This is a genomic window from Marivita sp., from assembly GCF_051859345.1.
GTDB lineage: Bacteria > Pseudomonadota > Alphaproteobacteria > Rhodobacterales > Rhodobacteraceae > Marivita.
Window position 1 is genome coordinate 42,166 of sequence record NZ_JBHYFV010000001.1, and the last position, 113,149, is coordinate 155,314.

A 113,149-nucleotide genomic window follows, 5' to 3' on the forward strand; every position below is an offset into this window, starting at 1 on the left:
GCAGGCCAAAGCCCCCCGCTCGATCAATCTGGAAACTGTCAAGGAAATCAGGACCGGCGGGGAAACCTACGCCTATCAATAAGCGGGCTGCATGAGCGTGCCCTGTTTCAAAACATCAATGAGGAAGAACATGACACATGAAACTGAAATAAACTCTCCGGTTGCCGCGCGTCCAAAGCGGGACAGAGATTTAAGCGACGCGCAACACAACGCCGTTCTTCTGTTTGGGCTACTGGAGGGCACTTTCTACCTCGACAACGAGGGCCAAGGGAATGCCATGACCGCAAGCTTGGAAGTCGCCATGCACATGGCTGAGCGTCTGGCTGATGAACTCGAAACCCTTGGGAGCGCGAAACATGCTTGATGCAATTCAGACTACCCGCCGCCGGATGCTCTTGGGCCTTGCAGCCGCATCGACCGCCGCCGCAACAGGGGCCAGCTCAGGGGGCCACACAGCAACGCTGGAAGACCCACAGCTATTGGAGCTTGGCGATGCCCTGCCGTCCGCCCTCAAAGACTTCAAGGACGCAGAAACGCGTGTGAAACAAATTGAGGAAACCTGGGGTGCGCAATGGCCAGTCCCCGACTCAGAAATTATTCGCTACGGTAGTGGCTGCAAAACCCACCGCGACATTCTCGGTCGTGGCGTAGAGATGCCGTGGGGGAAGAGCGGCGTCACGAGAGTCCACGACTTGGGAACACCCGAACACTTCGAGAAGAGCGCCGTTTGGAATTGGAAGGAATATGAGCGCTGCATGGGCCTCAAGAGCAAGCGCGGGTCCAGGGGTGCGAAGCTTTGGGCTGAACGTGACGAAGCAGCGATTGAACCTGCACGGGCCTACTGGTCAGAGGTAGAGCGAATAACCAAGGCGTCGGGTATTGAAGCGGCGCGGAAGGCAGAAGATGCTGCACTAGAAACTCTGAAGAAGCTTGTCGGGGAAATCATCCTATATCGTGAGCAAACAATCACGGGGCTGATTATCAAGGCGCAGGCCTTGCAGGCTTGGGGCGAAGTGCCGACAGCCTTTCAGCAGATCAATTCGGAATCCCCCAATTGGGGGGACGCGATTGCGTCAACCGTGATCCGCCAAACTCAAGGAGACGCATAATGGATCGCCGAACCTTTGTGACAACGGCCTCAATCTCTGCAGCAACGCCAAGCTTGGCAGGCGCAGGCTCAGGCTCAGGCTCAGGAGCAACGCCCGCCACTCTTGCTGCGCTGCGTGACTACAGGGCGGCTTTCAACGCCTATGACGCCGCTCCACAGGGCGAGGCTAAAGAGACCGCTTTTGAGGCGCTTCGGGCGAGAGAAGCGGCGTTTGTAACTTCTCCGACTGTGACGCGAGAGGACGTCGCTTTGAAGCTCGAGTTCGCTTTGGACGAAGGCTTGATCGGTCGAGAGTACTGGGGAGAACTGAAAGGCCTCGACGCTGCCATGTTCAAGAGCATGATTGGTGCCTTGCGAGGCGTCGCGGCATGACATGCGGCGTCTGCAATCCCCAAGTGTTCCGTCACTCACGTGGTACGCGTGTCTTTGGGTATGCAGTCTTCAAGACCAAGGGCGGCGCGTCTCGCGCCCGCCCGATCCCAAATCTGCATTACATGGGTGCTGAGACTGTGTTCACCGATCACGCAGCGGGCCACTTGCGAAACCGCCCTGGATACCAATTGCTGGCGAAGGTTCTACGAAAAGGCGACATGCTCATTCTGGACAGTATGCGAAGCCTTGGAAGCAAGCCCGGTTATCAAGAGCGAAATGCTGCACACATTGAGGCGCTTGACGTGCAGGTCATGGTACTTACGAAAGACGGCGAGGCGGATCATTTATTGGCCCCGCACATCTAAACCCATTTCAGCCCGACCGCTCAATTTCGGAGCGGTCGCTTTTCATCAAGGCATTTCACATGAGCTACCATTACGACATCAACCGCACCTGGTCCGACCAGTTCATTCCCGAAATTAAACGGATCGTGGGCGCAGAGCTTCTCAAGGTCGCGAGCAACACACTTGATCAGACGCAAGCGACCGACCTCGTGATGCTCGACGCGCAGGACATGCGCATTGCAGCTCGGGTTCGACGCCCTGGCTATGCAGAACGCTACCCGCACCAGTTTACGATCCGCTCCGGCCTTCCATCGGGTGCGCCGACAGAGCTGAACAAAATAGTCAACGGGTACGGGGATTTGATGTTCTATGGCCATTCTGACGAGTTCGGTCGGTTGGACAGTTGGTGGCTCATAGACCTTCGTGCGTTTCGGGCCGCGCTGATCCGGAGAGCGGACATCAGATACGGCACCCAGAAGAATTTCGACGGAACCTGCTTCACTTGGTTTGATGTGAGGTCGTTTCCCAATAATCCACCACTGGTATTGTTGGCATCACGCTGATCCGATGCATTCCCAGAAAGGTTGCGAAATTCCTGATTTCGTTCGTAATGTGGACGAACCGGAAATTGGACACCGAACCAAAAATTGGAATGTGAAGCCGTATCTTTCGCCCGCCGTGCAACGAGTGGTCGATCAAAGCCACCTCTCGTGTTCGCCGCCATGCCCACAGGTGACATGATCGAGGTATGGTTGAAGACTCCGGGGTTGCACGCTGGCATATCAGACGCTGCGCCCTCCCGCGAATGGATGGCGGCCCGTCTGGCCGAAGACTTGGGCCTGCCGTGCGCTCCACCGGTCCTTGTCATCCTCACTGATGAGTTCATCGACACTTTGTCCGATCATCAACTTGCTTCTGCCCTCAGAGACGGACCGAGCGTCGTCTACGGGGCGATGCACCTCGGACAGGGCTGGCGTCGATGGAGCGAAGCCAGCGCTATGCCACGGTCAATGCATCAAGTTCATGGGCAGACCTACCTGTTCGATACGATTATTCAGAACTGGGACAGACGTATAGCCAACCCCAACATCCTTAAAAAAGGTGATGAATTCCGAATTCTTGACCATGAGGAGTGCTTTGGTTCGGCAACTGCGCCTGCAGAGGATCGAGCGGTGATTTCTCTCCCTTGGCGAGCTGGCGGAATTGGGAATTATATCGCTGGTGATTATCAGCACCCGTTCTGGCGCAGGCTGAAGCCGAGCAAATACGTCGATTTCAATATCGCGGCGCAAGCTTGGAAAAGTCTACCTACGGACACATTTTCACTGTATGCCGACGAAGCGCCCGCCGAATGGGGGGCCGCATGCGACGACATCTCGTCTTATCTGACTTTGGCTGTTCAGCATATCGATGAGGTCGTTGCCGCAATCGAGGGAGCCCGGGAGTTATGAAGCGTAGCGCCTACACCTACACAGTTCTGCAATACCGCCATGACGTCTGGTCTGGCGAATGCTTGAACGTGGGCGTGCTCTTCTTCTGCCCCGCTTCTCAAAATGTTGAATTCAAGCATCGCAGCGGCGGCTCCCGGCTGAGCAATGCCTACCCTGGCATTGACCGCTCTGCTTTGCTGCAAGACCTGAGAGAAATGTCCACGTGGTTCGAGCGACGTGCTGCTCAGCCGTCAGACATGTGGATGTGGAAATCGGCACTCCACTTGGGACAGTCTCTCCTCGGCGACGACGACAGCAGCTTCCGCTGGAACCTCGATGGCAGCGGGACCACTGACGATCCCGGAAAGACCTTTGCTCAGCTTTTCGACCGTTTCGTGATGCAGTACGACGCTACGCCCGGCCGGATACCGAGAAGCGATGAGCAGGTTTTCGAAGCAATAAAAGGAAAGCTCAAGCGAGCCCAGTTGCTGAATCGCATGGAAAGCTACACCGTTCGGACCGAGTTTACAGAGGTCACCTTCGACCACTCCATCAAGAACGGAAAGTGGCACTGCGTCCAGGCGATTTCACTCGACTCCGCAGATGAGGAGCACATGCAGCGCAAAGCCGAGCGTTGGGCTGGCAAGTTGGTCGGTTTGCTTGAGGTGGAAACAGTTCCGCAAGTATACTTGGTGACCGGCAAGCCGACCGAATCCAAGTTGCAGCGGAAATATGAGAAGATGACCGAATGGCTGCGCCACAACCCCGCACACCCAGTCGTTATCGATGAAGATCAAAGCGAAGCACTGGTGCAACGGCTATCTATCCTAGGCCACGAAAACTAACGGCTGGGAAAACAGCCCGCCTAGCGGGCCTGACATCGCGCAACATCGCCACACGCAGTGAGTCTCCCGATCATCGATGAAGTGAGGCGGCATTGTCCCCCATATGTCCCCCAGACAACTAAATCGGCCATCCAACCTATGTCAATTACACCATAATCCATTGATTTAATTGGCGATCCCTGGAGGACTCGAACCCCCAACCTGCTGATTAGAAGTCAGCTGCTCTATCCAGTTGAGCTAAGGGACCGCTTGGGGGGTATTTGCCGCCTTTGCGGCCTCGGGGCAAGAGAGTGTCACACCGTTCGCGTCATAAAAACGCTTAACGGGTCGTCGATGTAGTTCCCGAAGGACGGGCAGTAGGTGAATCCGTGACGTTCATAAAGCCGCCGTGCCGGGGCGAAGGGGGGTTCTGATCCGGTTTCAAGGCTGATCCGGGTCATACCCAGTCCTTGCGCTTCGGACACGATCCGTTGCACCAGCGCGGAACCAACGCCAAGACCGCGGGCCTCGGCCCTGGTGTGCATGGATTTCAATTCGCCATGTCCCGCATCCATCGGTTTCAGCGCGGCGATCCCAAGCATGACATCTTCGTCGCGCAGGGCAAAAACATAGGCCCCGGCCGCAAAAAGCGCATCTGCGCTTAACACATGGCAGCTTTCCTCGGGGGATTGCGCGCGCATCATTTCGAAATGCCGGTTGACCAGATCCGCAACATCCCAGGTCGGAGCAACAACCGGGTCGATGCGGAAGGAACGTGACAATCGGGGCAAAGTTGTTTCCCTAGGCCGGTCGTCTTCAGATATCTAGCGTTCAATCAGCATCAGTGGGTCCAGGCGCCCTTGCGATCCACGGCAAAGTTTTCTGCATAGCCGCGCGCACGGATATTCGGTTTGCGCTTGTTCGGGGCGAACTGAACCACCTCGATGCCATGTTCCTTTGCATAGGCCTTGGCGGCGTCCAGCGTATCGAACTTGAGCCGAACCTGGCTTTGCGTGTCAGAGGACGAGGTCCAGCCCATCAGCGGATCAATCTCACGCGGGCTTTCCGGTGCAAATTCCAGAATCCATTGGCGTGTCTTCGCCATGCCGGAGGACATTGCAGTTTTCGATGGCTGGTAAATACGGGCTCGCATAGGTCTCACCTGTTCGAAGTGTGCCCCAGATATGGTCAAGAACGGCCCTGCACGCAAGCCGTCCAGGGGCATATTAGTGTCGCAGGTGCGCGGAAATTCAGTGCAAGCAGGGTATCATTTACCGTCAAGCCGCGGGGAGCGAGGGGTGGGTGTGTGCAGCCCGAAACCAAACGAGACCAACTGCTTGCTGCTTGAAGGTACCCATTTCATACAACTTTGGAAGGAAAAAAACGGGACGCGCCGGAAAGAGCTTTCCGTTGGGTAAGCCATTCAGGCGTGAACGCCTTAAAAACAAGCGGATTTTGCCCGTCAGGCAGAGTCTGCGACCAAGGTTGCAATTCTTGCAAAGACCCCCCATTTTGACGGTCTCCCATACGATCGCTTCTCTTCCCTGAACACGTCGATTCCGTCCGGTGACCCATGTCCGATATCCAGATTCTTCATTCCCCTGCCCCCGATGTCCGCACCCGAGAAAAGCTCGAAGGTGGAATTCCGTTTCGGATGCAGACCGAATTCAACGCAGCCGGGGACCAGCCGACGGCGATCAAGGAATTGACCGAAGGCGTCAGGGCCGGGGAGCGGGATCAGGTGCTTCTGGGCGCGACCGGCACCGGCAAGACCTTTACCATGGCCAAGGTGATCGAAGAAACCCAGCGCCCGGCGATCATCCTTGCTCCGAACAAGACTCTGGCGGCGCAGCTTTATGGCGAATTCAAAAGCTTCTTTCCCGACAATGCGGTCGAGTATTTTGTCAGCTTTTATGACTATTATCAGCCCGAAGCCTATGTCGCGCGGTCCGACACCTATATCGAGAAAGAATCCCAGATCAACGAACAGATCGACCGGATGCGCCACTCTGCGACGCGTGCGCTTCTGGAACGCGACGACGTGATCATCGTCGCCTCGGTGTCGTGCATTTACGGGATCGGTTCGGTGGAAACCTACGGGGCGATGACACTGGACCTGATCGTCGGGAAAAGCTACGATCAACGGGCCGTCATGGCCGACCTTGTGGCGCAGCAATACAAACGCAACGATCAGGCGTTTCAACGCGGGTCTTTCCGGGTGCGTGGCGACAGTCTCGAGATTTTTCCGGCCCACCTTGAAGACCGGGCCTGGAAGCTGTCCTTCTTTGGCGAAGAGCTTGAGGCGATTACCGAATTCGATCCGTTGACCGGTGAAAAGACCGGCAGCATGGACCGCATTCGCGTGTATGCGAATTCGCATTATGTCACGCCGAAACCAACGATGAATCAGGCGATGATCGAGATCAAGAAAGAGCTGCGCCAACGCCTTGATCAGCTTGTGAACGAAGGCAAGCTGCTGGAGGCACAGCGGTTGGAACAGCGCACCAATTTCGATCTGGAAATGCTGGAAGCAACCGGCGTCTGCAACGGGATCGAGAACTATTCACGTTATCTCACCGGACGCGCACCGGGGGAACCGCCGCCCACGCTGTTCGAATTCATCCCCGACAATGCGATTGTCTTTGCGGATGAATCGCACGTCTCGGTGCCGCAGATCGGCGGCATGTACAAAGGCGACTACCGGCGCAAGTTCACGCTGGCCGAACATGGGTTCCGATTGCCCTCGTGTATGGACAACCGGCCGCTCAAGTTCGAGGAATGGGATGCCATGCGCCCGCAATCGGTGTTTGTGTCGGCCACCCCGGCCAAGTGGGAAATCGAACAGACCGGCGGTGTGTTCACCGAACAGGTGATCCGGCCAACCGGCCTGATCGACCCGATGGTCGAAATCCGCCCGGTCGAGATGCAGGTGGATGATCTGCTGGACGAGATCCGCAAGGTTGCCGCAGATGGCTATCGCGTTCTGGTCACAACCCTGACCAAGCGGATGGCCGAGGATCTGACCGAATATCTGCACGAACAGGGAATCCGCGTGCGCTACATGCACTCGGACATCGACACGATCGAACGCATCGAAATCCTGCGCGACCTGCGATTGGGCGCGTTTGACGTGCTCATCGGAATCAACCTGCTGCGCGAGGGTCTCGATATTCCCGAATGTGGGTTGGTGGCGATTCTGGACGCTGACAAGGAAGGGTTCCTGCGCTCTGAAACCTCGTTGATCCAGACCATCGGCCGCGCCGCGCGCAACGCCGAGGGGCGCGTGATCATGTATGCCGACCGGATCACCGGGTCGATGGAACGCGCGCTTGGTGAAACCGACCGCCGCCGTGCCAAGCAGATCGCCTATAACGAAGAACACGGCATCACCCCGGCGACGATCAAGAAGAACGTCGATGACATTCTGCAAGGGCTTTACAAAGGTGACGTCGACATGAACCGCGTCACGGCCAAGGTCGACAAGAAGATGGCCGGGGCGAATTTGAAGGCCGTGCTGGACGGGCTGCGCACGGATATGCGCAAGGCGGCCGAGAACCTCGAGTTTGAAGAGGCCGCGCGGTTGCGCGATGAAGTGAAGCGGCTGGAAGCCGTTGATCTGGCCATTGCCGACGATCCGCTGGCGCGTCAATCAGCGGTCGAGGCGGCATCAGAGGCTGCCGTGAAGTCTTCGGGGCGGTCAACAGCCGGACGTCCGGGGCAACGCGGCGGGAATGTGAAGCGACGAAAGCGGTAGGTATGGACCGGGCGATTGTATGGGTGCGAAACGCCGCGCTGCTTTTCTTGGCAGTGATGGCTTACCTTTTTTTCGCCGCGCCCGGCTCACCGTTGCTCGTTCTTGCAGTTATGGGATTCTCGGCGTGTTTTTTCGCCGTTTTCGTTCTGCGTGTCTTTCGCTGGCTTGACGGACAATGAGTTGAAACTCGAATGGCTTCATCACTGCGACACGGTTCCGAGAGTACCCGCTTCATGTGCTCCCTATGCCTCACTGTTTCGTGTACAGTCGCATGTTTTAAGCGCTTGCCTTCCAGCAACAGGACGGCGGTATTCGGTATGTCAAATCACCAATCAAAGGTACTTTTCATGATGTTTCCGGTCCGCGCTGCGCTGGTCGCTCTCTGCCTCACCCCCGCTCTTGCGATGGCACAATCCGGGAAAGTCGATCATTCCGGGCACAGCATGCCTGCCGATGCGACACTGCCCGCATCGACACAAGCCTACATCGCCGTCAACGATGCGATGCACCGGGACATGGCGATCACCTTTACCGGCGATGCGGATGTGGATTTCCTGCTTGGCATGATCCCGCATCACGAAGGTGCGGTTGCAATGGCGCGGATCGTGCTTGAACACGGATCCGATCCCGAGACACGCAAACTGGCAGAAGAGATCATTGCCGCGCAAGAAACCGAGATTGCCTGGATGAAGGCCCGGCTCGCGGCACTTGGACAGTAGTCCGATACCGACGCTGCGGGAGCGCGAACCGATCGTTCCCCCACTTCCCTGTGAGGGACGTCTTGCCCGGTCAGATGAACGGCACAAACGGGACGCCGCAGGCGCTCAGGGCCATCAAACTGGCAATCGCAAACCACACTCGCATGACCACAGCTCCCTGATGTCGGTCGGACACTGAGATCCGACCTACTGGGGACTGGTTCAAAAGTCGAACAACTCTTCCAGAAATCCGCCGCGTTTCTTCTTTTTGCGGTATTCACCCTCGCCGTGATACCGGTCGTCCTGATACCCGCGCGCGGGTTCAGAGCGACCTGGCGGCGGTGGCGGCGCGGCGTACTCTGTGCTGCGCTCGATGATCTTGTCGAGTTCGCCGCGATCCAGCCATACACCCCGGCATTCGGGACAATAGTCGATTTCCACGCCAGAGCGTTCGGCAATGACAAGCGCGGTTCCGTCGATGGGACATTTCATGGTCGTCTCTCCTCTGATGGGTGCTGTTGAGGTAAGCAGTCCGCGTGAATTTTCATCCCCGTCTCGGCAGGTGGCATTGAAAGGCTGGCCTGTGGGCATTTGCACGCTATCTTCATCTCATGCGCCAAGTTGCCATTGCCCTGTTCTGTCTGGCCAGCCCCGCCGCCGCGTGGGATTTTACGCCTGTGCCGATTTGCACCCTGTTTCACCAGGACACCGACGTTGCGGTTGTGGTCACCTACAATCCGGATGGCGGCGAATATTCCATTCAGTTGTCGCGTGAGGGCGGCTGGCCTGAAGCGGGGGTGTTTTCGATGCGTTTCGAAGGGCCACAGGGCCTGACGATTTCCACCACGCGGCATGTGATCGAGGTAGAGGACACACGGACCTTGACGGTGCGGGATCGGGGATTCGGCAATGTGCTTAACGGGTTGAACTACAACACCCGCGCTGTGGCTGTGCTTGGTGATCTTGAGGTGCAAGTCTCGCTTGATGGGGCGGCACCGGCGGTTGAGGAGTTTCGCAACTGTCCATCGGATCAGTTGGTTCTGTACCATTCGGGGGCCACGTCGCGCCCGATCTGAAACCGCTCGTGGACGCAGGATCAGCTTTGCAATTTCGTTGCCGGCGGAAGCCTTGTCAGATAGCGTTCGCCTATGCGCCACCTGATCCCGATTTTCCTTCTGCTTGCGGCCTGTGCGACCCCTCAGGAGCGCTGTATCAACGATGCCGCCGCCCCCTATCGGGCCGCCTTGAAAGAGCGGGCCGAGATCGCCAAATCCCTGTCGCGCGGTTTTGACTATGTGACCGAATACGAAACCCGGCGCGTGTTTACCCGATGCAAGACACCGAAGGGCGGCTGGGTGCCGTGCTGGGATCGCGAGACCTATCCTGTGACCCGTCGCATCTCCGTTGACCGCGCCGTTCTTCAATCCCGCGACGCGCAGCTTGCCCGCGACCTTCCCGGCCTCGAACGCGCTGCGGAACGCGGGGCTGCCGCCTGTCTCAAGGCCTTGCCCGCAGAAGACGCCTGATCGTCTTGCCGGGTGGGGTCTGTGCAGCATAGAAGACCCCATGATCCGGCTTCCCATTGATGATATCCTGCCCGAACTCGTGGAGCACCTGCGGGCGCAGGGCCGCGCGGTTTTGCAGGCCCCGCCCGGTGCGGGCAAGACCACGCGCGTGCCGCTTGCGATGCTGGAGGCCGGGCTGACGGATCAGAAGATCGTCATGCTCGAACCGCGCCGCCTTGCCGCCCGCGCGGCCGCCGAACGGATGGCACAGACCCTGAACGAGACCGCAGGCCAAACCGTCGGATACCGCGTTCGCGGCGACACGAAGATCTCGAAGGCAACGCGTATCGAAGTGGTCACAGAAGGCATTCTGACGCGAATGATCCAAAGCGATCCCGAACTCGGCGGCATTGGCGCAATCATATTCGATGAATTCCACGAACGGTCCCTGAATGCCGATCTGGGCCTGGCCCTTTGCCTTGAAATCACCGGGGCGCTGCGCGCGGACCTAATCCTGCTGGCGATGTCTGCCACACTGGACGCGGGTCCTGTCGCCACATTGATGGAGGCCCCCATCGTCACCTCCGAGGGGCGAAGTTTCCCGGTCGACATGCGCTGGCTGGATCGGCCACTGGACAAGAACACCCGATTTGAGACTGCAATGGCGGACCTCATTCTACAGGCGTCCCACGAGACCGAAGGCGGAATCTTGGCCTTTCTGCCCGGTGAGGGTGAAATCCGGCGGGTTCAATCGGCGCTTGAGCGAAGTCTGCCCAAGACGTGCGCCGTGCGACCGTTGTTCGGGGCCATGCCTTTCAAGGCCCAGCAAGAGGCGATTCAACCCGAACCGTCGGGCCGCAAGGTTGTGCTGGCGACCTCGATTGCGGAAACCTCTTTGACGATCGAGGATATACGGGTGGTCGTGGATGGGGGCCGGGCCCGACGCGCGCGGTTTGATCCGGGGTCCGGCATGTCACGGCTGATCACCGAGAGGGTCACCAAGGCCGAGGCCACACAACGGGCCGGGCGTGGTGGCCGGGTTGCCGATGGTGTGGCTTACAAGCTTTGGACCAAAGGCGAAGATGGCGCGTTATCCGCCTTTCCACCCGCCGAAATCGAAGCAGCGGACCTTGCCGCGCTGGCGCTTGAGCTTGCTCTTTGGGGCGCGCATCCTGACGCGCTTCCGTTTTTGACACCCCCTCCAGGAGGGGCCTATTGCGAGGCCCAGGCACTGCTCCGGATGCTGGGCGCACTGGATTCGCAGAACCACATCACAGGGCATGGGCGCCATCTGGCAAGGTTGCCGCTGCATCCACGGCTGGCCCATATGGTGGGTCTTGCCGGTCCGAAGGCCGCGCCATTGGCAGCCCTGATGGCAGAGCGTGATCCGGTACAGGGCGGAGGCGTTGATCTGGGGCTGCGGATGGAAGCGCTGCACAATCCCGGAAAGTTCGCCGCGACCCGGCGCGCGACGCTCAATCGCGGTGTCTTGGAGCGCATTCGCAGTGAGGCGAAGCGGCTTGAACGTGCCGCGCCCCCCGTGCAGGCAAACCACCTTGGCACCGCCGAGATGGCCGCGCTGGCCTATCCCGACAGGATCGGTTTGCGCCGCAAAGGGGATGCGCCGCGGTATCAGCTGTCCGGAGGCAAAGGTGCGGTGATGGAGGACAGTGACGCGCTGGCAGGCGCGCGATTGATCGTGGCGACCGATCTGGACGGCAACCCGCGCGACGCCCGCATACGTCAGGCCGTTCAGATCACCGAAAGCGCGCTTCGCGACCTTTTCAGCGACCGGATCGTCTGGGTCGATCTGTGCGAATGGTCAAAGCGCGACCGCCGCGTCGTGTCGCGTCAGCAGGAAAAGCTGGACGCGATTGCGCTGGATGACCGGGTCTGGAAAGACGCTCCCCCCGAAGCCGTGGCGCAAGCGATGCTGGATGGGGTGCGGGATCTTGGTCTCACCCCTGCAATGACCGATGCGGCCCGGCGCTTTATCGCCCGCGTTGCCCTTGCACGGGACGCCGGGCAGGACCTGCCGGAGATGTCCGACACGGCGCTGCTGGCGACACTCGGCGACTGGTTGCTGCCCCATCTGCAAGGTGTGCGCAGTGCCGGAGACTGGAAACGTTTCGATTTGTTGCACCCCCTGCGCGCAAGGCTGGACTGGAACCAGATGCAGGCATTGGACCGTTTGGTGCCGGGCAGGTTCACCACACCTTTGGGCCGCGACATTCCGATTGACTACTCTGGTGAGCACCCCGAAATTTCCCTTCGCCTGCAAGAGATGTTCGGCCAGAAAACCCATCCCTGCGTGGGCAGGACGCCCCTTCGCGTGACTCTTCTGTCACCGGCGCGACGTCCGGTCCAGACGACATTGGATCTTCCCGGATTCTGGGAAGGATCCTATGCCGATGTGCGCAAAGACATGCGCGCGGCCTATCCCAAACATCCCTGGCCCGAAGACCCGACACAGGCCGACCCCACCCTGCGGGCCAAACCACGCGCGCGCTGACGGGTCTTGCCGCGTCGCGGGTTCCGACGTACATCCGGCCCATGCTTGATGATGCCGATGACATTCACCCGCTGTTCTACGGTGCGCCCAAGACCACCGAGTTCAAGAAACTGCGCAAGCGCATCGTGCAGAACGTGCGCGAGGCGATCGAGCAATATGGAATGGTGGGGCGTGACGGTGCCAAACCGCCGAAATGGCTTGTGTGCCTGTCTGGCGGCAAGGACAGTTACACGCTGCTTGCCGTGTTGCACGAACTCAAATGGCGCGGTTTGCTCCCGGTAGAGCTTTTGGCGTGCAATCTGGATCAGGGGCAGCCCGGCTTCCCGGCAACGGTTCTACCTGAATTCCTTGAAAAAATGGGCGTTCCGCACCGGATCGAATATCAGGACACCTATTCGATTGTGGTTGATAAAGTGCCTCAGGGCCGCACATATTGTGCGCTTTGCTCCCGGCTGCGACGCGGCAACCTTTACCGGATCGCCCGCGAGGAAAACTGCACGGCGGTTGTGCTGGGCCATCATCGCGATGACATTCTCGAGACGTTCTTCATGAACCTGTTCCACGGTGGCCGCCTGGCGACGATGCCGCCGAAACTGGTCAATGAAGAGGGGGATCTGTTTGTCTATCGTCCTCTGGCGCATGTGGCCGAGGCCGATTGCGAGAAGTTTGCGCGATCCATGACCTATCCGATCATTCCCTGTGACCTTTGCGGCAGCCAGGACGGGCTGCAGCGTCAACAGGTCAAGGCGATCCTGGATGGCTGGGAAAAGAACAGCCCCGGTCGACGTCAGATCATGTTTCGGGCGTTGACCAATGCGCGCCCCTCACATCTTTTGGACAGTGATCTATTTGATTTCAAAGGGCTTATGGCCAACACGGGCGACAATAGCGACAATTCGCCGGACATTCCAAAGCCGCGTTAAACCGCAGGTTACCAATACATCCCCATTCTGCCCGAAATGATTTCGGGGCTAGAACGGGATGCGACCACAGTTTGATATCAAGACCCTGACGGTGATGCTGCGTCGGTGCCTGCATGGGCCACAGATGCTGGCGTTTCTGCCTGCGCTATGCCTCTGCGCCTATTGGGCAGCCGGTGAGGTTCTATTGGTGCTGTGCGCCCTTGCGACGCCGTTGATCTATGCCTTGACGGGTGGTTTTGGCCAATTGGCTGCAATACGCGAATTTGACCCAAGACCCCGCCCGTCACTCGACATCATCGCGCAGCAATTCCTTGAGATCGCGCAACACAACGGACAAACAACAGCCTGTTTTCAAATCGAAATTGGCGGTCTTGACGATATCCTGCGCACTTTGGGCAGGTCCGCTGCGGATGAGGCCAGACATGTGCTAGAGGCGCGGATGGTGTCGACCCTGCGGGAGGCAGACCATGTGACTCAGACGGGGGACACACGGTTCACCGTATTGATCGCGCCGGGATTCCGGCTCAAGCTCGACAACCTACTGGATCTGGGCAAACGGCTGCGTCACGCGGCAGAAGAACCACTCTCTGTTTCGGGGACCACGCAATATGTGTCCTTGTGCATCGGGATCGCGTCATCGCTCAATTTCGGGCGCAACGTGACAGCACGAACATGGCTTGTATCGGCGACACAAGCCCTGGATGATGCAATCGACACCGGCGTATCAGCAACAAGGGTCTGGTCAGACAAGCTGTCCCGGAAACATCAAATTCGCCGGGATCTGCAGAACGACGTGGTTTCGGCGCTGGATGCGGGACATGTTCAGGCGTTTTTTCAACCGCAGGTCAACGTCAGAACGGGTGACATTACCGGGATGGAGGCGCTTGCCCGGTGGGACCACCCCACACGCGGAATGATCCCGGCGTCGGGATTTCTTAAAGCGATCGAAGACAGCGGCCAAATGCAGCGTCTTGGGAAAACCATTCTTTCGCAGGCGCTTGTCGCGCTTCAGGCATGGGATGCCGCGGGTTTTGACATACCCACAGTCAGTGTCAATTTTTCCGACGGCGAGCTGCGAAACCCTGATATGCCGGATCACATCAAATCGGAACTTGATCGCCTCGGCATTCCGACGCATCGGCTGGTGATCGAGGTCAGGGAAAGCGTTGTTGCCAATGGAACTGACGACATTGCGCGCCGCACTCTGGTATCACTGGCCGAGACCGGTTGCCGCATCGACCTTGATAATTTTGGCCAGGGGTCATTGCCATTGGCGCAGCTGCAGCAGTTTCCGATCCAGCGTGTCAAGATCGACAAGAGCATGGTCAGAGGCGCCGATATATCCGAGGCCAAGCGGCGCATGCTGGGCGCTATTCTTGGGGTGACCGAACGGTTGGACCTACAGGCCCTTGGCGAGGGGGTAGAGACAGTTGGCGAACATGGCGTATTGCGCGAACTCGGTTGCGCATTTGCACAGGGATTCCTGTTCAAAGAACCCGCATCCGCGTCTGACATCGCGCAATGGCTTGCCAAAGAACAAGCCCGCGACGACCCAACGCATGCTGCGCATCTTCGGCGGGTGAAATAGGCCCGTCAAGCAGGCCCCGCAGTTGATCAAATCCTGCTGAAGAAATGCCGCACCGGCCAGTCTTGCCTGTGAATCCGCTTGACCTTCAGGCACAGTGCCTGTTGAACGCAGCGGTAATCCAAAAACCACAGGCGGCGGTCCCTTATGGACGATCAAAACAAGAACCTTCTAATCGCGACAGCGCTCAGCTTTGCGGTCATTCTGGGGTGGTTTGTTTTGTTCCCCCCCCCAGATCCGGCTCTTGATCCCGAGACGGCCCTGCCCCCTGCGAGCGAAACTGCGACGCCGTCGGTTGCGACCACCCCCGAGGCGGCACCGGCAGACGCCTCGACTGCCACGCAAACCGGTCCAACCGCGGTTGCCGATGCGCCACGCGTGGCGATCGAGACAGACCGTTTGGTGGGATCAATCTCGCTGGCCGGCGGGCGCATTGATGACCTGTCACTCAAGGACTATCAGGTGAGCATCGAGCCGGAGGCAGATATCGTACATCTGCTCAACCCTGTCGGTTCTGCCAGCCCGTATTACGCGCTGTTCGGGTGGGCACCGGGCGGCGGCCTGACGATCGACGAAGTGCCCAGCGTCCTCACTGATTGGACACTGGAAAGTGGTGAAACGCTGACCGCCGACACACCGATCACATTGCGCTGGGACAGCCCGACCGGGACCATCTTCCGGCGCACGATTGAAGTTGACGAAGACTTCATGTTCACCGTCACCCAATCGGTTCAGAACGCAAGCGATACAGCCATGTCGATTGCGCCCTACGGCCTGATCGCGCGGCATGGCGAACCTGCGAACCTCAAGAATTTCTTCATCCTGCATGAAGGCGTGGTCGCAATGGCCGACGGCACATTGGCCGAAATCAATTATGACGACATGACCGAATTCGCCGTGGTCGCTTCCGAAGGCGCAAGGGCCGAAGTGACCCAGGTCACACAGAATGGCTGGATCGGGTTCACCGATCACTACTGGATGACCACCGTCATTCCCGAAAACGGCACGCCGTTCCGTCAGGTTGCTAAATACAATGACGCCAGCAATATCTATCAGACCGAGGCCGTTCAGCCGACTGTCACCATTGCGCCCGGCGAAACGCGCGAGGTGTCGACACAGCTGTTTGCCGGTGCGAAGGAGTGGGAGACCATCCGCGATTACCAGGAGGCCGGTGTTGACCGTTTCATCGACTCGATCGACTGGGGCTGGTTCTTTTTCCTGACGAAGCCGATTTTCTGGCTGCTGCACCACCTCAATGTGCTGATCGGCAACATGGGCTGGGCCATCATCTGCCTGACGCTGATCATCAAGGCGACGTTGTTCCCGCTGGCGTATAAATCCTACGTCTCGATGGCGAAGATGAAAGAACTTCAGCCCGAGATGGAGAAGATCAAGGAACGCGCTGGCGATGACCGCCAGAAGCTCCAGCAAGAGATGATGGAGATGTACAAGAAGGAAAAGGTGAACCCGGCATCCGGATGTTTGCCGATCCTGTTGCAGATCCCGATCTTCTTTTCGCTCTACAAGGTGATCTTTGTCACGATGGAGCTGCGGCATGCCAATTGGCTTGGCCCGTTCAGGGACCTTTCGGCACCGGATCCGACCTCGATTTTCAACCTGTTCGGTGTTCTGCCCTGGGCTGCGCCCGAGCCGGGAACGATCCTCGCGTTGGTCTTTATCGGCATTCTGCCGCTGCTTCTTGGTATTTCGATGTGGCTTCAGCAGAAGCTGAATCCCGCGCCCACGGATGCCACGCAGGCGATGATCTTTGCCTGGATGCCATGGGTCTTCATGTTCATGCTGGGTGGGTTCGCCAGTGGTCTTGTCGTGTACTGGATCGCCAACAACACGATCACGTTTACCCAACAATACCTGATCATGCGGACGCAGGGGTATAAACCGGACGTTTTCGGCAACATCAAATCAAGCGTCAAACGCGGCCCGAAAACGGACAAGAAATGACCGCGACAGTCACCGAGATATGGCGGCACCCGATCAAGAGTCATGGTCGGGAACCGCTGGAATCGGTGACTTTAGAGGCCGGCAAGGCGCTTCCGTTGGACCGGCTTTGGGCCGTGGCGCATGAGCGTGCTGCGGTGGTAGACGGGTCCGTCTGGGCCAGTTGCGGCCATTTTTGCCGGGTTGCGAAAATTCCGGCGCTGATGGCGATTACGACAGAGCATGACGGTGCAACGGGGCGCATGACGCTTCATCACCCGGATCAGGAGTCGCTTGTGTTTGATCCGGACACCGATGGCGACATCTTTGTGGCCTGGGTAAAACGGCTGGTTCCAGAGGATACGCTTCAACCTGTACGCCTTGTGCGGGCCCAGACCCAGGCTTTTACCGACAGTGCCTTTCCCAGTGTCACGCTGTGCAATCACGCCTCGCACCGCGCGGTCGAGCAGCGCGCGGGCCGACCGCTTTCGCATCTGCGGTGGCGCGGAAATATCTGGATCGATGGGCTTGCCCCATGGGAAGAATTCGATTGGAACGACCGAGAGGTGCGGATTGGCAAGGCGGTTCTGCGTGTCCGCGAACGCACGGATCGGTGCAAATCGACCCACAGCACTCCGGACACCGGCACACGCGACGCCGATGTTCTTGGGGCGCTGGACAGCTGGGGTCATCAGGATTTTTCGGTGCGTGCCGAAGTAATCCAGGGTGGTCCCGTTACACTTGGCGATGAGGTGGCCCGTGTCTGAGATGCAGCTTCCATTCCCGCTGGCGGAAGAGCCGGACGACATGACCCGCGAGGCTGGGCGCAAGCTTTTTGCGGGTGAGGTTGAATTCCTCAAAGGTGTGGTTGCCATGTCGGGACTGCCCGCAGATGACCGGATCGAGGTGTGTTTTGCCGGGCGCTCCAATGTCGGGAAATCGTCGCTGATCAACGCGGTGACGGGTCGCAAGGCGCTGGCGCGGGCGTCGAACACGCCTGGGCGGACGCAAGAGATCAACTATTTCACGCTGGGCGATGAACGGTATGTTGTCGATCTGCCGGGCTATGGCTTTGCCAATGCACCCGTCCAGGTTGTCGAGAAATGGCAGGCCCTTCTCAAACAGTACCTTTCCGGGCGGGCCAGCCTTCGGCGCGCCTTTGTGCTGGTGGACAGCCGGCATGGGGTCAAACCGGTCGATGAAGAGATCATGACGCTTCTGGACAAAAGCGCCGTGACGTTCCAGGTCGTTTTGACCAAGGCGGACAAGATCAAGCCGGCGCAATACGACAGTCTTTTGCAACAGGTGCGCGGCAAGCTTGCCAAACATCCGGCGGCCTATCCCGAGCTTGTGCTGACGAGCAGCGAAAAGGGCGATGGAATTGCCACGCTGCGCAGCATTATCGTCGGGATCAGCTAGGTCCAACCGCGCAAAACGGCTTGCCTCGGGCACGGGCTTGTCGCACACAAGGCCATGGTCAGGCCGCGCTCTGGCAAGGAACGCACAAGTATGAAATCCCGAGATATGCACAACGACTGGATCGCCACAGCCCGCACATTGTCCGAAGCTCTGCCCTACATGCAGCGCTATGCGGGTGCGATTGTCGTGGTCAAATTCGGCGGCAACGCGATGGGTGATGACGATGCGATGGCAGAGTTTGCCCGCGACATCGTCCTGATGCGGCAGGTCGGGATCAACCCGGTTGTGGTGCATGGCGGCGGGCCGATGATCAATGAAATGCTGACGCGGCTTGGCATCAAATCCGAATTTGTGCGCGGCAAACGCGTGACGGACAAGGAAACGGTTCAGGTGGTCGAGATGGTGCTGACCGGACTGGTCAACAAGCGCATCGTGCAGGCGATCATGGACGAAGGTGGGCGTGCAGTGGGTCTGTCGGGCAAAGATGATGATCTGATGGTCTGTGAAGCCGATGATCCCGAACTGGGGTTTGTCGGACGCCCGGTCGAGATGAATCCGCAGGTTCTGCGCGATCTGTTCGATGCTGGAATCATCCCTGTTGTGGCGCCCGTGGCGACCGGTATGAACCCCAACGAGACCTTCAACGTGAACGGTGATACCGCTGCCGGTGCGGTTGCGGGTGCGCTGAAGGCGGATCGGTTGTTGCTGTTGACGGATGTCAGTGGCGTGAAAGATGCCAGCGGCAGCGTGATGACCGCCATGACCCCGGATGAGGTGAAGACGATGATCGCAGACGGCACCATTGCCGGCGGTATGATCCCGAAAACGGAAACCGCCCTGAAGGCCATCGAAGAGGGTGTGCGCGCTGTTGTGATCCTTGACGGGCGCGTGCCGAATGCGTGCCTGCTGGAACTGTTCACAGAGCATGGCGCCGGGTCTCTGATCCGCCCGATCCGGTGACGCTTTCCGAACTGGACGGTGCGGCGCGAAAGACGGGTCTAGCCATAAGGGGCGCGTTTCATCCGGAGCCCGGAGATGCGGCCCCGGACGGCACTGGCACTCTTGTCCTGCTGGGGCCGGATGAACCGTCGTTCTGGCCGGTCTTTACTGCCGCGCCGGAATATCAGGATGGGCTGGCCCACCCGTTGGATCGCTGGTCCAAGCGCGCGATGGCGTCTTTGGCTGCTCTTTTGGATGGCACGGCGATCTTTCCATATGACGGCCCACCCTATGCGCCGTTCCTGCGATGGGCAGAGCGCAGTGGCGCAAGCTGGTCCTCGCCGGTGGGATTGCTGGTGCATGACGCTGCGGGCCTGTTCATCAGCTTCAGGGCGGCTCTTGCGATCCCTGAGCGGCTAGCAGTGCCCCTGCCCCCGGCCAATCCCTGCCCAAGCTGTGACGCGCAGCCGTGCAGGACGGCCTGTCCGGTTGGTGCGCTTGCGCCGGGCAAAGCCTATGATGTGCCGGCCTGTGTTGCGCATCTGAACGGTCCGGAGGGTGTGGACTGCCGGCAAGGATGCCTGGTACGCCGGGCCTGTCCTGTCTCGCAACGGTTTGGGCGGTTGCCGGAACAATCCGCTTTCCACATGCGCGCATTTTTGGGACAGTGATCACAGACCAAGGAAAGGCCCGGAGCCCATGAAACGATTGATCCTCATGCGGCATGCGAAGTCGGACTGGTCGGCCAGCGGGGATGATCATGACCGCCCGCTGAACAAGCGCGGCAGGGCCAGCGCCCCGGCCATGGGGCAATGGCTGAAGGATCAGGGTTGGCTGCCTGACGAGGTACTGTGCTCCACAGCCACACGCACGCGCCAGACGCTTGATCTGCTTGGGCTGCCGGACCTGCCTACGCGGTTCGAACGGCCGCTGTATCTGGCCGAGCCAGACGGTATGGTCACCATTCTCAAGACTGCCACGGCGGATACGGTGTTGTTGCTTGGGCATAATTTCGGCATCGCCGAGTGTGCGCATCAATTGGTGTCAGAATGGCCCGAGCATCCCCGCTTCATGGACTATCCCACCTGCGCGACAAGCCTGATATCGTTTGACGTCGACACATGGGAAGATCTGCACCCCGGAACGGGTCATTGCGAGGCCTTTTCAATTCCGCGCGACGCCATGGCTGCGGACTCTTCGGACTGATCCTTAGGGCCAAACGAAGAACGCCCCAAACCAATGTTCGGGGCGTCAAGAGTTTGCTTTGGGACCGCTTCCTGATCAGTGACCGAGGATCTGGCTCAGGAACAGTTTGGTCCGTTCATTCTGCGGGTTGTTGAAGAACTCTTCGGGTTCGTTCTGTTCGACGATCTGGCCCGCGTCCATAAAGATCACGCGGTTCGCCACCTGACGGGCAAAGCCCATCTCATGCGTGACGCAGATCATGGTCATGCCCTCCTCGGCAAGACTCACCATCGTGTCGAGCACCTCCTTGATCATCTCCGGGTCAAGCGCCGATGTGGGTTCGTCAAACAGCATGATCCGCGGCTTCATGCAAAGCGACCGCGCAATCGCGACGCGCTGCTGCTGACCACCCGAAAGCTGGCCGGGGTACTTGTTGGCCTGTTCCGGGATCTTCACCTTTTCGAGGAAGTGCATCGCTGTTTCCTCGGCCTCGCGCTTGGGCGTCTTGCGCACCCAGATCGGGGCCAGCGTGCAGTTTTCCAGAATGGTCAGATGCGGGAACAGATTGAAGTGCTGGAACACCATCCCGACCTCGGAGCGGATCGTGTCGATATTCTTGATATCCGAGGACAGCACTGTGCCATCCACGCTGATCGACCCTTTCTGATGCTCTTCCAGTGCGTTGATGCAGCGGATGAGAGTGGACTTACCCGACCCGGACGGCCCGGCAATGACGATACGTTCGCCCCGATAGACCGTCAGGTCGATGTCCCGAAGAACGTGGAAAGATCCGAACCACTTGTTCATGTTCTGGATCTGGATCGCCACCTCGTCAGAGACAGCCAGTTGCACATTTGCAGTTTCAGCCATGGTTCGGCCTCCTTAACGATGATCAGTGGCAAGCTGTCGCTCGAGCCATTGCGAATATTTCGAGATGCTGAAGCAGACGATAAAGAACAGGAAGACCGCAAAGCCCCACAATTCCCAATAGACGCCGTTCCATTCTGTCGAGGCAAGGATCGGACCACGGATCATACCGACAAGATCGAACATCGAAATGACCGACACAAGCGTGGTGTCCTTGAACAGTCCCACCGCGACATTGACGATGCCCGGAATGGAGATCTTCAGCGCCTGTGGCAGAATGATCAGGCGCATCGCCTGTGCGTAGTCCAGTCCAAGACTGTTGGCCGCTTCGTACTGACCACGCGGCAGAGCCGCGAGGCCGCCACGGATCACCTCGGCGATATAGGCCGATGCGAACATCGTGATCATGATGATCACCCTCAGCACGAGGTCGATATTGGACCCCGGCGGAAAGAAGTAGGCCAGCACCACGTTTGCCACAAAGAGCAATGTGATAAGCGGCACACCCCGGATGAATTCAATGAAGATCACGCAGATCCATTTGATGATCGGCATGGATGACTGACGCCCCAAGGCAAGCATGATCCCGAAGGGCAGCGACAGTGACACGCACACCGTGCCAAGGATCATGTTTAACATGAAGCCGCCAAGGTCACGCGACTGGACCGCCTGAAGCGCAAGCACATCCGGCATGGACGCGGGGATCACGCCACCCGCCCAGATGACCACCACGGCAGAGACCAGACCGGCCAGCATACCCATGGCAAAGCTTTGACGTTCGAACCGCTTGAAGGCAAAATACCCGGCGATCACTCCAATCAGAACCATCAGGGGCGTCAGAAGCGTTCCACCCCAGATCAGCCAGAAGGCAATGAAGGGGTACAACCCGGTGAAGACAAGCATCTGACGCGGAGCCTTGGGATAAAGCACCGGAGCAAGCGCGATGATCAGCAGGACAAAGGCCAGGGTCGGCCGCCAATAGGATTCGGAAGGATAGGTGAAACCGAACAGCAACTGGTTCCAGCGTTCCGTCAGGACCGAGAAACACGCGCCGGTCATACCGTCAAGCATGTCGCGACACTCGGCCAGTGAACTGGTGTTCCAGATCCCGTTGGCGAACCAGGGATAGGCGCCAGAGACGATCTGGTAGATAAAGTAGATCGACACAACCGTCAGGAGGGAATTGAACCATCCCTTGAACAGGTTTTCCCGCATCCACTTGATCACACCCGACTCTGTCACGGGGGGTGGCTGCTCGGGCAGCATCGTGTCACGGACGAAGGCAACGGTCTGGGCATGTGTATCAGACATCTCAGCGCTCCTTCAGCTTAACGGAATTGTTGTACACGTTCATGATCGCCGAAATCGCAAGCGATATGGCCAGATAGAACAGCATCAGGAGGAAAATCGCCTCGATCGCGCGGCCCGTCTGGTTGAGCGTGATGCCCCCCAACGTCCCGGTCAGGTCCATATATCCCACCGCAATCGCCAGCGACGAGTTCTTCGTGAGGTTCAGGTACTGGGAAATAAGCGGTGGAATGATCACACGCAGCGCCTGTGGCAAAACCACGAGGTTCATGATCCGCCCCGGACGCAGACCCAGCGAAGCCGCTGCTTCGGTCTGGCCTGTGCTGACGGCAAGGATACCAGCACGCACGTTTTCGGCGATGAAGGCCGCCGTGTAGATCGACAGGGCAAACCACAGCGCGATCAGGGAATTCCGCATAAAGATGCCGCCCTGAAAGTTGAAGCCCTGAAGCGACGGATATTCAAGCGTGATCGGACGACCAAAAAGGAAAAAGGCAATGATGGTTGGAAGGAAGAAGATCGCAACTGACGGCCACAGCGTGGGAATCAACTGCCCGCGATCAAACAGCACTTTCTTGGCGTAGTTGCGGAACGCGAAAATTCCGGCAATGGACGCAAGGAAGACCGCGACAACGAAACCCGACCCCGGACCGAAAATCGGCGCTGGGGCGTAAAAGCCGCGGCCGGTAAAGGCGAAAGACCCCAGAACCATCGACGCTTCGGCGTCCTCGCCCCTGAAATCACGGGGCTGTGGAAGCACGGCAATAAACACCGCCATGATGATCAGAATCCAGATCAGCACCGGCACATTGCGGAAAATTTCGACATAGATCGACATCAGCTGACGGACGATCCAGTTGTTGCTGAGGCGGAGAACCCCCACGAAGACGCCGATGACAGTCGCCATCAGACACCCGAGAAACGCCACCAACAGCGTGTTCAACACGCCGACCAATGACGCCTGCCAATGCGATGACTGGCTTGTGTAGGGGATCAGTGTCTGGTTGATGTCATAGCCCGCAGGCTCTCCGAGAAACTGGTACGAGATATCCAGCCCAGCGGCGCGAAGGTTGCCAACGAGGTTCGAGCCCAGATAGGCGAACGCGAGAACCAGCAAGACCAGTGCAATAAATTGGAACGTGTAGGACCGATAACGCGTGTCGTTGATCAGCATTGACAGCCGAAACGACCCCGTCGGTGGGTCTGAAATTGTGGACATTCTGTTATCCCTGTTGTTCCGGATTCTTGTGGCGGCGCTTTGCGCGCTCTGATGCCGTATCCGAAGGCTTGTTATTTGATTTGAAAAAGGGCGCGGAATAATCCGCGCCCTCTTTCGAGTTCTTGATCTTACCGGAAGGGCGGGCTGTAGAGCAGTCCACCTTCGGTCCACTGTGCGTTCAGACCGCGAGCGAGACCGATTGGCGTGTTCTCACCGATGTTCTTCTCGAACAGTTCGCCGTAGTTGCCACCCGCCATGATGGCGTTCTTGGCCCAGTCAGCTTCGAGACCCAGCATTTCGCCAAGCGTGCCTTCGGTGCCCAGAAGACGGTTGATTTCCGGGTTGCCGCCGGCAGAGGCCGACATTTCCGCAGCATTGGCCGATGTCACACCCAGCTCTTCAGCAGCGATCAACGCGTTCAGCGTCCAGCGGACGATGTCACCCCAATCGTTGTCGCCGTGGCGAACAAGCGGGCCGAGCGGCTCTTTGGAAATGATTTCCGGCAGAACGATGTGCTCGCCAGGATTTTCAAAAGCGGCACGCGTGGCCGCAAGACCAGATGCGTCTGTCGTGTAGACGTCACATGCACCTTCAAGATACAGCGGTTGAGCTTCCGCGTTGGTTTCGATCGGAACCGGCTCATAGCTCATGTTGTTCTTACGGAAGTAGTCCGCAAGGTTCAGTTCGGTTGTTGTACCGGTCTGAATGCAGACGGTCGCGCCATCCAGTTCTTTCGCCGAGGACACGCCCAGTTCCTTCGGAACCATGAAGCCTTGACCATCGTAGTAGTTGATACCGACGAATTCGAACTTCAGGTCGACGTCACGCGAAAACGTCCATGTGGTGTTACGCGCAAGCACGTCGATCTCACCGGAGGCCAGCGCGGTAAAGCGGGTCTTGCCGGTTGTCGGAACAAATTCAACTGCGGTCGGATCGCCAAGAACCGCCGCCGCAACGGCGCGACATACGCCAACGTCAAAGCCTTGCCATTCACCGTTTGCATCCGGCGCAGCAAAGCCGACGAGGCCAGTTGTCACGCCGCAGTTCAGTGTTCCACGCGCTTTCACATCATCAAGCGTAGCCGCTGATGCAACGCCAGCCGAAAGGCCGGCGACAGTCATCGCGCCAAGAATTGCAAGTTTTTTCATTTTTACCTCTTCCTGTTAGCCCATGCCTTAAGACACGGTTTGCTAGAGCGTATTCACGCCCATACGACGAAAGTAGGATGATCCTACGGTCGTTATAGAGGATTTTGCGGGGATTCACGCGCAGACGTCAAGTCGATTAGCCTATTTTTTGATCAAGCCCGCTTGGTTTCCCCCGCGTCAGGAAGCCGATTGCCCATCGATCAATCGCATAAAAGCGTCTGCGTGCAAAAAGGCAGCCTTCTTGGTGTTGACCATTTCCTGGGCCTCTTCATCAGTGCCCCACTGTTCTTCCTGCCAAATCTCGTCAAGGCGAGAAATGGTCCAAAGGCCTTCCGCAGGTTGAACAGCTTCTTTTGCTGCGAACCCGATAATCAGCGATCCGCTGAGGGAGACCAAATCGTGAAACGCCGCGATCTGGAATGCCGTCATCTGGTGAACGTTTTTTCGCAATTCTGACAGCGCGGCGGGATCTTGCGGGGCGTGAATCACACCAACGCGGGGGTAAAGGCGGGCATTCAAAGCGTTTGCGGCCCAGTCCAGCAGGGGATCCCACTGGGCTGCCTGCCGCGCGACAAGGGCATCAGGCGCATCGGCGCGATAGCACAACAAGTCGCTATCGCCGTAGTCCGCCAGCATATCGGCAACTTCTGCGTGTTGGACGGCAACCTTGTCCACAGCCGCGTTTGCGGTTCGGGTAAAGGGCATTGTCATCGGGTCAATGCGATCAGCCTGTGCGTCGAACTCGGCCGCGATACTTTGGGCGAGCGCAAGGCTTGGCACATGAAGGATCGCCTTCGCTGGTGTCCGCACCGGGCGTCCGTCAAGAACAACACCGTGGCCATGGTCAAGTTCGACCGTATCCGCAACTTTCCAAAAACGTTTCGGTGCCCATTCGCTCATCAGGAACCCTCCATCCAGGATGACAGCGCTGCGGTCAGCTGATCAGCGCTGTCGACAAGAATATCAGCACCCTCGAGATGCGATGCAGCGTGGTTGCCCCATGTGACCCCGATGGTTTGCATGCCTGCACTTTTGCCCATTTGAATATCATAGCTGGTGTCGCCGATCATCACAGCGTGCCCTGCCTCCACTCCGGTTTCGGACAATGCTGCATAAAGCATGGACGGATGCGGTTTTGAGGGATGCGTATCGGCCACCTGCGTTGATTGGAAGTAGCCCTGCAACCCATGTTGGGAAATGATCCGGTCCAGTCCGCGGCGCGACATCCCGGTCGCTGTGGCCATCAACGTAAAATCATCCGCCCGAACAAGATCAAGAACAGCGCGCATCCCCGGAAAGAAGAGCGAGTCTGTCCGGTTGCCCAGCGTGTCATGGCGCGCGAGGGACACTGACCTGTAACGCTCTGCCAGCGCGTGATGCACGTCCGGCGCATGGTCTGGCACCAGTTGGGCCATGTACTGCGAAAGGGACAGGCCAACCCCATGCAGCATCGCCTCGATTGACGGTTCCGGCAGCTTCAGATCGGCAAACGCCTGTTGCACCGCAGTAATGATATGGGCACGGCTGTCGATCAGCGTTCCGTCAACATCAAACACCACCAGCCGAAGTGGTTTGACCATTATTCGATGTCCTCGAACGGATCGGCAGGCACATCCCTTGCGTCCCACTGAACGAAATCCCAGGTGCGTTGCATGTGGTCCGGCAAAGGCGCGGTGATGATCAGCTTGGCACCGGTTACCGGATGCCTGAGCGAAATGGAGCGCGCGTGCAAATGCAGCTTGCTGCTCATCGCGCCGCCCAGCATCGCGCCCCAGCCGTCGCCAAGGTTTTCCTGACCCGATCCGCCGTATTTGCCATCGCCGATGATCGGATGTCCCAACTCGGCCATATGGGCACGCAACTGATGCGTCCGCCCGGTGACCGGCACCATCGCCACCCAGGATGCGCGTTTGGCCAAAGAGCTCAGAACGGCGTAATCCGTGGTCGCGTGTTTGGCACCTTCGGTTCTGGACACCTCATTCGGATGAAGGCAGCGCATCTTCTCGTTTTCACCGCTGGCGCCATGCCCCGGCGCTTTGACGAGACCGAATTTGATCGTACCCATCTGCGGGAACGGCACCCCGGCAACTGCGGCCCAGTAGATCTTGCGGGTTTCGCGCGCCCGGAACGCTTCGGTCAAGGCACTGGCCACCTGGCGCGTCCGCGCCAGAAGCAGGACACCCGACGTGTCCTTGTCGAGGCGATGAACAAGACGTGGTTTTTCGTCCAGACCAAAGGTCAGCGCTTCGGAAAGACCGTCGATATGCCGCGTTTGTTTGCTGCCGCCCTGGGTCGGCAATCCCGGCGGTTTGTTGAGCGCTATGATGTGATCGTCACGATACAGCACCAGCGCTTTCATCATCTCGGCATCTTTGTCGGACACGCCGGGTTTCGGTTGCGACTGGACTTCTCCGGGCGCAGGCAAGGGCGGGATGCGTACTTCCTGCCCGGTGGCAAGCCGCGCGCTTGCCTTGACCCGACCGCCGTCAATCCGCAATTCACCTTTGCGGCACATCTTTTCGATGCGACCTTGCCCCAAATGGGGAAACAGGCGCTTGAGCCAGCGATCCAACCGCTGATCGGCATCGCCCGGCCCAACTGTGATGTTCTGAACTTGGCTCATGCAAAAACACTCCGCGCCGCCAAAAGGCCCAGCGCCAATCCACCGACGGACAATCCGACGGATAAGGCCACATACAGCACCGCTGATCCGACCTGCCCGCGTTCGATCAACGTCATGGTTTCAAGGGAAAACGCGGAAAACGTCGTAAATCCCCCCAAGACACCCGTCATCACGAACGGCGACATTTGAGTCAGCCCCCGATGTGCAGCAGCCACGACAAACACCCCCATCAGGAACGACCCGACGATGTTCACCGTCATGATCGCCAACGGGAATTCCACATGGCCCAAAAGGCGCACGATACCGGCCCCGGTCAGAAACCGAAGACAGGCACCAATCGCGCCGCCCAGCGCCACAAGAGAAAGGGTTGTCAACATGCAGGCTCTGTCGCGCGCGCCCTGTAAGAAGTCAAGCAATGCGCCGCTGCGTTTCAGGCGGGCAACGCTGTGCAGTCGCGCCTTTGACGAGGGACTTATGTGTTTCGCTTGCTGCGCAGCCGCGCAAAGTAATCCATACGTTTCTTCAAGTCCCGTTCAAACCCGCGTTCGACCGGAGCGTAGAATTCGGTTCGGCCCATGCTGTCGGGAAAGTAGTCCTGCCCCGAAAACCCGTCTTCGGCATCATGGTCATAGGCACAGCCCGATCCATATCCCTGTTCCTTCATCAATTTGGTCGGCGCATTCAGGATATGCTTTGGCGGCACAAGCGAACCGGTCTTCTTGGCCGCCGCCCGCGCGCCTTTGTAAGCAGCATATAGCGCGTTCGATTTTGGCGCGAGCGCCAGATAGACAAGCGCCTGCGCGATCGCCAATTCGCCTTCCGGGCTGCCCAACCGTTCAAAGGTTTCCCAGCTTTGCAGACAGACCGCCTGCGCCTGCGGATCGGCAAGGCCAATATCCTCGACCGCCATCCGCGTGATCCGACGCGCCAGATACCGCGGGTCTTCACCCGCATCCAGCATCCGCGCAAACCAGTAAAGCGCCGCGTCCGGGTCCGAGCCGCGCACCGATTTGTGCAGTGCTGAAATCAGGTTGTAATGCGCATCCCCCGATTTGTCGTATTGCGCCGCCCGTTTCATCAGGCGTTGGGCCAGCGCGGCACTGTTGAGAGGTGTTTCGACCGACCACGCCATCACCTGTTCGATCAGGTTCAAAAGCGCGCGCCCGTCGCCATCCGCCATTTCAAGCAGGTTCTCGCGCGCCGGGCCATCCAGGGGCAAGACGCGGTCCAGTTCGACCTCTGCCCGCTGTGCCAGCCGTTCCAGATCCGCCAGATCCAACCGCTCGAGCACCAAGACCTGCGCTCGGCTCAGCAAGGCGGCGTTCAGTTCAAAGGACGGGTTTTCCGTGGTCGCCCCGACAAGCAGGATCGTCCCATCCTCCATATGGGGAAGAAACCCGTCCTGCTGCGCCTTGTTGAACCGGTGGATTTCGTCGACGAACAGCAATGTTCCCCGCCCGGTCTTGCGACGGTGTTTGGCTGCTTCGAACACCTTGCGCAGTTCGGGCACACCAGAAAAGATCGCGCTGATCTGGACGAAATGCAGATCGGTTTCATCCGCCAGAAGCCGCGCAATTGTGGTCTTTCCAACCCCAGGCGGCCCCCAGAACACCACCGACCCGAGGCTGCCCGCCTCCAGCATCACACTCAGCGGCGCATCCGGTCCGATCACCTTGGATTGGCCAATGACCTCGGACAGTTTTCTTGGGCGCAGACGGTCTGCCAAAGGCCGCTTGGCATCGTCGGGGACATCATCCGTGTCAAAAAGGTCCGCCACCTGTCAGGCCCGGAATCGCAGGATCAGGCGCTGCCCACCGCGCTCGGTTTCCATGGCGACGGTGGGCGCTGCTTGCCGCAGGGCTGGGCCGACATCAGACGGGCTCTGGATCACCGCCCGGTCGATCCGCCGGATCACGTCCCCCGGTTGCAGGCCAACACGCCGCCCCAACGGTCCCGGCTCAACAACCACAATCCCCTCCTTGTCGAGCGATAATCCCAGTTCTGCCGCTACCGCAGGATTGATCCGTGCGATCTGCATTCCGGCCAGCACCTCGCGGTCGCTCAAGACGGCCAGATCGCGCGGCGGATCGTCTGGTGGGGCAATCAGTGTCACGGGGGTGCGCATCAGATCGCCCTCGTGCAGATACACGATTTCGACAGTTTCACCGAGCCCCTGAACCGACATGCGGAAGACCATTTCTGCCGGGGTGTTCACCGGTCGACCGGCCACCTCGACAATCACATCACCCACAGTGATACCCGCCTGCGCCAAGGGGCTTGCCTGATGCAGCGCTGTCAAGACGATGCCTTCAGGACGCAACAACCCCAGACCATCGGACAGATCCGCATCCACCGGCTGCCCCGTCACCCCGGCCCACGGACGTTCGAACACGCTTTTGCCATCGCGGGCCTGCTTCAGAAATTGCGCGACAAGGGCTGCCGGAATGGCAAACCCGATACCGTTGGACCCGCCTGACCGCGTCAGGATGGAGGTGTTGATCCCGATCATCCGCCCGGCCACATCAATCAAGGCGCCCCCGGAATTGCCCGGATTTATCGGCGCGTCCGTCTGGATGAAATACCCCCGTGCGCTTCCGGTGGCCGTTCCCGACCGCGCCAGTCCCGACACGATCCCCGAGGACACTGTCTGGCCCACGCCAAACGGGTTTCCGATCGCCAGAACAAGCTCTCCAACCTCAACCGTGTCACTGTCGCGCAATTGCAGAAACGGCATGTCCTCGGCGTCGATCTTGAGGATGGCAAGGTCCGAATCCTCGTCCCCGATCAAGACGCGCGCATGAAATTCCCGACGGTCGTTCAAGACAACCCGGATGTCATCCGCCTGACCAACAACGTGGTAATTCGACACGACGTAGCCATCCGAGGACACGATCACCCCCGATCCAAGCGAGTTCTGAACCCGCGGTCGCGCGCTGCCGAAATCCCGGAAGAACCCGCCGAAAAATGGATCATCCTGAAACGGACTGCGCCGTGTCTGAACCACCCGGCGCGCGTAGATGTTGACGACCGCAGGGGCTGCCTCTTTCACCATAGGCGCAAAGGACAGGCTGATTTCAGCTGCCGAAGAGGGCACCCGCGCTTCGGTACCAGACTGCGCCGACCCCGGCCCAGCCAAGGAAATCATGAGGAATGCGCAAAGAAGTCTGATCACGGTCATAGCCCGGATATGTCGGGCGCATGAGGCTTTTGCAAGTCTGCGATGGCCGCCCGGACGAGGATTTCCTCAACACCGCAAGACCATCGTCGCCGGTGGCGCTGGACCCACGATGCCCTGCGTATGGCGCTTGATGACTTCCGCGCGCGCAGCGCCGAGGACTTTCGGGAGCGGGTCGGAGGCTAACCCTCCAACGTCAACGTAACCCGATCCCCGGCGAACCAAGTGCGCCCATACTCGACCGGGACTCCCGCAGCTTCGACATTCACGCTGGTCGATCGCAAGAGCGGGTCGCCTTCGCGAAGGTGCAGGTGCAGGGCTTGTGTGACATCCGCCAGAACCGCCGTCAGCCGGGTCGAAGCACGGGTATAGTCGGCCACCCCCGCAAGTGCCAAAGCTTCGGTCACGCTGCTGGTCTCGGTCAGGTGTTGGTCCATCGCCTTAACCCGGTCCAGCGGGAACACGCTTTCAAACAGCGCAATCGGCGCTCCGTCCGCCAGTGACAGCCCATGATAGGAACAGACCGGCGCGCCCTCGTCGATCTCGAGCGCCCGCGCTTCGCCCGCGGTGGCAGCACGGGATTCGACATCGAGGATGCGCTTTTCCGGCCGCCGCCCAGCGGCCAGCAGGTTCTCGTGGAACCGTACCCGTTCGCCAATCGGGTAATCAGTGGGTGTTGAGGCGACAAACGTCCCAGCGCCGCGGCGGGTGCGCACCAGACCTTCGGCCACAAGCTGTGACAAGGCGTGGCGCACCGTGTGGCGGTTGACCCCGAACCGCGCCGAGAGTTGGGCCTCGGTCGGGAGCTTGTCTGCGGGCAGGTAACGCCCTTCGGAAATATCCGCCCGCAGCGCCGTGGCGATGGCCTGCCAGACAGGGGTCGAGGACCGGGTGTTACGCAAATTTCACAAAACTCCGCTGTCTCGGATCGGGTAATCTGGTATGATGTATCTAGTTGTATAGAAGATCACAAAGGTGTCGAGATGAAAGACACAACCGACCGGCCCAAGGATCGCAAGGCTTGGATGAGCCTGATGGCGAAGGCCCCCAAAGGACGTATCGCCGCCCTGCCCGACGCGCTGCCCTGCCGCGCCAAGGTGCTTGAACCTCTGGAGCAGGAACAAACCGCGCGGCGCGGCACACGCGCACAAAAGGTCGCCGCCACCAAGGTGGATTTCTTTACCATGTGTCGACCTATCCCATTGGCACGTCGGAATATCCGGATCGGTCTGCCAACCTGTCCCTGCCCGAAACACAGGCGTTTCAGGACAACGCAGCACTGTTCCCGACGGGGCTTGATTTCTTCTTCACAAGCGGCGTCCGCATCGCGGCGCTGCCGCGAAGCACGAAGGTCTCGCGCTCAAGTAGCGAAGCAGTGGTGCAAGAAGGAGCGCGCTGACATGGCCTTTGATCGGCGCATCTCGACCACGTTCAAGGATCTGCCGGGTGGTCAGGTGCTTGGCCTCACGTTTGACAACACGCACCGCCTTCTGGACTTCAAACTCGCCGCCGATGGCAAGACCCCGGATGCACCCACGCGCGAGGCCGAACCCGGCCCAGTTCCGCATGTGACCGACTTCCTGAACCGCGAAGGCCTGATCGAAGAAGCCCCACACGACGACACACCGCCGCCCGACCTGACACACGAACCGCTGGAAATGTCCGCTGACCGGGCGCTGCAGCTGCAAGCGCTGACCCGCGCAGACGAAGGCTTTACCCTGTCGATGGCCCATTCCACGCAACGCGGCTACGCCCGCAGCCACGCCTTTGTCGGCGAATTGCGCATCGGCACCGTGCCGGTCGAAATGGAGAACCCCGAATTGGGTTTTGCCATCGGGATCGGTGAAATCACCCTGACCGAGTGTGAAACCGTCAACCAGTTCAAGGGGTCCAGGACCGAACCACCGCAATTCACCCGCCGCTATGGGTTGGTGTTCGGTCAGACCGAACGCATGGCGATCTCAATGGCGCTGGTCGATCGCGCACTGCGGTGGGAAGAGCTGGGCGAGGACAATGTCGGCGCTCCGGCGCAGGATGCGGAATTTGTGCTTTACCACGCGGACAATATCCAGGCGACGGGCTTGCTCGAACATATCAAGCTGCCGCATTACGTTGATTTCCAGTCCGAACTGGAACTGGTGCGCAAACTGCGCCGCGAGGTCGGGGAAAGCCAACATCAGGATGCGGCAGAATGACCTCAGTCGCCGCCACCATCCCCGCCGCCATCCCCGCCGTCACCGTCACTGTCGGACGACCCTTCAAGGGCCGAATTCAGCCAACTGCCCTCAAAGCAGATGCCGATGAAGGTCCGACCGGCCAAAAGGGCGACAAAGCCCAGCGCAATCAGGATCACGGTCCAGTCCATAAAACCTCACACATCTTTTGCGCGACGGGCGTAGCACGGGACTACGGCCCTCTTGTGGCGTCTGGGACAGGGGGCTTGGCATGACCCCCGCAGCACCACGTTCAACCGCGGCGACGATTCAAGGGAAGGTCGAAAATGCCGCTTTTGTTGGCGGGATCGCAGAACCAGCCATCCGGGCCGATCAGATCGCTGGGCACCAGCCGCTCCAGTCTTGGCAGCAGGCGGAACAGCACCGGCTCAAGCGCGAGCCACGCAACAAGGGCAAGGCCCACCCACCACAAGACATGGATCATCAACGCAACCATAAGACCCCCGGGTTTTCGGACAGCGACTCGTTGCGTCGCAATAACCACAGCAGTGAGACAGTCTTGTGACACCCTCATCAGAGTACAAATTCGCGTATCTGGCCGATCACCCCTTTGACCTTTGCGGGGCAGAAGACAGCTATCTGGACGACGCGGGCGGGCGGATGTTCGTCTGCTCCGACACCGATTATTGCGAAGGGCGGCAGGGGCAAGACTTTCGCAGCAAAGCGGTGGATTGGTTCGAACGGGTCGATGACCGGCCCACCACCTTTTCCGGCGGCATGCAGCAACGCCTCCAGATCGCGCGCAACCTTGTCACCGGACCACGGCTGGTCTTCATGGACGAACCCACAGGCGGGCTAGCTGCCAACCGCGAAGTCGTGCTGTCGCTATTCGAAGCAGCCAAGGCAAGCGGCACAGCGATCATCGGCATCTTCCACGACGAAGCTGCACGCATGCGCGTCTGCGACCGCGAGATCGACGTGAGCCGCTTTACCCCGGCACGCGCGGCATGAGCGGGGGGCGCCTTATCGCAGTGGTCGGCCCGTCGGGTGTCGGCAAGGACAGCGTCATGGCGGGCCTGATCACGGCACGTCCTGAGATGCGCCTTGTGCGCCGCACCATCACCCGCGCGCCGGGTTTGGGCGGCGAAGACTACGACGCCGTGACGTCCGACGCCTTTGCCAAAGCCGCCGAAAGCGGCGCGTTCTGCGTGTATTGGTCGGCGCATGGCCTGTCTTACGGGATCCCGGCGGATGTCCTCACCGATGTGCAGCGCGGCAGGGACTGCCTTGCGAATTTTTCGCGCAGCGCTCTGGAGCAAGCTACCGAGGTTTTCCCGAATATGACCGTGCTCAACATCACCGCTTCACCGGCAACGCTGGCCCGTCGCCTTGCGGGACGTGGCCGCGAAACCGAAGCCGAGATTGCGGCCCGGCTGGCGCAGGCCGACAAGTGCCTGCCGACGGGATTGGACGTGGTGACCATCGCCAATGACGGCGCGCTCGAGGACACCGTCGCGCAGGCGTTTGCTGCGCTTCAACCAGCGAGGGCGTAACGTTGAATCAACTCGAACCGCCCGTCCTGCCGCTCTCCGACCAGCGCCACCTCGTCCATGACAAAGGGCGCGGGCAAGGGCGGCAGATGTGTCCGGGCGGTCTCGGACCAATGGTCGATCTGGTCAACCGGCAGACGTCCGGTCAGGGTCAGGTGAAAACGGAATTCCTCCATGACGTAAGGATAGCCCCAGCGTTGCAACAGCGCCTCTTGCCGTTCCGACAGCCGCGCCTTGCGGCGGCGTTCCAGTTCGGCGGCATCGGGCGGCGCGCGAAACGTGTCCAGCGCCTCGACACAGGTGGCGGCGACACGGGCAATATCAAAGGTGTCCCCAACAGGAGCCAGTGCGAGAAACCGCCCCAAACAAGTCATGGCCAAACCGTCGCTTTGCCCCGGCACGCAGGTCTGCGCCACTTGCGACATCGCCAGTTTCAATCCCTCGACATGGGTTCCTTCGGCCAGTCGAAATGGCGGTTTCAACGTCCCGTGAAATCCGTATTTGCGCGGAGTCATCGTCACATCATCGAGACCGGGCACATCGGGTCGAACAGTGTCGCGCCCCGCGACACAATCCCATCCCAGCCACGCCGCCCCAAACTCGGCCAATGCGCCGTCGGGCGGCAGATAATATACCGCAAAACGAGCGTAGGACATGAATTCTCCTTTCATACCGACCCATTGGACAGAGGCAGATGACGGTTCCATGTCAGAGGTGCTGCATCTTGCCAATGCCCGGATTGATACGCGTTGCGTTTGCGATGGAACACATCTTGCCAGTCGTGGTCCAGACAACAAGGCAGTTCCGGTTGATGAAGGACCAGTCCCCCTTCGACCTCGGTCCTCGCACCAATATCGAAATCCTCGACCCTGGCCTCGGGATGGATGGTGGGTGCATCCGACAAAAGTTTGTCGCCTTGGCCCCGGTCATTTCGCGAGATCCGTCTTGCCGATCAGCTTTGCCCGGATCAGCCCGGAGAGCCAGTCAATCACATAGACCATCGCGATGATGAGAAAGATGATCGACCACGCCTCGTCCCATTTGTACGCCGCGATCCGGTCTGACAGCAGAAACCCGATGCCGCCAGCGCCGACGATCCCAAGGATCGTGCCGGAGCGGACATTGGATTCGAAGTTGTAAAGCAGGATCGACAGGATCACCGGGTTGACCTGCGGCATCACCCCGAAGCGGATTTGTTGCAAGCGCGATCCGCCCGACGCCTTGACGCCTTCGACCGGCTTTTCGGACGTGTTCTCGATGGCTTCGGAAAACAGTTTGGCAAAGGTGCCGATCTCGCTCACCGCGATGGCAAGGATGCCAGGCAGCGGGCCAAGACCGAAGGCGCGAATGAAGATCAGCGCAAGGATCAGCGTTTCGAACGCGCGGATGATGTCGTAGCCGCGCCGCGTGCCGAGGCGGAGGACATTCAGCCGGTTGATGTTCTTCGCGCCAAGGAAGGACAGCGGAAACGCGAACACCGCGCCAAGAACCGTGCCAAGGAACGCGATGGCAAGCGTTTCGCCAAGTCCGTTCAGGATTTCCGAGAACGACTCCCAATTGTCCCAGACATGCGGCGGGAACATGAAGCTGGCTACCGTACCGAACCGAGCCAGCCCCTCCCAAATCCGGGCGGGCGTGATGTTGAAGTCGTAAAGACACCAGATGAACAAACTGATGAAGAACACCCACAGCGCGGTCCGGCGCAGACGCACCTCCAACGGGGCCTGAAAGACCAGGGGCATCCGCGTGCGGGCTGATGCAATCTGGTCTGGCGTCATGGTCATGGCCGGGCCTCCATTCCGATAATGCGATGGCGCAGTTTTTCCGAGCCGTAGTCGATGGCCATCACGGTCACGAAGATGATGACGAAAAGCGCCGAAAGATCGGTGTATTCCTGAAAGCTCATCGCGGTGCGGAATTCCTGACCCAGACCACCCGCACCGACATAGCCGATGATCGACGACGCGCGCACGTTGATCTCGAAGCGCAAGAGCGTGTAGCTGACGATATTGGGCAGAACCTGTGGCACCGCGCCATAGCGGATCTGGTCGAACCATGTCCCGCCCGCCGCCTTGACGCCTTCGAGCGGGCGCATGTCGATGTTTTCATTCACCTCGGAATAGAGCTTGCCCAGCGCACCGGTGGCGTGCAACCCGATGGCCATGACACCTGCCATCGGCCCCACCGAAAAGCAAAAGACGAAGATCAGCGCCCAGACCAGTTCCGGCACGGTCCGCGCAATCTCGAGATAGCGGCGCGTGATCCAGAACACCCATTTGTTCGGTGACAGGTTTCGCGCAGCGGGGAACGACAATACGAACCCGCCGATCACTCCCAGAACGGTGGCCATATAGGCGATCAGGATGGATTCGAACAGAAGCTCAAGCCAAATCCTCCAGCGCCAGAACCAGTTGGCAAGATCGGCGCCAAGTGTCTCCCAGCGCAGGGTCGGGATGGTCTTGGAAACATATTCCCCAAGTCGCGGAATACCCGCCGGGATGATCCAGCGCCATTCACGCGATCCGTCCGGCATGGTTACCTGCGTGACCTTGAAGAAGTCACCGATCCACGCGGTCAGCCCGAAGGCACACACGAAAACGGCCGTTCCGATCAGCCAGAACAGGCGTGCCCTGCGGCGTTGCTCGGAAAAAGCGGCCTCGAACTGTGTGATCCGGTTGCCGGATGCAGGCACCGATCCGCCCGCGAAATCAACGGTCGCTGTCATTGTCGTATCCCCCAACAAGGATGATGGGCGAAGCCGCCCACCATCGCGCTTTGTTCCGTGGTGTTACGAGCCAGAGCGACGCTGTTCCTTGATCCACGCGCGCATGTCGACGATCCACTGGTAGCGTTCGCTGTCGACACGGGTGAAGCCGATCTCGGGGTTCGGATCGTCTTCGGTGAACGAGGAATAGAGCTTGTAGCCCTCGGGATCTGAGGTCGGGAAGCTTTCGATGGCCGCCGAAACCTCTTCGATCAGCGCTTCCGGCAGGTTCTTGCGAAAGGTCCAGGGACCAGAGGTGATTTCCGGGCTTTCCCAGATCTTGCAGACAAGACCGGGCTCGATCATGCCCTTTTCTTCCATGCGCTGATAGATACCCGCGGCGTCATTGTCCTGATAGGTTGCGGCGGTGTCGAAGGTGCCATTCACGACACCGGTCACACCCGCTTCGTGACTGCCGGAAAAGGTCACTGTGCCGAAATGGTCTTCCGGCTTGAACCCTTCACGTTCGATCATGTTGAAATAGGGAACCGCATAGCCCGAGGTGCTGTCGGGATCGGCAAAGGCATGCACTTTGCCCTTGGCGTCCTCAAGGGACGTGATGCCGCTGTCACAGCGGGTGACAACGATGGAATAATACCCGGTCGATCCGTCTTTGGCGAGCGTTGTCAGCGTCGGGATGACACCGCCATCTGTGGCGGTATAGGCCGCCGCATAGGCCGAAGATCCAAGACGCGCAATTTCGATCTGGTCTGCGGCAATCGCCTGAATCACACCGTCATAATTGCCTGCGGTGAAGATCTCGACCTGAACGCCAAGCGTGTCTTCGAGATAGATGCGCAGAGGTTCGTTGCGCATCAGTCGATCCTGTTCGTTCTCACTCGACAGAATGCCGAATTTCAGAACCTGATAATCATCTTTCCAGCCTTCGGCGAGCGCCGGGTCTGCAATCAGGGCCGCAAGTGCGGTGGCAGTGAAAAAACGCATGGTGGTATCCCCTTCGGTTGCGTTTGCAGTGGACTCAAGCTTGTTCATTGACGCGGCCCGTGGCCCGAGCGGCGGTTGAGGTCACGGCCTCGTTGAACTCTTCCAGACCCTCGAGCCCGTAGATGTCGCGCACCACGTCGTCAGTCAGTTGCTGCGCGGTCCCGTCGAACATCACCCGACCGGCCCGCATCGCGATGATGCGGTCACAATAGGCGCGTGCAGTGTCCAGCGTGTGCAGGTTGACCAGCACGGTCAGGCCATCTTCCCGGTTGATCCGTTTGAGACCGTCCATCACGCGGGTCGCGTTCGCGGGATCGAGGCTGGCGATGGGTTCGTCGGCCAGCATGATCTTGGGTCGCTGCACCAACGCCTTGGCAATCGCCACGCGCTGTTGCTGCCCGCCCGACAGGGTGCCCGCGCGTTGCAGCGCCTGCGGAACAAGGTCCAGCCGGTCGAGCGCCTGAATGGCCATTGCACGCTCTTCTTCGGTAAAGCGCATCGCCATCGAGCTTAGAAAACCATGTTCCGCCAGCCGCCCGATCAGCACGTTTGTCAGCACGTCCAACCGGTCAACAAGGTTGAACTGCTGAAAGATCATCGCACAATCGCGCCGCCACGCCCGTAGCGGTTTGCCCTTGAGGGCGGTCACTTCGACCCCGTCAAAAGAAATCGACCCCGAACTGGGGTCGATCAGGCGGTTGATCAGACGAAGCAGAGTGGACTTCCCGGCGCCAGAGCGGCCGATGACCCCAACAAACTGCCCCGGTTTGATGGACAGCGAGGCGCGTTCAACAGCTTTGGTGTCACCGAACTGGCGGCTGACGTCCGAGAGTATCAGGTTTCCGGTCATGGCGATTCATCCGAATGAATGTGTCGCCCCGAGTCGTAGTGCTGTTCGGTGACAGGAACCTAACTGATATGTGACAGTTCTCTGACGCTTGTCACGCGGGGACCGCCTGAGCCTGCGGCGTCAGGGTCAAGATCCCGTTCGAGTGGATGATCTCGCCCTTCCGAAGGGTCAGGACCACCCTGTCGGAGGTATCTGCGATCACCAAATCCGCACTCTTGCCAACGGCGATTTCGCCACGGTCGATCAGCCCCAGCGCTTTGGCGGGATGCGATGTGGCCAACCGCGCGGCACCGGCCAAACCATCGGGGTCGTTCCCGGCCAAAGCACGGATGGCAGGCAGGATCGCCGCAGGGTGATAATCCGCCGCCAGAATGGACAGGACTCCCGCCGCATGCGCCTCGCGCGCTGACAGGTTACCGGAATAACTTTGACCACGCATCGCATTGGGTGCGCCCATGGCCGTCATCATGCCACGCTTCACCGCGACTTCGGCGGCCTCCATCGTCACCGGAAATTCCGCAATCACCGCGCCAAGATCCGCCATCAGGTTTGCCTTGGCAGGCGTGTCGTCGTCATGGCTGGCCAGCGGCACGCCATAATCCCGGCATTTCTGCGCCACCGCCTGCATGTTGTTCAGAAGCATTTCCTGCGGCCGCGACCGGATGGCGATGGCATCGCTTACCATCTGGCGCGCTTCTGTCTCGGACACCCCGCTCTGCGCCGCCTTGTTCTTGATGTGGATTTCAAGATTGCGGTACTGTCCCTGCCCCGGTGTGTGATCCATCAGAGAGACCAGATCGACTCGGCTTTCATCCAGCAGATCGCTCAGAACCTGGACCGCGTTGTCGAACGTGATGTCGAAACGGGCATGGATGCGGTGATCGACACGGGCGATCGTTCGGACCTCGGACAGTTCCCGGATCACTCGGCTGGTGTGGTCGAACGACCTGCGTTCGCCATCCCGAACACCGCGCGAGAACGACACTGACGCGTAAGCCGTCGTGACGCCGGAAGCCGCGAGACGCGCATCAAGCGCATTCAGCGCAACCTCCATCGGGAAATCGACACGGGCGCGCGGCTCGAGTTCCTGTTCGATCATGTCGCCGTGCATGTCGATGAATCCGGCGAAAATCGTCAATCCGTTGCCCGGAACGCCACCGGCTACGGGCCGGTCTGCCACCTCGGCGATCTTGCCGCGTTCGATCCGCAGCGATCCATGCCGGATAACCCGGTCGGGAAGAACAAGTGTAAAATCAGACAACCACATCGGCGCGGTCCTCCTCCAGGTTGGCGTTGGGGGTCAGGTCGATTTCCCGGTCGATCAATTCGGCCACGTCGCCGGGATGGTGAAAGACACCGATCAGGGCGGTACCAGCAGCTTTCAATTCCGCCAGCCGGGCGATCAGCGCCGCCCGCGCCGATACGTCAAGCGATGCTGTCGGCTCATCCAGAAGCAGTAGCCGCTGTGGCAGGATCAAGGCCCGGGCAAGGTTCACCTTCTGCTGCTCTCCGCCGGAAAACGTTGTTGGATAGGCCGCCCAAAGCGCGGGCTTGACGCCAAACGCGCTCAGCCAGTGCCGCGCCTGGTCGATTGCATCTTCGGCCGGCGTTCCGGCAAGGCGCAAGGGTTCGGCCACAAGCGCCTCTGCGCTCACACGCGGACGGGCGGTCAGGAACTGGGTGACAAAACCGATCTCGGTTCGGCGCAGATAGGTCACATCGACATCAGCCGCGCGGGCAAGGTCGATCACGCCGTGCGTGGACTGGAACAGAATTTGCCCCGCATCCGTCAGGTAGCTGCGATAGAGCGTGCGCAGCAGCGTCGATTTCCCCGCCCCGTTGCGCCCCTTGAGCAGAAGAAACTCGCCTGCATCCAAGGTGAAGGAAATGTTGTTGAATGCGCCCATCTGCGTGCCCAGATGGTGCATGACAAAGCCTTTGGTCAGGCCGCGAACATCGAGGATCTGTGTCATAGCTTTGCGTGTACCAATTGTTGCGTATAAGCGTGTTGCGGGTCTTGAAACACCTGATCGGCCAGCCCGGCTTCGACCACTTCGCCCCGGCGCATCACCATCACCCGGTCCGACATGGTGCGGATGACGCCCAGATCATGGCTGACGATCACCATGGTGATCCGGCGTTCCTGTTGCAGCCGCTTGAGCGTGTCGAGCACCAACGCCTGAACGCTGACATCCAGCCCCGTCGTCGGTTCGTCCAGCAGCAAAAGCGCGGGTTCCAGCGCAATCGCCTTGGCCAGTTGCACGCGCTGCTGCATGCCGCCTGACAGTTCGATCGGTGGTGCGTCCATCCGGTCGAGCGGGAATTCCGACGCATCCAGCGCGCCCCGCGCCTTGTCGCGCAATACGGCAAAGCGGCGTTCCCCGGCCACCAGAAGACGCTCGGCCACGTTGCCGGAGGATGAGTGTTTCATCAAAAGGCCCAGATGCGGGTTCTGGTAGACAATCCCGATCCGGGTGGCGCACAACATCCGCCGCGCGTAGCGGTCCAGATCGAACAGGTTGCCCTGCACATCCGGCAGATCAAGCGTATAGCTTCCCTGATCCGGTGTTTCCTCGAGGTTGAGGCAGCGCAGGAAGGTTGACTTGCCAGACCCGCTTTCACCGACGATGCCCAGCACTTCGCCCGGATAGACCGTGGCTGACACATCGCGCAGCGCCTGAACCGCGCCATAGGATTTAGACACGTTCCGCGCGGTCAAGAGCGGTTGTGTCCTGACCAGCCGGGGGGCGTCCAATGTCACGGTCATTGTGCCATCTCTCCGTTCTTGTACCATGTCGCGCCGACCGTAATGTTGTCGCCATCACCCTTGCGGATCAGCTTCACACCCAACTCGCTGTCGGACACCTCGAACACCGATGATCCGTCATCCTGCGGGATCTCGTTCATGAAGAACCCCTTGGCCCCCGACCGATAACAGGTCAGCCCACCGTGATCTTCGACCCGGTACGGCACGTCGTCAAAGACCAGCGGTTCGACCCGCGTGAAGGGCGGCACCACATGCAACCGCTTTTCGCGCCCCGCCGACAGGATCGTCAGGTGTTTCGCCATGTTGAGCTTGGGCACGTCCCAGCGCGGGATCGGGGATGGCGTCATGACGAAGCGCCCGTTGACCAGACTGGGATAACTCGCGCCCTGCATCACCCGTCCGGATCTTACGATCTGTTCATAGAGTTGAAGCCACATCCGCCCGTAATCGGCATCCGCATGCATCTGGCGCGCAATCGACATGTTCGGCTGCACCGACCGCAGCGGTTCAGGGTTCGGCACCTGAAGCACCAGCACCTGATCGTCGCGCAGCACTTCTTCGGGGATGCGGTGGCGGGACTGGATCAGGTCGGCGTCAAGCGTGTCCATCGTGGTGGGCGCGCCCGACACGCGGGACAGGAACTGGCGGATCGAGGCGGCGTTCACGCTGTCATCCGCGCCCTGGTCGATCACTTTGACCCGCATCTGCGGATTGATCAGCGTGCAGGAAATCTGCAACCCGCCGGTTCCCCAGCCCCGTGCCATCGGCACCTCGCGGCTGGCATAGGGCATCTGGCAGCCCGGCACCGCGATCGCCTTGAGCATCTTGCGCCGGACCTCGCGTTTGGCCGAGGCATCGAGGAACCCGTAGGACATTGGCTCCCAGTCTTTGGTCAGGGATTTCAGGCTCATTCGGCAGGCTCCGGCTGTTTGGTGCTGGCCGCACGCGTCGCCTTGGCATCACGCATGGCGTCCAGACTGGATTGGAACGTCACATAATGGGGCAGTTTGAAATGGATGCAGAAGCCAGAGCTTTCGACCCCTTCGGTGTGGTAGAGGAAGAACTCCTCTTCCGTTGCCGATCCCTTGGGTGCGCCCTTGCTGTTGAGATCCAGCGTTGCCGCCGCGATCACCTTGACCTCGTTCCATCCCATTGTCGCGGCGAAACCAAGCTCCAGTTGTGCCCCCTTCTTGGACACCACTTCGGCCTGGCTGACCTTGACCCGCCCGGCGCTGAACCGCGTGCCGCGTGGGTGCTGCACGATCACGTCGGCCTCGGCCAGCCGCAATTCGTTCACGGTCGGATGCGCCTGCCCGTAGCCACGCTGCGCGGCGTAGCCCAGGGCCAGAACACCGCCGGTTTCGGCCCGTGCAAGGCTTTGCAAGGTGTGCGCCCGCTTTGCCGGGAACAGCAAAGGCTCGCGGGTGACATCGGGAATATCGTTGCCCTGCGTCGCATCGAGTGTAGGCGCACTCAGCAATCCATTCTCGGCCTGCCAGGCGGCCACCGAAGGCTGACGCGCCGGCGACGGCCGGGACGCTGGCTGCACCGGGTCGGGGATGTGGTCCTGTCCTGACAACACGTCAGTCGCAAGGATACGGTGCGAGTAATCCAGCGTCGGTCCCAGGACCTGCCCACCGGGAATATCCTTGAACGCCGCAGAAATCCGGCGATGGGTGAACAGTCCTTCTTGCGTGACCGGCTCGGCCACCGTGAGACGCGGCTGTGTCGTGCGCCATGCCCGCAGCAAAAGCACCGCCTCGTACAACTCGCCGCCGGTCTGGGCCAGCGCCAGCGCGGCAAGGTCTTCGTCGTAAAGCGATGCTTCACCCATCACCCGGTCGATCAGGTAGGGCATCGCGGCCCGGATCTCGGCCACCCGTTGGGGTGTGATCGTGCCCATCTCGGCGCGGAACAACCTTTGCGATTGCCCGATCGCCCGTTCCCCGCCGCGTGTCGCTACATAGGCCATCAGAGCACCTCGACTTTCGTGGATCGCGGCACACCGGCCACGCGCGCGCCATCCACAAGGAACAGTTCGAACCCCATCGGATAGCGCATGACCTTTTCACGCATTTGCCAGAAGCCATCGGGCAGACCGCCGATCAAGACCTCGCCCGCGCCATCGACCCCCGGCCCGGAAAAGCGCAACCGGTCTCCGGCGGAAAGATCGACATTCAGGACAAGCGTCGCGCCGTCTTCGGGGTAGAGATCGGACCCGCAGCGCAGAGTTTGCAAAATTGTGGTGTCTGCCAGCAAACCTGCAAAGACATGATCCGCCTGATTCAACGCGACAGTTTCCGCCCCGGTCCGCACTGCCAGCGCCGACAGATCGGGATTGGCGCACCAGACCGCACATTCGCGGTCGATCAAGGCCTCGATAATCTGTGCCTGTCCTGCATCGGGCAATTCACGGGTCAGTCCGGGACGGGACAACGCCCACATCAGCGCCTCGTAGGTCGCGTTGGTGCGTGCCTCGAAATCCGAGGGGATTGGGTGAACGGTCATCAGAATGTCTCCATATCAACGCGGGTGGCTTCGACCCGGCACAAGGTGTCGTGATCAGCCTGTGCCTGCGCGTGTGCTTCGCGGTCCAGAAAACCTGCGCAGTCCTCCGGCGCGTGTCCCAGCGCCACCGCCAGATCGACCACAGCCATCGCCATCGCAGCCTCAAGATCGCGGCCCCGGCGCATTCCGTATCCCTCGTACCCGCCCGCCGCGATGCGCGCCTCGCTCATCAGGGCCTCGCCCAGGTGAAAATGTGTGCCCTGCGCGGTGTCGCGCATGGGCAGCATGACCAGTCCGGTGCGGTTCTCGATCACGGTGATATCGGGCAGATCGGCAACCAACGGTTCGGCAAACGCCTTGAGACGGGCGACATCCGCGCGGGCGAGAACGCCCAGCATTTCGTCATGTGCCCATCCGGGCAGGTCTTGGGGGCTTTGCGTCATGCCTCATCCTCTGAAGTCGATATGTTGAACTTTACGCGGGCGGCGGACCAGATGACCTCGCTGTAGGACAGCGGCGTTCCGTCCAACTCTGTGTCCACAGCCCGCACCACGATCACCGGCATGTCCGGATGCTGGCGCAACTGGCGGGCCTCGTCCAACCGCGCGGGCCGTGCGTACATACGCGTGCTGCCGCGCAGGTAGTCCTTGATCCCGTAGGACGCATAAACCGCGCTGACCGATCCCAGCGTTTGACGCCGTTCGGGAAAGGCCGGAAACCGGGCCGCGTCGTGGTAGATCGTCCCGAACGACACCGGCACGCCGTCCGCCAGTGACAAACGGCGCGTCGCAATCACTTCGGCCCCCGGCGCAAGACCCAGTCGACGAGCCACACGCGGGCTTGCCTCCAGGCGGTCAACGCCCAGCATCTCTCCGGACACGTCCACACCCTGGGACGTCATGTTGCGCCGCATCCGGGTGCGTGGTCCGATGGTGTATTCCAGCATCGGGCGCGGTTGCACAAACGTGCCGCGCCCCTGTTCGACGCTGAGATGGCCTTCCTTGGCCAGTTCCGCGACAGCCCGACGGATCGAGTGCCGACCCGCATCGTACAGCTTCACCAACTCTGCTTCGGTTGGCAGCCTGGCTCCGGGTTCTAGAACTCCATCCATAATATCTTGCTCAAGGGCTGCGCGGATGTCGCGCCAACGGTCTCTGATCATGTCCAAATTCATCCGAATGAATCACTCACTAAACCCAGCATGTGACAACCACATGTCAGGATCAAACATCATTCGGAAAATCTTTGGGGACGGTTGAACAAGGACTGAGTGGTTGAAGTCAGCTTGGGTGCCATGTCCTTCAGAGAAGTTGTGCCGACACCCACAACGCGCAACGTTGCTAATGACCGGTTGGCGGTGTCGTTTGTCGGCCAAACCCGCGCTTGGCCAACATGATCAATGGGTCATTGCGCCTTGCCAGCATCAGACGCCCAAGTCACCGGGACGCCTTGTCGACAATCAGATGCGGAAGGCCATCCGACGTCTTGCGGTGGCTGCGACCGTCTGCGTCAAGCGTGCCGCGAATCCGATGGCGCCAGTTCGAGAAGCTTTCGAACCGAACGGTGTCAACCGGTCGATCCAGCTTGATCTCCACCTGGCGATGGGTCGCGGATCCGGACAGGGCGACGATTTCGCCATCATAAGCCTGACCAAGATACTGCCCTGACACACGATCCCCCAAGGACAGTTCCGGAGGGTGATTTCGCTGGGTGAGCCGGGCATGCAGGGTATTCCAGTCCCTTGCGCCATGCTGCCGGGCGATGAGTTCGAGAGCCTGAGCATGGCTCACCTCCGTTCCATCGGTATTCAATGCCTGTCGGAGCGCCTTGGCCTGTGCCTTGACGGTATCGAGAGATAATTGGGTCATGCGATTTTCCTTGATCCTGGTGACATGGCGGCAACCATGAAGCCGCGAGAAAGAAAGAGGATGGCGAGGACCAGACCATAGGCACCGGCAAGGATGCCTCGTCCAACCAAACTTGTGGGTGCCGTCAACAGCATGACGACCGCCATGGCCACGGCGTTGGCCATGAACGATCGCCCAATCGGTATCGTCAGAAAGGAAATTTCAACCGCATGTTCAGCGCGTCTGACAGACATCGCTCACTCCTCCAGAGAGGCATTTCGGATCGGGAGGGAGCCTGTATTACCCACCTGCGAAATGCTTCGAGGGTGAGATGTCGTCGAAATCCGGGGCTTCACCATGACTTGCGTCCACAGGCGGCAGGTGCCCGACACCTTTGCATCGCCTTAAGATAGTCTTGTCGCGAAGGCAATACGCATGTGCTGCGCGCGTTCATGATCCCAATACAGTCGTCTGGGCGGTTTCAAGTCATCGGACGGGCCGCAGAAACGCGCAGTGCGACATCTGTTTGGTGAGGTCGCATGCGCCCGGAACGAACCGTTGTGGATTTCTGACGCCGATTGCTGCCTGTCTAGAGGCGCGGCTGGGTAAAGCCCTTGCCAAGAATTTCACCTGTCGGCAGGCCCGTCGGCGATCCGCCTTCCTGTTCGACCGTGATCTCGTAGAGTTGGTCAACCGTTGGCGATGGCAAATCCGGTGAACGCAGCACCAGCGACCGGACCTGATCAATCAGACCCACGGACACCGGCGGGCCGTCCGGGTCAGGTTTGGTCCAGACCTGCATGATCCGCCCCGCCGGGATGTCGACCTCGGACAGGATCGTGATTTCTGCAATATTCCGGTCATTGGTTCCAACCAAAGCGAACGGATTGCCGTCATCGTTTACGAGAACGGCCACAACCTTGGCCTCGGGTTCCGAGACCACCATCCAGCCAAGTACCGCCGAAAGGACCAGCGACGCGGCAAGCGCGAGTGGCAGAAGTGCGCGCATGCGGCCAGTGCGCCCTGATCCAGTGCGCCCTGATGGAGCGCGGCCCCGCGCGGACCCGCGCCCGTCAACCGGCGGGAAAGCGCGCGTGTCCTCGATCGAGCGCAAGATGCTGGGCCAAAGTGCGTCCGAAGGCGCCATCGGCTCTGCGGTATCATCCAGTGGCAGAAACCGGTCACGGCTCCGGCCAACCTCGCGCATGAGCTCCGGATCGCTTAGTATCTCGTTCTCGACGGACTCACCGTCGGCGCCCCAAAGCCCCAGGACATAGTCGTCGGCACGTTCTTTCTTGTCGTGGCTCATGAGAGGCACTCCCGGAGCTTGTGCAAGCCGCGCGTGATCCACGACTTCGTGGTTCCGAGGGGCGCATCCATTCTTCCCGCGATCTCACCATGCGAATACCCGAGAACATAAGCCATCAAAATGCAACGCCGCGTAACGGCGTTCAGCTGTTCAAGGCAGGTGCGTAATGCGCTTGTTTCCTCAAGACGATCAAAGCTTTGCGTCACCGCGTCGTCACGCGCGACATGGGCATCAAGATGTGCAGGTTCGCTCGGGATCTCGCGGCTGGCGTCTCTCAATATGTTCAGGGCGCGGTGGCGCACGATCGTATAGACCCAGCCCCTGCCGGAACCACGGTCGGGATCAAACTGCGCTGCTTTCGTCCAGACCTGAACAAACGCTTCCTGTACGGCGTCCTCTGCCAGATCACGCCGTCTGAGGATTCGCATCGCGACACCTATCAGTTGTGGCGCCTCGGCCTCGAAGATTGCTTGCAGTCCCGCATGCTTGCCTTGCGCGCAATCCTGAATCGCCTTTGCGTGATCGATCATAGCTTTGAGGCCCCAAACTGGCTTTCAGACGAAACGTAAGGTTGTAAAGCCGGGGCGACAACATGCTATTTGGCAGTCTGGCGACAGGACGCGGCATTCCCCCGCGTCCTGCATTCGCAACAGCCTTCAGACAACGAAGAACCCGTCATCCGTGACTGCCGCGTGGTCGGCGGCGTTCTCTACGCTGTCGGTAAAGTCGAGGATCACATCGGAACGATCCACTGCACCGCTGTTGATGGCACCCGACCAGAAATCAACGCCGGCCTGGTCGCTCTCGCGGTCAAGGACATTCATGTAGAGAAGGTCGAGAAACTCCAGCGTGCCGGTCCCGCCGTATGTGTCGGTGTATTCTGAACCGGAGATGAAGTTTTCGACGATGAAATCGAGATCGCCGGTCGTGTCGGCAACACCGCTCCAGAACCGCAGTCCTGCTTCATCCGGGGACCGTTCGAACAGATCGTAAAGCCGATAGACCGATGCAGCGTCTTCCCCCTCCAGATCAAAGATGAACGCGCCATCCTCAAGTGAGATACGCTCGACATCCACCAGAGTATCGACGCCCGTTGCCGAGTTGACGGAAATGGAACCGTCTTCATTCAGGGTCTGCATGATGTCGGTCCGCGCGAGTTGATACTCGACGATATCGGTACCGCCCCCGCCATCAATCATGTCGCCGCCACCTTGGCCAATGAACTTGTCGTTTCCGCCAAGGCCGTTGAGCGTTTCGGCAGCCATTGTTCCGATGATCAGATCCGCATCATCGCCGCCGTTCGTCACAGCGCCGCTGGCGGTCAGGACGTTGACGGACATCAAGAGGCCCTCCTGATCAACGGCGACAGCCTTTGTTCCCTCTGAAACATTCGTGCCAAGCCCGGCAAAGATGTAGTCGTGCATGTCATTGCCAAGCGCCACCGCATCGTCGCCAGTTGCAGTCACGTTCGATCCGATGGCGATGCCGCGCGCACCTTCGGCAGTGGCTGCTTCACCCACCGCTAGACTGCGATCCCCGCTTGCATCTGCAAGATGGCCGAACGCATGCGCGCGCTCTCCTTCTGCCGACGCCCGCCAACCAAAGGCCGTGGCGGCAGTGCCCATTGCGCTACTCTCACCGCCGACAGCGGTTGTCGAGGTGCCAGCGGAATGCGCCATGTCGCCTATCGCAAGCGCATCAACGCCCGCTGCATTTGCGCCATTGCCTATGGCCGTTGCGTTGTCCGTACCGGCCATCGCGGCCTCGCCCAGGGCAAGTGTGAAATCACCCTGCGCGGTTGCGATATGGCCTAGTGCATGCGCACGTTCCCCTTCAGCGAGCGACCGCCAGCCGAATGCAGTGGCCGCAGTGCCGTTTGCAGTGCTCTCACCTCCGACAGCCGTTGTCGATGTCCCGTTCGCAAGGGCCTGATCGCCAATCGCAATCGCATCGCGCCCAGTTGCGCCAGCACCATTCCCGAGAGTGATGGTGCCGGTTGTTTCGGTGGTTTCCCCATCCCCAAGGGAAACCCTGTTCGCGGGCATCGACATGGCTTGCATGGCAGATGTCGGCGCTGATGCAGAGCCTGCAAGGGAGTCCATACCGCCGCCGAACGACGCAATGGCCAGCGTTCCGTTTGCATCGACACCGACAAGTTGCCAACCCGACACGCCGACATCACTGCCAAGCCCCGAGAAGATGTAGGAATGCTCCGAAAGGCCCAAGGCAAATTCGTTTGCCTCGTCCGCGATGACGTTCGAACCTATGGCAACCGCATTGGTGCCTGTGGCGCTGGCGGCTTCACCAACTGCAAGGGTGAAATCACCATCCGCTTTTGCGATATGGCCCAGCGCGTGGGCGCGCTCGCCAGTCGCAGACGCCTTCCAGCCAAATGCCGTCGCGGCAATGCCATCGACGGTTATTTCACCGCCGACACCTGTGGTGGATGTCCCGTTCACCATCGCGGAATCGCCGATGGACAGCGCATCGACACCCATCGCACTCGCGGCGTTGCCGATGGCGGTTGTGTTGTCACCCGTGGCGTTGGCGGCTTCGCCAACCGCTAGGCTGAAATCACCGTCCGCCGAGGCAATATGGCCGAGGGCATGCGCGCGTTCTCCTTCGGCAGAGCCCCGCCAGCCAAAGACAGTCGCGGCTGTTCCAGTGGCGTTCGCTTCGCCCCCGACAGCCGTCGTCGATGGGCCGCCCGTGGCCGATGCGGCGTCCCCGATCACAAGCGCATCGCGCCCGTCAGCCGTTGCACCATTGCCAACTGAAATCGCACCAACGCCGTTTGCCGTGGAAGCCCCTTCAGACGTCGGGGCGCTCATCTCGTCCTGCGGTCTCGGATCCGCCGCCATGGCCGCGGTGGGAGTCGAAACTGTGGGCGCGGTGGTCATTGGCGAGTCGTCCGCGTCGATCCCAAAACCGGCAATCGCATCAAGGCTGAGCCGCCCCTCGGCGTCGACCATAAGAATGCCGCCATCGCCCGAGAGACCGGCAAGGGTATAGGTGGCGTCACCACCCCCAACCGCGATCTCGAACGCGTCCGCGCTCACCTGGTTGCCGATTGCGGTTGCGTAATCTCCGACGGCACTGGCCGCTTCGCCGATCGCGAGGGTAAAGTCGCCCTCTGCATCGGCGAGGTGTCCAAAGGCGTGGGCACGCTCGCCCTCAGCCGATGCACGCCATCCAAAGGCGGTTGCCGCCACGCCATTCGCCGTGCTTTCACCACCGACTGCTGTTGTCGACGGACCGCCGGTCGCCGTTGCGCTGTCACCAATGGCAAGTGCATCGCGTCCGTCGGCAGACGCCGCGTTGCCAATGGCGGTTGCGTTGTCGCTGGCGGCTGACGCCGCTTCGCCGATTGCAAGGCTGAAATCGCCATCTGCATCGGCAAGGTGCCCAAACGCATGCGCACGTTCACCTTCAGCCGACGCGCGCCATCCAAAAGCAGTCGCCGCTACACCAAGAGCGTCCGACTCGCCGCCGACTGCCGTGGTCGATGCACCAGACGCATTCGCCTCATCACCAATGGCAACGGCATCTGCACCGTTGGCACTCGCGTCATCGCCGTATGCAATGCCGCCAACCGGATCGGCCACCGCGCCGTCACCTTCCGTCAGTCGATCTCCTCCACCAAGAATGGCAAGCTTTGCAAGCGCACCCTCAAGGCTCGATCCCTCGATTGAGCCTGCCGCAACCGGCAGCGTTGCCTTGAACCCACCAGTCCCGTCAATCGCGCCATCGGTACCAGCGCCGGCACCCTCGGGAACTTCGGCACCGTGGATGACAATTTCGCGCAAGGGCAATGGCATCAGGTCTGCGGCGGTGAATTCCGTTCCCGTGACGGTCGAGAAGAAATTGTCGTCGTCGGTCAGGTCGTAGCTGTTGATCGTCAGCATCTCGCCCGCGCTGTTTGCGACGGGGTCGTTGTGCGTGCCGTCATTCAGGTTCTCAAGCGACAGTAGAACGTCCCCATAGGCGGCCAGTCCTTCAAGCACCTCAACATATCCGTCACCATCGGTATCGTCGAAAAGTGTCGGCGCGGCCGAGTCGATTGGATTGCCAGCATCGTCAAAGCGCCCGTGTATGTGCTGGATATGGAGTTGATCCGGCGTCACACCCCGCGCAACCGTCGCAACAGTCAACGTGGTTCCCTCGACCGCGAGGAAAGCTGTCGCCTCCACGCCAGAACCATTCAGCGCCGTCAAGTCAGCGACATAGACGAAATTTGCGGAATTCAGCACAGTTTCGAGCTGGTTGAAGTACGTATTGGACATGAGGGTCTCCCAGTTGGCGCGACGAGTCTTGTTCTGGTCTCAGGCGGTCTCCATCGTCGCAGCTTGCATACCGCCAGGCCGTGGCGTTGCGCGCCCGACACCTTAAAAACACACGGGAGAAGCGTTTGGATGCATGGGCGGAAAAAGAAATGTCCTTCGCGTTGCCGTTGGACGCGTGGGAATCGACATTCCCACACAGAGACGTTGGATCGTTTCGTGACGCACAGATGTTCCCGAGAGACCGGTATGTTGTTGCGTTCCGGTGCAGGGGACAGAGGTGGACCGCTGCGAACCAAAGGTCAGTTCATACCAGAGCTTTCAGTGTCCGAGAGAGGTATCGGTAGAAGGCCCGCATGGACAGCAGACTTGTGCGGCACCCGCACAGTTGGTTGAATTTAATCAACTTTGCCTGTCGAGGCGGTTCATTTTGTTCGTTGGGAGGATATGTGGCAGCCCGTAGGGGAATCGAACCCCTCTTTCCAGGTTGAAAACCTGGCGTCCTAACCGATAGACGAACGGGCCACGCTTGGTGAGCGGTGTTTAGGCAAAGCCGGGCGGCCATGCAAGCGGAAATTCGTTGGTTTGTGCGTATTTTTGTTTTGGGACGGATTGCGAAAGGCGGATCTTGAAAAACATTCAAAAACAGAGGCTTAAAGGCCTCACTCAGCAGCAGGCGCCGCGTCTTCCAAACGCAGTTGAACCGAACGGCGGCCGCCCCACTCGTTGATCTCCAGACGCCCGGCAAGATGGAATCGTGCGCCGCCGTGCTGTTCCAGTGCAAGACCCAGCGGGCCATCGAAAGCGCCAAAGCAAATCGCATCAATGCGCCCACCGATCCCGTCGCCAAAGCTGACCTTGAGATGCGAACTGCCGACCCTTTTTGCAAAGGCGATCTGCATGTCCGGAAAGACAAAACGCGGCGCGGCCGCCCCGGCACCGAAGGGTCCGGCATCCTCTAGCTGGTCCACAAGCTCTGGCGTGGCAGCGCCGGGCATCAGCGGTCCATCCAGACGGAAATCGGCCGCCCCCAGTTGGTCAGCGCCCTGTTTCGCCAACAGCTCGGTCAGGCGCGCCATGGCTGGTTCCAGCTGGTCTCGTGACAAGGACAGGCCTGCGGCCATCTTGTGACCACCGCCTTTTTGAATCTGATCTTCCGCTGCCAGTTTCTGGATTGCCGCGCCAAGGTCGATGCCACTGACCGAACGGCCCGACCCCTTTCCGTCATCCCCGTCAAAACCGATGACTATAGACGGGCGGTTGGTCCGTTCTTTCAATCGCGACGCGACAATCCCGACCACACCGGGATGCCAGCCCTCACCAGCGGCCCAGACCAATGGCGCGTCGAATCCGCGCTGTTCGGCCTGTTCAAGTGCCTGCGCGCGCACACCTTCTTCAATCTCGCGACGTTCCGTGTTCAACGCATCCAGACGCTCTGCCATGGCTTTGGCTTCGTGCGGATCGGTGCATGACAACAGGCGCGCACCAAGATCCGCCTTGCCGATCCGGCCCCCCGCATTGACCCTCGGACCAAGGACAAAGCCAAGGTGATAGGATTTCGGAGCGCTGTCCAGCCGACCCACATCGCACAACGCGACCAATCCCGGCCGCGCCCTTTGTGCCATGACCTTGAGTCCCTGCCGCACCAAGGCACGGTTGACGCCTTTGAGCGGCGCAACATCCGCCACCGTCGCCAGCGCAACCAGATCCAGCATCGCCATCAGATCAGGCCCTTTTGCACCAGCCTCCCGCATCTGGCGTCCTGCCTCGACCAGCGCCAGAAACACAACCCCGGCGGCACACAGATGTGCCAATGCCCCGTCTTCGTCCTGTCGGTTCGGGTTTACGACGGCATGGGCGTCCGGCAATGTCTCAGCCCCCAAATGGTGATCCAGCACCACGACGTCGGCCCCCTTGGCCGCTGCAATCGGGCCATGAGACAGGGTTCCGCAATCCACACAGACAATCAGATCATGGTCTCGGGCCAAGGCCTCCATCGCGGGTTCGTTCGGGCCATACCCCTCGTCGATCCGATCCGGGACATACAGCGTCGCGCTTCGGTCGAGCTGGCGCAACCAGTCAATCAGCAAGGCCGCAGATGCGCCGCCATCGACATCGTAATCGGCAAAAATGGCAATGCGTTCGCGCTTCTGCACCGCCTGCAACACACGCGCCGCAGCCCGCTCCATATCGCGCAAGGACCGGGGGTCGGGCAGCAAGGCCCGAAGCGTCGGTTCAAGATAGGTGGGCACGTCTTGCGCCGACACACCCAGACGGGACAGGGTCTGGCACAAGGCGGGCGGGCGTCCCGTCTGCTGCATCAGAGCTTCGGCGAGCCGCGTCACCTCGGGTGCCGGTCCGATCCAATGCCGCCCTGTCAGCGACCGGTCAACGCCCAGATAGCCGGTCACGCCTGCCTCATCAGTGCATCGGGTTTCGGTATGTCATCCGCCGGACCGACCCGGTTTTCGAACGCATCAACAGTGTCTCGGTCGTGTAAAACCCGACCTCGCGCTTGATCCCGGACAAAAGCGATCCGCCGGTTACACCCGTGGCGGCAAAGATGACGTCTTCGGTTACCATGTCGTCGCGGCTGTAGATTTTGTTGAGGTCGGTGATTCCGGCCTTCGCAGCGCGGGCTTTTTCGTCTTCGTTGCGGAACACCAAACGGCCCTGAATCTGCCCCCCCATACATTTGAGCGCGGCTGCTGCAAGTACACCCTCGGGTGCGCCGCCGGTGCCCATATACATGTCGATGCCGGTTTGCGACGGCTCTGCACAATGCATCACGCCGGCAACGTCGCCATCGGTGATCAGCCGGATCGCCGCCCCGGTGGAGCGGATTTCGGCGATCATGTCTTCGTGGCGCGGACGCTCCAGGACGCAGACGGTGATATCGCTCTGGCGACACCCCTTGACCTTGGCCAGCGCAGCCACCCGTTGCTTCGGGGACATGTCCAGCGTGACGAGATCGTTGGCAAATCCGGGTCCGATCGCCAGCTTTTCCATATAGACGTCAGGGGCGTGCAGCATGGATCCGCGTGGCCCCATGGCAATCACCGTCAGCGCATTGGGCATGTCCTTGGCGGTGAGCGTCGTGCCCTCGAGCGGGTCCAGCGCGATGTCCACACCCGGTCCGTTGCCGCTTCCGACCTCTTCACCGATGAACAGCATCGGAGCTTCGTCGCGTTCACCTTCGCCGATCACAACGACACCTGCGATATCCAGAAGGTTCAACTGTTCGCGCATCGCGTTGACGGCGGCCTGATCGGCAGCTTTTTCGTCGCCGCGCCCAATCAGATCGACTGTGGCGATGGCGGCTTGTTCCGCCACACGCGCCAGACCCAAGGACAGCATACGATCGTTGAAATCAGGGCGCGTGGTCATGACACTCTCCAGTCGCGAATAAATTCAGTTACTCAGCCTGTTAAGCATGTGGCACATGGGTGACAAGGTTGATTGCGCTAAAGCTGTCAGACATGCTCGATCCGCAGCGCGACGGGTTCGCCTTCGACCACCCCTGTTCCAACCATCGCGGCCAATGCGTTGTCCAGGGCGGCGCGAGTCGTCTTATGCGTCACGATCAGGACCGGTGCGGTGTTCTGGTCGTGGCTGCGTTGACGCATCCGATTGATCGACACGCCCGCTTCGCCCAGCACCGCCGCAACTTTGGCAAGCGCACCCGGTTTGTCCAGAAGCATCAGGCGCAGATAATATGGGGCAGGCGTTGCGGTCTTGGCCGCCTTCGACCTGGTCAGGGTGCCGGAGGGGCGACCAAAGGTCGAAATCCGCGTGCCGCGGGCAATGTCCAGAACATCCCCCAGAACAGCGCTGGCCGTCGGGCCCTCGCCCGCACCTGCGCCGCGCATCACGATCTGGCCGACCTGATCACCTTCGATCACCACCATGTTGGTGCCACCGTCAAGCTGGCCCAAGGGTGACGTCGCAGGGACAAGACAGGGCGACATGCGCTGTTCGAGCCCGCGCCCGGTCATCTGGCAGACACCCAGAAGCTTGACCTTGTAGCCCATGTCGGCGGCCTGGCGAATGTCTTCGATGCTCACCCGTCCGATGCCTTCAAGCTCGACCGCGTCGAAATCAACCTGGGTGCCAAACGCAATTGACGCCAGAAGCGACAGCTTGTGACCGGCATCAATGCCACCCACGTCAAGCTCCGGATCAGCCTCGAGATACCCAAGCGCATCCGCCTCGGCAAAGGCGGCATCATAGGTCAGGCCACCGGATTCCATCCGTGTCAGGATGTAGTTGCAGGTGCCATTCATGACACCCATGACCCGCGTGATGTCATTTCCCGCCAACCCTTCGGTCAGCGTTTTGACAACGGGAATCCCACCCGCAACAGCTGCTTCAAACCGCAAGACTGCACCGGTCTTTTCTGCCGCCTCGGCAAGATCCTGACCATGGTGGGCAAGCAGCGCCTTGTTCGCGGTGACCACGTCCTTGCCGGCGCGCAGGGCTGCTTCGGTGGCCGCCTTGGCCGGACCGTCGCTTCCGCCGACCAACTCTACGAAAACATCCACATCCTCGCGTTGTGCCAGCGTGACGGGATCGTCTTCCCAGTCATAGCTGTCGAGCGGCACGCCGCGGTCCTTGACACGGTTGCGCGCGCAGACTGCGGAAATGGTGATCGGTCGGCCACCGCGCGCTTCAAGCAGGGCGGCCTTTTGCCGGATGATCTTCACGACTCCCGCACCAACAGTGCCCAGACCCGCAATTCCAAGGCGCAGAGGTTCAGTCATTCGGGCAATCCTTTTGCAGACAGGCGTGATTTTCGCCCGCAATAGCGCCTTGTCTACGTCGCTGCAACGGGCCTGATCAGGGTTGTGTCACACCGTCGTTCATTCGGTCACGGGTTCCTGGATCAATCACTGGTCGACGCAGCCCGGCGGCACGACCGCGAAGACCGGCTGCCCGCGCACGCAACGCATCGTCATCGGCTTCGGTCAGGCGCGGTTCCTCGGCAGCAAGCAGTTGCTCGAACGGCAGCAATGCCGGGTATTCCGCAACGGGGTCGCCCTGGGCCAGCGCCGCATCCACCTCAGGGAAGTCCGCGCAGGCGGTCAATGCCAACCAGAGGATGATCCAAGCCCGCCACATCTGCACTGCTCCTTCTTTGACACCTGTCATGCCGCAGCAAAGGCATTCACGCAACCACGGGCTTGATCTGAACAAGCGTTCAGATAATCTGTCAGCCATGGCGCGTACTGCTGGTTCACATTCGGATATCACCGGTCCTCGTGTCCGCGAGGCTGCGTTGACGTTGTTTGCCCGCCATGGCTACGCGGCTGTCTCGATGCGCCAGATCGCAAAAGAGGTCGGTGTGCAGGCTGGTGCGCTATACAATTATACCCCGGACAAACAATCCTTGCTCTTCGATCTGATGCGAGGGCATATGGATGACCTCATGACGGCACGGGCGAATGAACCGACGCAGGGCGCGCCCCAGGACAGGCTCGAGGCGTTTACACGGTTCCATATCCGCTTTCACCTGGAGCGCCCGAAAGCGGTGTTCATATCTTACATGGAGCTGCGCAATCTGACGTCGGAAAATTTTGCGACCATCGAGGATCTGCGGCGACGCTACGAAGGCGCGCTTGAGTCACTCCTGCAGGCGGGGCGTGATGCAGGTCACTTCCATTTGGCTGACACCAAGCTAACGACACTCGCGATCATTGCGATGCTGAACGGGGTCAACACCTGGTATCGCAGCGGTGGGCGGTTGTCGCTGCCCGAGGTCGAGGCGGTTTACTGGGATATGGTGCGCAAAGCGGTGACGTGAAAGAGATTTCGAAAGGGCTTTTTCGCTAAACCGATGTGCCTGCGCTGCCACCCGAAAATTCGTCATAGGCTTCAAGCGCCTTGGCACCAAAGGCCACCGACGGCCCGCCCCCCATATAGGCAATCATCGCCAACGCCTCGCAAAGTTCCTCTCGGGTGGTCTTCAATCGGACTAGCGATTTGACATGAAACGCGATGCAGCTGTCGCAGCGGGTTGCAATCGCGATGCCCAGCGCAATCAGCTCTTTGGTTTTCTCATCCAAGGCACCCGGCGTCTTCGCCGCCTTTCCCATCTGATTGAACCCGGCAAAGGTTTCCGGAGTTTCTTTCTGCAGCACATCCAGACGCGCCACGGTGTCTTTCATGAAATCGGTCCAGCTCATGTCGGCCTCTCCTTTTCTAGCGGCTTTCATCCGCACCCATTTTCCGCTCCAGCCACCGCACGAAGAAACTGATGATCAGAACCAGAACAAGGTATTCGAGGATGAGAAGCGTATAGATTTCAAGTGGCCGGTACTCTGTCACCACCAACTCATTGGCCCGCCGCGTCAGCTCTTGCATGCCGATGACCGACGCAAAGGCCGACATCTTTACGATGTAAATGAACTGGTTCGCCAGTGGCGGAAGAATCCGCCGGATCGCCTGTGGCAGCACGACGTAGCGCATGGTTTGTCCATAGGTCAGCCCAACGGTCCGCGCCGCTTCGGTCTGACCTTTTGGAATGGACTGGATTCCGGATCGGTAAATCTCGGCCGTGAAGGCGCTGTCGGAAATGGCAAGCGTGATCACCGCACCCCAGAAGGCGTCAATCGTCACCGGAAGACCCATCGAGCGCATGACAACCGGCAGACCGTAAAACACCCAGAACAGCATCGGCAACAAGGGGATCGCCCGCACGAATTCGATATAGACACGCGACGGCAGCCTGATCCACCGGTTCGACGACATGCCCGGCAGCGCCACCATAAGACCAAGTGTCATCGACAGCGCTGCGGCAATCAAGGACAGCTGGATCGTCGCCCAGAACCCGCCAATCAGGAATTTGACGTTGGTCTCACCCTGCGGGGTGCTTGGGTCGATTACATACCAGCCCCAGTTGCCGCCGTTGCCACACCCGGCCACCAATAGAACGGCACCCAAAAGCATCCAGACTTTGATCGAAGGTCTCATGTTCAAGGCCTCAATGATGCAGGATCTTGTTCAGGAAATTGCGGAACCGCTCGGATTTGGGCGCTTCGAACACGGCGGACGGCGTGCCGGTTTCAACAATCTCGCCGCCATCCATGAACACCATCCGATCCGCAACCTTGCGGGCAAACCCCATCTCGTGGGTAACCACCAACATGGTCATTCCATCTTCGGCCAACTCGACCATCACGTCGAGCACTTCGGAAATCATCTCCGGGTCAAGCGCGGATGTCGGTTCATCAAACAGCATGATCTTGGGCTTCATGCACAGCGATCGCGCAATCGCGACGCGCTGCTGCTGCCCCCCGGACAGATCGCGTGGGCGTTTGCGCGCCTGTTCCGGGATACGCACCCGCTCAAGATAGTCCATCCCAAGCGCCTCTGCGTCTTTGCGCGACAGGCCGCGGGCCTTCATCGGCCCCAATGTCAGGTTTTCCAACACCGTCAGGTGAGGGAACAGATTGAACTGCTGGAACACCATTCCGACTTCAGAGCGCACGCGTTCGACGGCTCCCGGTTCGGTCAAAGAAATACCGTCCACCACGATGCTGCCGGAATCATATTGTTCCAATCCGTTGACACATCTGATTAAGGTGGATTTACCCGATCCCGAAGGTCCGCAAATGACGATACGCTCGCCCAGACTGACATCCAGGTCGACATTGGTCAGGACCTGGAAATCCCCGAACGATTTGTTCAAAGAACTGATTTTTATGACGCGCTTCGCGCTCATCCATAACCCCGATCCATCATTGGTGCTCGTAAGATAGCGCGCGCGCAGATATTTCAGCGTGTCAAGATGGCTGTCGGAGCTTTCACACTATGTAACCTCACCAAGATATATCCGAAAAGGGAAATACCATGCGTTTTCTGAAATCACTTGGATTGGCGGCAGCTTTTGCCGCTTCTGTCCTCGCAGCGCCTGCATCTGCGCAATCCGCCCTTCAGGACATCCTGAGCCAGGGCGTTCTGAAAGTCGGGACAACCGGCGACTGGAACCCGATGACGGTGCGCGACCCCGCGTCCAACACGTTCAAGGGCTACGACATCGACGTCATGACCCAACTGGCTGCCGATCTCGGAGTCGAGCTTGAATTTGTGCCAACCGACTGGAAGACATTGGTCAACGGCGTTGTGGCCGGAAACTATCACATGACCGGTTCTGCCTCGATCAGCCCGGCACGGATGAAGGCCGCAGGTTTTTCGGACAGCTATATCGCGGTCGAGATTCTGCCGTTCACGACCGACGACAAGGTTGACGGTTTCTCGGGGTGGGAGTCGATCAACGCGAGCAACGTGAAGGTGGCCACCACCCTTGGAACCAGCTTTGAGGGCATGGTGCGCGAGTGGTTCCCCGATGCCGAAATCACCGTCGTCGAAGCCCCTGCGCGCGGCTTTCAGGAGGTGCTGTCCGGTCGCGCGGACGTCTTTGTGACCTCGAACATCGAAGGTGCGACGCTTCTGACCAAATTCCCCAACCTGCGCCAGATCGAAATCGACGCGCCCCGTGCCCCGACGCCGATCGCGATGCTGATGCCGCAGGACGATCAGGTCTGGATCAACTATGTGAACAGCTGGATCGAGCTCAAGAAAGCGCAAGGCTTCTTTGAAACCACTGCCGCGAAATGGGGGCTGTGACCCAATCAGACCCCGACACACAGGAAAACTGGTCATTTGGGCCGGTTTTTTTGTGCCCACCTTCCCACCAATCTAACCTTCCTGCGGAATGTCTTGCGGTCCAACCATGTCGACCATCTTGATCATCCAGTGCAATAATTCGGCATCCCCATCAGTGACCTCTTTCGTTTCGATCAAACGCTCTGCGCGCTGTCGTAGAGTCGGCCATTGTCTATAGAAATCCACGGCATCGGTGATCGCCAAAGGCGCTTGTTTGTTGGACATGAATCGGTCCTTTTTCCTTTGCTTTAAATGGAAGTTAGCAAAGGAGTCTCCCGCGCCGATGTGAATTAAGTGTGAACTGCTTGGTTCCTGCGCAAACCAAAGCTAGCATCCCCCTACGTAATGCAGGAGGCAAGTGTGGCCGCAGGGCTGGAAATTTCCTTGTTCGGGTCTTGTGTGCTGCGGCGCGTGGATGCGCCCGCAGGCGAAATCACCGGTGCCAAGCACAGGGCCCTGTTTGCCCTTCTGGTCACCGCCCCTCTGAACCGTCGGTCCCGCAGCTTTTTGCAGGAAACGCTATGGGGCTTTGCCGATTACGAAAGCGGACACCAGAACCTGCGGCGTGCACTGTCTGATCTGCGCAAGAAGATCGGCGATGATTTTGACAAGATCCTGACCGTCACCAACAAGGAAGTCGAGATTGACATGTCTCGGGTCAAGGTGATTGGCCATCCCTCGGATGGGCCGTTCCTGTATGACCTGAACGTGCTGGAACCTTCCTTTGTCGCGTGGCGCGACGCCATTCGCGGTGATCCCAGCGCCGTCAAATCGCTGTGCTTCATATCCAACAAGCGCGGTCCCACCCGGATCAGGCCGCGCGTCTGTGCCCTGCCCCTGACGGTTCCACCGGGGGACACAGAACTGGCGATTGCCGGGGACTGGATCGCGGAAGAGACCAGCCGGATGATGTCGCGCTCGAGCCTGCTTTCGGTCATTTCGCACCTGTCAGGGCGCGCGATGTCACAACGGTTCATCGACATCATCAATGTCCGCGACACGCTGGATGTGGATTATGTGATGACCGGGGCGATGCGGCGTCAGGGCGATATGCTGATCGCGGATGTCGATTTCACCGATGTCCAGACCGGCACTCTTTTGTGGAACCGGCATCTGTCCTGTTCCATCGGACATTTTTCGCAAGAAGCGTCCGCATGGCTGGTGAACGTGGTGCAGACAGTTGGCCGCTCGATTGCCGAAACAACGCTGCATGCCGGTCGACAAACCCCTTTGCCCGACCTGCCCGATCACAAGCTGCTGATCGCCGGGGCCACCGCGATGCACCATCCCAAGCTTGGGGATTTCCTGCGCGCCCGGCAATTCCTGGATGAGGCCGCAGCCCGTGCGCCCGCGAATCCACATGTCTTTGCATGGTTGGGCAAATGGTATGTTCTGAGCATCTTCAAGAATTACAGCACCGACCGTCAGGGCGACACGCAAAAGGCGCTGGATTGCACCTCGCGCGCGCTGGATCTTGATCCACAATCCAGCTTTGGCCTGACCATCGACGGCTTTGTGAATGGCAACATCCTCAAGAACATGGATGTGGCCGAACGCAGGTATTCCGCCGCGCAGGACATCAATCCAAGCGAAAGCCTGTCGTGGCTGCTGCGCGGATCGCTGATGGCGTTTCGGGATGAAGGGCAATCGGCCATACGCGCCACCACGATGGCGCGCGACCTCTCTCCGATTGATCCGTTCGGGTATTATTTCGACAGTCTGGCAAGTTCGGCTCATCTGGCCGGAGGGGAATACGAAAAAGCGCTGGCACTGGCGGACAAGTCGATTGAATCCAATGACCGCCACATCTCGACCCTGCGCACTCGGATCGCGGCGCTGCACGCCCTCGACCGGGGCGAGGAGGCGCGTCAGACGGCGCGCGACATGCTTCGGCGCTTTCCCTATTTCAGCCTTGACGACTACCGCAAAACACATCCGTCCGCAGGCAGCAAGACCGGCAAGCTTGTCATAGACGCGCTGTCAGCGGCGGGCGTTTCATAAGCCATTCAGAAAAGGATAGTAAATCATGTCACAATACGGTGGATTCGGAGGGTTTGGCGGTTTCGGAGGGTTCGGTGGATTTGGAGGGTTCGGCGGCTTTGGTGGCGGAACCAACTTCACCGGTCTCGGCGGATTTCTGGGAAGCGAGGATCCCGGCGGTTATGATCCGGCGACGACACATGGCTTGCAGACCACCGCCGAGGGCTTGCGCCACCTGACCGAAGACGGCGACACGCCAACAAACGAGGAACTGGGCTTTTCCGATCCCTCGAACCTGAGCGGTCTGGCCACATGGGTGCGCGGATCGCTATATGTCAGCGAATATCTTGCGGGCATCAGCTCTGACGCGATGGCCGGAACCGGCGGCGCGCCGGACAAGGTGACCTTATCCTTTGATGGCCAGACCTGCCTGACGCTTCAGAGACCGGGAACTGATTTGCTGCGCAGCCAATGCCGTCTGGTTTCGGACTATGCCACCCTGCGTGCGGAACGCAGCGCGGAAATCACATCGCAACTTGGGTTTCCGACACCCTATTTCGCCATGATCCTTGGCCTGCACAGCGCACAGAACAAGAAAACCTTTGAACTGATCACCGCAACCCAGGTCGCTGCAGCGCACACTGCGATGATCGTGAAGAACCACCTTGCCATCCGTCGGCCCGACCAGTTGGACGCGCGCCTGATGCCGATGATCCCAACGCCCGGCCATGGCAGCTTTCCGTCGGCGCATGCAACCGAAGCCTATGCCGTTCTGACAGTTCTCGAAGCTCTGATCACCGAATGGGCAAGCCTGTCGGACGGCACACAGCGGATCAAGGCGCTGCGCGGACTGGCGGAACGGATCGCGGTCAATCGCACTGTGGCAGGCGTCCACTATCCCATCGACAGTTGGGCCGGGTCCGCTCTGGGCCGCATCGTGGGTCAGGTCGTGCTTGGTCGGGCGGGTGCAGGCACGGCGATCCAGCCGATGGATTACAGACCCAGCGATCACGATTTCTTTGACGAAGACCAACGCGATCCAGAGATTGCGCCTGAAAAAGGTCTGACACCAGCGGGCGACACTGTCACGCTCGATTCCAAGCCGACCTTTTCGTGGCTTTGGGACGGCGCGGTCCGCGAAGCGCAGAAGGCCTGAGATCATGTTTCCGCATCGCCATGACGACGAACAGATCGACAAGTATACCGGCCCTTACGAACGCTGGATCTTTTCCAGGGAACTGGGCCGACCCTTTGCCTTTCCAGCGATCCGAAACGGTCCCTCGACGCATATCACCGCGCTGATGGAAGGGGACGGAATGCTGGCCGATACCGACGATATCGACATCCGCATCCCGCCGCTTTGGTCCAAACACCCCCACGTGACGCCCTTCGCCATGTGGAACAAGGCCGTCGATCCAGACGATCCTGCTGAAAATGAAGACGCCGAACTGGCGCGGTGCCTGAATGCGCTGAACGGCTCACGTTACCGGCTCAACATGCCGGTTGATCCCGCCACATGGCCTGCGACCTACAACAAGGACGCCAAGCCAACCGGCTGGACCCGTCCCAAGACCAAGCCACGCGTTATCATCGGTGTGATCGACGACGGGCTTCCCTTTATGCATCGGGCCTTTCGGGACAGCGCCGGGGACACAAGGATCACCCTGTGCTGGCTGCAATCGGCCCGCGCAGACACTGCGGCGGCGGTCCCGTTTGGACGTGAGATCACGGCCACACAGATCGATCAGTTGCGCGCAGAGCATGGCGCGCAGGAAATGCGCGCCTATCAGGCCGCGCAGGCCGTGGACCGCGACCTGCCCGAGGTCGATACCGTGCTGATGCATCACGCGACACACGGTGCGCATATTTCCGGCATTGCAGCAGGAAACGATCCCTATGTCGGGGCCGAAGACCTGCCCGACGATGCCGCGATCATCGCGGTGCAGCTTCCCAATACCATCGCTTGGGACACGTCCGGGTTCGGCAAGGAAATGATGATGCTCAGCGCGATCGAGTACATCTTCCACCGTGCACGGATGATCGCCCAAGCCTTTGACGACGACGAAATCCCGCTGGTCATCAACTTCAGCTACGGCTGGAGCGCAAACCGCCATGATGGAAAATCAAGCTTTGAACGCGCTGTGCAAGACCTGATCACCCAACGCCGCGCGGTGCAGCCCAACACGGAACTGGTCATGCCGACAGGTAACAACTTTGCCAACGACATGCATGCCCGGTTCGCGTCCCATGATGCATCAGACGGGGCATTCAGCTTTGGTTGGCACCTGAAACCCGATGACCGCACGTCCAGCTACCTGGAAATCTGGCTGCCGCCTGGGATTGACCCGCAAGGGTGGACTGTAACAGTGACACCACCGCCGGGAATTCCAGAGGATGTGCGCCAGACCCTGTCCATCTCGCCGGATCCGGAACTGGATGGCGGTGATCCGCGCCGGTTTGTCGAACTTGAGATGGGCGGCAAGAACATTGGTCAGCTTTCGGCAGACAAGCATTTGGGCGACCGCTGGCGGGTGATGCTGGCGATGATCCCGGCGGCGGGCAATCTTGGGGCGGGACGGCGCGCGCCTGTGGGTCTGTGGACCCTCTCGATTGAGACGGCGAACGATCCTCTCAGCGACGGACAGCACATTGATGTCTGGGTGCAGCGGGACGACGACCCGACACAGCTTGGCACCGGGGGCCAGCAAAGCTTTCTTGTCGATCTCACCAGACCAGCCCCACCGCGCGTCCTTGAACCACCAGCGCTTACGGCTGTGCGCGGCTACGGATGCCTCAATGGCATCGGAACGGCGCAATCCGTGTTTCGCGTTGCCGGATACGTTCAGTCCACATCCAAACCGTCCGGGTACAGCGGCAGCGCGTCCATCGCTGTTGATGGGGAAGGAACGGCAACTGTTGACGCCAATCTGCCCGCTGCAACAGCCACAGCTGATCAGGGCTGGTTCCGTCCCGGCCTGCCCTCCATCGGTGTTCTGTCAGGGTCCGGTGCGCGGATCATTGGCACCAGCGCAGCCGCAGCCACCGCGACACGGCTGATCGCGTTGAACTTTCTGTCCGGAAAGCCAACGCGAGACGGATTCGAGGAACTTTACACCAAGACCGCTCCTGCCGCGCAAACCCTTGCGAGAACGGGACATTTCCGCAGTCCACCAGTCTGCGGTGAAGTCCTGAAACAACCCAGGAAACAGCGCTTCCTCGGGGCGTGAAATCCGCGCTCACAGCGTACTCACTCACCCTACGTCAACCACGTCTTTACCTTCTGTCTCGTGTCAAGCGGCCGTCTTGCCCAGCGCCGCGCACGAGCCCTCGGAGTGAAGACGATGACGTTCCAAATGCAATCACACGGTGGGGCGCAGGCGAAACGCGCACCCACCAACAAACCCCATACCCTGGAGGCGCTGCGCCCGGCGGATGGCGATATCGCCGTGGATGAGGCCGCCGATTTTGGCTATCTGCTGCCGCCGAGTGGCGATGCCGGCAACTATCTTCCCGATGTGCCCTTGGCCGATCTTGATCAGTTGGGCGACCTGATGGTGCCTGATTTTGACACCATTGACGCCTCGCCGGACGGTGGTCTGCCACCTGTCATGACCTATTGGGGTCAGTTTCTTGATCACGAACTCACCGCCCGCACCGACCGTGAAAGCGACATGACCGCGATTGATGACCCGACCCCCAAGGCATCAGCGCAAGACATCGAACGCAAGCTCAAGAACGCCCGTACACCCCGGTTTGATCTGGACTCGGTCTATGGCGGCCTGCCAGTCGGCACATTCGCCGACCCCGCCCAGCAGCATGCAGCGTCGGTCTTGCGGACCGGCATGCGCCACCCGGTGCATACGGCAAAGATGCGCGTCGGAACGGCGGTTGAACCCGGTCCCCTGCCCGATGACACGCTTGACCCACATCGCGACTTGCCGCGCTATCACCAGGTCGAACAGAAAGTCCGCGATGCCGCACTCAGCATTGCGCAGGCCCAAATGTCGACCGAGGCTTTTGCCAAGTTCGAAGCGGGCCTGCCCAAGCGGGCACTGATCGGAGACATGCGTAATGACGAGAACATCATCATCGCGCAGTTCCACCTCAGCGTTCTGCGGTTTCACAACAAGGTCGTCGACTTTCTGACCGAGAATGACACCGGCTGGATCGCAGATTTCGACTCCGCGAAGTCTTTGACCAAGCTGCACTACCAGTGGCTTGTCGTGCATGGCTTCCTGAAAAGCATGTGCAGCCAGACCGTTGTTGACCGCATCCTGCTGACCCGCAATGCGCATTACGATGCGTTCCGCTCCGACTATGCCACACGCAATCCGGGACGTGTGGTGGGCAACTGCATTCCGCTGGAATTTTCGGTCGCGGCCTATCGCTTTGGCCATTCGATGGTGCGCAATATCTACGACTACAACCGTACGTTTGGACGCCCGAATGGGACGGCTCCGTTTGATCAGGTTTTCGCCTTCACCGGCGGCGGGGGCATCGGTGCGCGGTTTGGTCTGAACATCAACAGCATCCCCAAGAACTGGGTGATCGACTGGTCGCGTTTTGTGACCGCGGATAACAGCTTTGCCGATGGTGGACCGCAGCGTGTGGCCCGAGCCGTGGACACGGTCATCGCGCCCCCCCTTGGCGATATGGCGAACGAAGGGGGCGATTTCGATGCTGCCACGCCGGATGGAGCAGCCCTGCGTGCGTTGTTCCGCAATCTTGCCCGCCGCAACCTGCGCCGGGGCAAAAGCCTGCGCATGCCCAACGGGCAAGCCCTGCATGCCCATCTGCAAGACATCGGCGCAGTGACAAGTGGCCCGCAAAACGATGTCCGCGCGTGGCTCGACAACAAACCTGAATTGTCGAGCTTTCTGGAGGGTCACGCCCTCAACAGCGCGACTCCCCTCTGGTTCTACTGCCTTGCCGAAGCAGAAGGCACACCCGGTCCGGGACTGGGCGAGATGGGAAGCTGGATCGTTGCCAGCACATTCATTGGCGCTTTGATGGACGACGCTGACTCGGCCCTGTCGCGGGAATTCACGCCAGAGCAAAGCCCGCTGCGGACACCAGATGGCGATTCCATCGACTCGATCGAGCGATGGATGCGCTTTGCGGCGGTCCTCTCCTGACCGCCCCGGCCGGTCCTTTCCTCCCGGGGACCGGCCACCCCAATTCCCCTCAGCCTGACAGGAACACGCCATGTTGCCCTTTGATGATTTTCAGGTCGAAACCTTTTTGCGCACGGGCGAACACCAGGACACGCTCCGCGCTGAATTCGGCGATGCGCTTTACGACGAACTGTCTCACCTCGCCAAAGAGGTGGCGCAGGATGCGACACCCCTTGAGGCCCGGCGCAGAAAGGTCTTTATCCTGCCCGGAATCATGGGCTCTCGCCTCAGCGCGATCCAAGACGGGCAGGCCGATCTGGTCTGGGTCCATCCGTCGGACCTGATCACGGGTGGGATTGCCAAGCTCAGATGGGGGGCAAGCGTTGCCGCCACGGGGACGATCCTCGCGCCTTATCTGCGGATGAAACTGCGCCTTCGACTGGCGGGGAATGACCCCGAATTCATGCCCTTCGACTGGCGGCAGTCCCCAGCGGTGACGGGCAAGATGTTGATTGACCGCATTCGCACCCGCGGTCTGAGCGATGTGACCCTTGTCTGCCATTCGATGGGTGGTCTTGTGGCGCGGCAGATGGCGGCCGAGGATGTCGACAAGACGTTCATTTCCAGGATTGTCACGATCGGCACACCCAATTTCGGCTCTTACGCACCGGTTCAGGTATTTGACCTGAGCCATGGCATGCTGGGCCCCCTTGGCCTTGCCGATCAGACACATGATCGCAAGACTCTGGTCGGGAAATACCTGCGCGCCTTTCCGGGATTGATCGAGATGATGCCCCAACCGGACAAACGCCCGGACGAGGGCTACTTTACCAAGACATTCTGGCCTGGTGGAGCGGTCCCCCCAACCGTCACCGCCTTGCGCGCAGCCAAGCAGAGTTCGGCTGACCTGCCGCAACCGGATGATCGGTTTCACCAGATCATCGGAACCGGCGAGGACACTGTCGTCGGAGCTTCGAAAGGCGCCAGTGGGTACATTTATCATCGGTCGATGGATGGCGATGGCACCGTGCCCCGCGATCTGGCGGAAATGGGCGACGTGTCGCGATATTATTGCGAGGGCAAACATGGCTGGCTGTGCAACCGCTCGGATGTGATTGCGGGAACCATCGACCTGATCGGCACCGGTGCGACCCACGCGCTGGACACCGCGCCACGCCTGCGCGCGATTGAGACCGTGATGGCCGACGTGACCACGGCTGACCTGCGGCTGGAGACGACGGCTTCTGCGCCACCGACAACGGAAACGGATTTCGCCGGTCCCTTCCTGTCGGGTATGGCGGACATCGCCCCGCCGGTCGGCGCGGTCATTTCGGACGCGCCCCTGTCCGAACAAAGCGCCTATCCTCGGGCCGTTGTCGATGCAGCAAGCCTGCGCTGGAAGGCATCTGACGCAGAGCGCAAGACAGTCATCCAGTCTCAGTTCGAGGCGCGGCCACTGAATGCCGAAACACCGGAACGGATCGACGCCTATACCCGTCGTCTGTTGACCATGGTCGATGCGGCAAGCGCAAATGGTCAGGGTCGCAAGCTGAGCCGTGACCTTGAAACCGCTTTGAACGCGCTTGACGGTCCGGATCGCATACAGCTTCCCCCAAGCGGACCAACCGCCGCGATCCTTGAACGGGTGATCGGCGAGGCCGAAGAATTCCTGTCGGTCATGTTCATCAAACGCGCGCTTGTCGCGGCGCGTGCGGTTGGCCGCGTTGTGTCGAGCGCGTCCGGTCAGGGGTTCGGAACCGGTTTTCTGATCGCACCGGGCGTGTTGATGACCAACCACCATGTGCTCCAATCCGATTTGGCCGCCAACCGCGCTGCGGTGCAGTTTCGATATGAACTGGAAATCGACAGCCGCCAGACGGCCGGACATAACTTTGCGCTTGAACCTCAACGGTTGTTCTACGCCAACGAGCATCTGGACATGGCCATTGTTGCGGTCGCTCCGATAAGCGACGATGGAGTTCCCCTGTCCGAATTCGGCCATCTGCCATTGATCGGGGTAGAAGGCAAAATCCGCAAAGGTCAGCCGGTCAATATCGTGCAACATCCCCTTGCCGGTCGCAAACAGGTGGTCTTTCGCGAAAGCCTGCTGACGGCCTTGCCCTTGGACAGCGATCACGTTGCGCATTACACTGGCGACACGCAGCCCGGTTCGTCCGGATCCCCCGTGTTCAGCGACCTGTGGGAGGTCGTGGCCCTGCATCATTCAGGTGTGCCGGACCAAACCGAAACCGGGCACTATGTCACTGTCGATGGTGGCATCTGGAACCCGTCGGCCGACCCGGAAATGAAGACCATCAAATGGGTCGCCAACGAAGGCATTCGCGTCTCGCGGATCGTCGCGCATCTCAAGACGGTGGCAGATCATCTTTCGCAGCAGGGCAAACCCGGAGCAGCGCTTGTCGAAGATGTCCTTGCGCTTGGTCGGGACGCTGTTCACACCGGCGGTTTTGTCCTGCGCGGGCCAACAACCGAAGCGCGCAGCGCGGCTGATGACAGGCAGCACGTTCAACAAGCACTGGTCGATCACAGCGATCAGATCACGTCCCTGACCGTTCCTTTGCGTTTTGACATCTCGTTCGGCCCCCCTGTGCGACGCGCCTAAGCCGCCCCTGCCTTGCGGCGCGAGATCACGACCAGCATGAGAATCGTCACAATGTAAGGCAGGCTCGACAGCAGTTGCGATGGCAGGCCGACGCCCACGGCCTGCGCTGTCAGCTCGCCCAAGGACAGGATGCCGAACAACAGCGCCCCAAAGGCGACGCGACCCGTTTGCCATGTGCCGAACACCACCAGCGCCAATGCGATCCAGCCGCGCCCCGCAATCATGCCGTCCGCCCAAAGCGGCGTATAAACGGTCGACGCATAGGCCCCGGCCAACCCGCACATCGCGCCGCCGAAAGCGACAGCCGCCAGACGGATCAGGACAACCGGATACCCGATGGACCGGGCTGCATCGGCGTTTTCGCCGACGGCTGCAATGATCAGGCCCATCTTGGTCCGGTTCAGCAGAAACCACAGCCCCCCTGTCCCGATGATCGCCAACCAGACAACGATGTCCTGCGTCAGCAACGTGGGGCCGATCACCGGGATATCCGACAGCCCCGGAAGGCCAAATCTGGGCAATCCCTTGATCGTCAGACTTTCATAGGATTTCCCAAACAGTGCCGACAGGCCCAGCCCCAGAACGCCGATGGCCAGCCCCGAGGCAACCTGATTGGCGCGCACGGCAATCACGAGAACGGCAAACAGCATCGCGATTATCGTGCTGACCGCCGCCGCCGCCAGAAACCCGACGGCGTGCGACCCGGTATGGTAGACGCAAATAAACGCAATCGCAGCGCCAATCGCCATCATCCCTTCCAGCCCGAGATTCAAAAGGCCGGTCTTTTCCACAACCATCTCGCCCAGTGCCGCCAACAGAAGCGGCAGCGCGGCGGCAAGCGTTCCTGCAAGCAGGAATTCAAGACCGTTCATGTCGCCACCTTGCGCTCGATCTCGATGCGGAAGCGGATCAGCGTGAAGGTCATCATGTAAAAGAACAAGAGAAGCCCCTGAAACACTTCGACCGCTGCCACCGGCAATCCTGCGGACACCGTCGCGCTGTCACCGCCGATATAGATCACCGAAATCAGAAAGCTGGACGCGATGATCCCAAGCGGGTTCAACCCGCCCACATATGCGACGATGATCGCCGCATAGCCGTAACCGGACGTGACCGACCGTTGCAGCTGCCCCAACGGTCCGGCGACCTCGCTTGCTCCGGCAATTCCGGCAGCCAACCCGCCAAGGCCAAGCCCCAGCCACACCATTCGCGGCGCAGAAAACCCCGCATACAGCGCGGCGCGCGGGGCAAGCCCGGCTGTGCGCAACTGATAGCCGCGAAAATGGTGCTGCATCATCAGATAGGCAAAGGCGCTCGCAAGCAGCGCGAAGATCAGGGAAATGTTGGTCCGCGTGCCGTCGAACAGGATCGGCAGAAGCGCGTTGTCCGGGAACATCACCGATTGCGGAAAATTGAAGCCGCGCGGGTCTTTCCAGGGGCCAAGCAGAAGGTAGTTCAGGATCTGCACGGCGATGAGCGCCAACATCAGCGTGACAAGGATTTCAGACGCCCCGAACCGCGTGCGCAAGGCCGCCGCGATCAGCGCGTAGAGTGTTCCCCCCAGCGCCCCGAAGGCGATCATCGCCGGCAGCATCAACGGGAAATTCCCGTCCGGGAAATAGACCGGAAGTGCGGATGCACAAAGCGCGCCCACGATGAACTGGCCTTCGGCGCCGATGTTGAACACGTTGGCGCGAAACCCGATGGCCAACCCTTGGGCGATCAGCAACAGCGGGGCCATCTTCAGCAAGACCTCGGAAAAGCTGTACCAACTCAGGAAGGGCTTCAGGAGCAACGCATGAAGGGCCGTTCCAGCCGGTTTGCCAAGTGCCGCAAACAGGATCAGGCTGGCCAGACAGGTCAACACCAGCGCCAGAACAGGCGCCGTGACCATGGCGAGTCGGGACGCCGCGTCGCGTCGGATCAGTCGTATTTTCATGCAGCCCGCCTCACATCGCGGCCCCGATCATATAGCGGCCGACATCCTGCGGTGTTGTGTCGGCGGCGGCCAGTGCGGGTGACAGACGTCCCTTGTGCAACACATGCAGCTTGCTGCACAGTTCGAACAATTCGTCCATTTCCTCGGATATCACGAGGATGGCGCAGCCTTGATCGCGCATCTCGAGCAGCCGCCGCCGGATCGCCGTGGCCGCGCCGATATCGACACCCCATGTGGGTTGCGACACCAGCATCACGTCGGGATTCAGCATGATTTCGCGCCCGAGGATGAATTTCTGAAGATTGCCACCCGACATTGCGCCCGCTTCGGCATCCGGTCCGGGGGTGCGCACATCGAACGCCTCGATACAGTCGCGGGTAAAGGCGCGTTCCACCTTGCGGCGGATGAACCCGCGCGACAGCATGTTGCGCCCATGCGCGGTCAGCAAGCTGTTGTCGGCCAACGACATTTCCGGCACCGCTCCGCGCCCCAGCCGTTCCTCGGGAACAAAGGCAAAGCCCAGCCTGCGCCGCGCCATCGGACCAAGATGGCCGACCTTCCGGCCCATGATCTCGATCATGCCGGGTTCATGTGCGCGGGTCTCGCCCGAGATCAGCGCTGCGAGTTCCTGTTGCCCATTACCCGAAATCCCTGCGATGCCGATCACCTCGCCGCTGCGCAGCTTGAGGTCGATGCCGTCCAGCGTGGTGCCGAACCGGCTGGCACGCGGGTGGCTCAGTGCATTCAGTCGCAGCCGTTCCTGCCCCGGAGGACGCGGCGCGGCATGGGCCACGTTCGGCATTTCGCGCCCGATCATCAGTTGCGCCAAGGACCGCGCATCGTGTTCACGCGGATCGACCCGCCCCGTCACCTCGCCGCCACGCAACACGCTGGCGGTATCACACAGCTCGCGGATTTCATCCAGCTTGTGCGAGATGAACAGGATCGCCATGCCGTCTGCCTGCAACTTGCGCAGGGTTTCAAAAAGCCGGCGCACGTTTTGCGGCGGCAGCACGGATGTCGGTTCATCAAGGATCAAAAGCTTCGGATTAAGCAGCAGACAGCGGATGATCTCGACCCGCTGGCGTTCGCCCACCGACAGGCGATGCACCATCGCGTGCGGATCGACGGACAGCCCGAACTGGTCACCCAGATCGGTGATCCTACGCGCCAATTCCGCCGGTTTACCGGGGATCATCAACGATACGTTCTGTACGACGCTCAGGGTTTCAAACAACGAGAAATGCTGGAACACCATGCCGATGCCCAGCGCCTGCGCGTCGGAGGGTCGGGCAAGATGTACCTCTTGCCCGTTCCAGTGGATATGGCCGGTGTCCGGCTGTTCGACCCCATAGATCAGTTTCATCAGGGTGGACTTGCCCGCCCCGTTTTCACCCAGCACAGCATGGATCGACCCCGCGTGCACGTCGAGGTCGATGTCCTTGTTCGCCTGAACAGTCCCATAGCGCTTTGAAACCCCTGCGAGTCTCAAAAGCGCGGGCTGGCTCATGAAGGCAGCGGCGTGGTCACGCCATCGACATGCCAATCCATGCTGATGATTTCATCATCGGTCATCGCAACCCCATCCGCGACACGCTCTGTCCCGGTCTGGTCGATCAGCGGACCTTCGAAGACGACAAAGTCACCAGACGCAATCTCGGCCTGCCTTGCAGTGATCTGTTCAACCATCTCTGCCGGGATGTCCGGGTTCCAGTCGGCAGTGAAAACAACGTCGTCTTCCATGCCCAGCCAGTAATTCGCACTGGGGAAATCGCCCGCGACATGGCCATCCACCAGACGTTTGAAATGCGGCCCCCAGTCGGTGCCGACAACACCCACATATTTTTCCGCAGCGTAGCTTTTCATCGAGGAATTGAGGTTCCACGCATAGACACCCGCCTCTTCGGCCACCGCGATCACCGACGGTGTGTCCTGCGCGTTCGAGAAGATCACATCGACATCCTGGGAAATCAAAGCCTTGGCCGCTTCCTGTTCCGATGCGGGATCAAACCAGCTGTTGACCCAGACAACGCTCATCTCGATCTCGGGATCGACCGATTTCGCGCCCAGCATGAAACCGTTGATCGAGGTGATCAATTCCGGGATCGCAAAGGCGCCGACGCAACCGATCTTCTTGGTTTTGGTCAGCGACGCCGCCGCCATTCCCATCAGGTAGGTGCCCTGCCAGTATTTCGCGGTAAAGGGTGCAAAGTTCGGTTCGACCAGATAGCCCGACGCGTGAATGATCGACACATCGCGGTTGCGCTTGGCGATCTGGATGCCGCCGTTCTGGTATCCGAACGACCCCAGAAGCAGCACCTTGTGCCCTTCCGCCACCAGCCCGTTTGCAATGCGATCGGCGTCCGGACCTTCGGCGATGTTTTCCAGCACCGTCACTTCGAGCCCGTCGCCATATGCCTCCTGAACGGATCTGACACCTTCCATCAGCGTATGGGACCAGCCGACATCGGCCTCTGGAGAGGGCAGGACGACTCCCATTTTCAGAACGTCTTGCGCAGCGGCGCGCAGCGGCAACGCAAGTGCGGTGGTAGCGGCAAGCGAACCTTTGAGAAAACTCCGGCGTTTGAACGTGTCAGTCATGTTAATCCCCGTTGTTGGTGTTTGGCAGAATTGTGTGAAGCGTCGCCTCGGCAGCGGCGAACAGCGAACCTTCGTCAAGCCCCGGAAATTCTCCGTTGTGCCAGACGATGCGACCGTTGATCATGGTCAGATCGGTGGGCGCACCGACGCCGACCTTGGCCAAAAGGCTGACCGGATCGTGGCGCGTGCCGACATAGTCAAGCTTGCGTGTGTCGATGGCAAAGAGATCCGCCGCCATTCCCGGCCGCAACGCGCCGATGTCGTTGCGCCCCAAGAGCGATGCACCGCCTTCCGTCGCATAGTTCAGGAACCGCGCGGGCACCGGCACGCCGTCCTGCCGGGTGGAGGCAACAAGGCATTGCAGCATGTAGGCCGAATGCACACAGTGCATCAGGTTGGAATTGTCGTTCGACGCAGCCCCGTCGCAGCCAAGGCCCACCCGCACGCCAAGGGCATCCATCGCCGGAATATCGGTGACTTCTGCCCCGACCAGATAAACCGGCTCTGGGCAATGCGACACGCCGGTGCCCGACGCCGCCAGCTTGCCCAGTTCTTCGCGGGTCAGTTCCCAGCCATGGGCATAGAACGTATCCGGCCCGGCAAAGCCGATCTCGGCGCAGTAGTCCACGGTCCGCATCCCATGCACCTGTTCGATCACCGGGCTTTCGCCTTCACCCACATGGCTGTGCAGGATCACACCCTTGTCGCGGGCCAAGGCCACGGATTGCTCGAACGTCTCGCGGTAGCAGTTGACCGGCTGACAGGGCGCCACCGCCACCTGCCGCATCGACAGGCGGGACGCATCGTGAAACGTATCAATCGCCCGTTCACAATCGCCGATGAACTCATCGGTGGTCTCCAGCATCGCGTCAGGGATCGTGCTGCCTTCGGATTTTGGCAGGGTATTCCCGCCCCGACCTGCGTGAAAGCGCATGCCCAGAAGCTCTGCCGCTTCGAACTGGCGGTCGATGATCCGCGATCCGGCGTGTCGGGGAAAGCAGTACTGGTGGTCAAAGGCCGTGGTGCATCCATGTTTGATCAGCTCGGCCATGGCCACGACGGAACTGTGATAGAAACAGTCCTCGGTCAGCCGCGAGAAGATCGGATAGATACGGTCCAGCCATTCGATCACCGAATAGCGCGTCCAGTCCAGCTCTGCCCGGTTGCGCACGAAGCATTGAAAGAAGTGGTGATGCGTGTTGACGAGGCCGGGATAGATGAAATGCCCGGTGGCGTTGATGATTTCGGTTCCCTCGGGCGCTTGCCGCGACAGGTCAGGCCCAATCGCCGTGATTGCGCCGTTTTCGCACAGGATGTCGTGATGCCATAGCACCGGTTCATGGGCCGAGGTGACAATCGCTTCGCAGGATTTGAACAGGATGGCGGTCATTCAGGATGCGCCAATTCATGCAGTCGGTGGATACCCGGCATTTCGATGAAGCCCGGCAAAGACCGGATCGCGCGCATCCAAAGCCGGATCGACGGGTACGGATCAAGGATCACCCCGCCATCCGGCGCAAGCGCGGTGTTTGGGAAACAGGCGATGTCGGCAATGGTGGGTCGCTCGCCAGTCAGATAGGTCAGGCCGTCAAAACGTTGTTCGGTCAGGTGTTCCTCCAACTTGCGAAGGGCCAAGATGCCTTTGGAGCGCGCCGCGTCGATGTCAGCCTCATAGCCCAGAATGTCATGCAGACGTGCCACCCCAAGACTGTGGTTGAGGCCGGATGCAAAGGTCAGCCACGCATCGTCCCCTTCGCTGCGCCATTCCGGTCTGTCCTCGGTCAGATGCCGCAACATGTCGGCGCTGTCGGTCAGGATCAGGTCACCGTCCTGAAGGATCGGCAATGTACCTTCGGGGTTCATCGCCAGCTTCTCGGGGGACTTGTGTTCGCGCGCCGGATGGAAGTTCACTGCCCGCAGGGTCAGGTCGTGCCCCAGCAGCGCCGCCATCAGGCGAACCTTGTAGCAACTGGCGCTCAGAACATAGTCGTAAAGGATCATGCCGCCACCAACTGCGCGCCGTAGGTGTAGCCGATCTTCTTGAGCCAGCGACGATAGGCGACCGAGGTCATGTCGGCCTGTGTCGGTGCCTCCATTCCGGGATCAAGGGGCAGCTTGCGGGGGATCTGGTTTTCGAGGATCGACCGGTCCTGCATGAAGATCAATTGCTGAAAGCTGACCATCTCGGCCATTGTGGAGTCGTCGTCATACAGCGCCATCCACGGCCAGACCTCGCACCATTCCTCGGTCAGGGGTTGGACAAAGAGCGTGATGATGTCCCATTCGCCAGGACGTGGCGGGCAGGTCTTGTAAAGCACCGAACAAGTCGGCGCGGGTACGCGGTACATGTATTCGGTGGTGATGCCGCCCGCTGCGGACTTGGCCGCCTGTGGCTGGAAGAACTTGACCTTGGTCGCCCAGACCTCGTCCACCTCTTCGCGGATCTTCACGTCATAGCGGCTCACCTCGGTATGCGGTTCAGACCCCAGAATATCGGTGTGGACAAAAGGGAAATGCGCGATGTCGAGGAAATTCTCGACCGCCCGCAGCGGCGAGCATTTGACCCGAACCGACCCCACATCCACCAGTTGCCGCCCCGGCGTGTCCGCCTCGGGGATGGTGAACAGGTCGCGGTTGGGCTTGCCCGGACTGGTCCAGAGATGGCCGAACCGTTCCACCGCAGGCAGCGACGCACCCTCCGCATTGCGCACCCAGCACGCGCCCTCGTCGCGCCCCAGCGTGATCTTGCGCCCCAGAAGCAGCGTCTCGCGCGCAGCGTCGATGCCCGAGATCAAAGCGACCGGATACCAGTGATTGTCGATTGCATCGCTCATTGCACGGCCCCTTCCAGTGTGCTGCGCATCATCTCAAGCCAGCGCGACACATCCTTGCGATCATGTTCGGGCGCGGCCAAGGCGTGAACCACGCAGAGCCTATCGGTACAGGGCTGAAGCGCGAAAAGCGTGTCAAAGTCTGACACCACCGCAATGGTCGTCGCAGTACCGGCACCGAACTGCGCCGCCAGGTTCGCCGCCGATAGATGAACCGGCACCGAGCGAACAGGCTGTCGGCCACCAAGGTCCGGAGGCGATTGGTCGGTTTCGTTCAGTGCCACCCAGATGACACCACCCGCTTCGACACAACGATATGTCGGCACGCAGATCGTGCTGGGTGGGGTCAGGTTTGGGTGCGCAGGGATATACTGACAGGTGCCTGCCGCGTCATACTGCCAGCCGTGGTAAATACAAGCGAGCGTTTCGCCCCGGACAAACCCATGCGACAGGCGCATGCCGCGATGCGGGCACCTGTCAGACCATGCGTGGTATATGCCCGAGGGCGAACACCAAAGTGCCAGTTCCGTGTCGTCAATACGGCTTGGGATCACGACGCCGGGCGGGACATCTTGTTTCAAACCGACAGCAATCCAGTCCATGTCCGCTCCACATAAGTCGCCTTACGTTATCCAAAGCGTGCGGAGGTGATCAATGCGCAGGCCCCTGAAATGGGGTCCAAATCCAGAACAGATGCCCAATTATTGCACTCTGCGATGAAAATGTGATCGCTCGGATTCTCAACTGCACGCATCGGTTGTGATGGTCATGGTTTCGACCAGAACACTCTCGGGTCCAAGACTCGCCCCAAGGGCCAAGGCTTGCAGCATTTCCTCGGCCCCATGCGCCGTGACCTCCAGACCAGACGGCACCTGGCGGGTGGTCACATCGGCAAGCCCAAGCTTGTGCGCATGGCGCGCGATCCAGTTCGGGAAATCGTCACTCTGGACATCTCCGGTCAACTGAATTCTTGCTGAAATGCTGTTGGGCATGCGGCCTCGTGGTGTTCGTCTAGGACAGGTAGGATTTGGGCATCATCATGTGAACGCCTTTTTCCCGGTTCACCGTCTGGGTGATCCGCAGATCCCCTGCCAATGAGCAAAGCATATACGCCTCTGCACGGCCAATCCCGATTTTCTCTGCCACCACAGAAATCATCCGACGCAGCGCGATCTCGACGCAGGTGTCGAGGTCCGGGTGAAGGCCCATCGTGATGTAATGCGTCGGCGTTTCCGCTTCGGGATAGGTCACATCCAGATCACGGCGCACGGTCAGGCGGAACCGCCCTTGCAACGCGGTTTCGATGGCGGTCACGCAGACCTCGCCATCACCTTGGGCACCGTGGCCATCACCGCAGGAAAAAAGTGCGCCTTCGGCAAAGACCGGCAGGTAAAGCGATGCACCGACGCCCAGTTCCCTGTTGTCGAGGTTGCCACCGTGCGCGCGCGGTTCGATGGTCGAGATGCGTCCCCATTCTCGCGGCGGCGCAACGGCCATCACGCCGAAGAAGGGCGCAAGCGGCAGTTTGAGCCCCCAGGGCATCGTCGCCTCAGCCGCGTCGGCATCAAGGGGAATCGTGGTGTGATGGGTCTGATCGAAATCCAGCGGCAACGTTCCGGACAGAGGCCGGATCACGTTGTACCCCCAGTCCTGCCGCAGCTGGACATCCAGGACATCAACCTGCAACACATCCCCCGGCATGGCTCCGTCAACCGCCACAGGCCCGGTCAGGATATGACCCGGCATCGCCGGTTCGCCAGCCGCATGGATCTCATGCAGTTCGGGGGGGACGTGATAGGCTTCGCCCGGCAACATGGCCTTTCCGCCCGTAACCGTGTTCATCGTCACCTCTGATCCGCTGGCCACCGTCGCCACCGGATCAAGTGCGGCATCGAAATAGCCCCAGTGGCAGGTCTTTGGTCCGGCGTCGATGATCATGTCGCAAGCCTTTGTTCAGCCAGTGTCACCCAATAGGAACAGCCCGTCGGGATCACCTCGTCGTTGAAATCGTATTCCGGGTGATGCAGGCCCGGCCCCTGCCCGATCCCAAGCTGGATATACGCCCCGGCGCAGGCTTGCAGCATGTAGGCAAAATCCTCGCCCCCGGTGGTGCGCGGCGCGTCTGTGATGCAGTCCCCGGACACCGCGCGGGCGGCACCGGCGCAGAACGCGGTTTCGGTCTCGTGGTTGGACATGACGGGGTAAGGTTCTTCATCAAAACCCAACGTCGCCTCTGCGCCATAGCTCTGCGCGGTCAGGTCCGCGATGGCCCGGATCCGCTCCAGCGTCTTGGCACGCACGTCCATGTCAAAGCTGCGGACTGTGCCGCGCAGGACGACATGTTCGGGGATCACGTTGAAGGCTTCGGATTCGGTGCGGAAGGATGTGACCGACACCACGAGCGGCTGCTGGGGATCGGTGTTGCGCGACACCACGGATTGCAGCGCCATGACGATGGCGGACGCGGCAAGCGTTGTATCCACGGTGTTGTTGGGCCGCGCCGCGTGGCCACCTTTGCCCCGCACGTTGATGTGAAAGCTGTCGACAGCCGCATAAAACGCGCCGGGCCGGATGGCGAACTGGCCCAGTGGCAGAAGCGGCGAATTGTGCAGGCCGTAGATCTCGGTAATGCCGAACTTCTGGATCAACCCGTCCTGCACCATCGCCTCTGCCCCGGCACCGCCTTCCTCTGCCGGTTGGAACACGACAGCGACGGTCCCGTCGAAATTACGAGTCTCTGCCAGATACTGCGCCGCCCCCAAAAGCATTGCCGTATGTCCATCATGACCACAGGCGTGCATCTTGCCAGGTATCTTGGACGCATGTGCCGCGCCTGTTGCCTCGAAGATCGGCAAGGCGTCCATATCGGCGCGAAACGCGATGGTCTTGCCGGACGTGTTGGTCTTGCCTTCGATCAGCGCCACCACACCGGTGCGCCCGATCCCTTCGACAACCGTGTCACACCCAAAGCCCCGCAGCTTGTCGGCGACAATCGCCGCCGTGCGGGGAAGGTCATACTGCAACTCTGGATGTTCATGCAGATCGCGCCGCCACGCGGTGATCTCGGGGTGCAATTCGGCAAATCGGTTGCGGATGGGCATAGGGTCTCCTTGGAGCGTGACTCAGGTTTCGGGCGCGACGGCAAAGAACGCCTCACCCTGTTCCGCGGCGGCGTTTTCCAGTTCTCCACTCAAGGCGTTGAACCGCGTTTCAAGATGGTCGCGCATCGCGGTCCGGGCAGCCTCGGCATGTCTTGCTTCGATGGCGTCGATCAAGGCAAGGTGTTCGTTATGCGTGACTTGCAGTGACGCCATATCACGCCCTTTGGCACGGATCGCCACCCAATCGGGATTGGAGCGTATCTTGTCGAGCAGCGAGAATGCGGTCAGCAGGGGTCGGTTGCGCGCGCATTGGGCGATCAGCCGGTGCAAAGAGCCGTCCCACAGTTCGATCGCCTGCGCATCGGCGGCTTCCCACTGGCGCTGTGCCAACATGCGCAACCGTGCCACTTCGCCGGGCTGCATGCGCATTGCACAGAGCGCGGCAAGCTCAGGCTCGATACACAGCCGCGCCTCCATCACCTCAAGCGCATTGGTCTCTCCGGTGATCTTGGCGGCCAGATCGCCCATCGGGTCAAGCGGCTGACCCGCAAAGGTGCCCTTGCCCTGCCTGCGCCAGACAAGCCCTTCGGCCTCGAGCGCATCAAGTGCCTGGCGCACAAAACGGCGACCCACGCCGAACCGTTCGGACAACGCCCTTTCCGTCGGCAACTTGCCGTCAGAGCCAAGATCGCCCGACTTTATCAGCTCAAGCAACCGGTCCCTGACCTGCGCGGTCGGGCCGTTTGGCGACATCACATTCATAAGGCATCCCACATAATCACGCCGTTGGTGCGCACATTAAGGGGCGAGGCAACCATTACTCAACCTCAACCGCATGAGACCGGCTGGCGCGTCCTTGTGCTTTGCGCTGTTCTTCGGCCTCGGCAATATCCGCATCGATCCCGTCGCGCGTCGGGTAGCCTGAGAACCGTTCAGACGTCGGCATCCCTTTGGCAAAATGTACATAGCGTTCCTGCGCAACATCCCAAAGCCGCGCCAGTTCGCCTAGCGGGTCGGCATGATCATCGGCCCGCAGATCAAGCCACGGATGGCTTTCGCCGCGATGGATGACGAGCCCTGCTGCTTGCCGCCCCCGTTTGTCGCCGCCTTCGGCCTCGCCGGCCATCATCGCCGAAATGAGCCGTTCGGCAAACGGTTTGCCCGCACCCGCAACATAGGCATCCGATGTCGCCTCTATCACCTTTGCACCCGCAAGCATGTTGCCCGCAACCGAGTGATCGTCGCGGATCACATGCCCGGCCCAATCCACACACTCTGCGCCCGTATGCGCCGCGAACTGGCCGTCACGGTCCATCATGTGCGCCTGCCGGATCGCACGCCCTTCATCGCGCGCGACCAGATCGGCAAGCACGGCGTCAGCGCTTTCTCCCGTCCTCATCCGATCACGCCCTTCGGTGCCCCACACGGGATTGCAGAAGGCCTGGCTGGCCACCGCAACCGTGTCCGAGACAAACGGAACAACCGCACCGCAGGCGAAGAACTTGCTGGCGACGATCAGGCCGATGCTGCCATCGCTGTCCTTTGCGATCAGGGAAAACGTCATCGCCCCACCGCGTAAGCCTGCATCAGCCTTGGCGTCGCCGCCGCCCGCAACATGCCATCCGGTTCCCGCAGCGCAGCCGTCAAACGGCCCACGGTCCACGGTTCGGCCACGGTAACCTTGTGCCCGCGCGCTTTCAGATCGGCGATCACATCCTCACCGACATTCGGTTCGATCATCATCTCGCCCGGCTTGACCTCGCGCGGAAAGAACGAGCCCTGGAAATGCATCGAGTGGAACAGCGGCTGATCCATACATTCCTGCAAGCCCATGCCGAAATGCACAAAGCGCAGGAACCAGATCAACTGCCACTGGTCCTGCTGGTCGCCTCCGGGTGTGCCAAAGACCAACTGCATCCCGTCCTTTTCCGCCATGCTGGGTGTCAACGTTGTGCGCGGCCTGCGTTTCGGAGCAAGCGAGGTCGGCAACCCGTCTTCCAGCCAGAACATCTGCGCGCGGGAGTTCAGCGGGAAGCCAAGACCGGGAATGACCGGGTTGCTTTGCAGCCAGCCGCCCGAGGGCGTGGACGCCACCATGTTGCCCCAGCGGTCGATGATATCGAGATGCACCGTATCACCGCGCTTTTCGGTGAGGTGCGACATGGTCGGTTCCTGCGCGGCGACCGCGCCCACGTTGAAATCACGTTTCGCGCGGTCGATATAGGCATCGGCCTGATGTTCGAACCCTCGCACACGTCCAGGGCGCTGCTCTATCGAGGCCTTGGCACCAATCAGCTTGCGCCGTTCGGCGTTGTACTCTTCGCTCAGCAGGGTCGCCATCGGGACTTCGCTGAAGTCAGGGTCGCCATAATAGGCCTCGCGGTCGGCATAGGAGAGATTCATTGCCTCGATCACATGATGCACAAATTCGGCCCCGTTCGGGTCCATCGCGCCAAGGTCAAACCCTTTGAGGATCGCCAGCGCCTGCAACAGCACCGGCCCCTGCGACCAGGCCTGGGTCTTGTGTACGGTCCAGCCATGGTAATCGTACGACAGCGGTTCTTCATAGGTGGCGCGCCAGTCGGCCATGTCCGACGGAGCCAGAACAGCGGAATGCTTGGCGTCCGACACATCCATCACATGCGCGTCCTTGAGGTAGTCAAAGATCGCTTCCGCCACAAAGCCTTCGCGCCATTCCCTGCGGGCGGCGTCAATCTGCGCTTCGCGGGTATCTCCTTCAGATGAGGCCAACCGGTCATAGGTTGTCGCCATGTCTGGGTTCTTGAACAACGCATTCGGTTCCGGTGCCTTGCCTCCCGGTGTCCAGACCGCCGCAGAGGTTGGCCATTCTTCGGCAAAGAACTCCGACAGCCCGGCAATGGTGTTGGCCACGCGGGGAAGCATGGGGTGTCCGTCACGCGCGTAGTCGATGGCGGGTTGCATCACCTCGCGAAGTGTCATCGTTCCGTGATCGCGCAGCATCAGCATCCACCCGTCGAATGCGCCCGGCACCACGGTCGCCAACAGGCCCGATCCGGGGATCAGGGTCAGACCCTGTTCGGTATAATGGTCAATCGTCGCGGCCTCGGGCGCGACACCTTGGGCGCACAGGACTTCGACCTTGCCGGACTGCGCCGAATAGAAGATCGCTGGCATGTCCCCGGCAGGACCGTTCAGATGTGGTTCAACCACCTGAAGGGTCAGCGCGGTCGCCACCGCCGCGTCAAACGCATTGCCGCCCTTTTCAAGAATGCTCATCCCCACGCTTGATGCGATCCAATGGGTCGAGGTCGCGACACCAAAGGTGCCTCGGATTTCGGGACGGGTGGTAAAGTCGGACATGGTTACTCCAGATCAGTGTTCGCGCGGGTCAAGCGCATCGCGCAACCCGTCGCCCAGAAGGTTGAATCCCAGCACCACAAAGAAGATCGAAATTCCGGGCCACAGGGCCATCCAGGGGGCTTGGTTGAGGAAATTCTTGGCGGTGTTCAGCATCGACCCCCAGCTTGGCGCGGGCGGTTGCTGGCCAAGGCCAAGGAACGACAGCGACGCCTCGGCAATGATGGCGGTCGCAATGGTCAAGGTCGCCTGCACAAGGATCGGCGGCAACACGTTGGGCAGGATATAGCGGCTTAGAATTCTGGGGGTCGGCAAACCAATGGCGCGGGCGCTGTCGACGTAATCCTCGGATTTGACGTTAATCACCTGCCCTCGGGTGAGGCGGATGAAGATCGGCGTGGCCGAGATCCCGATGGCGATCATCGCGTTGGTCAGCGAGGGGCCAAGAAACGCCGCCAGCGCGATGGCGAGGATCAGGAAGGGCGCAGCCAGAAGCGCTTCGGTGCAGCGCGAGATCACCGCGTCCGTCCAGCCGCCGAAATACCCCGCGACGATGCCCAAAGGCACCCCCAAGAGCACCGCGATGCCAACCGATACGACTCCGGCCAGCAAAGATGCCTGCGCGCCCCAGATCATTCGGGACATCACATCGCGGCCAATCTCGTCCGTGCCCATCCAGTGATCCCAACTGGGCGCTTTGCGCACCGCGCCCCAGTCTGTGGCCGACGGATCCGGGATCGGCAGGATCGGCGCGGCAAGCGCGATGAGGACAAAGAACGTGACAAGAAGGCCACCCAGGAGCGCGCTCTTGTGGGTGCGGAATTTCTTCCAGACGCGGTTTTCGGGCTTGGCAGTCAGAACCGGATCGGCGGCGAGGGGTGTATTGGTTGTGGCATCTGTCATGTCACTGCCCCCTCAGCCGCGGATTGAGAACGTAATACATCGCATCGGCAAACAGGTTCATGAAGATGAAGCCCACCGCCGTGACCAGCACGATCCCCTGCACCACCGCGTAATCCCGGTTGAAGACGGCATCGACAACCAGTTTGCCGAAACCCGGTATGGTGAAGATCTGTTCCGTCAGAACCGCCCCCGCGACCAGTTCCCCGAAAAGCAGCGCTGTCAGCGTGACAATCGGCGTCAGCGCGTTGCGCAGCGCATGTTTCAGGATCACCACGCGCTCGGCCAATCCTTTGGCGCGGGCGGTTCGGACGTAATCGGCGCTCAGCACGCTGAGCATGGAAGAGCGGGTGTGCCGCATCAGAGTGGCGGCCAGTGCCGTGCCAAGCACGAAGGAGGGCATGAGCATGGTCTTGATGGATTGTCCAAAATCCTCGGACAGCGGCACATATCCAGAGGCGGGCAACAATTGCCATTTCACCGACACCAGCAGGATCAGCATGATCCCAAGCCAGAAATTGGGAATGGACAGCCCTGACAGCGCAACCACATTGGCAATGTAATCCGTCGCTGTGCCTTTCTTGACGGCCGACAGGATGCCCGCCGGAATGCCGATCACCAACGCAAAGATCATCGACATGACGGCAAGCTGAATGGTCACAGGCAGCTTTTGCGCCATCAGTTCAGTGACCGGTTGGTTGGTGCGCAGGGAAATCCCCAGATCCCCCTGAAGGGCGTTTCCGATCCAGGCCAGATACTGCCTCCAGATCGGATCGTTCAGGCGGTATTTCTCGCGCAGGAATTCCAGCACTTGCGGATCACGCTCTTCCCCGGCGAGCACGAGCAACGGATCGCCCGGCAGCAGTTTTTGCAGCAGGAACACGAAGATCGAGATGAGGATGATGGTCGGTATCACGATGACGATACGTCGCAACAAAAACGCCAGCATGTCAGGCCCCTTGGACAAAGCGCCCGCGCCATCCGGATGGAAGGCGCGGGCACGGAAAGTTTACTCTTCCCAGGTCACGCCTTCCAGACGGATCATCCCGTCGGGATAAGGGGTGAACCCTTTGAGGCTGGCATTGTGCGCCCAGATCCAGGTCTGGTGGTACAGGAACAGGCGCGGCAGTTCGTCGAGCATGATCACCATTGCTTCGTTGTAAAGCGCCCTGCGCTCTTCGGTGGTGGCGGCCACACGGGCGGCGTTCATCAACTCATCGACTTTCGGATCCGAAAACTTGGAATCGTTGATCCCGCCATCGGTGGTCACGAACTGGTGGTTGTTGCCATCCGGATCGACGCGACCTGACCAGCCCACCTGGCTTGCGACATAGTCGCCCGCCGACTGATCGGCCAACTGGGTCGCGAATTCCTTGGCGACGATCGAAATCCGTATCCCGGCCTCGGCGGCCATCGACTGGATCACCTGCATCATCTGGAGCGGCACCGTCGTGTTGGGCGCCTGCACCTCAAGGTCGATGCCATCAGGATAACCAGCTTCGGCCAAGAGCGCCTTAGCAGCTTCGACATCCCGCGCTGGCACGGGGAAGTCCTTGTTGTACCAGGGAGACGTCGATGGGAACGGCTGGTTCCCCGGAGCAAAGGCGCCTTCGAACACCACCTGGTTGATCGCGTTGCGGTCGATGGCAAGGCTTAGCGCCTGCCGCAGACGTTTGTCATTGCCCCAGGGGTTGTCGCCTTTTTCGCCGTTGTTGATGTTAAAGGTAATGCCCTGATAGCCCAGCGACACAGCGCTGTTGACGACGATGTCCGGGTCTTGCTCGGCCTGCGCCAGATCGGTCGCGGCCAGCCGTTCGAGCATGTCGATATCGCCCGATTGCAGGTTCGCCAGACGCACAGTTGTGTCGGGGATCGGGAGGAACGTCACGCTGTCGAAATGGATCGCATCGGCGTTCCAGTAATCGTCGAACCGGCTCAGCACGATCTTGTCCTGTGCAACACGTTCGGTAAAGGTGAACGGACCCGAGCAGACCGGGTTCAGACCGAAATCCGCGCCTGCTTCGGCAGCGGCTGTCGGGGACACCATCATGCCCGCGCGGTCAGCCAACTGGGCCATCAGCGTGGCATCCGGCCCGGCAAGGTTAAGCACGATCTCGTATTCACCGGTCACTTCGGTCGAAGTGATCGACTGCACCTCGGATTTGCGGCGTGACTCGTCAAGCGTCTGCGACCGTTCGATATTCGCGGCAACCGCTTCGGCGTTGAACGGCGTGCCATCGTGGAAGACAACGCCTTCGCGCAATTGCATGGTAATCGCGGTGCCATCGTCGGACGTTGTCCAGGATGTCGCCAGCTGCGGGATGATTTCAAGGTCTGGCGTAATATCCACCAGCTTGTCGCACAGCGACGTATAGACGATCCGGCCCACAAACGTGCGCGACTGATCCGGGTCAAGCACGTCCGCGTCCGATTGCAGCGCGATGCGCAGGTCTTTTGCAACAACCGGGCTGGCGGTCAGCGCGGTGGCGCCCAGCAGCGCGGTGATCAGGGCAGTCTTGAGATGTGACATATGTCAGGTCCTCTCTGTCGGTTGGATGGTGTTATTGGTCTTGTGGGTGACGGTTCCGCCCTCTGTCGCAGCGCGATAAAGGGCGAACCGGGCTTCTGCGGCCTCGGATTTATGGTCGGGTGCGGAGGATGGTGCCTCTGCCGCAATGTCCTGCCAGAAATGGCAGGCGACGTGGTGCTCCTCCGTTTGGCCCGCTTCAAGAAGCGGAGTCTCGGTCTTGCATCGCGGCTGTGCATGGGGGCATCGCGTGTGGAACCGGCACCCCGGCGGCGGGGCAGACGGGCTTGGCATTTCGCCCAGCACGGTCGCCTTGTGACCTTCGGATGTACCGCTCATCCTGGGGATCGAGGCAAGCAACGCCTGCGTATAAGGATGGCGCGGATGGGCATACACCTCTTCGGTTGTTCCGCTTTCCACAATCCGTCCCAGATACATCACCGCCACGCGGTCACTCATGTGGCGGATCACCCCCAGATCATGCGCGATGATGACAAGGGTCAGGCCCAGATCGCGGGACAGATCGCCCAACAGGTTGATCACCTGCGCCTGCACGGACACATCCAGCGCAGAGACAGGTTCGTCCCCGATGATCAGCTTGGGCCCCGATGCCAGCGCCCGCGCGATGCCGATGCGTTGGCGCTGTCCACCGCTGAATTCATGCGGATAGCGGCCCGCATGTTCGGCACGCAGACCGACCTGGCGCAACAGGTCAGACACCTTGTCGCGCCGCTCTTGCGCGCTCAACTCAGGCGCATGCACCTCAAGCGGTTCGCCCACCAGTTTGCCAACGGTCATACGCGGATTAAGCGATGAGAACGGATCCTGAAAGATGAACTGCATTTCGCCGCGCAGCGCTTTCAGCGCCGCACCCTTGGCCGCGCCAATCTCGTGCCCGTCGAACAGGACCGTACCGGCCGTCGGCGTCAAAAGTCGCATCAGCAAACGTGCAAGTGTGGACTTTCCACAGCCGCTTTCGCCGACAATGGCAAAGGTTTCGCCACGACGCACCTGAAGTGACACGCCATCCACCGCCTGAACCACCGGAGAAGGTGACAACCAGTTTCCGCCGTCGCCGAAATGCTTGACCAGGTCCGTCGCCTCGAGGATGACATCGCGCGTCATGCGGACACCGCCACTTTGTCTTCCAACGGCGCATAATGGCAGGCGACGTCATGTCCATCTGCCACCTTGGTCAACGCGGGCCGCGTTGCACAGCTTTGCGTGGCAAAGGCACAGCGGGTCCGGAACCTGCATCCTTCGGGCATATTGGCAATGCTCGGAACCGTCCCCGGCACAATGGCCAGCCTGCCGCCCGGCTTGTCCAATCGCGGCATCGCGCTCATCAAGCCGATTGTGTAGGGATGTTGCGGGTTGTTGAAGACCTCTGCCACGGGCCCCTGTTCGACCACCTGCCCGCCATACATGACCGCAACGCTGTCGCCGATTTCGGCCACCACACCCAGATCGTGGGTGATCATGATGGTGCCCATGCCAGTATCGTCCCGAAGCCCCCGGATCAGATCAAGGATTTGCGCCTGGATCGTCACATCCAGCGCCGTCGTGGGTTCATCTGCGATCAGGATCTGCGGATCATTTGCCAGCGCCATGGCAATCATGACGCGCTGGCGCATACCACCGGACAATTGGTACGGGTACTCGTGCAACCGCTGCGCAGGATTGGCGATACCCACACGCGTCAGCATCTCTTCCGCGCGGGCCAGCGCATCGACCCGACGCCCGCCGCGATGTCTTAGAACGGCCTCGCCAATCTGATCCCCGATCCGGAATGCCGGATTCAGCGATGTCATCGGTTCCTGGAAGATCATCGCGATCGTGTTGCCACGCATCGCACTTGGCAGCGCCTCTTTGGACAGATCGAAATGTTCTGCATCAATCGTCAGTTTTCCTGAGGAAATTCGTGCAGAGTCTTCCGGCAACAACCCCATCAGCGCCATTGCGGTCACGCTTTTTCCACACCCGGATTCGCCGACCACACAAAGAACTTCACCACGCCGAACGGTTAGCGAAACAGCATCGACAACATCGTTGGTCTGACCGCGAAACCGCAGTGCAAGATCCTGCAACTGCAACAGCGGTGCGGATCCGGATTGTTCCGGCTTGGAAATATCAACGCCGTCAAAGTTCACTCAATGCGATCTCCGGTTCGAAGGTTCGCGGCGAAGCGAACCAATTCCACAATGGTACACAATGCGCGTCAGACCGACCCTGTCAACCCTTGACCCCGGTTTCCGACATCTCCCAAAAACGCTGCACATAAATTGGGCACCAACCAGCGCTGCCTCAAACCATGTGAATGAATGTGGACTATTCGGAATTTGGTGCGGGCGGTGGGACTCGAACCCACACGGCGCTGAGGCCTTCGGATTTTAAGTCCGATATGTCTACCATTCCATCACGCCCGCGTGGCGATACTCCTAGCGGGGCCCTTGGGCGAAAACAATGGGATGCGTGCGCGATTGCACCACCCGGAACGTAAAATCGCGAAACGTGCAGAGCGTCTAGAGCTTTTCGCCGTCAGGTTCCTTGATCAGGAAACGCTCACCCAACCATGGGTTCAGGGCGACGGCCTCGCGCAGCACGGATTGGGCTTCGTCCTCACGGCCAAGCTTAATCAAGGTCAGGGCCTTGCCCGTCAGCGCCCCTGTGTGCCGAGGAGCAAGGTCAATGGCCTGATCAATATCCGGCAAGACTGCTTCGAAGTCACCGGTCAGAAAACTGACAAAGGCCCTTTGATTGTAGCCTTCGGCATAGAACGGACAGTACGACACCAAGGCATTCAGACGCTTCTTCGCCCTGAGGTAATCGCCGATCCGCATGGCCCTCAACGCCTCATCAAGTATCATCTGGGACGGCTCGTCCGGTGCCTCGAGCCACAACTCCCACATCTGGTTGGAAAAGATCCGCGCAATCATCTCGTTTGGTGCGCGCTGCACCTCGGAATAGAGTCCATCCAGTGCCGCAGAATGATCCGGGGCAACAGGACAGCCATCCGCCGCAGCCCCTTGGGCGGCAACAAGCGCAAAAACCGAAACCAGGTATTTCATCCCGACATTAGGCAATGACGACCCACGCCGGTCAAGTCACGTTCCCGAAAGTCTCTTCCTTGACGGCCTGCATCGCCACATATGTCGATGTCGCCGCCACATGCGGGAGGGTCGATATCTTTTCGGCGAGCACCTTGCGATAACTGCGCATATTCGCGGTGCGCACCTTGAGCAAATAATCGAAATTTCCGGCGATCAAATGCGCCTGTTCGATTTCGGGGATCTTGGCCACAGCCTCGTTGAAGGCCGCCAATGCCAATTCACGCGTTTGGGTCATCTTCACTTCGACAAAAGCGATGTGATCCAAACCCAGGCGGATTGGGTCCAGCAGGGCCCGATACCCTTGAATAGCGCCAACTTCTTCCAGCCGTCGCAAACGCGCCTGCGTCGGCGATTTCGACAAGCCGATCCGACGAGACAATTCGGTAATCGACACGCGCCCGTCCCGCGCCATTTCCTGAAGGATCGCCCGGTCGAATCTATCGAGATCAGATATGTCCAAATCGCCCGCCTTTCACTCCAAGATCAGTGTATTTGCCCCGTGAAATCCCGATAATCCGGCACTTGGACTGTCAATACAGTGTTAGTGTAGAGTATATGACTGGAGATCGCCATGCCCCGTGATGAGCTGCCAAACCTGCGCCCCCTGATCGACGACAACACCTACGCCGATGAGGCGCGTGTCCTTGACCAACTTCGCACCAACGCGCAGCTGACCCAAGCCGACCGCGACGCCATCAAGGCCGACGCGACGAAACTGGTCACCGCGATCCGCGAAGATTCGCGTCCGGGGCTTATGGAAGTATTCCTCAGCGAGTACGGCCTGTCGACCGAAGAAGGCATTGCGCTCATGTGTCTGGCAGAGGCCCTGTTGCGTGTGCCGGACGCTGCGACCATCGACGCGCTGATCGAAGACAAGATTGCACCTTCAAACTGGGCCAGCCATCTGGGTGAAAGCACGTCACCCTTGGTCAACGCCTCAACCTGGGCGCTGATGCTGACAGGCAAGGTCTTGCAAGACGAAACGCCGGGCCCTGTCGGCCATCTTCGAGGTGCCATCAAACGTTTGGGCGAACCCGTGATCCGGTCTGCGGTCGGACGCGCGATGAAGGAAATGGGCGCACAGTTCGTTTTGGGCGAAACCATCCAATCGGCGATGACACGCGCGTCCAAGATGGAATCCAAGGGCTATACCTATTCCTATGACATGCTGGGCGAAGCGGCCCGCACCGAAACCGATGCACGTCGATATCACCTGTCCTATTCGCGGGCGATCAGTGCGATTGCCGAGGCCGCCAAATCAAAAGACATCCGCGACAATCCCGGTATTTCGGTCAAGCTTTCGGCCCTGCACCCGCGCTACGAAGAGGCGCAGCACGACACGGTGATGAACGAAGTTGTCCCGCGCCTGCGCACGTTGGCCCAATTGGCGCGCTCGGCCGGGATTGGTCTGAACATCGACGCGGAAGAGGCAGATCGCCTGTCCATTTCCCTTGATGTGATCGAAGCGGTGCTGTCGGAATCGTCGCTCAAGGGCTGGGACGGATTTGGCGTGGTTGTTCAGGCGTATGGCCAACGTGCAGGCCATGTTATCGATTGGCTTTACAACCTTGCTGAACGTCTGGACCGCAAGATTATGGTGCGGCTGGTCAAGGGAGCCTATTGGGATACCGAAATCAAGCGCGCCCAGGTCGCCGGTCTTTCCGGGTTTCCGGTCTTCACGGCAAAGCACCACACCGACATCAGCTACATCAGCAACGCGCGCAAACTGCTTGGGATGACAGACCGCATCTATCCGCAGTTCGCGACACATAACGCGCACACCGTCGCCGCGATTTTGCACATGGGCACCGACAAATCCGCCTTCGAATTCCAGCGCCTGCACGGGATGGGTGAAGCGCTTCATGACATTGTCAAAAGCGGTGAGCACACACGCTGCCGAATCTATGCACCGGTTGGCGCGCATCGCGATTTACTGGCCTATCTCGTGCGCAGACTCTTGGAAAACGGTGCCAACAGTTCATTTGTAAACCAGATCGTCGATACGGAGGTTCCGCCTTCGGAAGTCGCGGCTGATCCCTTTGATGCAGGCACAGTACCCAACCTGCCCACCGGCCCCGACCTTTTTGCGCCAGAGCGCCCGAACTCCAAGGGCTGGGATCTTACACATCGTCCAACCCGCGCGGCAATCGAAGAGGCGCGCAATCCCTTTGCATCCTCGCAATGGACAGCCGCCCCATTGCTGGCGAGCAAGGCCAATACGGGCGACACCGGCCCGGTCATCAACCCTGCACGGTTTGGCGACACCGTTGGACAGGTCACATGGGCCACCGCAGACACGGTTGCCAGCGCCTGCGACGCGGCAGCGCCCTGGACAGAAACGGCATCCAGGAGGGCAGAGATCCTGAATCGCGCCGCCGATCTTTACGAGACGCATTACGGCGAACTTTTTGCAATTCTGGCACGCGAAGCCGGGAAATCACTGCTCGACGCAGTGGCGGAACTGCGCGAGGCCGTGGATTTCCTGCGCTTCTATGCAGCCCGCGCCGAAGGCCCGGAACCGCAAGGTGTGTTTGCCTGTATCAGCCCATGGAACTTTCCCCTTGCCATCTTCACCGGTCAGATCGCGGCGGCCCTTGCCACCGGAAATGCCGTGTTGGCCAAACCGGCAGAGCAAACCCCACTTGTCGCGCACCGTGCAGCAGAGCTTTTGCACGAGGCCGGTGTGCCACGCACAGCCCTGCAAATCCTGCCCGGTGCAGGTGATGTCGGAGCCGCACTGACGTCTAACCCAAAGGTAAAGGGTGTCGCCTTTACCGGATCGACCGAAACCGCCCAGATCATTCATCGCAGCATGGCAGACAACCTTGATCCCGGCGCGCCGTTTATCGCCGAGACAGGTGGCCTTAACGCGATGATCGTCGACAGCACAGCCCTACCCGAACAGGCCGTGCAAGCCATTGTCGAATCCGCCTTCCAATCGGCGGGCCAGCGGTGTTCGGCCCTTCGCTGTCTTTATGTGCAGGAAGATATTGCCAAACCATTTACGGAAATGCTGACCGGTGCGATGGATGCATTGGTGATTGGCGATCCATGGACGTATGGCACCGATGTTGGTCCGGCCATTGACGCCGAAGCCCGCGATGGCATCACCACCTATATCGACACCGCCGAAGCAGAGGGCCGCGTTCTGCACCGCATTGCTCTTCCCGGGGGAGGCACCTACGTTCCGCCCGCCCTTGTGAAGGTGACCGGCATCGCCGAGATGGAGCGCGAGATATTTGGCCCGGTTCTGCACATTGCAACCTTCAAAGCAAAAGACATCGACAAGGTGATCGATGCGATCAACGCCACGGGTTACGGACTCACGTTTGGGCTGCAAACGCGGATTGATGATCGGGTCCAGCATGTCTCGGACCGGATTGAAGCGGGCAATATCTACGTCAATCGAAACCAGATCGGCGCAATTGTCGGCAGCCAACCCTTTGGCGGTGAAGGCCTTTCCGGCACTGGCCCCAAAGCGGGCGGTCCGCATTACCTTGATCGCTTTCGCAAACATCCGGCTTCTGCAGAGGCTTCTCAATGGACAAGCCAGGACGACCGGAACCGTCTGACGAAAGCGCTCAGGACTGCCACTTCTGACACGTTGGTCAGCACCCGGTCCCTGCCAGGTCCAACCGGCGAATCCAACGTTCTCACAACCCTGTCGCGCGGTCCCGTCCTGTGCCTTGGTCCGGGCAAGAACGCCACGCAAAAGCAGGCGCACGCCGTCGAAAAGCTGGGCGGCGTGGCTGTGATCGGCCAAGGAAATGTGGCCGCAGACTGGCTGTCTGACTTGCCGGTGGCCGGGATTATCTGGTGGGGCGACGATGCAACTGCGCGCGACTATCGCAAAGCGTTGGCCCAACGCACCGGTCCGATCCTGCCACTGATCACGGGATTGCCTGACACCGGCCATGTTTGCCGCGAACGACATGTCTGTGTCGACACAACGGCGTCGGGCGGAAATGCACAACTCCTGAGCGGCGCGGCTTGACGCGCCGCCGCTTTGGCACAACTCTCGCGGCATGTTTCCCATACGCGATCATAATCCTTCGGGGCGCACGCCGTATGTCACCTACGCGCTGATTGTCGCGAATGTGGGCATCTTCCTGAGTTACTGGCCGCTTATGCAAAGCGACCAGCAGATCATGCGCTTCTACTTCGACTGGGCGCTGATTCCTGCACTGGTCAACGACGGTCAGGGCTGGGGTGGATTTCTGACGTCCATGTTTTTGCACGGCGGATGGATGCACTTGCTGGGCAACATGTTGTTTCTCTTCATTTTTGGAGACAACCTGGAAGACGAAATGGGTCACGTCGGCTTTCTGCTCTTCTACCTTGCGGCTGGGCTGGGGGCCGGGTTCATTCACTACATCAGCGCGCCAGGTTCACCTGTGCCAACGGTAGGTGCATCAGGGGCCATTGCCGGGGTCATGGGGGGCTATCTTCTCCTTTTTCCGAAGGCCAAGGTCGATATTCTGATCATCATCGTCATCATATTCCGCATCTTTCCGATCCCGGCCTGGATCATGCTGGGACTGTGGTTCGCAATGCAAATCTTCGGCGGGTTCGGCACGGCCGCTGATGAAGGTGGCGTCGCCTATTGGGCGCATGTCGGCGGTTTCGTCATTGGCCTTGTGCTAACCTTTCCGGTGTGGGTGCGCCTTGGCGGACCGGCATTCTGGAGCCGCACCGACGGCCACCCGCCGCACCCTGACGCAAAATACAAGCTGTCCCGCACAAACGTGCCGGCGGTTCGTCGGAAATGATCAAGCCGGTCAGGATCACCTGCCATTGCGGCGCAGTTGAACTGGAAGCCGTTCCAAGCGAAGACCTGAGCACAGCGCGCAGGTGCGATTGTTCCTATTGCCGCCGTCGGGGGACCCCGACCGCCACGGTGGCCCTTGATACCCTGAAGGTGATCCAAGGTGAAGAAAACTTGGCACTTTACAGCTTTGGAACGCACACCGCCAAGCATTATTTCTGCAAGACATGCGGCATCTACACCCATCACCAGCGCCGTTCGAACCCAAACGAATATGGCGTGAACATGGGCTGCATCGAAGGCGTGAACCCAAAGGACTATGAACCAATTGGCTGGCATGATGGCGTGAATCACCCTTCCGACACATGATCCAGCCACGCTAGCGACCAAATCCGAACAAAGCCTGAAGACGCGTGATTGCACGGCCCCGTCTGCGCGTGTATCCCTCGGCAAAACCGAAATCCAAAGGAACGCAGCCATGGCCGCCTACCAATTCGTCTACCACATGAGCGGAGTCTCCAAGACCTATCCGGGTGGCAAGAAAACGTTCGAAAACATCCACTTGAACTTTCTCCCCGGCGTCAAGATCGGTGTTGTCGGCGTCAACGGCTCGGGTAAATCCACGCTGATGAAGATCATGGCCGGGATCGACACCGATTTCACCGGCGAGGCATGGGCCGCAGAGGGTGCAAAAGTCGGCTACCTGCCACAGGAACCGCAGCTCGACGAGGCGTTGAATGTGCGCGAAAACGTCATGCTGGGTGTGGCGGAAAAGAAAGACAAACTGGACCGGTTCAACGAACTGGCCATGAACTACAGCGATGAAACCGCTGACGAAATGGCCACTCTGCAAGACGAGATCGATGCCAACAATCTCTGGGATCTGGACAGTCAGATCGACGTTGCCATGGAGGCTTTGCGCTGCCCACCGGACGAGGCAGATGTGACCTCGCTTTCTGGCGGGGAAAAGCGCCGCGTCGCACTCTGCAAACTGCTGCTCGAAGCGCCTGACATGCTGCTGCTGGACGAACCGACCAACCACCTTGATGCAGAAACGATTGCGTGGCTTCAGAACCATCTCATTGAATACAAAGGGACAATTCTGATCGTCACCCACGACCGCTACTTCCTGGACAGCATCACTGGTTGGATTCTCGAACTCGACCGTGGGCGGGGTGTACCTTACGAAGGAAACTATTCAAGCTGGCTGGAACAAAAGGCCAAGCGCCTTGAGCAGGAAGCGCGTGAAGACAAATCCAAGCAGAAGACGCTGGAGCGCGAACTGGAATGGATGCGGCAGGGGGCGAAGGCGCGTCAGGCCAAATCCAAGGCCCGGATCAGCGCCTATAACGAGATGGCCAACCAGTCCGAACGCGAAAAGATGGGCCGTGCCCAGATCATCATTCCGAATGGTCCGCGGCTTGGGTCAAAAGTGATTGAAGTCAATGGCTTGAAGAAGGCGATGGGCGACAAGCTCTTGATCGAGGACCTGAGCTTTTCCCTGCCTCCCGGCGGAATTGTCGGCGTGATCGGCCCGAACGGCGCGGGTAAATCGACGCTGTTCAAGATGCTGACCGGGCAAGAGCAACCGGACGCCGGGGACGTTTCATACGGTGATACCGTACAACTCGCCTATGTCGATCAGTCGCGCGACGATCTCGCGGCAAATGACAACGTCTGGGAAGCGATCACCGGCGGGGCCGAGATCATCCAGCTGGGTGATGCCCAGATGAACTCCCGCGCCTATTGCTCTGCGTTCAACTTCAAGGGTGGCGATCAGCAGAAAAAGGTCGGCCAGCTTTCAGGTGGGGAACGCAACCGGGTCCACATGGCGCGGCTCTTGAAAGAAGGCGGCAATGTCCTTCTGCTTGACGAACCGACCAACGATCTGGACGTCGAAACCCTGCGCGCGCTGGAAGACGCGATCGCCGATTTCGCGGGCTGTGCCGTGGTTATCTCGCACGACCGCTTTTTCCTTGACCGGCTGTGTACACATATCCTTGCCTTTGAAGGCGATGCGCATGTGGAATGGTTCGAGGGCAACTTCGAAGATTACGAAGAGGACAAGAAGCGCCGCTTGGGGCCGGATGCGGTTGAACCGAAGCGCGTGAAGTTCAAGAAATTTGTGAGGTAAGCGGAGTATAATCCGGTCGGGTGTTCTTTGGGGCGGCTTCAGTACAGCCGCGCCTCAGACCGTCCCGCCGACCGCCAAAGCCACGACCCACATGCCCAGCGCAAAAACGGTGTGTGCGACAAGGCCCATGCGACGTCCACGCCACGGGTCTTCGGTCTTGCTTGCTGCCCAGCCAAGTCCCATGCCCGGTTGCAGCAGAAACCAGCCAGCGGCAATGGTCAGGATCGAGAACACCCAGAGCGGCAGAAATGCCGCACCGGTCAGCCAGCCGGGCCCGACGATCACCAGGAACAGCACGCCGTAGAAGATGCCGACTCCGTAGTGTACGGCCCAGCCGATGCCGGTTTCTCCAGCGACCGGTGAAATCGCACCGATATCGTCGTTGAACACCTGCCCTTTTGTCACCTGCACCGACCAGCGCCCGACATTGCCCCAGTTCGGCAAGGGCAGCCCGGCCACCTGCCGAAGCAGGAGCGCCCAGAGGTCCATGGCCAATGTGCCTCCAATGCCCATCAGAACACCTGTGATCATCCAGCCCATTCTGTACTCCCTTCCGTTGCGAGGGGCAGAGTACAGGTTGCGACGGAAAAGCCAATGCGGGCGCTAGCCGACCCACCCAACGATCTGATCCGCGCGCATTGCGCCGGACTGGCGTGCCGCCTCGCGGCCACCGACAAAGCGGATCATCGTCGGAATTCCCCGGATACCGTAGGTCTGACCGGATTTCGGGAATTCCTCGGTGTTCAGCTTGACCAGTCGGGCCGAGCCTTTGAGCGAGCCAGCGGCCTTGCTGAACTCCGGACCCATCATCTTGCAAGGACCACACCATGGCGCCCAGAAGTCCACGACCAAAGGAACCTCGTCATTGCGTGCCGCCTTCTGAAGTGTGGTCCAGTCCACCTCGACCGCCTTGCCGGGCATCAATGATGCGCCACAGGTGCCACATTTCGGACCGGCATTGAGCCGCTCTTCGGGTACGCGATTGACCTGACCACAGTCGAGACATGTGAGTTTCTTGCCGGACATTCTCAGTCTCCTTCATTACATTCAAATTTCAATATATGATGCGTCAACTTCTTCAACAAGGCCAACGCCACAAGGGACATCCCTCTTGCCAGACTCAGTGCAATCTGTCATACGCGGCAGGGCTAACGATCTTCTACTCGACCTACTGTTTTCCGACACCGGCACGCAGCTTTCGATCCAGACGTGACTTTGCCGGGTTGCCGCATATCGCGGGCAACGGAAAACACAAGGATACTTCACATGGCTTCTGGCACAGTGAAATGGTTCAACACCACCAAAGGCTACGGCTTTATCGCACCTGATGGCGGCTCCAAGGACGTCTTCGTCCACATCTCCGCTGTTGAGCGGTCCGGCCTCACAGGCCTCAGCGACGATCAGAAAGTGACCTTCGACATCGAGAACGGTCGCGACGGTCGCGAAAGCGCAATCAACCTCGCGCTGGCGTAAGCCACACCCGAATTTCGGATCGAAAGCCGCCCGGATGCTCTGCGTCCGGGCGGCTTTTCTTTTCGGGATCAAAGATGTTCAGCAACGCTCTTGCATCACCTTTGGGTGAGCGGCCGCGCGAATTGTTGCCTTTGTGCCGCAATTGCGCCCCCAGGAAGCAGGAACCCTATGGCTATGTTCTTGCCTTCGCTCAAAGCGGTGGCAAAATCCCGTTGCTCGGCTGAAAAGTGAGCCACGCAAACAAAGGACTGTCACTTCTCATGGTTTCCCGTCGATATTTTCTAGTTGCCGCTGCCGCTGGTCTGGCAGCTCCAAGCGTTGTCACAGCACAGGGATTTCAGATCAATCCCATCTATCGCCCTCAGGACGTGCGGATCAAAAGCGAAATCTCTCCGGGTCAGATCGTGATCCTACCGCGCGCGCATTTCCTGTATCATGTAACCGAGCCGGGTGTCGCGCGACGCTATGGTGTGGGTGTCGGTCGTGCGGGACTGGAATTCACGGGCACTGCCGAGATCGCCGTCAAAAAGGAATGGCCGACCTGGCGTCCTACCGACGAGATGATCGAACGCGAACCCAAGACCTATTCGGAATTCGTCGACAATGATTACGTTCAACCGGGTGGCCCCGGCAATCCGCTGGGCGCGCGCGCTCTTTACCTGTTCCAGAACGGACGTGACACCTTTTTCCGGATTCACGGCACGACATCACCGCAATCAATCGGACAGTCGGTTTCCAACGGGTGCATCCGGATGTTGAATGAACACGTTCAGGATCTTTACGAGCGTGTGCCGATCGGCACCGTTGTCACCGTTCTCTGAAATATAGTGCAGAACCGGGGGCCGATCTGCATGCGTCTCCGGTTTTCCATCCTGCTGCCACACTACCTGCACAATCTTCGGCCCTTAATCGGCTGTTAAAAGGTGTTGGTGCATCCTCATCGCAAAGGAGCATGGTCATGGCAGTTATCTCACTCATCGCTGGAAGCGTATTGGGCTGGCTCGTTGCGGCGGGTGCCTTGATTGCGGGCACTTTGGCGTCAACGGCATTGATCGTCTTTCTCCTTACCAGCCTGTCTTTTACCGCCATCACGCTTTACGCCGCCAGCACAAGATTGCCGCAACAGGCGTGAAAAAACACGCGTGAACCATTCGCATGGTCCGCGCGCGATATTTTGCCGATGGCTTTCCTTGGCTAAAGCAGAACGCTGATGACCAAAAGGTTGGGAATTATGAACACGGCGGCAATGCAAATCAGCTTTGCCCAGTGTGACGCCATTCGAAACGATTTATTCTCTTCCAGAGCATCGCCATAGGCCATTGCCGCGAATAAAAGCGCGCCAGATTGTCCGTTTTCGATCAAGCGGTTACGCTCGATCTCTGCGCGGGCTTCGGCGTAGCGCGCGTCCAACGATTGCTGTTCTGTCTTGGCGGCGGCCCTCGCGTCCAAACCTGACATGTTCACTCTCCCTGAAGTCAAAGACCCCCTAATGATGGCTTCGTTGGAAACTAAGACAACCCCGTTTCATGTCAAAGCGACGGTGCGGCTTTTTTCTTGCGTCGAAATTGGAATCACCTGAAAACTTGTGGGGCAAAGTTACCAATATCGACCACTGCTCCGACACGGCTCAGTTAAGCGATTTTGACTGACCGAGCCCGTCGTGCCGTCTTGCCCGGCGGAAGACAAGACAGACAGGAGTAGAACGGATGGCCACTGGCACCGTCAAATGGTTCAATACGACTAAAGGTTACGGCTTCATTGCACCCGAAGGGGGCGGCAAGGATGTCTTTGTACATATCTCTGCAGTCGAACGGTCCGGTCTGACCGGACTCGCCGATGATCAGAAAGTGACCTACGATCTTGAAGCAGGTCGCGACGGTCGCGAAGCAGCGATCAACATTTCGCTCGCCTGACCCGCGATCAGGACTGGGTCCAGTCCAACATCCCTGGCCTCGGCGATGTTCAATCGGCCATCAGGCCAAGGCGGAAACAGGCCACGGGCGGCGTCGCTGTCGCCCGTAAAACATTGCTTGCCGTCATATGGTCCAGAAGCAATGCCCGGCCATTGCTGCCAACTCAGACACATCCAAGATCAGGAAGACCCGCCCGTGCATCAATCCGACGCGCGTTCGGCCAATTCCGCAACCGCTGGCCCCATCGCCTCGACGATCAGGTCCACGCCTTGGGCATTGGGGTGAATCCCGTCCATCTGCATCACGTCCCGCAATTCAGCCGGTGTATCCCCGACGCTGTATAACCCTTCGAAAAAACGCGGGAAATAAAGCGCATCGTAGTCCTTGGCCAGTTCAGGGTACATCGCGTCGAACTCGGCTTTGTAATCGGGTCCGTAATTTCCGGGCGCTTCCATCCCCACCACGAGAACCTCAAGATCATTCTCCTGTGCCACCTTGAGGATACCCTCCAGATTGGCCCGTGACACTGCCGGATCCAGCCCACGCAAAAGGTCATTGCCCCCAAGCGCCACGATCAGCGCTTCCGTCGCCGGGGTCAAAGACCATGCTACCCGTGACAGGCCACCCGCCGTCGTATCACCCGAGACCCCGGCATTGACCAAACGCACATCTAGCCCTTGCTCTTCGAGCCAGTTGCGCATCTTTGGGACAAAGCCATTATCGTCGATCAACCCGTAACCCGCCGTCAGGCTGTCGCCCAACGCAATGATTTCAACAGGCTCTGCCCGTGCGGCCGTTACTGTGCACAGACACACAGCCACCATGTACACCTTGCTCAGCATCCGCGACGCCCCATATGTGAATGAACGAAACATGATAAAGCACCGCCCCCTATGACCCAGCCAGTTCTCGACCTCAAAGATGTCACGCTCAGCCTCAAGGGCAATGCCGGAATGGTCGAGATCCTGCACGGGATCACCCTTTCTGTTCACAAGGGCGAGACTTTGGGCCTCATTGGCCCATCCGGATCGGGGAAATCCTCGCTGTTGATGGTGATGGGTGGGTTGGAAAATGCCACGTCGGGCAGCGTTGTGGCCTTGGGGCAGGACCTGACCGCGATGGACGAAGACGCCATGGCGCGCTTTCGTCGCGATCACATGGGTGTTGTGTTCCAGTCCTTCCACCTGATTCCCACGATGACAGCTTTGGAAAACGTGGCGACACCGTTGGAGCTGGCAGGCGAAAAAGACGCTTATGTCCGCGCGCAGGCAGAGCTCAAGGCGGTTGGTCTGGAAAGCCGTGCCGACCATTACCCGGCGCAGATGTCGGGCGGTGAACAGCAACGCGTCGCTTTGGCGCGCGCCTCTGTCACCCGTCCGGAAATCCTTTTGGCGGACGAACCGACCGGAAATCTGGATGGCGTGAACGGTCAGGCGATCATCGACCTGCTTTTTGATCTGCGGGACCGACATGGTGCAACGCTGGTGCTGGTGACGCATAGCCGCGAACTTGCGGCCAAATGCTCTCGGGTGGTTCGGTTGACCGATGGTCATATTTCTGATGGCGCGATGAAGGCGGCCGAATAATGGCCCTTGCAACTGCGGCTCGTTTCGCCCGTCGTGAATTGCGCGGTGGCCTCAAAGGTTTTCGCATTTTCCTCGCCTGCCTTGCATTGGGTGTCGCCGCGATTGCGGGCGTTGGGTCTGTACGGTCTGCCATCCAGTCCGGTCTCGAAGCGCAGGGATCCATCCTTCTTGGGGGCGACGCCTCGGTTGAATTCACCTACCGCTTTGCCGAACCGGACGAGCGCGCCTATCTCGAAAGCATTTCCACCGGACTCTCTGAAATCTCTGATTTCCGGTCCATGGTTGTGCGCGATCCGGACGGCGATGCCGAGCGTGCGCTGACACAGGTCAAATCCGTGGACGAGGCATATCCGCTTACCGGTGAGGTCATCCTTGATCCACAAATGGCCCTGGCCGATGCGTTGGAGGGCAACGGAACGCACCCCGGCGCAGTCATGGCACCGCTGCTTGCTGATCGTCTGGGGTTAAGCCCTGGTGACAATTTTCGCCTTGGCACGCAGGATTTCATCCTGTCAGCCATCCTGGTCCAAGAGCCGGACAGTTCCGCAACCGGCTTTTCCCTTGGACCCCGCACATTGGTGACGACAGACGCCCTGCGCGCCGCTGGCCTGCTGCAACCCGGCACGCTTTACGAAACCGAATACCGCCTGCTGCTGCCACCAAACCCGGATCTCGACGCGCTGGAAACTGCAACCGAGTCGGCATTTCCAAACAGTGGCCTGCGCTGGCGTGATGCCCGAAATGGCGCGCCCGGAGTGGCGCGCTTTGTTGAACGGCTCGGCGCATTTCTGATCCTTGTCGGCCTTTCAGGGCTTGCCGTGGGCGGTATCGGCGTCTCAGCCGCGGTGCGCGCGTATCTTGCGGGCAAGACCTCTGTGATTGCGACCCTGCGCACCCTTGGAGCGACCCGCGCCACGATCTTCCAGACCTATTTCCTTCAGATCGGTGTGCTGAGCCTGCTGGGCATCGCCATCGGCCTTGTGCTGGGAGCCCTTGTTCCCATCCTCTTTGGCCCGTTGATCAGCGCCTCGCTGCCGGTGCCTGCGATCTTCACGATCCATCCCGCCCCCCTGATCGAAGCCGCCCTTTATGGTATCCTGACGGCGCTGGTCTTTACCCTTTGGCCCCTCGCCCGCACCGAAGACATTCGCCCCGCGATGCTTTTTCGGGACGCGCTTGACGGGGCCAGGATCCTGCCCGCGTGGCGCTATGTGATTGCCACATTGGTGTTGCTGGCTCTGCTTGTCGGTGTCGCATCGCTCTTTTCCGGCAGCCCCTTCCTGACCCTGTGGACCGCAGGTGGCCTGATCGGCGCGCTTGTGGTGCTGGTTCTGGCCTCCATCGCCATTCGCTGGCTTGCCAAACGGTCGGGCAAGGCCACACGCGGGCATCCGGTCTGGAGGTGGGCACTGGCATCCATTGGCGGCCCTCGCGATGCGGCTGCGCCGGTTGTGCTGTCGCTTGGCCTTGGCCTTTCGGTCCTCGCCGCTGTGGGCCAGATCGACGGCAATCTGCGCACCGCCATCGACCGGGATTTGCCCGAGGTCGCACCCGCCTACTTCTTTGTCGACATTCAGCCCGACCAGATGCCGCAATTCCGCGAGATCCTGGAGAACGATCCAGCTGTGGCCCGGATCGACAGCGCCCCGATGCTGCGCGGAGTCCTGTCGCGCATCAATGGCCGCCCGGCACGCGAAGTCGCCGGGGATCATTGGGTTGTAACCGGCGACAGAGGCATCACCTACGCCACCGCGCCGGACGCAAACACCCGCGTGGTCGCCGGCGAATGGTGGGCCCCTGACCACGACGGCCCACCCGAGGTCAGCTTTGCCATCGAAGAGGCCGAGGAAATGGGTCTCAGCCTTGGGGACGAGCTTACCGTGAACGTCCTTGGGCGTGACATCACCGCGACAATTACCAGTTTCCGCGATGTGGACTTTTCGACTGCTGGCATGGGTTTCGTGATGACCCTGACACCCAATGCCCTGGAAGGGGCGCCACATACGTTCATCTCGACCGTCTACACTCCGCAGCAAGACGAGGCCCGCATCCTGCGCGAATTGGCCACCGCTTTTCCCAACATCACCGCGATCTCGGTGCGCGACGCGATCGACCGCGTCAGCGTCCTTCTCGAAGGCATCGGCGCGGCCGTGCGCTGGGGCGCCGCCGCGACATTGCTGACCGGCTTTCTTGTCCTGATCGGAGCCGCTGCCGCAGGTGAAGGCGCGCGCACCTATGAGGCTGCTGTGCTGAAGACACTTGGTGCCGGCCGCGCCCGCATTCTCCAGAGCTTTGCACTCCGCTCGGCCCTTTTGGGCGGAGCTGCGGGCCTTGTTGCCCTTGGCGCGGGTATCCTGGGCAGTTGGGCGGTCATGACCTTTGTCATGGACAGCAGCTTTGCCGTCGTCTGGCCTTCCGCTCTTGGCATTGTGGTTGGCGGTGTGATGGCGACCCTGCTTGCGGGCCTGATCTTTGCCTGGCGGCCCCTTGCTGCGCGCCCTGCGCAGGTTCTGCGCGCACGGGAATAACAATCGCGAGACTGGCGAAAAGGCCGGACAAATGGCGATATGACACCTTGCCCCGCAGCCATTCCCTTGGCATGCCCTTCGCAACAGCCGCAACAAACCGAGTCACCTCATGTCCGATAGTTTGCCCATGACGATCCCCGCGCCGCTGACCCAGGCTCAGCGCACCCAGATCATCAACCTTGTCCGCCGGACCGCGCGCGCAGAAATCCTGCCCCGGTTCCGCACGCTTGGCACCAGCGATATCGACCAGAAATCCGGCCCGATGGATGTGGTCACAGCCGCCGACAGGGAAGCGGAAAAAATGATCGTGCGCGGGCTTCTGGCGATGTTCCCGAATGCGCTCATGGTCGGCGAAGAAACCATGACCGAAGAAAAGATCGCCGCGCTGGCAGACGCAGAGATGGGCTTTACCATTGATCCGGTGGACGGCACCTGGAACTTTGCGCACGGCCTTGCGACATTCGGCGTGATCCTGTCGATGACCCGATTTGGCGTGCCGGTCTTTGGCCTGATCTACGACCCGGTCACGGACGAACTGCTGATCGCCGACGAAACAAGCCATGCCCATGTCATTGCACCCCGCCGCCCGGCGCGGTCGGTTTCGGTGTCAAAAGGGGGCCCGATCGAAGAACTGAGCGGCTTTGCGTCGTTCTACAACCTGCCAGAGCCGAAACGCCCGCAAATGACGAATCTCATGACCCGGTTTCAGCGGCTCTATATGCTGCGCTGCGCGGCACATGAATTCAGGATGGTTGCCTTGGGTCACGTCGATTTTGTGCTCTGCTCCAATCTGACACCTTGGGATCACGCCGCAGGCGCGTTGATCGTGCGGCGTGCTGGCGGGCATGTCGCGTGTCTTGATGGATCGGACTACCGTGCCCAGATGCGCTCCGGTTACCTGCTTTGCGCGCCTGATGCGGCGACATGGGGCCGGATCAGGGATGCGATGTCCTTCTTGCTGGAAGACGACACCAAGAAATAGCTACGCTCCGACAAACACGCTGCATCTTCACTGCGCCAGAACCACGTCCAACCGGATATCCATATCCTGCTCAACGGCGTCCACCAGGTAATGTGCGACACTGGCGCGCGAAATCAGGCCATTGCGCCATGAGGATGCGTCCCGCAACACGCGATATCGCTCGGACCGCGCTCCTCTGGTCAGGATCACGGGGCGCACAATCGTCCAATCCAGCGCCGATTCCGTGATCAGCGCCTCTTGCCTGTCCTTGTCGGCGTAGGGTCTCCCCAAAACGGCGCGATGCCCCGCACGTTCGACCCAGCTCATCGCGGATTTACTGCGCCCCGCACCGAACCCGGTGACCGCAACCAGACGCGCCACTTCTGCCTTGGCCATCTGGTCCAGCAACACACGGGTCGTCTCGGAAAAAAGGGTCTCGGTCTCCCACAACATGGACACCCGCTCTGTGATACCAAGCGCATAGATCACAGCGTGCACCCCGAACAGCGCATTGGCCACATCATTCGGATTTCTCGCATCCCCGACAAAAGGCTCGATCAGATCGGATGGCTCAATCGTGTCCGCACTGCGCGCAAAAGCCCGCACCGAAAGCCGCCGACCCACGGCCTCTTCCATGACGCACCGCCCGATGCCGGACGTCGCGCCCATGATCAGGATCCGCGCACTCATCTTGGATTGTCCTCGCAACACGTCGCAAAGCACCACTGCTGCGAAAGACACACCATGTGGAAAAGATCGCCGCGATTTGCCGCAACTGTCACCACGGGGATTGCAGCTTGCGCGGCGGCAAAGGCCTTGCCCCCGGCGCGCTGCATCAGATTCTCAAGGAAGCAATATAAGCGTGTCATATCGGTGAAACGTAGCGCAGGACACCGGGTTGCACAGGGCGTGCAACTTTTTCGCCAACGCCGGCCAAGGCGGGCAAATCTGCCCGCCCCGCATGACATAGCTACTCCGCCGCCTCGGCGTAATCTTCCATCGGCGGGCAGGTGCAGACCAGATGCCGGTCGCCATAGACGTTGTCCACACGGTTGACCGGAGGCCAGTACTTGTCCACCCGGAAAGCCCCCGGAGGAAAACACCCCTGTTCCCGCGTATAGGGCCGGTCCCAGTCCTTCACGAGGTCCTCCATCGTGTGAGGAGCCAGTTTCAGCGGATTCACCTCTGCATCCATCCGACCCTCTTCGATGGCGCGGATTTCCTCGCGGATTGCCAGCATCGCATCACAGAAACGGTCCAGCTCTGCCTTGGTTTCCGACTCCGTCGGCTCCACCATCAGCGTTCCCGCAACCGGCCAGCTCATCGTCGGGGCATGGAACCCGCAATCCATCAACCGTTTTGCGATATCTTCCACGGTGATCCCGGCGGATTTCTCGAACGGGCGGACATCCAGAATGCACTCATGCGCCACCCGCCCGTCTTCTCCCCGATACAGCACGTCGAACGCCCCTTCCAACCGCGTCGCGATGTAATTGGCGTTCAGGATTGCCACACGCGTCGCCTGTGTCAGCCCTTCACCGCCCATCATCAGGCAATAGGCCCAAGAGATCGGCAAAAGCGACGGCGACCCGAACGGAGCGGCGCTCACGGCACCCTCGCCTTGCAACGGATGCGACGGCAGATGTGCCACCAGATGGGCCTTCACCCCGATCGGCCCCATGCCCGGCCCGCCGCCGCCATGCGGGATGCAGAACGTCTTGTGCAGGTTCAGGTGGCTGACATCGCCCCCCAGATCGCCCGGCCGCGACAGACCGACCATCGCGTTCATGTTCGCCCCGTCGATATAGACCTGCCCACCATGATCATGGGTGATCTGGCAGACCTCTTTCACGGTCGTCTCGAACACACCGTGGGTCGACGGATAGGTGATCATCGTCCCGGCAAGATGCTCTGAATATTGCTCGGCCTTGGCCCGAAAATCGACCAGATCAATCGACCCGTTCACATCGCATTTTATCGGAACAACTTTCCAGCCCACCATTTGCGCAGACGCCGGGTTGGTCCCGTGAGCGTTCACCGGAATAAGGCAGATATTGCGATGCCCCTGCCCGTTCTCGCGGTGAAATCCCGCAATGGTCAGAAGTCCCGCATATTCGCCCTGCGCCCCGGAATTGGGCTGCATCGAAATGGCGTCATAGCCTGTGATCGCACAAAGCTTGTCATTCAAGTCCGCGATCAGGTCCCGATATCCCGTGACCTGATCATCCGGGACATAGGGGTGAATATCCGCAAATTCACGCCAGCTGACCGGCATCATCTCGGCCGCCGAATTAAGCTTCATCGTGCAGGACCCCAGCGGGATCATCGCCCGGTCCAACGCCAGATCCCGGTCCGCCAGACGCCGCATGTAGCGCATCATTTCGGTTTCGGCCCGGTTCATGTGGAAGACATCGTGCTGGAGATACTCGGATTTGCGCAGCAAGGCATCCGGCAAACGGTATTCCGGTGTCAACGAGTCGTCCCTCTGAAGCAACCCAAACGCCCGCCACACGGCCTCGATCGTTGCGGGACGGGATTTCTCATCCATCGAGATGCCGATCTTGGTCTTGCCCACCGGACGCAGGTTCAACCCCTCACGCACAGCCGCCTGCAACACCCCGCGCTGCAAAAGGCCGACATCTACAGTGATCGTGTCGAAATATGCCTCCGGCTCCACCTTGAAGCCTGCCGCCTCAAGCCCCTTGGCCAGCCGGACCGTCTTGCGATGGATACGCTGCGCAATTGCGCGCAGGCCCTTGGGTCCGTGAAATACAGCGTAAAACCCGGCCATGACGGCCAGCAACGCCTGTGCCGTGCAGACATTCGACGTCGCTTTTTCCCGACGGATATGCTGTTCGCGCGTTTGCAGCGACAGTCGGTAGGCCTTGTTCCCGTGACTGTCGATGGACACCCCGACAATACGCCCCGGCATCGAACGCTTGAAGGCGTCTTTCGTTGCCATATACGCCGCATGTGGACCACCATAGCCCAACGGGATCCCGAAGCGCTGGGTCGACCCGACGGCGATATCCGCCCCCATTGCACCGGGCTCTTTCAACAGGCACAGCGCCATTGGGTCCGCAGACATGATCGCCACCGCGTCCGCCGCGTGCAGCGCCGCGATGTCATCGGTGAAATCGCGCAGATGGCCATAGGTGCCCGGATACTGGAAGATCGCGCCGAACACGGCGCCTGTGTCCATCTGGGACACATCCCCGACAATCACCTCGATGCCCAGCGGCGCTGCGCGGGTCTTCATGACCGAGATGTTCTGCGGATGGCAGTTCTCATCGACAAAAAACGCGCGCGCCTTCGATTTCGCCACCCGTTGCGCCATCGTCATCGCTTCGGCGCAGGCCGTCGCCTCGTCGAGCAGCGACGCGTTGGCAATCTCAAGCCCGGTCAGGTCGCTGACCATCGTCTGATAATTCAGCAACGCCTCAAGACGGCCTTGCGAGATCTCGGGCTGATAAGGCGTGTAGGCCGTGTACCAGGCGGGGTTCTCGAAGATGTTGCGCTGGATCGCAGGAGGAGTGACGGTGTCGTGGTAGCCCATCCCGATCAGCGAGGTCAGAACCGTGTTTCGCGACGCCGTTTCATGCATGTGAAACAACAGCTCGCGTTCCGACAGGGCCTTGCCAAAGTCGAGCGGAGTCGCCTGCCGGATGCTGGCCGGCACCGTCTGGTCGATCAACTCATCGAGCCTCGACACACCCAGCACTGCCAGCATATCCGCCATCTCCACCGGAGACGGGCCGATATGCCGCCGATTGGCGAAATCATACGGCAGATAATCAGTGGCATCATAACCCATTGGAACGTCTCCCAGACTGTCGGAACGGCGCACCGTCCCCTGCTTCTTCTTTTCAAAAATATGCCCGCCCAACGCGGCTTGACCTGCACGCCGCCGGATCAAGGGTGATCGGGCGGGGTTGCCCCCGCCACACCGATTTCAACCAATGAATTTCTTGTAGGCAGCCTCATCCATCAGATCATCCATCGCGGACATGTCCTCGATCTTCATCTTGAAGAACCACGCATCCCCCTCGGGATCATCGTTGACCTTGCTCGGCTCATCCACCAGCACCTCGTTCACCTCGGTGATTTCGCCATCCAGCGGCGCAAGGATGTCGGACGCGGCCTTGACCGACTCGATCACCACGATCTCGTCGTCCTTGCTGACGGTTGTTCCCGGATCGGGCAGTTCGACAAACACCACATCACCCAGTTGCTCGGCCGCATGCGCCGTAATTCCTACAACCACTTCGTCCCCTTCGACGCGCAGCCATTCATGCTCTTCTGTGAATTTCATAGTTCCCTCTTGGTCAGATTATCGTTTGAACCCTGCCGCGACGAAGGGCAGGGATGCAACTGTGACAGGAAGGCGCTTGCCCCTGACCTCGCCAAAAAGCGCGGTTCCGTCACTTGCATGAGCCGTTTCGACATATCCCATGGCAACCGGGGCATTGACGCTGGGGCCAAAACCGCCTGATGTGACAACGCCGATCGGGTCTGCATCGGTCTCGTTGGCGAAAAGGGCGGTGCCTTCGCGCATCGGCGCGCGGCCCTCGGGCTGCAAGCCGACCCTGCGCCGTTTCGTGCCATCCGTCATCTCGCTCAGAACACGCTCCGAACCAGGGAACCCACCTGCGCGCCCGCCACCCGAACGGCGGGCTTTCTGCATTGCCCAGGTCAGGGCAGCCTCGACCGGAGATGTCGTCGCGTCGATGTCATGGCCGTAAAGGCACAAGCCCGCTTCAAGACGCAGCGAATCGCGTGCGCCAAGGCCAATGGCCTCCACGTCCTCGTGCGCCAGCAACGCCTGCGCCACCCCTGTGGCGGCTGCCACAGGTACGGATATCTCATATCCGTCTTCCCCGGTATATCCGGACCGCGACACCCAGCATTCTGCCCCCGCCAACGGCACTGTCGCCACATCCATGAACCGCATTTCGGCCACCATCGGATGATGCTCGGCCAGAACCGCCTCGGCTTTCGGCCCCTGCAAGGCCAACAACGCGCGGTTCTCCAGAAGTTTGACCGTCACCTCCAGCTCGAGAGCCGCACGCATCCGCGCCACGTCGGCCTCCTTGCAGGCGGCATTGACCACCACAAACAGATGATCGCCCCGATTGGCGAACATCAGATCATCGTCGATTCCACCTGCATCATTGGTGAAGAACCCATAGCGCTGCCGACCTTCACCCAAGCCAAGCACATCCTGGGGAATCAGCCGTTCCAGCGCGGCCTTGGCGGCTTCGGGATCTTCGGCGCGCAAGATCACCTGACCCATATGGCTCACATCGAACAGCCCTGCTGCCGCGCGGCAATGCAGATGCTCTTTCATCACGCCCAATTTGTATTGAACAGGCATGTCATAGCCCGCAAACGGCACCATCTTCGCGCCAAGCGAAACGTGCAGATCGTAAAGAGGTGTGCGTTTCAGATCGCTCACACGGCATCCCTTCCTGTCCAACCGGGTGCATGTGAAACCACAACCGGCATATTCCAAATCGCGCCAAAGCGCGTTCGTCCTATGCCCCCTCTGTCCTTTCGCCTGAGATCGTTATCCCTTCGGCGTTCCGGGTCAGGCCCGAAATCTCTCCAGAGTCTATGTCCGCGACGGTCCGTCTGCCTGAGAGTTTCCGGGGGCGGTTGCTCCTTCGGCACCGGTCGAACCGGTTCTCCCATCGTGGATGTATGCAGTGGTAGACCGTTTTCGGAATGGCCTCAAGGGGGCAAAAAGGGGTCAAACTGCCAAAGCGGCTTCGCGTGCCGCACAGGCCGCCTTGGGGTTCAGGATGTCCAGCAAATCAAGGTTATCGCAGAGCAACGCTTCCAGGGTGATCGGATCAAGAGACCTGTAAAACGCTTCAACCGCATCCGTCAGCGCAGTTCGAAGGCGACAGGCCTCGGTCAGGGGACAGGTGTTGTCCACGTCGGCAAAACACTCGGCCAGGGGAACCGGCGCTTCCAGAACGCGAAACACTTCACCAATATTGATCTGATCCGCAGGACGGCCAAGCGACAGCCCCCCGTTGCGGCCACGTTGCGTATGAAGGAACCCAAGCTGCGCAAGCTGGTTGATCACCTGCGCCAAATGGTTTTCAGAGGCGTTACATCGTTTGGCAATTTCCGCCTTGGTCGCAAGCCGCCCGGTATTGGCGGCGCAAAACATGAGGACACGCATCGCAATGTTGGTTCGTTTGGTGACACGCAAATCAGGCATCCTTTCAGATCAATTGGCCAAACCTACCCGTTCATGCAAAGTTGTCTTTGATATACATCAACCAATCGTGAGCATGCTTTCACTGTGAAACACCCGCATTTCTTTGGCTACGGATCGCTGGTCAACCGCAACACACACGCGTTCACACCGATCCACCTCTCTCAGATCACCGGCTGGCGTCGGATCTGGCGGCGTGCCCCGAACCGGCCAGCAGCGTTCCTGTCGGTGATCGCGGACTCGTCGGCGCAAATAGATGGTGTGATCGCGCCGGTGCCGAATGATGATTGGGTCGCGCTGGATGCGCGCGAATATTCCTATGATCGGATTGCCGTTACCGACCTGGTTCAACACACTGCGGCAGACGTGCGCGACATTTCGATCTACGCCATCCCACCGGACACTTCGGCGCGGCCAGACGCGGATCATCCGATCCTGCTAAGCTATGTGGACGCCGTGCTGCAAGGTTATCTGCGTGAATTCGGAGAGGCTGGGGCGACCCGGTTCATTGAAACCACTGAAGGTTGGGACACGCCTGTCCGAAATGACCGCGCGGCGCCGATCTATCCACGGGCACAGACCTTGTCCGTGCAAGAGCGCACCCTTGTCGACGACATGCTGGCCACCGCCCGTGCAAAGGTCATATCCTGATGCGGGAACGCATATTGCTCTGGCTCAAACGGTTGTGGCACAGGCCGGGAGTCCGCATCTCGATCTTCGGCATGGCCGCTCTGGCGATTGCCGCGCTGGCACCGTTTTTCGACCGCTCGATCCCAGCCGATCTGAAGGACCGCCTGCCGCCCGAGACGGTGCTGCCGATCCTGAATATCCTCGCCTCCTCGATGCTGGCGGTCACGACCTTTTCGCTGGGCATCATGGTGCAGGCGTTCCGCGCCGCCGCCGGTCAGGCCACACCGCGCGCCTATCGAATCCTGATGCAGGACATGACCACGCAGAACGTTCT

The 113,149-nt window shown here is 60.1% G+C and carries 112 protein-coding genes, 3 tRNA genes, 3 pseudogenes and 2 riboswitches (1 of these 120 cut by a window edge); of the genes and pseudogenes, 43 read left to right on the plus strand and 75 right to left on the minus strand.

What is annotated here, in order from left to right:
- Nucleotides 1–130 precede the first annotated feature (130 nt).
- From ACTIEN_RS00230 to ACTIEN_RS00255, 6 genes are all read left to right on the plus strand, one after another.
- Nucleotides 131–364 carry a hypothetical protein gene (locus ACTIEN_RS00230; protein WP_439521088.1) on the plus strand — a complete coding sequence of 78 codons (234 nt, stop codon included), beginning with the start codon at nt 131–133 and terminating at the stop codon, nt 362–364.
- Nucleotides 357–1,109, plus strand: a complete 753-nt coding sequence (locus ACTIEN_RS00235) for a hypothetical protein (RefSeq protein ID WP_439521089.1) — start codon at nt 357–359, stop codon at nt 1,107–1,109. Before ACTIEN_RS00230 ends, ACTIEN_RS00235 begins: the two co-directional genes overlap by 8 nt.
- Nucleotides 1,109–1,480: a hypothetical protein gene (locus ACTIEN_RS00240; RefSeq protein ID WP_439521090.1), complete on the plus strand. Its 372-nt coding sequence runs from the start codon at nt 1,109–1,111 to the stop codon at nt 1,478–1,480. Before ACTIEN_RS00235 ends, ACTIEN_RS00240 begins: the two co-directional genes overlap by 1 nt.
- 424 nt (nt 1,481–1,904) lie before the next feature.
- Nucleotides 1,905–2,387, plus strand: a complete 483-nt coding sequence (locus ACTIEN_RS00245) for a hypothetical protein (RefSeq protein WP_439521091.1) — start codon at nt 1,905–1,907, stop codon at nt 2,385–2,387.
- Nucleotides 2,388–2,534: 147 nt separating this feature from the next.
- The gene (locus ACTIEN_RS00250; protein WP_439521092.1) at nt 2,535–3,275 is read left to right on the plus strand and encodes a HipA family kinase; all 741 of its coding nucleotides are present in this window, start codon (nt 2,535–2,537) and stop codon (nt 3,273–3,275) included.
- On the plus strand, nt 3,272–4,099 hold the full coding sequence (locus ACTIEN_RS00255) for a DUF3037 domain-containing protein (RefSeq protein ID WP_439521093.1): 828 nt from the start codon (nt 3,272–3,274) through the stop codon (nt 4,097–4,099). The genes ACTIEN_RS00250 and ACTIEN_RS00255 overlap by 4 nt, the downstream gene beginning before the upstream one ends.
- 170 nt (nt 4,100–4,269) lie before the next feature.
- Here the strand turns inward: ACTIEN_RS00255 and ACTIEN_RS00260 are convergent.
- From ACTIEN_RS00260 to ACTIEN_RS00270, 3 genes are all read right to left on the minus strand, one after another.
- Nucleotides 4,270–4,346, minus strand: a tRNA-Arg gene (locus ACTIEN_RS00260).
- A gap of 46 nt (nt 4,347–4,392) precedes the next feature.
- Entirely contained in the window at nt 4,393–4,869 is a 477-nt protein-coding gene (locus ACTIEN_RS00265) for a GNAT family N-acetyltransferase (protein WP_439521094.1), read from the minus strand.
- 50 nt (nt 4,870–4,919) lie between these two features.
- Nucleotides 4,920–5,231, minus strand: a complete 312-nt coding sequence (locus ACTIEN_RS00270; protein WP_439521095.1) for an ETC complex I subunit — start codon at nt 5,229–5,231, stop codon at nt 4,920–4,922.
- 420 nt (nt 5,232–5,651) lie between these two features.
- On the opposite strand from ACTIEN_RS00270, the gene uvrB reads away from it, so the two are divergent.
- Complete coding sequence (gene uvrB / locus ACTIEN_RS00275) at nt 5,652–7,832, plus strand: excinuclease ABC subunit UvrB (protein WP_439521096.1); 2,181 nt, start codon at nt 5,652–5,654, stop codon at nt 7,830–7,832.
- Nucleotides 7,833–8,179: 347 nt separating this feature from the next.
- Nucleotides 8,180–8,551: a CopM family metallochaperone gene (gene copM / locus ACTIEN_RS00280; protein WP_439521097.1), complete on the plus strand. Its 372-nt coding sequence runs from the start codon at nt 8,180–8,182 to the stop codon at nt 8,549–8,551.
- Nucleotides 8,552–8,752: 201 nt separating this feature from the next.
- Here copM and ACTIEN_RS00285 read toward each other — a convergent pair whose 3' ends face one another.
- Nucleotides 8,753–9,022 carry a zf-TFIIB domain-containing protein gene (locus ACTIEN_RS00285; protein WP_439521098.1) on the minus strand — a complete coding sequence of 90 codons (270 nt, stop codon included), beginning with the start codon at nt 9,020–9,022 and terminating at the stop codon, nt 8,753–8,755.
- A gap of 119 nt (nt 9,023–9,141) precedes the next feature.
- Between ACTIEN_RS00285 and ACTIEN_RS00290 the strand changes: the two genes are divergently transcribed.
- The 11 genes from ACTIEN_RS00290 (at nt 9,142) to ACTIEN_RS00340 (ending at nt 20,557) form a co-directional block, all read left to right on the plus strand.
- Entirely contained in the window at nt 9,142–9,606 is a 465-nt protein-coding gene (locus ACTIEN_RS00290; RefSeq protein ID WP_439521099.1) for an excinuclease ABC subunit B, read from the plus strand.
- Between the two features lie 72 nt (nt 9,607–9,678).
- Nucleotides 9,679–10,056, plus strand: a complete 378-nt coding sequence (locus ACTIEN_RS00295; protein ID WP_439521100.1) for an excinuclease ABC subunit B — start codon at nt 9,679–9,681, stop codon at nt 10,054–10,056.
- A 40-nt stretch (nt 10,057–10,096) separates the two neighbouring features.
- Entirely contained in the window at nt 10,097–12,547 is a 2,451-nt protein-coding gene (gene hrpB / locus ACTIEN_RS00300) for an ATP-dependent helicase HrpB (RefSeq protein WP_439521101.1), read from the plus strand.
- A 41-nt stretch (nt 12,548–12,588) separates the two neighbouring features.
- Nucleotides 12,589–13,470, plus strand: coding sequence for a tRNA 2-thiocytidine(32) synthetase TtcA (gene ttcA / locus ACTIEN_RS00305; RefSeq protein ID WP_439521102.1), 882 nt, complete (start codon nt 12,589–12,591; stop codon nt 13,468–13,470).
- Nucleotides 13,471–13,528: 58 nt separating this feature from the next.
- Nucleotides 13,529–15,058, plus strand: coding sequence for an EAL domain-containing protein (locus tag ACTIEN_RS00310; RefSeq protein WP_439521103.1), 1,530 nt, complete (start codon nt 13,529–13,531; stop codon nt 15,056–15,058).
- Between the two features lie 144 nt (nt 15,059–15,202).
- Nucleotides 15,203–17,017, plus strand: coding sequence for a membrane protein insertase YidC (yidC, locus tag ACTIEN_RS00315; protein ID WP_439521104.1), 1,815 nt, complete (start codon nt 15,203–15,205; stop codon nt 17,015–17,017).
- Complete coding sequence (locus ACTIEN_RS00320; RefSeq protein WP_439521105.1) at nt 17,014–17,760, plus strand: MOSC domain-containing protein; 747 nt, start codon at nt 17,014–17,016, stop codon at nt 17,758–17,760. Before yidC ends, ACTIEN_RS00320 begins: the two co-directional genes overlap by 4 nt.
- Nucleotide 17,761: 1 nt before the next feature.
- On the plus strand, nt 17,762–18,412 hold the full coding sequence (gene yihA / locus ACTIEN_RS00325) for a ribosome biogenesis GTP-binding protein YihA/YsxC (protein WP_439521330.1): 651 nt from the start codon (nt 17,762–17,764) through the stop codon (nt 18,410–18,412).
- A 105-nt stretch (nt 18,413–18,517) separates the two neighbouring features.
- Nucleotides 18,518–19,372 (plus strand): acetylglutamate kinase, encoded by an 855-nt coding sequence (gene argB, locus ACTIEN_RS00330; protein WP_439521331.1) that lies wholly within the window; start codon nt 18,518–18,520, stop codon nt 19,370–19,372.
- Nucleotides 19,369–20,022, plus strand: a complete 654-nt coding sequence (locus ACTIEN_RS00335; protein ID WP_439521106.1) for a ferredoxin — start codon at nt 19,369–19,371, stop codon at nt 20,020–20,022. Before argB ends, ACTIEN_RS00335 begins: the two co-directional genes overlap by 4 nt.
- 28 nt (nt 20,023–20,050) lie before the next feature.
- Nucleotides 20,051–20,557: a SixA phosphatase family protein gene (locus tag ACTIEN_RS00340; protein ID WP_439521107.1), complete on the plus strand. Its 507-nt coding sequence runs from the start codon at nt 20,051–20,053 to the stop codon at nt 20,555–20,557.
- Between the two features lie 75 nt (nt 20,558–20,632).
- On the opposite strand, the gene ACTIEN_RS00345 is transcribed toward ACTIEN_RS00340, so the two are convergent.
- The 11 genes from ACTIEN_RS00345 to phnF (ACTIEN_RS00395) form a co-directional block, all read right to left on the minus strand.
- Nucleotides 20,633–21,406, minus strand: coding sequence for an amino acid ABC transporter ATP-binding protein (locus ACTIEN_RS00345; RefSeq protein ID WP_439521108.1), 774 nt, complete (start codon nt 21,404–21,406; stop codon nt 20,633–20,635).
- Nucleotides 21,407–21,418: 12 nt separating this feature from the next.
- Nucleotides 21,419–22,714, minus strand: coding sequence for an amino acid ABC transporter permease (locus ACTIEN_RS00350; RefSeq protein ID WP_439521109.1), 1,296 nt, complete (start codon nt 22,712–22,714; stop codon nt 21,419–21,421).
- A gap of 1 nt (nt 22,715) precedes the next feature.
- Nucleotides 22,716–23,930 (minus strand): amino acid ABC transporter permease, encoded by a 1,215-nt coding sequence (locus ACTIEN_RS00355; protein WP_439521110.1) that lies wholly within the window; start codon nt 23,928–23,930, stop codon nt 22,716–22,718.
- A 128-nt stretch (nt 23,931–24,058) separates the two neighbouring features.
- Complete coding sequence (locus ACTIEN_RS00360; protein WP_439521111.1) at nt 24,059–25,078, minus strand: amino acid ABC transporter substrate-binding protein; 1,020 nt, start codon at nt 25,076–25,078, stop codon at nt 24,059–24,061.
- Nucleotides 25,079–25,255: 177 nt separating this feature from the next.
- Nucleotides 25,256–25,978, minus strand: a complete 723-nt coding sequence (locus ACTIEN_RS00365) for an ATP12 family chaperone protein (RefSeq protein ID WP_439521112.1) — start codon at nt 25,976–25,978, stop codon at nt 25,256–25,258.
- Nucleotides 25,978–26,658, minus strand: coding sequence for an HAD-IA family hydrolase (locus tag ACTIEN_RS00370; protein WP_439521113.1), 681 nt, complete (start codon nt 26,656–26,658; stop codon nt 25,978–25,980). The genes ACTIEN_RS00365 and ACTIEN_RS00370 overlap by 1 nt, the downstream gene beginning before the upstream one ends.
- A complete protein-coding gene (locus tag ACTIEN_RS00375) occupies nt 26,658–27,701 on the minus strand; it encodes an RluA family pseudouridine synthase (protein WP_439521114.1) in 1,044 nt (347 codons plus the stop codon). Before ACTIEN_RS00375 ends, ACTIEN_RS00370 begins: the two co-directional genes overlap by 1 nt.
- Entirely contained in the window at nt 27,698–28,078 is a 381-nt protein-coding gene (crcB, locus tag ACTIEN_RS00380) for a fluoride efflux transporter CrcB (protein WP_439521115.1), read from the minus strand. Before crcB ends, ACTIEN_RS00375 begins: the two co-directional genes overlap by 4 nt.
- A 95-nt stretch (nt 28,079–28,173) precedes the next feature.
- On the minus strand, nt 28,174–29,478 hold the full coding sequence (locus ACTIEN_RS00385; RefSeq protein ID WP_439521116.1) for a replication-associated recombination protein A: 1,305 nt from the start codon (nt 29,476–29,478) through the stop codon (nt 28,174–28,176).
- A 3-nt stretch (nt 29,479–29,481) separates the two neighbouring features.
- Nucleotides 29,482–30,873 carry a trypsin-like peptidase domain-containing protein gene (locus ACTIEN_RS00390; protein WP_439521117.1) on the minus strand — a complete coding sequence of 464 codons (1,392 nt, stop codon included), beginning with the start codon at nt 30,871–30,873 and terminating at the stop codon, nt 29,482–29,484.
- A gap of 185 nt (nt 30,874–31,058) precedes the next feature.
- Nucleotides 31,059–31,778, minus strand: a complete 720-nt coding sequence (gene phnF, locus ACTIEN_RS00395) for a phosphonate metabolism transcriptional regulator PhnF (protein WP_439521118.1) — start codon at nt 31,776–31,778, stop codon at nt 31,059–31,061.
- Nucleotides 31,779–32,062: 284 nt separating this feature from the next.
- Here phnF (ACTIEN_RS00395) and ACTIEN_RS00400 point away from each other — a divergent pair.
- Nucleotides 32,063–32,275, plus strand: a pseudogene (locus ACTIEN_RS00400) (phosphonate C-P lyase system protein PhnH); the annotation flags it as partial.
- Nucleotides 32,265–33,071 (plus strand): annotated as a pseudogene (locus ACTIEN_RS00405) (carbon-phosphorus lyase complex subunit PhnI); the annotation flags it as partial. The pseudogenes ACTIEN_RS00400 and ACTIEN_RS00405, both read left to right, overlap by 11 nt.
- Before the next feature lie 2 nt (nt 33,072–33,073).
- On the opposite strand, the gene ACTIEN_RS00410 reads toward ACTIEN_RS00405, so the two are convergent.
- Together ACTIEN_RS00410 and ACTIEN_RS00415 are read right to left on the minus strand one after the other, a co-directional pair.
- Complete coding sequence (locus tag ACTIEN_RS00410; RefSeq protein ID WP_439521119.1) at nt 33,074–33,241, minus strand: hypothetical protein; 168 nt, start codon at nt 33,239–33,241, stop codon at nt 33,074–33,076.
- Nucleotides 33,242–33,342: 101 nt separating this feature from the next.
- On the minus strand, nt 33,343–33,534 hold the full coding sequence (locus ACTIEN_RS00415; protein ID WP_439521120.1) for a hypothetical protein: 192 nt from the start codon (nt 33,532–33,534) through the stop codon (nt 33,343–33,345).
- 272 nt (nt 33,535–33,806) lie between these two features.
- Between ACTIEN_RS00415 and ACTIEN_RS00420 the strand changes: the two are divergent.
- Both ACTIEN_RS00420 and phnN read left to right on the plus strand, forming a co-directional pair.
- A pseudogene (locus ACTIEN_RS00420) lies at nt 33,807–34,061 on the plus strand (ATP-binding cassette domain-containing protein); the annotation flags it as partial.
- Nucleotides 34,058–34,603 (plus strand): phosphonate metabolism protein/1,5-bisphosphokinase (PRPP-forming) PhnN, encoded by a 546-nt coding sequence (gene phnN / locus ACTIEN_RS00425; RefSeq protein ID WP_439521121.1) that lies wholly within the window; start codon nt 34,058–34,060, stop codon nt 34,601–34,603. The pseudogene ACTIEN_RS00420 and the gene phnN, both read left to right, overlap by 4 nt.
- On the opposite strand, the gene ACTIEN_RS00430 is transcribed toward phnN, so the two are convergent.
- The 23 genes from ACTIEN_RS00430 to ACTIEN_RS00540 form a co-directional block, all read right to left on the minus strand.
- Nucleotides 34,585–35,256 (minus strand): DUF1045 domain-containing protein, encoded by a 672-nt coding sequence (locus ACTIEN_RS00430; RefSeq protein WP_439521122.1) that lies wholly within the window; start codon nt 35,254–35,256, stop codon nt 34,585–34,587. The genes phnN and ACTIEN_RS00430 overlap by 19 nt on opposite strands.
- Before the next feature lie 270 nt (nt 35,257–35,526).
- Complete coding sequence (gene phnE, locus ACTIEN_RS00435) at nt 35,527–36,384, minus strand: phosphonate ABC transporter, permease protein PhnE (RefSeq protein WP_439521123.1); 858 nt, start codon at nt 36,382–36,384, stop codon at nt 35,527–35,529.
- Nucleotides 36,381–37,325, minus strand: coding sequence for a phosphonate ABC transporter, permease protein PhnE (gene phnE, locus ACTIEN_RS00440; protein ID WP_439521124.1), 945 nt, complete (start codon nt 37,323–37,325; stop codon nt 36,381–36,383). Before phnE (ACTIEN_RS00440) ends, phnE (ACTIEN_RS00435) begins: the two co-directional genes overlap by 4 nt.
- Before the next feature lie 63 nt (nt 37,326–37,388).
- Nucleotides 37,389–38,309, minus strand: coding sequence for a phosphate/phosphite/phosphonate ABC transporter substrate-binding protein (gene phnD / locus ACTIEN_RS00445; protein ID WP_439521125.1), 921 nt, complete (start codon nt 38,307–38,309; stop codon nt 37,389–37,391).
- Between the two features lie 34 nt (nt 38,310–38,343).
- Nucleotides 38,344–39,159, minus strand: coding sequence for a phosphonate ABC transporter ATP-binding protein (phnC, locus tag ACTIEN_RS00450; protein WP_439521126.1), 816 nt, complete (start codon nt 39,157–39,159; stop codon nt 38,344–38,346).
- Between the two features lie 91 nt (nt 39,160–39,250).
- Nucleotides 39,251–40,426, minus strand: coding sequence for an alpha-D-ribose 1-methylphosphonate 5-triphosphate diphosphatase (locus ACTIEN_RS00455; protein WP_439521127.1), 1,176 nt, complete (start codon nt 40,424–40,426; stop codon nt 39,251–39,253).
- Entirely contained in the window at nt 40,413–41,132 is a 720-nt protein-coding gene (locus ACTIEN_RS00460) for a phosphonate C-P lyase system protein PhnL (RefSeq protein WP_439521128.1), read from the minus strand. The genes ACTIEN_RS00455 and ACTIEN_RS00460 overlap by 14 nt, the downstream gene beginning before the upstream one ends.
- Nucleotides 41,129–41,926 carry an ATP-binding cassette domain-containing protein gene (locus tag ACTIEN_RS00465; protein WP_439521129.1) on the minus strand — a complete coding sequence of 266 codons (798 nt, stop codon included), beginning with the start codon at nt 41,924–41,926 and terminating at the stop codon, nt 41,129–41,131. The genes ACTIEN_RS00460 and ACTIEN_RS00465 overlap by 4 nt, the downstream gene beginning before the upstream one ends.
- A complete protein-coding gene (locus ACTIEN_RS00470; protein ID WP_439521130.1) occupies nt 41,923–42,837 on the minus strand; it encodes an alpha-D-ribose 1-methylphosphonate 5-phosphate C-P-lyase PhnJ in 915 nt (304 codons plus the stop codon). The genes ACTIEN_RS00465 and ACTIEN_RS00470 overlap by 4 nt, the downstream gene beginning before the upstream one ends.
- Nucleotides 42,834–43,898: a carbon-phosphorus lyase complex subunit PhnI gene (locus ACTIEN_RS00475; protein ID WP_439521131.1), complete on the minus strand. Its 1,065-nt coding sequence runs from the start codon at nt 43,896–43,898 to the stop codon at nt 42,834–42,836. Before ACTIEN_RS00475 ends, ACTIEN_RS00470 begins: the two co-directional genes overlap by 4 nt.
- Entirely contained in the window at nt 43,898–44,434 is a 537-nt protein-coding gene (gene phnH, locus ACTIEN_RS00480) for a phosphonate C-P lyase system protein PhnH (protein WP_439521132.1), read from the minus strand. Before phnH ends, ACTIEN_RS00475 begins: the two co-directional genes overlap by 1 nt.
- Nucleotides 44,434–44,877, minus strand: coding sequence for a phosphonate C-P lyase system protein PhnG (locus ACTIEN_RS00485; protein ID WP_439521133.1), 444 nt, complete (start codon nt 44,875–44,877; stop codon nt 44,434–44,436). The genes phnH and ACTIEN_RS00485 overlap by 1 nt, the downstream gene beginning before the upstream one ends.
- Nucleotides 44,874–45,608, minus strand: a complete 735-nt coding sequence (phnF, locus tag ACTIEN_RS00490) for a phosphonate metabolism transcriptional regulator PhnF (protein WP_439521134.1) — start codon at nt 45,606–45,608, stop codon at nt 44,874–44,876. The genes ACTIEN_RS00485 and phnF (ACTIEN_RS00490) overlap by 4 nt, the downstream gene beginning before the upstream one ends.
- A 262-nt stretch (nt 45,609–45,870) precedes the next feature.
- Nucleotides 45,871–46,302: a glyoxalase superfamily protein gene (locus ACTIEN_RS00495; RefSeq protein ID WP_439521135.1), complete on the minus strand. Its 432-nt coding sequence runs from the start codon at nt 46,300–46,302 to the stop codon at nt 45,871–45,873.
- On the minus strand, nt 46,299–46,466 hold the full coding sequence (locus tag ACTIEN_RS00500; protein ID WP_439521136.1) for a hypothetical protein: 168 nt from the start codon (nt 46,464–46,466) through the stop codon (nt 46,299–46,301). The genes ACTIEN_RS00495 and ACTIEN_RS00500 overlap by 4 nt, the downstream gene beginning before the upstream one ends.
- Nucleotides 46,467–46,870: 404 nt before the next feature.
- Nucleotides 46,871–47,590 (minus strand): anti-sigma factor, encoded by a 720-nt coding sequence (locus ACTIEN_RS00505; RefSeq protein WP_439521137.1) that lies wholly within the window; start codon nt 47,588–47,590, stop codon nt 46,871–46,873.
- Nucleotides 47,587–48,120: a sigma-70 family RNA polymerase sigma factor gene (locus ACTIEN_RS00510; RefSeq protein ID WP_439521138.1), complete on the minus strand. Its 534-nt coding sequence runs from the start codon at nt 48,118–48,120 to the stop codon at nt 47,587–47,589. Before ACTIEN_RS00510 ends, ACTIEN_RS00505 begins: the two co-directional genes overlap by 4 nt.
- A gap of 126 nt (nt 48,121–48,246) precedes the next feature.
- Nucleotides 48,247–51,873, minus strand: a complete 3,627-nt coding sequence (locus ACTIEN_RS00515) for a DUF4214 domain-containing protein (protein WP_439521139.1) — start codon at nt 51,871–51,873, stop codon at nt 48,247–48,249.
- A 447-nt stretch (nt 51,874–52,320) separates the two neighbouring features.
- Nucleotides 52,321–52,395, minus strand: a tRNA-Glu gene (locus ACTIEN_RS00520).
- A gap of 137 nt (nt 52,396–52,532) precedes the next feature.
- On the minus strand, nt 52,533–54,281 hold the full coding sequence (gene recJ, locus ACTIEN_RS00525; protein ID WP_439521140.1) for a single-stranded-DNA-specific exonuclease RecJ: 1,749 nt from the start codon (nt 54,279–54,281) through the stop codon (nt 52,533–52,535).
- Between the two features lie 10 nt (nt 54,282–54,291).
- Complete coding sequence (glpX, locus tag ACTIEN_RS00530; protein WP_439521141.1) at nt 54,292–55,257, minus strand: class II fructose-bisphosphatase; 966 nt, start codon at nt 55,255–55,257, stop codon at nt 54,292–54,294.
- 86 nt (nt 55,258–55,343) lie between these two features.
- Nucleotides 55,344–56,630, minus strand: coding sequence for a homoserine dehydrogenase (locus ACTIEN_RS00535; protein ID WP_439521142.1), 1,287 nt, complete (start codon nt 56,628–56,630; stop codon nt 55,344–55,346).
- A gap of 76 nt (nt 56,631–56,706) precedes the next feature.
- The gene (locus ACTIEN_RS00540; RefSeq protein WP_439521143.1) at nt 56,707–56,988 is read right to left on the minus strand and encodes a hypothetical protein; all 282 of its coding nucleotides are present in this window, start codon (nt 56,986–56,988) and stop codon (nt 56,707–56,709) included.
- 97 nt (nt 56,989–57,085) lie between these two features.
- Between ACTIEN_RS00540 and ACTIEN_RS00545 the strand changes: the two genes are divergently transcribed.
- Complete coding sequence (locus ACTIEN_RS00545; protein WP_439521144.1) at nt 57,086–57,670, plus strand: TetR/AcrR family transcriptional regulator; 585 nt, start codon at nt 57,086–57,088, stop codon at nt 57,668–57,670.
- A 25-nt stretch (nt 57,671–57,695) separates the two neighbouring features.
- Here the strand turns inward: ACTIEN_RS00545 and ACTIEN_RS00550 are convergent, their stop codons facing one another.
- From ACTIEN_RS00550 to ACTIEN_RS00560, 3 genes are read right to left on the minus strand one after another with little or no spacing between them, the layout of a single operon-like run.
- On the minus strand, nt 57,696–58,052 hold the full coding sequence (locus tag ACTIEN_RS00550; protein WP_439521145.1) for a carboxymuconolactone decarboxylase family protein: 357 nt from the start codon (nt 58,050–58,052) through the stop codon (nt 57,696–57,698).
- 16 nt (nt 58,053–58,068) lie between these two features.
- Nucleotides 58,069–58,815 carry an amino acid ABC transporter permease gene (locus ACTIEN_RS00555; RefSeq protein WP_439521332.1) on the minus strand — a complete coding sequence of 249 codons (747 nt, stop codon included), beginning with the start codon at nt 58,813–58,815 and terminating at the stop codon, nt 58,069–58,071.
- A 34-nt stretch (nt 58,816–58,849) separates the two neighbouring features.
- Nucleotides 58,850–59,590 carry an amino acid ABC transporter ATP-binding protein gene (locus ACTIEN_RS00560; protein WP_439521146.1) on the minus strand — a complete coding sequence of 247 codons (741 nt, stop codon included), beginning with the start codon at nt 59,588–59,590 and terminating at the stop codon, nt 58,850–58,852.
- A gap of 128 nt (nt 59,591–59,718) precedes the next feature.
- On the opposite strand from ACTIEN_RS00560, the gene ACTIEN_RS00565 reads away from it, so the two are divergent.
- Nucleotides 59,719–60,495 carry a transporter substrate-binding domain-containing protein gene (locus ACTIEN_RS00565; RefSeq protein WP_439521147.1) on the plus strand — a complete coding sequence of 259 codons (777 nt, stop codon included), beginning with the start codon at nt 59,719–59,721 and terminating at the stop codon, nt 60,493–60,495.
- Nucleotides 60,496–60,567: 72 nt separating this feature from the next.
- On the opposite strand, the gene ACTIEN_RS00570 is transcribed toward ACTIEN_RS00565, so the two are convergent.
- Nucleotides 60,568–60,759: a hypothetical protein gene (locus ACTIEN_RS00570; RefSeq protein WP_439521148.1), complete on the minus strand. Its 192-nt coding sequence runs from the start codon at nt 60,757–60,759 to the stop codon at nt 60,568–60,570.
- A gap of 135 nt (nt 60,760–60,894) precedes the next feature.
- On the opposite strand from ACTIEN_RS00570, the gene ACTIEN_RS00575 reads away from it, so the two are divergent.
- The 5 genes from ACTIEN_RS00575 to ACTIEN_RS00595 all read left to right on the plus strand — a co-directional run bounded on the left by ACTIEN_RS00575 (nt 60,895) and on the right by ACTIEN_RS00595 (nt 70,251).
- A complete protein-coding gene (locus ACTIEN_RS00575; protein WP_439521149.1) occupies nt 60,895–62,535 on the plus strand; it encodes a hypothetical protein in 1,641 nt (546 codons plus the stop codon).
- Nucleotides 62,536–62,560: 25 nt separating this feature from the next.
- Nucleotides 62,561–63,670, plus strand: coding sequence for a phosphatase PAP2 family protein (locus tag ACTIEN_RS00580; protein WP_439521150.1), 1,110 nt, complete (start codon nt 62,561–62,563; stop codon nt 63,668–63,670).
- Between the two features lie 4 nt (nt 63,671–63,674).
- Complete coding sequence (locus ACTIEN_RS00585) at nt 63,675–65,741, plus strand: S8 family serine peptidase (RefSeq protein WP_439521151.1); 2,067 nt, start codon at nt 63,675–63,677, stop codon at nt 65,739–65,741.
- Between the two features lie 114 nt (nt 65,742–65,855).
- The gene (locus ACTIEN_RS00590; RefSeq protein WP_439521152.1) at nt 65,856–67,649 is read left to right on the plus strand and encodes a peroxidase family protein; all 1,794 of its coding nucleotides are present in this window, start codon (nt 65,856–65,858) and stop codon (nt 67,647–67,649) included.
- Nucleotides 67,650–67,719: 70 nt separating this feature from the next.
- Nucleotides 67,720–70,251: a trypsin-like peptidase domain-containing protein gene (locus ACTIEN_RS00595; RefSeq protein ID WP_439521153.1), complete on the plus strand. Its 2,532-nt coding sequence runs from the start codon at nt 67,720–67,722 to the stop codon at nt 70,249–70,251.
- Here the strand turns inward: ACTIEN_RS00595 and ACTIEN_RS00600 are convergent.
- The 22 genes from ACTIEN_RS00600 to ACTIEN_RS00705 form a co-directional block, all read right to left on the minus strand.
- Nucleotides 70,248–71,123 (minus strand): ABC transporter permease, encoded by an 876-nt coding sequence (locus tag ACTIEN_RS00600; RefSeq protein WP_439521154.1) that lies wholly within the window; start codon nt 71,121–71,123, stop codon nt 70,248–70,250. The genes ACTIEN_RS00595 and ACTIEN_RS00600 overlap by 4 nt on opposite strands.
- Nucleotides 71,120–72,190, minus strand: coding sequence for an ABC transporter permease (locus ACTIEN_RS00605; protein WP_439521155.1), 1,071 nt, complete (start codon nt 72,188–72,190; stop codon nt 71,120–71,122). Before ACTIEN_RS00605 ends, ACTIEN_RS00600 begins: the two co-directional genes overlap by 4 nt.
- Nucleotides 72,191–72,200: 10 nt before the next feature.
- On the minus strand, nt 72,201–73,700 hold the full coding sequence (locus ACTIEN_RS00610; RefSeq protein WP_439521156.1) for an ABC transporter ATP-binding protein: 1,500 nt from the start codon (nt 73,698–73,700) through the stop codon (nt 72,201–72,203).
- Complete coding sequence (locus ACTIEN_RS00615; RefSeq protein WP_439521157.1) at nt 73,697–74,791, minus strand: BMP family ABC transporter substrate-binding protein; 1,095 nt, start codon at nt 74,789–74,791, stop codon at nt 73,697–73,699. Before ACTIEN_RS00615 ends, ACTIEN_RS00610 begins: the two co-directional genes overlap by 4 nt.
- Before the next feature lies 1 nt (nt 74,792).
- On the minus strand, nt 74,793–76,181 hold the full coding sequence (locus ACTIEN_RS00620) for an amidohydrolase (protein WP_439521158.1): 1,389 nt from the start codon (nt 76,179–76,181) through the stop codon (nt 74,793–74,795).
- Complete coding sequence (locus ACTIEN_RS00625) at nt 76,178–76,792, minus strand: glutathione S-transferase family protein (RefSeq protein WP_439521159.1); 615 nt, start codon at nt 76,790–76,792, stop codon at nt 76,178–76,180. The genes ACTIEN_RS00620 and ACTIEN_RS00625 overlap by 4 nt, the downstream gene beginning before the upstream one ends.
- Nucleotides 76,789–77,625 (minus strand): aromatic ring-hydroxylating dioxygenase subunit alpha, encoded by an 837-nt coding sequence (locus tag ACTIEN_RS00630; RefSeq protein ID WP_439521160.1) that lies wholly within the window; start codon nt 77,623–77,625, stop codon nt 76,789–76,791. Before ACTIEN_RS00630 ends, ACTIEN_RS00625 begins: the two co-directional genes overlap by 4 nt.
- Entirely contained in the window at nt 77,622–78,224 is a 603-nt protein-coding gene (locus ACTIEN_RS00635; RefSeq protein WP_439521161.1) for a Rieske 2Fe-2S domain-containing protein, read from the minus strand. The genes ACTIEN_RS00630 and ACTIEN_RS00635 overlap by 4 nt, the downstream gene beginning before the upstream one ends.
- A gap of 138 nt (nt 78,225–78,362) precedes the next feature.
- Nucleotides 78,363–78,614 carry a hypothetical protein gene (locus tag ACTIEN_RS00640; protein ID WP_439521162.1) on the minus strand — a complete coding sequence of 84 codons (252 nt, stop codon included), beginning with the start codon at nt 78,612–78,614 and terminating at the stop codon, nt 78,363–78,365.
- 19 nt (nt 78,615–78,633) lie between these two features.
- A complete protein-coding gene (locus tag ACTIEN_RS00645) occupies nt 78,634–79,560 on the minus strand; it encodes an acetamidase/formamidase family protein (RefSeq protein ID WP_439521163.1) in 927 nt (308 codons plus the stop codon).
- Nucleotides 79,557–80,723, minus strand: coding sequence for a M20 aminoacylase family protein (locus ACTIEN_RS00650; protein WP_439521164.1), 1,167 nt, complete (start codon nt 80,721–80,723; stop codon nt 79,557–79,559). The genes ACTIEN_RS00645 and ACTIEN_RS00650 overlap by 4 nt, the downstream gene beginning before the upstream one ends.
- 21 nt (nt 80,724–80,744) lie before the next feature.
- On the minus strand, nt 80,745–81,485 hold the full coding sequence (locus ACTIEN_RS00655; protein WP_439521165.1) for a FadR/GntR family transcriptional regulator: 741 nt from the start codon (nt 81,483–81,485) through the stop codon (nt 80,745–80,747).
- A gap of 55 nt (nt 81,486–81,540) precedes the next feature.
- The gene (locus tag ACTIEN_RS00660) at nt 81,541–82,287 is read right to left on the minus strand and encodes a DUF1028 domain-containing protein (protein ID WP_439521166.1); all 747 of its coding nucleotides are present in this window, start codon (nt 82,285–82,287) and stop codon (nt 81,541–81,543) included.
- Complete coding sequence (locus tag ACTIEN_RS00665) at nt 82,284–84,065, minus strand: gamma-glutamyltransferase family protein (RefSeq protein WP_439521167.1); 1,782 nt, start codon at nt 84,063–84,065, stop codon at nt 82,284–82,286. Before ACTIEN_RS00665 ends, ACTIEN_RS00660 begins: the two co-directional genes overlap by 4 nt.
- A gap of 12 nt (nt 84,066–84,077) precedes the next feature.
- Nucleotides 84,078–84,965 (minus strand): ABC transporter permease, encoded by an 888-nt coding sequence (locus ACTIEN_RS00670; RefSeq protein WP_439521168.1) that lies wholly within the window; start codon nt 84,963–84,965, stop codon nt 84,078–84,080.
- 1 nt (nt 84,966) lies between these two features.
- Nucleotides 84,967–85,911 (minus strand): ABC transporter permease, encoded by a 945-nt coding sequence (locus tag ACTIEN_RS00675; RefSeq protein ID WP_439521169.1) that lies wholly within the window; start codon nt 85,909–85,911, stop codon nt 84,967–84,969.
- 60 nt (nt 85,912–85,971) lie between these two features.
- Nucleotides 85,972–87,492 (minus strand): ABC transporter substrate-binding protein, encoded by a 1,521-nt coding sequence (locus ACTIEN_RS00680; RefSeq protein ID WP_439521170.1) that lies wholly within the window; start codon nt 87,490–87,492, stop codon nt 85,972–85,974.
- A gap of 3 nt (nt 87,493–87,495) precedes the next feature.
- Entirely contained in the window at nt 87,496–88,614 is a 1,119-nt protein-coding gene (locus ACTIEN_RS00685) for an ABC transporter ATP-binding protein (RefSeq protein ID WP_439521171.1), read from the minus strand.
- Nucleotides 88,611–89,639, minus strand: a complete 1,029-nt coding sequence (locus ACTIEN_RS00690; RefSeq protein ID WP_439521172.1) for an ABC transporter ATP-binding protein — start codon at nt 89,637–89,639, stop codon at nt 88,611–88,613. Before ACTIEN_RS00690 ends, ACTIEN_RS00685 begins: the two co-directional genes overlap by 4 nt.
- 190 nt (nt 89,640–89,829) lie before the next feature.
- Nucleotides 89,830–89,915: transfer RNA gene (locus ACTIEN_RS00695), tRNA-Leu, on the minus strand.
- Nucleotides 89,916–90,011: 96 nt separating this feature from the next.
- Nucleotides 90,012–90,557, minus strand: coding sequence for a tetratricopeptide repeat protein (locus ACTIEN_RS00700; protein WP_439521173.1), 546 nt, complete (start codon nt 90,555–90,557; stop codon nt 90,012–90,014).
- Nucleotides 90,558–90,588: 31 nt separating this feature from the next.
- Complete coding sequence (locus ACTIEN_RS00705) at nt 90,589–91,059, minus strand: Lrp/AsnC family transcriptional regulator (protein WP_439521174.1); 471 nt, start codon at nt 91,057–91,059, stop codon at nt 90,589–90,591.
- A gap of 111 nt (nt 91,060–91,170) precedes the next feature.
- On the opposite strand from ACTIEN_RS00705, the gene putA reads away from it, so the two are divergent.
- The 4 genes from putA (at nt 91,171) to ettA (ending at nt 97,498) form a co-directional block, all read left to right on the plus strand.
- Nucleotides 91,171–94,593 carry a bifunctional proline dehydrogenase/L-glutamate gamma-semialdehyde dehydrogenase PutA gene (gene putA / locus ACTIEN_RS00710; RefSeq protein ID WP_439521175.1) on the plus strand — a complete coding sequence of 1,141 codons (3,423 nt, stop codon included), beginning with the start codon at nt 91,171–91,173 and terminating at the stop codon, nt 94,591–94,593.
- A gap of 31 nt (nt 94,594–94,624) precedes the next feature.
- Nucleotides 94,625–95,368: a rhomboid family intramembrane serine protease gene (locus tag ACTIEN_RS00715; protein ID WP_439521176.1), complete on the plus strand. Its 744-nt coding sequence runs from the start codon at nt 94,625–94,627 to the stop codon at nt 95,366–95,368.
- On the plus strand, nt 95,365–95,733 hold the full coding sequence (locus ACTIEN_RS00720) for a GFA family protein (RefSeq protein WP_439521177.1): 369 nt from the start codon (nt 95,365–95,367) through the stop codon (nt 95,731–95,733). The genes ACTIEN_RS00715 and ACTIEN_RS00720 overlap by 4 nt, the downstream gene beginning before the upstream one ends.
- A gap of 109 nt (nt 95,734–95,842) precedes the next feature.
- The gene (ettA, locus tag ACTIEN_RS00725; RefSeq protein ID WP_439521178.1) at nt 95,843–97,498 is read left to right on the plus strand and encodes an energy-dependent translational throttle protein EttA; all 1,656 of its coding nucleotides are present in this window, start codon (nt 95,843–95,845) and stop codon (nt 97,496–97,498) included.
- A gap of 54 nt (nt 97,499–97,552) precedes the next feature.
- On the opposite strand, the gene ACTIEN_RS00730 is transcribed toward ettA, so the two are convergent.
- Nucleotides 97,553–98,038 carry a DUF2938 domain-containing protein gene (locus ACTIEN_RS00730; RefSeq protein ID WP_439521179.1) on the minus strand — a complete coding sequence of 162 codons (486 nt, stop codon included), beginning with the start codon at nt 98,036–98,038 and terminating at the stop codon, nt 97,553–97,555.
- A gap of 63 nt (nt 98,039–98,101) precedes the next feature.
- Nucleotides 98,102–98,524 (minus strand): thioredoxin family protein, encoded by a 423-nt coding sequence (locus ACTIEN_RS00735; protein ID WP_439521180.1) that lies wholly within the window; start codon nt 98,522–98,524, stop codon nt 98,102–98,104.
- 240 nt (nt 98,525–98,764) lie between these two features.
- On the opposite strand from ACTIEN_RS00735, the gene ACTIEN_RS00740 reads away from it, so the two are divergent.
- The 3 genes from ACTIEN_RS00740 to ACTIEN_RS00750 all read left to right on the plus strand — a co-directional run bounded on the left by ACTIEN_RS00740 (nt 98,765) and on the right by ACTIEN_RS00750 (nt 100,103).
- Nucleotides 98,765–98,971 (plus strand): cold-shock protein, encoded by a 207-nt coding sequence (locus ACTIEN_RS00740; RefSeq protein WP_247081703.1) that lies wholly within the window; start codon nt 98,765–98,767, stop codon nt 98,969–98,971.
- Between the two features lie 260 nt (nt 98,972–99,231).
- Entirely contained in the window at nt 99,232–99,792 is a 561-nt protein-coding gene (locus ACTIEN_RS00745) for a L,D-transpeptidase (protein WP_439521181.1), read from the plus strand.
- 137 nt (nt 99,793–99,929) lie between these two features.
- Nucleotides 99,930–100,103 (plus strand): hypothetical protein, encoded by a 174-nt coding sequence (locus tag ACTIEN_RS00750; RefSeq protein WP_439521182.1) that lies wholly within the window; start codon nt 99,930–99,932, stop codon nt 100,101–100,103.
- 62 nt (nt 100,104–100,165) lie between these two features.
- On the opposite strand, the gene ACTIEN_RS00755 is transcribed toward ACTIEN_RS00750, so the two are convergent.
- Nucleotides 100,166–100,429, minus strand: coding sequence for a hypothetical protein (locus tag ACTIEN_RS00755; protein WP_439521183.1), 264 nt, complete (start codon nt 100,427–100,429; stop codon nt 100,166–100,168).
- A gap of 248 nt (nt 100,430–100,677) precedes the next feature.
- Between ACTIEN_RS00755 and ACTIEN_RS00760 the strand changes: the two genes are divergently transcribed.
- Nucleotides 100,678–100,884 (plus strand): cold-shock protein, encoded by a 207-nt coding sequence (locus ACTIEN_RS00760; protein WP_439521184.1) that lies wholly within the window; start codon nt 100,678–100,680, stop codon nt 100,882–100,884.
- A gap of 200 nt (nt 100,885–101,084) precedes the next feature.
- Here the strand turns inward: ACTIEN_RS00760 and ACTIEN_RS00765 are convergent, their stop codons facing one another.
- Nucleotides 101,085–101,759, minus strand: coding sequence for an arylesterase (locus tag ACTIEN_RS00765; RefSeq protein WP_439521185.1), 675 nt, complete (start codon nt 101,757–101,759; stop codon nt 101,085–101,087).
- A gap of 18 nt (nt 101,760–101,777) precedes the next feature.
- Between ACTIEN_RS00765 and ACTIEN_RS00770 the strand changes: the two genes are divergently transcribed.
- The 3 genes from ACTIEN_RS00770 to ACTIEN_RS00780 all read left to right on the plus strand — a co-directional run bounded on the left by ACTIEN_RS00770 (nt 101,778) and on the right by ACTIEN_RS00780 (nt 105,980).
- Complete coding sequence (locus ACTIEN_RS00770) at nt 101,778–102,470, plus strand: ABC transporter ATP-binding protein (RefSeq protein ID WP_439521186.1); 693 nt, start codon at nt 101,778–101,780, stop codon at nt 102,468–102,470.
- Complete coding sequence (locus ACTIEN_RS00775; RefSeq protein ID WP_439521187.1) at nt 102,470–104,998, plus strand: ABC transporter permease; 2,529 nt, start codon at nt 102,470–102,472, stop codon at nt 104,996–104,998. Before ACTIEN_RS00770 ends, ACTIEN_RS00775 begins: the two co-directional genes overlap by 1 nt.
- Nucleotides 104,999–105,107: 109 nt before the next feature.
- Nucleotides 105,108–105,980: an inositol monophosphatase family protein gene (locus ACTIEN_RS00780; RefSeq protein ID WP_439521188.1), complete on the plus strand. Its 873-nt coding sequence runs from the start codon at nt 105,108–105,110 to the stop codon at nt 105,978–105,980.
- Nucleotides 105,981–106,007: 27 nt separating this feature from the next.
- On the opposite strand, the gene ACTIEN_RS00785 is transcribed toward ACTIEN_RS00780, so the two are convergent.
- From ACTIEN_RS00785 to ACTIEN_RS00805, 5 genes are all read right to left on the minus strand, one after another.
- Nucleotides 106,008–106,649, minus strand: a complete 642-nt coding sequence (locus tag ACTIEN_RS00785; RefSeq protein WP_439521189.1) for an NAD(P)-dependent oxidoreductase — start codon at nt 106,647–106,649, stop codon at nt 106,008–106,010.
- A gap of 280 nt (nt 106,650–106,929) precedes the next feature.
- Nucleotides 106,930–109,773, minus strand: coding sequence for an aminomethyl-transferring glycine dehydrogenase (gene gcvP, locus ACTIEN_RS00790; RefSeq protein WP_439521190.1), 2,844 nt, complete (start codon nt 109,771–109,773; stop codon nt 106,930–106,932).
- 138 nt (nt 109,774–109,911) lie between these two features.
- The gene (gcvH, locus tag ACTIEN_RS00795) at nt 109,912–110,271 is read right to left on the minus strand and encodes a glycine cleavage system protein GcvH (RefSeq protein ID WP_439521191.1); all 360 of its coding nucleotides are present in this window, start codon (nt 110,269–110,271) and stop codon (nt 109,912–109,914) included.
- Between the two features lie 18 nt (nt 110,272–110,289).
- Entirely contained in the window at nt 110,290–111,414 is a 1,125-nt protein-coding gene (gene gcvT / locus ACTIEN_RS00800) for a glycine cleavage system aminomethyltransferase GcvT (RefSeq protein WP_439521192.1), read from the minus strand.
- 88 nt (nt 111,415–111,502) lie between these two features.
- Nucleotides 111,503–111,569, minus strand: a riboswitch (glycine riboswitch).
- A gap of 3 nt (nt 111,570–111,572) precedes the next feature.
- A riboswitch (glycine riboswitch) is annotated at nt 111,573–111,659 on the minus strand.
- A gap of 49 nt (nt 111,660–111,708) precedes the next feature.
- Nucleotides 111,709–112,179 (minus strand): RrF2 family transcriptional regulator, encoded by a 471-nt coding sequence (locus ACTIEN_RS00805; RefSeq protein WP_439521193.1) that lies wholly within the window; start codon nt 112,177–112,179, stop codon nt 111,709–111,711.
- 93 nt (nt 112,180–112,272) lie between these two features.
- Here ACTIEN_RS00805 and ACTIEN_RS00810 point away from each other — a divergent pair, with 93 nt between their 5' ends.
- Both ACTIEN_RS00810 and ACTIEN_RS00815 read left to right on the plus strand, forming a co-directional pair.
- Nucleotides 112,273–112,836 (plus strand): gamma-glutamylcyclotransferase family protein, encoded by a 564-nt coding sequence (locus tag ACTIEN_RS00810; RefSeq protein WP_439521194.1) that lies wholly within the window; start codon nt 112,273–112,275, stop codon nt 112,834–112,836.
- A protein-coding gene (locus ACTIEN_RS00815) for a DUF2254 domain-containing protein (RefSeq protein WP_439521195.1) crosses the window boundary here: on the plus strand, nt 112,836–113,149 show its 5' end (the start). It continues 931 nt past the right edge of the window; the window shows 314 of its 1,245 coding nt (coding positions 1–314); its start codon is at nt 112,836–112,838; its stop codon lies off the right edge, out of view. The genes ACTIEN_RS00810 and ACTIEN_RS00815 overlap by 1 nt, the downstream gene beginning before the upstream one ends.

Bases quoted from the DNA above. Each gene is read 5' to 3' on its own strand.
- ACTIEN_RS00475 (WP_439521131.1), bottom strand. From the start codon at position 43,898: ATGGCCTATGTAGCGACACGCGGCGGGGAACGGGCGATCGGGCAATCG.
- ACTIEN_RS00670 (WP_439521168.1), bottom strand. From the start codon at position 84,965: ATGACAGATGCCACAACCAATACACCCCTCGCCGCCGATCCGGTTCTG.
- ACTIEN_RS00460 (WP_439521128.1), bottom strand. From the start codon at position 41,132: ATGACACAGATCCTCGATGTTCGCGGCCTGACCAAAGGCTTTGTCATG.
- ACTIEN_RS00730 (WP_439521179.1), bottom strand. From the start codon at position 98,038: ATGGGCTGGATGATCACAGGTGTTCTGATGGGCATTGGAGGCACATTG.
- gcvH (WP_439521191.1), bottom strand. From the start codon at position 110,271: ATGAAATTCACAGAAGAGCATGAATGGCTGCGCGTCGAAGGGGACGAA.
- ACTIEN_RS00750 (WP_439521182.1), top strand. From the start codon at position 99,930: ATGGCAGTTATCTCACTCATCGCTGGAAGCGTATTGGGCTGGCTCGTT.
- crcB (WP_439521115.1), bottom strand. From the start codon at position 28,078: ATGTTGACAACCCTTTCTCTTGTGGCGCTGGGCGGCGCGATTGGTGCC.
- phnH (WP_439521132.1), bottom strand. From the start codon at position 44,434: ATGACCGTTCACCCAATCCCCTCGGATTTCGAGGCACGCACCAACGCG.
- ACTIEN_RS00735 (WP_439521180.1), bottom strand. From the start codon at position 98,524: ATGTCCGGCAAGAAACTCACATGTCTCGACTGTGGTCAGGTCAATCGC.
- hrpB (WP_439521101.1), top strand. From the start codon at position 10,097: ATGATCCGGCTTCCCATTGATGATATCCTGCCCGAACTCGTGGAGCAC.
- ACTIEN_RS00560 (WP_439521146.1), bottom strand. From the start codon at position 59,590: ATGAGCGCGAAGCGCGTCATAAAAATCAGTTCTTTGAACAAATCGTTC.
- ACTIEN_RS00585 (WP_439521151.1), top strand. From the start codon at position 63,675: ATGTTTCCGCATCGCCATGACGACGAACAGATCGACAAGTATACCGGC.
- phnN (WP_439521121.1), top strand. From the start codon at position 34,058: ATGAGCGGGGGGCGCCTTATCGCAGTGGTCGGCCCGTCGGGTGTCGGC.
- ACTIEN_RS00755 (WP_439521183.1), bottom strand. From the start codon at position 100,429: ATGTCAGGTTTGGACGCGAGGGCCGCCGCCAAGACAGAACAGCAATCG.
- ACTIEN_RS00485 (WP_439521133.1), bottom strand. From the start codon at position 44,877: ATGACGCAAAGCCCCCAAGACCTGCCCGGATGGGCACATGACGAAATG.
- ACTIEN_RS00645 (WP_439521163.1), bottom strand. From the start codon at position 79,560: ATGATCATCGACGCCGGACCAAAGACCTGCCACTGGGGCTATTTCGAT.
- ACTIEN_RS00270 (WP_439521095.1), bottom strand. From the start codon at position 5,231: ATGCGAGCCCGTATTTACCAGCCATCGAAAACTGCAATGTCCTCCGGC.
- phnF (WP_439521134.1), bottom strand. From the start codon at position 45,608: ATGAATTTGGACATGATCAGAGACCGTTGGCGCGACATCCGCGCAGCC.
- ACTIEN_RS00350 (WP_439521109.1), bottom strand. From the start codon at position 22,714: ATGTCTGATACACATGCCCAGACCGTTGCCTTCGTCCGTGACACGATG.
- phnD (WP_439521125.1), bottom strand. From the start codon at position 38,309: ATGCGTTTTTTCACTGCCACCGCACTTGCGGCCCTGATTGCAGACCCG.
- ACTIEN_RS00570 (WP_439521148.1), bottom strand. From the start codon at position 60,759: ATGTCCAACAAACAAGCGCCTTTGGCGATCACCGATGCCGTGGATTTC.
- ACTIEN_RS00555 (WP_439521332.1), bottom strand. From the start codon at position 58,815: ATGCTTTTGGGTGCCGTTCTATTGGTGGCCGGGTGTGGCAACGGCGGC.
- ACTIEN_RS00370 (WP_439521113.1), bottom strand. From the start codon at position 26,658: ATGGTCAAACCACTTCGGCTGGTGGTGTTTGATGTTGACGGAACGCTG.
- ACTIEN_RS00545 (WP_439521144.1), top strand. From the start codon at position 57,086: ATGGCGCGTACTGCTGGTTCACATTCGGATATCACCGGTCCTCGTGTC.
- ACTIEN_RS00345 (WP_439521108.1), bottom strand. From the start codon at position 21,406: ATGGCTGAAACTGCAAATGTGCAACTGGCTGTCTCTGACGAGGTGGCG.
- ACTIEN_RS00700 (WP_439521173.1), bottom strand. From the start codon at position 90,557: ATGAAATACCTGGTTTCGGTTTTTGCGCTTGTTGCCGCCCAAGGGGCT.
- ACTIEN_RS00550 (WP_439521145.1), bottom strand. From the start codon at position 58,052: ATGAGCTGGACCGATTTCATGAAAGACACCGTGGCGCGTCTGGATGTG.
- ACTIEN_RS00610 (WP_439521156.1), bottom strand. From the start codon at position 73,700: ATGAGCCAGCCCGCGCTTTTGAGACTCGCAGGGGTTTCAAAGCGCTAT.
- copM (WP_439521097.1), top strand. From the start codon at position 8,180: ATGATGTTTCCGGTCCGCGCTGCGCTGGTCGCTCTCTGCCTCACCCCC.
- ACTIEN_RS00580 (WP_439521150.1), top strand. From the start codon at position 62,561: ATGTCACAATACGGTGGATTCGGAGGGTTTGGCGGTTTCGGAGGGTTC.
- ACTIEN_RS00465 (WP_439521129.1), bottom strand. From the start codon at position 41,926: ATGACCGTGACATTGGACGCCCCCCGGCTGGTCAGGACACAACCGCTC.
- ACTIEN_RS00740 (WP_247081703.1), top strand. From the start codon at position 98,765: ATGGCTTCTGGCACAGTGAAATGGTTCAACACCACCAAAGGCTACGGC.
- phnE (WP_439521124.1), bottom strand. From the start codon at position 37,325: ATGACAGCGACCGTTGATTTCGCGGGCGGATCGGTGCCTGCATCCGGC.
- ACTIEN_RS00310 (WP_439521103.1), top strand. From the start codon at position 13,529: ATGCGACCACAGTTTGATATCAAGACCCTGACGGTGATGCTGCGTCGG.
- ettA (WP_439521178.1), top strand. From the start codon at position 95,843: ATGGCCGCCTACCAATTCGTCTACCACATGAGCGGAGTCTCCAAGACC.
- ACTIEN_RS00430 (WP_439521122.1), bottom strand. From the start codon at position 35,256: ATGTCCTACGCTCGTTTTGCGGTATATTATCTGCCGCCCGACGGCGCA.
- ACTIEN_RS00355 (WP_439521110.1), bottom strand. From the start codon at position 23,930: ATGTCCACAATTTCAGACCCACCGACGGGGTCGTTTCGGCTGTCAATG.
- ACTIEN_RS00620 (WP_439521158.1), bottom strand. From the start codon at position 76,181: ATGACCGCCATCCTGTTCAAATCCTGCGAAGCGATTGTCACCTCGGCC.
- ACTIEN_RS00785 (WP_439521189.1), bottom strand. From the start codon at position 106,649: ATGAGTGCGCGGATCCTGATCATGGGCGCGACGTCCGGCATCGGGCGG.
- ACTIEN_RS00235 (WP_439521089.1), top strand. From the start codon at position 357: ATGCTTGATGCAATTCAGACTACCCGCCGCCGGATGCTCTTGGGCCTT.
- ACTIEN_RS00565 (WP_439521147.1), top strand. From the start codon at position 59,719: ATGCGTTTTCTGAAATCACTTGGATTGGCGGCAGCTTTTGCCGCTTCT.
- ACTIEN_RS00295 (WP_439521100.1), top strand. From the start codon at position 9,679: ATGCGCCACCTGATCCCGATTTTCCTTCTGCTTGCGGCCTGTGCGACC.
- ACTIEN_RS00665 (WP_439521167.1), bottom strand. From the start codon at position 84,065: ATGTCCGACTTTACCACCCGTCCCGAAATCCGAGGCACCTTTGGTGTC.
- ACTIEN_RS00290 (WP_439521099.1), top strand. From the start codon at position 9,142: ATGCGCCAAGTTGCCATTGCCCTGTTCTGTCTGGCCAGCCCCGCCGCC.
- ACTIEN_RS00365 (WP_439521112.1), bottom strand. From the start codon at position 25,978: ATGAGCGAATGGGCACCGAAACGTTTTTGGAAAGTTGCGGATACGGTC.
- ACTIEN_RS00765 (WP_439521185.1), bottom strand. From the start codon at position 101,759: ATGTTTCGTTCATTCACATATGGGGCGTCGCGGATGCTGAGCAAGGTG.
- gcvP (WP_439521190.1), bottom strand. From the start codon at position 109,773: ATGGGTTATGATGCCACTGATTATCTGCCGTATGATTTCGCCAATCGG.
- ACTIEN_RS00505 (WP_439521137.1), bottom strand. From the start codon at position 47,590: ATGAGCCACGACAAGAAAGAACGTGCCGACGACTATGTCCTGGGGCTT.
- ACTIEN_RS00515 (WP_439521139.1), bottom strand. From the start codon at position 51,873: ATGTCCAATACGTACTTCAACCAGCTCGAAACTGTGCTGAATTCCGCA.
- ACTIEN_RS00655 (WP_439521165.1), bottom strand. From the start codon at position 81,485: ATGAATGTGATGTCGCCAAACGGCCCGACCGCGCAGGTCAGGGACCGG.
- ACTIEN_RS00600 (WP_439521154.1), bottom strand. From the start codon at position 71,123: ATGAACGGTCTTGAATTCCTGCTTGCAGGAACGCTTGCCGCCGCGCTG.
- ACTIEN_RS00255 (WP_439521093.1), top strand. From the start codon at position 3,272: ATGAAGCGTAGCGCCTACACCTACACAGTTCTGCAATACCGCCATGAC.
- ACTIEN_RS00640 (WP_439521162.1), bottom strand. From the start codon at position 78,614: ATGCCCAACAGCATTTCAGCAAGAATTCAGTTGACCGGAGATGTCCAG.
- argB (WP_439521331.1), top strand. From the start codon at position 18,518: ATGCACAACGACTGGATCGCCACAGCCCGCACATTGTCCGAAGCTCTG.
- phnE (WP_439521123.1), bottom strand. From the start codon at position 36,384: ATGACCATGACGCCAGACCAGATTGCATCAGCCCGCACGCGGATGCCC.
- ACTIEN_RS00340 (WP_439521107.1), top strand. From the start codon at position 20,051: ATGAAACGATTGATCCTCATGCGGCATGCGAAGTCGGACTGGTCGGCC.
- ACTIEN_RS00240 (WP_439521090.1), top strand. From the start codon at position 1,109: ATGGATCGCCGAACCTTTGTGACAACGGCCTCAATCTCTGCAGCAACG.
- yihA (WP_439521330.1), top strand. From the start codon at position 17,762: ATGCAGCTTCCATTCCCGCTGGCGGAAGAGCCGGACGACATGACCCGC.
- ACTIEN_RS00595 (WP_439521153.1), top strand. From the start codon at position 67,720: ATGTTGCCCTTTGATGATTTTCAGGTCGAAACCTTTTTGCGCACGGGC.
- ACTIEN_RS00230 (WP_439521088.1), top strand. From the start codon at position 131: ATGACACATGAAACTGAAATAAACTCTCCGGTTGCCGCGCGTCCAAAG.
- ACTIEN_RS00625 (WP_439521159.1), bottom strand. From the start codon at position 76,792: ATGATCCTTTACGACTATGTTCTGAGCGCCAGTTGCTACAAGGTTCGC.
- uvrB (WP_439521096.1), top strand. From the start codon at position 5,652: ATGTCCGATATCCAGATTCTTCATTCCCCTGCCCCCGATGTCCGCACC.
- ACTIEN_RS00410 (WP_439521119.1), bottom strand. From the start codon at position 33,241: ATGGACTGGACCGTGATCCTGATTGCGCTGGGCTTTGTCGCCCTTTTG.
- glpX (WP_439521141.1), bottom strand. From the start codon at position 55,257: ATGACCACGCGCCCTGATTTCAACGATCGTATGCTGTCCTTGGGTCTG.
- ACTIEN_RS00660 (WP_439521166.1), bottom strand. From the start codon at position 82,287: ATGACGTTTTCCCTGATCGCAAAGGACAGCGATGGCAGCATCGGCCTG.
- ACTIEN_RS00635 (WP_439521161.1), bottom strand. From the start codon at position 78,224: ATGGACTGGATTGCTGTCGGTTTGAAACAAGATGTCCCGCCCGGCGTC.
- ACTIEN_RS00470 (WP_439521130.1), bottom strand. From the start codon at position 42,837: ATGAGCCTGAAATCCCTGACCAAAGACTGGGAGCCAATGTCCTACGGG.
- ACTIEN_RS00500 (WP_439521136.1), bottom strand. From the start codon at position 46,466: ATGGCCAACGCCGTGGCCATGGCGGTCGTCATGCTGTTGACGGCACCC.
- phnC (WP_439521126.1), bottom strand. From the start codon at position 39,159: ATGACCGGAAACCTGATACTCTCGGACGTCAGCCGCCAGTTCGGTGAC.
- ACTIEN_RS00360 (WP_439521111.1), bottom strand. From the start codon at position 25,078: ATGAAAAAACTTGCAATTCTTGGCGCGATGACTGTCGCCGGCCTTTCG.
- ACTIEN_RS00605 (WP_439521155.1), bottom strand. From the start codon at position 72,190: ATGAAAATACGACTGATCCGACGCGACGCGGCGTCCCGACTCGCCATG.
- ACTIEN_RS00535 (WP_439521142.1), bottom strand. From the start codon at position 56,630: ATGACTGAACCTCTGCGCCTTGGAATTGCGGGTCTGGGCACTGTTGGT.
- ACTIEN_RS00650 (WP_439521164.1), bottom strand. From the start codon at position 80,723: ATGCCCATCCGCAACCGATTTGCCGAATTGCACCCCGAGATCACCGCG.
- ACTIEN_RS00760 (WP_439521184.1), top strand. From the start codon at position 100,678: ATGGCCACTGGCACCGTCAAATGGTTCAATACGACTAAAGGTTACGGC.
- ACTIEN_RS00680 (WP_439521170.1), bottom strand. From the start codon at position 87,492: ATGTCACATCTCAAGACTGCCCTGATCACCGCGCTGCTGGGCGCCACC.
- ACTIEN_RS00770 (WP_439521186.1), top strand. From the start codon at position 101,778: ATGACCCAGCCAGTTCTCGACCTCAAAGATGTCACGCTCAGCCTCAAG.
- ACTIEN_RS00285 (WP_439521098.1), bottom strand. From the start codon at position 9,022: ATGAAATGTCCCATCGACGGAACCGCGCTTGTCATTGCCGAACGCTCT.
- ACTIEN_RS00375 (WP_439521114.1), bottom strand. From the start codon at position 27,701: ATGAGCCAAGTTCAGAACATCACAGTTGGGCCGGGCGATGCCGATCAG.
- ACTIEN_RS00540 (WP_439521143.1), bottom strand. From the start codon at position 56,988: ATGTGGCGGGCTTGGATCATCCTCTGGTTGGCATTGACCGCCTGCGCG.
- yidC (WP_439521104.1), top strand. From the start codon at position 15,203: ATGGACGATCAAAACAAGAACCTTCTAATCGCGACAGCGCTCAGCTTT.
- ACTIEN_RS00495 (WP_439521135.1), bottom strand. From the start codon at position 46,302: ATGACCCAATTATCTCTCGATACCGTCAAGGCACAGGCCAAGGCGCTC.
- ACTIEN_RS00685 (WP_439521171.1), bottom strand. From the start codon at position 88,614: ATGACGCGCGATGTCATCCTCGAGGCGACGGACCTGGTCAAGCATTTC.
- ACTIEN_RS00675 (WP_439521169.1), bottom strand. From the start codon at position 85,911: ATGCTGGCGTTTTTGTTGCGACGTATCGTCATCGTGATACCGACCATC.
- ACTIEN_RS00775 (WP_439521187.1), top strand. From the start codon at position 102,470: ATGGCCCTTGCAACTGCGGCTCGTTTCGCCCGTCGTGAATTGCGCGGT.
- ACTIEN_RS00245 (WP_439521091.1), top strand. From the start codon at position 1,905: ATGAGCTACCATTACGACATCAACCGCACCTGGTCCGACCAGTTCATT.
- ACTIEN_RS00715 (WP_439521176.1), top strand. From the start codon at position 94,625: ATGTTTCCCATACGCGATCATAATCCTTCGGGGCGCACGCCGTATGTC.
- ttcA (WP_439521102.1), top strand. From the start codon at position 12,589: ATGCTTGATGATGCCGATGACATTCACCCGCTGTTCTACGGTGCGCCC.
- putA (WP_439521175.1), top strand. From the start codon at position 91,171: ATGCCCCGTGATGAGCTGCCAAACCTGCGCCCCCTGATCGACGACAAC.
- ACTIEN_RS00745 (WP_439521181.1), top strand. From the start codon at position 99,232: ATGGTTTCCCGTCGATATTTTCTAGTTGCCGCTGCCGCTGGTCTGGCA.
- ACTIEN_RS00630 (WP_439521160.1), bottom strand. From the start codon at position 77,625: ATGAGCGATGCAATCGACAATCACTGGTATCCGGTCGCTTTGATCTCG.
- ACTIEN_RS00720 (WP_439521177.1), top strand. From the start codon at position 95,365: ATGATCAAGCCGGTCAGGATCACCTGCCATTGCGGCGCAGTTGAACTG.
- ACTIEN_RS00415 (WP_439521120.1), bottom strand. From the start codon at position 33,534: ATGATCCATGTCTTGTGGTGGGTGGGCCTTGCCCTTGTTGCGTGGCTC.
- ACTIEN_RS00510 (WP_439521138.1), bottom strand. From the start codon at position 48,120: ATGATCGATCACGCAAAGGCGATTCAGGATTGCGCGCAAGGCAAGCAT.
- ACTIEN_RS00590 (WP_439521152.1), top strand. From the start codon at position 65,856: ATGACGTTCCAAATGCAATCACACGGTGGGGCGCAGGCGAAACGCGCA.
- ACTIEN_RS00780 (WP_439521188.1), top strand. From the start codon at position 105,108: ATGTCCGATAGTTTGCCCATGACGATCCCCGCGCCGCTGACCCAGGCT.
- ACTIEN_RS00455 (WP_439521127.1), bottom strand. From the start codon at position 40,426: ATGTGGTTGTCTGATTTTACACTTGTTCTTCCCGACCGGGTTATCCGG.
- ACTIEN_RS00615 (WP_439521157.1), bottom strand. From the start codon at position 74,791: ATGACTGACACGTTCAAACGCCGGAGTTTTCTCAAAGGTTCGCTTGCC.
- ACTIEN_RS00320 (WP_439521105.1), top strand. From the start codon at position 17,014: ATGACCGCGACAGTCACCGAGATATGGCGGCACCCGATCAAGAGTCAT.